The sequence below is a fragment of the Paraburkholderia phenazinium genome (assembly GCF_900142845.1).
GTDB classification, from domain to species: Bacteria; Pseudomonadota; Gammaproteobacteria; order Burkholderiales; family Burkholderiaceae; genus Paraburkholderia; species Paraburkholderia phenazinium_A.
The window spans coordinates 2401988-2517330 of the sequence record NZ_FSRU01000002.1; the positions used below are offsets into that span (position 1 = coordinate 2401988).

Consider the following 115343-nt stretch of genomic DNA (forward strand, 5'->3'; position numbering starts at 1 on the left):
ACTGAGGATTTTCGAGGTCTCGCCCATAAAGCGCACACCGGCGACGACCAGCGTCTGCGCCTCATGATCGCGGCCGAAACGCGCCATTTCGAGCGAGTCCGCCACGCAGCCGCCGGTCTCGTCGGCGAGCTCCTGCAGCTCCGCGTCGACGTAATAGTGCGCAACGAGCACCGCCTTCTCACGCTCAAGCAACGCGCGGATACGCGCCTTCAGCGCAACCTTTTCTTCTGCCGACGGCGCCTCGGGCACCTTGGCCCACGCCTGTCCGATGCCGCAGGTCAAGCCCTGCGCCTGCGGCCGGTCGTATTCGACGCTCCTGATCGCCTGCTGATTCATGATCCCCTCTGCCCTGCTGATGCGCCGCAGATCGCCGTGCGCCTTATGCCTCGCGTCCGACGTTTTATGCGGCCCAAAAAAGCAAAACCCCGCCAACGCGGGGTTTTGTGACGAACCTGAATCTTAATAGATTTCGTGCTTAGTTTCCTGGCTCAGGCATAGCGGCGCAGACGCGTCGCAAACTCCTGGAGTGCCTTGATACCGCTTTGTTCTGCACGATGACACCAATCCTGCAATTGCACGAGCAGTTGTTCGCGCGAGGCGTTCGAACGCTCCCACATGGCTGCGAGCTCGTTACGCAACTCGATGTAGGTGCGCAGCTTCTGGCTGTTCGCGAAGATTTGCGGCAATTGACGCTTCTGCGGTTCGTCGAGGCCGGCTTCTTCCTTGTGGAACCAGCTACGTGCACCGCGCATCACCTGGTACTTTTCGCGCGCGCCCACTTCCTTCAGGTGCGCCAGTTCCTGGCGATATGCGCGCTTGAGCGCCTTACCGTAGCGGGCCATGACTTCGTAGCGGTTGGCCAGCACGGCCTGCAAGGTGTCCTGGTCCAGCACGAGCTTGCCGGTGGTCAGGCGCGGCGTGGGTGCAATCTTCTTCACCTTGGCCAGACGGAAGGCCGACATGATACGGATATACATCCAGCCGATATCGAACTCGTACCACTTGTTCGACAGCTTGGCCGACGTCGCATACGTATGGTGGTTGTTGTGCAGTTCTTCGCCACCGATCAGGATGCCCCACGGGAAAATGTTGGTGCTCGCATCAGCCGAGTTGAAGTTGCGATAGCCCCAGAAGTGCGCGAGACCATTGACAACACCCGCCGCCCAGAACGGAATCCAGATCATCTGCACGGCCCAGACCGTCAGGCCGACGAGGCCGAACAGCGCGACGTTGAGCACCATCATCAGGCTCACGCCAAGAATCGGGTACTTCGTGTAGACGTTGCGTTCCATCCAGTCGTTCGGCGTGCCGTGACTGAACTTGCGCATGGTTTCTTCGTTCTTCGCTTCGCTGCGATAGAGCTCGGCGCCTTCCAGCAACACCTTCCAGATGCCGCGCGTTTGCGGGCTGTGCGGATCTTCTTCGGTCTCGCACTTGGCGTGGTGCTTACGGTGAATCGCGGCCCATTGGCCGGTCAACATGCCTGTGGTCATCCACAGCCAGAAGCGGAAAAAATGACTGACCGCGGGATGCAGGTCGAGGGCGCGGTGCGCCTGGCAGCGGTGCAGATACACCGTCACGCCAATGATCGTGATGTGCGTCACCACGGCCGTGTACACCGCGAGTTGCCACCACGAGAAGCGCAGCAGACCGTGGGCAAGAAAATCAAGCAAGGAATTCAACAAGGCAATTTACCTGTGGAACGAGAGTGACAGGACACCAAAAGACAACACGTACAGAGTAACCGAGAGACTAACCAAAAACGCGGTGTCAAGAAAGTGAAAGCATACGAACAGATTGGACGTTATTCTACGCGAACCGTTCCAAGTGTTTGTAACAATTGGGGATTTTTTGTAGCGCATCAACCAGGGCAAACACGCTGATGCGGTATTTTTGGCGGCCTTGCAAGGCCGCACAGCCGCCTCAGGCGGCGCTGCCGGGCTCGTTGGCTGCGTCTCCGGTCAGATTTACCGGTCGCGACAGAATGTCGCCCGCGCCGACAATCCGCAGCTCGCGTTGCGCGTAGGGAATCGAAATGCCGTGCTCGCCGAACAGACGCCAGATATTGCGGTTGATCGCCGAGCGCACGCTGGAGGTGCCGGTTGCCGCGTCCTCGATCCAGAAACCCAGTTCCAGGTTGATGCCGTCCGGGCCGAATCCGACCAGATAAGGCGTCGGGGCGGGATCCAGCAGCACCCGGTCGACGCCGTGCGCAGCCTCGGCAAGCAGCGCCATGGCCTCGTCCACATCCGACGTGTACGCCACCTGAACGGCGATCTTCGCGTACCCGCGAGTCAGATAGGACGACTGGTTCTGCACGACATCGGTGATCAGCTTTTCGTTTGGAATCAGCGTTTCGATGCCGTCCAGTCCGCGCACCACCGTGTAGCGCGTGCGGATCTGCGTGACCATGCCCTGCAGGCCGCCGGTATTGATGGTGTCGCCGATCCGCAGCGAACGGTCGATCAGGATGATGAAGCCCGACACGTAATTGCTGGCGATCTTCTGCAAGCCGAAGCCAAGCCCCACCCCCAGCGCGCCGCCGAACACCCCCAGCACCGTAATGTCGATGCCCACCAGCGACAGGCTGATCAGCACCGCCGCCAGCATGAACGACGCGCGGCCGACCCGCGCCACCACCACTTTCAGGTTCGCATCGAGCGTGCGGGCGCGCATCAGCCGCTCCTCGAACGCCGAGCCGAGCCACATCGCCACCACCATCGTCACGCAGACCCACAGCAGCCCCGTCGACAGGGACAGCAGCGTCATGTGCGCATTGGCCACACGAAAGCGCACGCTGGCCATCCAGTCGAGGACGTCGTCCTGAATGCCCATCACGGTCAGCACCATGCCGACCCAGACGATCAGCGAGACGACCTTTTCGACGAAAAACAGCAGCGTATGGGCTTCGCCGTCGCTGCCGAAGACGCGCCGGGCGAAGAAGAACATCACATAGATCAGCCCGATGCCGAACAGCGGCACCAGCGCCAGGTCGAGCAGCGCCGTATGCATGAAGGGCGAGGCGACCGCCTGCGCGAGCCAGACCAGCGCCGCGCCGATCAGCGGAAAGAACGCGCGGTTCAGGCTTTCCGCGCCGAAGCGCAGCGCCTGATAGCGCGTCTGCCGGCGCAGGTCGAGCGTGCGGCGCAGCAGCCAGGCAAGCCCCCACGCGAGCAGGAGCGTGCCGAGCAGCAAGCCGACCTGCCAAAGCATCACCGGCTGACCGAAGTCGTGGCCGACGTCGCCGAACAGGTGAGAGAAGATCCGATTCTGCATGGTGGGGTAGGTGCGTCCGGCACGCCGCGACTCGTTTGCGCAACGGCCGGGCGCGCCCAGGCCGCTTAGGAGCGGCGCTCCAGCACGGCAGCGAAGAAGCCGTCGGTGGCGTGGCGGTGCGGCCACAGCGACAGGTAGTCGCCCATCTCCAGCTCGACACGCTGCTCGGCCAGCACTTCGCCCGCCGGCACCACGGCAAAGCCGGGGTGATTGGCGAGGAACTGCTCGACGATGGTTTCGTTTTCGGCTTCCAGAATGCTGCAGGTCGCGTAGACGAGCCGGCCGCCCACCTTCACGAGGCGCGCGGCGCTCGTCAGGATGGACAACTGCTTGGGCGCCAGTTCGGCGATGGATTCCGGCGACTGGCGCCATTTCAGATCAGGATTGCGCCGCAGCGTGCCGAGACCGCTGCACGGCGCATCCACCAGCACGCGGTCGATCTTGCCCGCCAGACGCTTGATCTTGGCGTCATGCTCGCTGTCGATCAGCACCGGGTTGACGTTCGACAGCCCGCTGCGCGCGAGGCGCGGCTTGAGCTTGGCGAGGCGCCGCTCGGAGATGTCGAACGCATACAGACGGCCCGAGGAGCGCATCATCGCGCCCAGCGCGAGCGTCTTGCCGCCCGCGCCGGCGCAGAAATCGACGATCATTTCGCCGCGCTTGGGCGCCACCAGCGTGCACAGCAACTGGCTGCCTTCATCCTGCACTTCGACCCAGCCGTTCTGGAACGCGTCGAGCTTGGTGAGCGGCGGCTTGCCGACCACCCGCACGCCGAACGGCGCAAACGGCGTGGCGCCGGCCTCGATGCCGGCCTTCGACAGCGCGCCGAGCACGTCGTCGCGGCTTGCCTTGATCGGATTGGCGCGCAGGTCGAGCGGCGCCGGATAGTTCAGCGCGGCGGCGAGCTGCGCCAGTTCGTCGGCTTCGAAACGCTTGGAGAGCGCCTGATAGATCCAGTCCGGCAGGTTCATGCGAATCCGCAGCGGCAGGCTCTCCGGGTCGATCTTCGCGACGTGTTCAAGCCAGTTGGACTCGCTGTCGGAGACGAACGGCTTCAGGGCCGAGCGCCCCGCCGTCTGCATCAGGCCCAGCAAGGCCATGCGGCGCGCCGGGCTGCCGGTGCCGCTTTCGGCCAGATGGGCGAACTCCATCCGCCGCCGCAACACCGCGAACACCGCTTCGGCGATGACGCCGCGCTCGCCGTGCCCGAGCTTCGGGTGGGCGCGGAAAAAACGGCTGGTGGCGGCGTCGGCGGGGCCGGCCAGCTTCAGCACGTCCGCGAGCAGCGTTTCAGTTTGTCCAATCAGAAATCCATGCAGTCTCATACGCCCTCTCCGGCGATCTTGTTGCTATTGATGTCGGCAAAGAGCCATTGCGGCTCCGGCGGCGTGAGCGTGACGCGCAGTCCGTCGAGCGCAAGGCGCCCTTCGACGAACCAGCGCACCGCGCGGGGGTAAATCGTGTGTTCGGTCTCGAGCACGCGCCCGGCCAGCGCCGCGGCGTCGTCGCCCTGCAGCACCGGCACGGCGGATTGCAGCACGATAGGCCCATGATCCAGTTCGGACGTAACAAAATGGACCGACGCGCCGTGCAGCCGCACGCCGGCGTCGAGCGCCTGCTGGTGCGTCTTGAGGCCCGTAAAGCTCGGCAGCAGCGACGGATGAACGTTCAGCATGCGGCCCGCGTAGCGGTCGACGAAGCCGGGCGTCAGCACCCGCATGAAGCCGGCAAGCGCAACCAGATCGGGCGCGAAAGCGTCGATTTCGCGTGCCAGGGCCGCGTCGAAGGTCTCGCGGTCGGGAAACTGGCGGTGGTCGACCACCGCCGTGGCAATGCCGTGCGACGCGGCGAACTCAAGGCCCGCAGCGTCTGGACGGTTGGCAATCACGGCGGCGACTTGCGCCGGCCAGCCTTCGCGCGAACAGGCGCGAACGATGGCTTCCATGTTGCTGCCCCGCCCGGAAATCAGGATGACAAGTTTTTTCATCCGCGGATTTTATCATTCGGGGACCGCCGGAACGGCGCTGCGCCGCCGTGGCTTGCTTTGAGCGTTTATAATCGTGTGTTTTGCGGAGTCCGGTCCGTCCCTGCCGGCCGCCCTTGCGGCCCGGCATGATACGTTACCGTTATGGATGCCGTCACACGTCGCCGTTACACGCCGTCCCCACACACAACGTCGCCCAACACGCTATTGTGAGAGTCTTCCGCGGTCTTCCCAATGCCGAGAGCCGTGCGCCCTGCGCACTGACCATCGGCAACTTCGACGGTGTCCACCGCGGCCATCAGGCTTTGCTCGCCCATGTGCGGGCCGCCGCCGACGCCCGCGGCCTGCCCGTTTGCGTGATGACCTTCGAGCCGCACCCGCGTGAATTCTTCAATCCGGCCGGCGCCCCGCCGCGGATCGCCATGCTGCGCGACAAGCTCGAGGCGCTGCGCACCAATGGCGTCGACCGGGTGGTGGTCGAGCATTTCAACCACACCTTCGCCAGCCAGTCGCCGGATGCGTTCGTCGAGCGGATCATCGTCAACGGCTTGCACGCGCGCTGGGTGATGATCGGCGACGACTTCCGCTATGGCTCGAAGCGCGCGGGCGATTTCGAATCGCTCAAGGCCGCCGGCCTGCAGCACGGTTTCGAAGTCGAACAGATGGCCACCGTCGCGGATCCGTCCGGTGCGCGCATCTCCAGCTCCGGCGTGCGCGCGGCCCTGATTGCCGGCGACCTCGACTCGGCGCGCGCCGCGCTGGGCCGCGATTACCTGATCAGCGGCCACGTCGTCCACGGCATGAAGCTGGGCCGCGACCTCGGCTTTCCCACGCTGAACCTGCCGATCGCCCACAAGCGCCCGGCGCTGGCGGGGATTTTCGTGGTCCGCGTGCACGGCATCGCAGCGGAGCCGTTGCCGGGCGTCGCCAGCCTCGGCTTGCGCCCCACCGTCGACGACTCCGGCCGCGTGCTGCTCGAGGTACACCTGCTCGACTGGCACGGCGACGCGTATGGCAAACTCGTACGCGTCGAATTTCTGAAGAAGCTGCGTGACGAGGAGAAGTACGTCGACCTCGAAACGCTGACCGCCGCCATCGCGCGCGACGTCGCCAACGCGCGTGCGTGGTTCGCGGCGGTGGGCACCGGTACGCCGGGCAGCCGCTCCACCGGCTTTGCCACTTCAGCCACCGACCGAATTAGATAGCCGCCGCGGTACGTGCCGGCGCTGTCAGCATCAAGCGTCGCACGTACCCTCCGCCGCGCGCATCGAAGGGCGTCCGTGGATCACGCGACATGCCTGCCGGGCGCGCAACGCCCCGCGCATCGTGCGCATATTGCGCCTTTAGTGCGCATCGAAAGAATTCACCGCGACCACACCATGAGCAACAAGAAAGCCGATTCGAAACCGCAGTCCCGATACCCGGTCAACCTGCTCGACACGCCGTTCCCGATGCGTGGCGACCTGCCCAAACGCGAGCCGCAATGGGTCAAGGAATGGCAGGAGCGCAAGGTCTACGAAACGATCCGCGCCGCCTCCAAGGGCCGCAAGAAGTTCATCCTGCACGACGGCCCGCCGTATGCGAACGGCGACATCCACCTCGGCCACGCAGTGAACAAGATCCTCAAGGACATGGTCGTCAAGTCGCGCAACATGGCGGGCTTCGACGCGGCCTACGTGCCGGGCTGGGACTGCCACGGCATGCCGATCGAAATCCAGATCGAAAAGCAGTTCGGCAAGTCGCTGCCGGCCGCCGAGGTCATGCAGAAAGCGCGCGCCTACGCCACCGAGCAGATCGAGAAGCAGAAGGTCGGCTTCCGCCGTCTGGGCGTACTCGGAGAGTGGGACAACCCGTACAAGACCATGAACTTCACGAACGAAGCCGGCGAAATCCGGGCGCTCGCGAAGATCATCGAAAAGGGCTACGTGTTCCGCGGCCTGAAGCCGGTGAACTGGTGTTTCGACTGCGGCTCGGCGCTGGCTGAGGCGGAAGTCGAGTACAAGGACAAGACCGATCCGACCATCGACGTGCTGTTCGCCTTCGCCGAGCCGGAAAAGACCGCGCAAGCATTCGGCCTCGCGGCGTTGCCGAGCAGCGAAGGCGGCATCGTGATCTGGACCACGACGCCGTGGACGATCCCCGCCAACCAGGCGCTGAACGTCCACCCGGAGATCGTCTACGCGCTGGTGGAAACGCCGCGCGGCCTGCTGATCCTCGCGCAAGAGCGTGTCGAAGCGTGCCTCAGGCAATACGGCCTCGAAGGCAGCGTCGTCGCCACCACCGCGGGCGCCAAGCTCGCCAACCTGCGTTTCCATCACCCGCTCGCTTCGGCACATCCGAGCTACAAGCGCACGGCGCCGGTCTATCTCGGCGACTACGTGACGACGGAAACCGGCACCGGCATCGTGCACTCGTCGCCCGCCTATGGCGTGGAAGACTTCGTGTCGTGCAAGGCGCACGGCATGGCCGATTCGGACATCGTCAGTCCGGTGATGGGCGACGGCCGTTATATCGAATCGCTCGCGCTGTTCGGCGGCCTGTCCATCTGGGCGGCCAATCCGAAGATCGTCGAAGCGCTTGAAGCGGCCGGCTCGCTGCTGCGCACGGAAAAGTACACGCACAGCTACATGCACTGCTGGCGCCACAAGACGCCGATCATCTACCGCGCCACCTCGCAGTGGTTCGCCGGCATGGACGTGAAGCCGAACGACACCGACAAGACGCTGCGCGAAACCGCTCTGGAAGGTATCGAGAACACGGCGTTCTATCCGTCGTGGGGCAAGCAGCGTCTGTTCAGCATGATCGCCAACCGTCCTGACTGGACGCTGTCGCGCCAACGCCAATGGGGCGTGCCGATGGCCTTCTTCGTGCACAAGGAAACCGGCGAGCTGCATCCGCGCACGCTGGCGCTGCTCGAAGAAGTCGCGCAACGCGTCGAGAAGGCCGGCATCGAAGCGTGGCAAACGCTCGATCCGCGCGAACTGCTCGGCGACGACGCCAACATGTACGAAAAGAACCGCGACACGCTCGACGTGTGGTTCGATTCCGGCACGACGCATTGGCACGTGCTGCGCGGCTCGCACAAGGACGAGCTGCAGTTCCCGGCCGACCTGTATCTGGAAGGCTCGGACCAGCACCGCGGCTGGTTCCATTCGTCGCTCCTGACGGCGTCGATGCTCGACGGCCGGCCGCCGTACAACGCGCTGCTGACGCACGGCTTCACCGTCGACGGCGAAGGCCGCAAGATGAGCAAGTCGCTTGGCAACGGCATCGATCCAGAGGAAGTGGCGAACCGTCTCGGCGCGGAAATCATCCGCCTGTGGATCGCTTCGACCGACTACTCGGGCGAGCTGGCTATCTCCGAGGAAATCCTGAAGCGCGTGACGGAAGGCTACCGCCGCATCCGCAATACGCTGCGCTTCCTGCTCGCGAATCTGTCGGACTTCGACTTCGAGAAACACGCGCGTCCGGAAGAAGACTGGCTCGAGATCGACCGTTATGCGGTGGCGCTGTCGGCCAATCTGCAGACGGACATCCTCGCGCACTACGACAAGTACGAGTTCCACCCGGTCGTGGCCAAGCTGCAGACGTTCTGCTCGGAAGACCTCGGCGGTTTCTACCTCGACGTGCTGAAGGACCGCCTGTACACCACGGCGGCCGATTCCGTCGCCCGCCGCGCCGCACAGACCGCGCTGTATCACATCGCCCACGGCCTGCTGCGCATCATGGCGCCGTTCCTGTCGTTCACCGCGGAAGAAGCGTGGAAGGTGTTCCAGCCGAACAGCGAAACCATCTTCACGGAGACGTATCACGCCTATCCGGAAGTCGCGGATGCCGCCGCGCTGCTCGACAAGTGGACGCTGCTGCGCGCGGTGCGCAGCGACGTCACCAAGGCGCTGGAAGAAGCGCGCGTCGCGAACCTGATCGGCTCGTCGCTGCAGGCGGAAGTCGAAATCCGCGCGAGCGGCGCGCGTCATGACGCGCTGGCGAGCCTCGGCGCGGATCTGAAGTTCGTGCTGATCACGTCCTCGGCGACGGTCGTGAAGGTGGCGAGCGAAGCGGACGAAGGCGTCGAAGTGAGCGCCTCGAAGTATCTGAAGTGCGAACGCTGCTGGCACTACCGCGCGGACGTCGGCGAGAACGCTGAGCACCCCACGCTGTGCGGCCGGTGCTTCAGCAACCTGTTCGGAAGCGGCGAAACGAGGAGCGCGGCATAATGGCAAGAACCCTGTCGAAACCCGCCAGCGGTTCGCTGGCACCGTGGCTTGGCGTGGCGCTGATCGTCATCCTGTTTGATCAGCTCACGAAAATCGCTATCCAGAAGGTGTTTGCCTACGGCGTCCCGCATGCGGTCGCGCCGTTTTTCAACCTCATTCTGGTGTACAACCGCGGCGCCGCCTTCAGCTTCCTCGCCATGGCGGGTGGTTGGCAGCGCTGGGCCTTCACGGGCCTTGGCGTGGTCGCGGCGCTGGTGATTTGCTACCTGCTCAAGCGTCACGGCGGGCAGAAGCTGTTCTGCACCGCCCTGGCGCTGATTCTCGGCGGGGCGCTCGGTAACGTGATCGACCGGCTGGCTTATGGCCACGTGATCGACTTCCTCGATTTCCACGTGGGCAGCTGGCACTGGCCGGCGTTCAACCTCGCCGACAGCGCGATTACGATCGGCGCGATACTGCTCGTGCTCGACGAATTGCGGCGCGTGCGCGGCTCGCGCTAACGCCGCGAGTTTCGGGGCCGGCGCGCCTGGCCGGCCATCATGCTTTGTCTCGGAGGCTTGCGTTGGCAACCGCAGAACTCGCAGGAAAACATCTCGTCCTCGGCCTCTCGGGCGGGATTGCCTGCTACAAGATCGCCGAACTCACGCGCCTGCTGACCAAGGCAGGCGCAACCGTGCAGGTCGTCATGACCGAAGCGGCGACGCAATTCATCACGCCGGTCACCATGCAGGCGCTATCGGGCCGTCCGGTCTACAGCAGCCAGTGGGACGGGCGCGTGCCGAACAACATGGCGCACATCGACCTGTCGCGTGAAGCGGATGCGATCGTGATTGCGCCGGCTTCGACCGATTTCCTCGCCAAACTGGCACATGGCATGGCCGACGACCTGCTGTCGACGCTGTGCGTCGCACGCGATTGTCCGCTGCTGGTCGTGCCGGCGATGAACCGTCAGATGTGGCAAAACCCGGCCACACAGCGCAACGTCGCGCAACTGCGCGCGGACGGCGTTGAAGTGCTCGGGCCGGATTCCGGTCCGCAAGCCTGCGGTGAAGTGGGCGATGGCCGGATGCTCGAAGCCGCCGCCACCTACGAGGCGATCGCTTCGTTCTTCCAGCCGAAGATTCTCGCCGGCCGCCGCGTGCTGCTGACCGCCGGCCCCACCTTCGAACCGCTGGATCCGGTGCGCGGCATCACCAACCGCTCGAGCGGCAAGATGGGTTTCGCGCTGGCGCGCGCGGCCCAGCAGGCCGGCGCCGACGTGCATCTGGTAGCCGGTCCGGTCGCGCTCGAAACACCGTGGGGCGTGATCCGCGAGGACGTGCAAACCGCGCAGCAGATGCACGATGCGGTGATGCGCGCCGTGCCCGACTACGACATCTTTATCGGCGTGGCGGCGGTCGCCGACTGGCGCGTCGATCATGTCAGCGAACACAAGATCAAGAAGACCGCTGAGCGTGCCATGCCCACGTTCAGCTTCGTCGAAAATCCGGACATCCTTGCCGCAGTGGCGAAGCTGCCTCACCCGCCTTTCTGCGTCGGTTTTGCGGCGGAAAGCGGCGACCTGGAAGTCCACGGCGAAGAAAAGCGCGTGCGCAAGAATGTGCCGCTGCTGATCGGCAATCTGGGCCCATTGACCTTCGGCCTCGACGACAACGAAGTGGTCCTGTTCGAGGCCGGCGCCGCGACGAAGCTGCCGCGCGCGGACAAGCAGGCGCTCGCGAGCGCATTGATTGCCGAAATCGCGAAGCGGCTGCCCGATACGAGCCTGATCCGGTAACGCTCGGGCAACTGAGCAGTCCTCTTTGCCGGAACCTTGAGTCACACTGGAGCAGTACTGTCATGACGCTACTATCCGTGCTCGATCAAACGCCCGTGATCGACGGGCACTCAGTGGCGGACGCGATCGCCGCCACCGTTGAACTCGCGCAGCTCGCCGACGATCTCGGCTACACGCGCTACTGGTGCGCCGAGCATCACGGGCTGCGCGGCGTGTCGAACCCCTGCCCCGAGGTGATGCTGGCGCGCCTTGGCAGCGTCACGCAACGGATTCGCCTCGGCTCCGGCGGCGTGATGCTGCCGTACTACAGCCCGTTCAAGGTCGCCGAGCAGTTCATGATGCTCGAAGCGCTGTTTCCCAATCGCATCGACCTCGGCGTCGGCCGCGCGCCTGGCGGCGATATGCGCACGGCACAGGCCGTCGCCGCCGGCGACTACAACCGTGGCGACATCTTCCCGCAGCAGGTCGCCGATCTGGTCGGGCTGATGAAGGGCACGCTGCCGGCCGATCACGTCGCACAGGGTGTGCTGCTGCAGCCGCAGGTCGAGACTCGCCCGCAGTTATGGGTGCTGGGTTCGAGCGAATTCGGTGGACTGCTCGCCGCGCAACTCGGCATTCGCTTCGCGTTCGCGCATTTCATCAACGCGCATTTCGGCCATCAGGTGGCGCACGCGTATCGCGAGCGCTTCAAGGCCGGTAACGAAGCGCAGCCCTATCTGGCCGCCGCTGTATTCGTGATCTGCGCCGACACCGAACAGGAAGCGGCCGATCTGGAAAAAGCCGTCGATCTGCGCCGCGTGCAGATGGCCTATGGTCTGAACGCACCGATTCCCAACATCGAACAAGGCCTTGCCCAGGAGTACGGCGAACGCGAAAAGCTGGTGATCGACCGCGAGAAGCCACGCAGCATCATCGGCACGCCGGAGCAGGTGACCGAGCGCATGCTCGACCTGCAGGCGCAGTTCCAGGCCGACGAGCTGGTGGTGCTGACCGTAGCGGGCAGTTACCGCGCGCGGCTGCGTTCGTACGAACTTCTTGCCGACGCGTTCCAGCTCGGACGCTAAAGCAACGCTGAGCCTTTCCCCTCTTCCCACCCATTGATTCGAACTGCATGAAACTCGACCTGAAGATTCTCGACGCGCGCATGCGCGACCAACTCCCGGCATACGCCACGACCGGTAGCGCGGGCCTCGATCTGCGCGCGTGCCTCGACGAACCGCTGACGCTGCAACCCGGCGAAACGGCGCTGGTGCCGACGGGTCTGGCAATTCACGTGGGCGATTCGGGATATGCAGCGCTGATCCTGCCGCGCTCGGGGCTGGGACATAAGCACGGTATCGTGCTCGGTAATCTGGTGGGGCTGATCGACTCGGATTACCAGGGGCAACTGATGATCTCAACATGGAATCGCGGACAGACCACGTTCACGCTGAATCCGATGGAGCGGCTGGCGCAACTCGTGATCGTGCCGGTGGTGCAGGCCGAATTCAACATCGTCGACGATTTCGAAACCAGCGAGCGTGGCGCGGGTGGGTTCGGGAGTACCGGCAAGCACTGAGGTTTTTTCTAAAGCGCTCGTACCTGGCAGAGGCGGTACAGTTGACACCGCGCCTATCTGACTGACGCGCATAAAAAAACGGCGCGGGCTTTTAGGCCCGCGCCGTTTTGCTTTGCTAGCTACGTAGCGCTAAGCGCTTATTCGACTTCGATCGCTTCCGGATTCGGATTACGCGGCGCCGGTTGCTCGTCGAACGTGAGCTGCACCTTGTCTTCCGCATCCACGTCGACTGTCACACGGCCGCCGCTCATCAGCTTGCCGAACAGCAGTTCGTCCGCCAGTGCACGACGGATCGTGTCCTGGATCAGACGCTGCATCGGACGCGCGCCCATCAGCGGATCGAAACCGTGCTTGGCGAGATGCTTGCGCAGCGCGTCGGTGAAGAGCGCGTCCACCTTCTTCTCGTGCAACTGGTCTTCGAGCTGCATCAGGAACTTGTCGACCACACGCATGATGATTTCCTCATCGAGCGAGCGGAAGCTGATGGTTGCGTCCAGACGGTTACGGAACTCCGGCGTGAACATGCGCTTGATGTCGACCATTTCGTCGCCGGTTTCGCGGCGCGTCGTGAAGCCGATCACCGACTTGCCCATTGCCTCGGCACCCGCGTTCGTCGTCATGATGATGATGACGTTGCGGAAATCTGCCTTGCGACCGTTGTTGTCCGTCAGCGTGCCGTGGTCCATCACCTGCAGCAGCACGTTGTAGATGTCTGGATGCGCCTTTTCGATTTCATCGAGCAGCAGCACGCAATGCGGCTTCTTCGTCACGGCTTCGGTCAGCAGACCGCCCTGATCGAAACCGACATAGCCCGGCGGCGCGCCGATCAAACGGCTCACCGCATGACGCTCCATGTACTCGGACATGTCAAAGCGGATCAGCTCGATACCCAGCGTGAACGCCAGTTGCTTCGCCACTTCGGTCTTGCCGACACCCGTCGGACCGGAGAACAGGAACGCGCCGATCGGCTTGTCCAGCTTGCCGAGGCCTGCGCGCGCCATCTTGATCGCGGCCGACAGCGCGTCGATGGCCGGGTCTTGCCCGAACACCACGCTCTTCAGGTCGCGGTCCAGCGTCTGCAGCTTGCTGCGATCGTCTTGCGACACGCTTTGCGGCGGGACACGCGCGATCTTCGAGATGATTTCCTCAATCTCGCCCTTGCCGATGGTCTTCTTCTGCTTCGACTTCGGCAGGATGCGTTGTGCCGCGCCGGCTTCGTCGATCACGTCGATGGCCTTGTCCGGCAGATGACGATCCGTGATGAAGCGTGCCGACAGCTCAGCAGCCGCCGACAGCGCACCCGACGAGTACTTCACGCCGTGATGCTCTTCGAAGCGCGACTTCAGGCCGCGCAGGATCGCCACCGTCTGTTCGACGGTCGGCTCGGTCACATCCACTTTCTGGAAGCGGCGTGACAGGGCCGCATCTTTTTCGAAGATGCCGCGGTATTCGGTGAACGTCGTCGCGCCGATGCACTTGAGCGTGCCCGACGACAACGCCGGCTTCAGCAGATTCGACGCGTCCAGCGTACCGCCCGAGGCCGCGCCTGCGCCGATCAGCGTATGAATTTCGTCGATGAACAGGATGGCATGCGGACGTTCCTTCAATTCCTTGAGGACCGTCTTCAGGCGTTGCTCGAAATCGCCGCGATACTTCGTGCCGGCCAGCAACGCGCCCATGTCGAGCGAGTACACCTGGGCGTCGGCCAGAATATCCGGCACTTCGCCGCGCGTAATGCGCCAGGCGAGCCCTTCGGCGATCGCCGTCTTGCCGACGCCGGCCTCACCGACCAGTAGCGGATTGTTCTTGCGCCGGCGGCACAGCACCTGCACCACGCGCTCGACTTCCGACTCGCGACCGATCAGCGGATCGATGCGGCCGTCTTTCGCCATCTGGTTCAGGTTCTGCGTGAATTGGGCGAGCGGCGTTTCTTTCTGCGCGGCCGCTTCGTCAGACTCGGCGTTGGCATCGCTCGCCTTGGCGGCGTCGGTGCTGCTGGTCTTGGCAATGCCGTGCGAGATGAAATTCACCACGTCCAGACGCGTCACACCCTGCTGTTGCAGGTAGTAGACCGCGTGCGAATCCTTTTCGCCGAAGATCGCCACCAGCACGTTCGCGCCGGTCACTTCCTTCTTGCCGTTCGAGGTGGACTGCACATGCATGATGGCACGCTGGATCACGCGCTGGAAACCCAGCGTGGGCTGCGTGTCGACGTCGTCCGTGCCAGGCACGGTTGGCGTGTTGTCATGAATGAAGTTGCGCAGGTTCTGGCGCAGATCCTCGATGTTGGCCGCGCAGGCGCGTAACACCTCTGCCGCCGTCGGATTGTCCAACAGGGCCAGTAAAAGATGTTCGACCGTAATGAACTCGTGCCGCGCCTGGCGTGCTTCCATGAACGCCATGTGCAAGCTGACTTCCAGTTCCTGGGCAATCATGCTTCCTCCATCACACACTGCAGCGGATGCCCGGCCTGCCGTGCGTGGGTAACGACTTGCTCGACTTTGGTCGACGCGATGTCCCGCGTATAGACCCCACAAACTCCCCTGCCTTCGCGATGCACCTTCAGCATAATCTGCGTTGCGGTTTCACGATCTTTATTGAAGTATTCCTGCACGATCATCACGACAAATTCCATTGGCGTGAAGTCGTCGTTCAACAGCACCACCTTATACATGGAGGGCGGTTTCAGCTTTTTTTCCTGCCGCTCCAGTACGGTGCCGTCCTGCTTGTCCGGGATAATTGCCATACACCCATTCTAAACAACTCGCACAGGCCCGCAATCCTGTCAAAACCCGACCGGCTGGCCGGCGTTCCCATTCGCCTCCACATGACGGCACTGCCTGTCACGCGTGCGCCTTGCACGGAGCCGATTGCGGAGCCGGCCCTCCTGGAATTTCGTTGCTTCTGCTGTTGCAGTGCACTTGGATCGAGTATCGCACAACCTGCCGCAGCAAGCTGAACGTGTGCGCGGCAGCCTCCCGCAAAACGCCGGGCTGCCCCAAGTTTGCTGGCCCCGAGGGGCCTCGCGCGAAGAGACAGGTCCGGGGCGCTCGCGCGCCACCTGATCCTGATACGGTAAGACTTGCGGGAGCACCGACCCGCAGAACAGCATGTGAGTCGATTATGCGACTTTTCAAGACGGGACGCTTGCGCCACCGCACATAAGAAAAGCGGTAAAAACCCTGGAAATGGGATGTTTGCAACGCCGTTGGAGGCGTCTCAAAATTTTCTTGACACTCGAATAAAGAGCCTCAACAATCAAGCTGGCACTTTTTTCAGTCAGCCACAAATTCGAAAAAATGCCGATGGTGAGCTTGTGAGGAGGGAGCGGCTGCAGACTGCGGCCGTTAAGCTTTTCGAGGGCTCGTGGTGGTGTCATGAGTTACAGGGGAAGTAGGTATGGCAACTGGTACGGTCAAATGGTTCAATGACGCGAAAGGTTTCGGATTCATTACGCCCGACGAAGGCGGTGAGGATCTGTTTGCACACTTTTCGGCCATCCAGATGAATGGGTTCAAAACCCTGAAGGAAGGTCAAAAGGTCAGCTTTGAGGTCGTGCAAGGCCCCAAAGGCAAGCAGGCATCGAACATCCAGGCCGCTGCCTGAATCTGTTCGATACCCGTACCCTGGAAACCCGGCTTCGTGCCGGGTTTCTTCATTCTGGGGACGCGTTTTGCGCGGCCCGCGTTGCCGGCGTTGCGCGCGGGCCATCCGCGGGTCGGGTTGGGCGCGCCGTCAGATCACTTTAAGCATGCCCATCATGCCGAGGTCCTCGTGTTCGAGGATGTGGCAGTGGAACATCCGCTCGCCCGCCTGGTTCTGCATCGTAGCGATGCGCACCGTTTCACCCGGTTGCACGTTGACGGTATCGCGCCACGCCAGATAAGGCTCAGGTGTCACGACACCCTCCTGTTCGCGCTCGAGTATCTGAAATTGCGTGCCGTGCAGATGGAACGGGTGATCCATATCCGTGCGGTTTTCAATCGACCAGCGTTCGACCTCGCCGCGGCGGCTGGTCAGCGTGATGCGCCGGGGATCGAAGCTCGCGCCGTTGATCATGAAGGTCATGCCGGCAGGCATGCCGTTGCGGGATGCGCCGGGACGGTGCATCGCGGCCATGTCCATCCGCTCCGAAAACACCACGGATTTTTGGCTGACGGGCGCTCCGAGTGGGGATATCTCACGCAGCGTCGTGGGAATGGCTACCGCGCGACCGGGCGCGTTTGGCGTGCGCGGTTCGAACTGCACGTCGGCAAGCGGGTGGGCGGAATCGGGCGGCAGGCTGCCGTGCGACATGGCCATCTTGCGGCGGTCGTAGACCTCGGCGCTCAGGATTGCGCGCGCAGACTGGGCAGACGTCGCGGACCGGTCTGGCTGCGCAGATTCGCCGGATTGCGGCTGTCCTTCGGGCTCGCGCGTCCCCCCGACGCTCCGGACAATCAACTCTGCACGCTCGCCGGGCGCCAGCAACAGCTCGGTCAGGCCTTCGCGCGCCTGCTGCAGCAGGCCACCGTCCGTCCCCACTTGCGCAAAGGTGCGCCCCTTCCCTAGCGACAATCTCAGATAGCGGGCATTGCAGGCATTCCATACGCGCCAGCGTTCGTCCGCCGCCATCACGATGAGCGGACGCCGCGCGCCGTTGACCAGCACGAACTGCCCTTCGCGGCCGTTCATCCAGTCCATCATGTCGTTCGGCGCAATCGTGCCGTCGCTCGCGAGCTTCAGATCGGAGAAGAACAGATGGCGCTCGGGCCAGCCGGCGAGCGGATCGACGGCCGCGCGGACCACGATCGGCCCCGCGAGTCCGCGAAACACCTGTTCGGCCGACATCATATGCGGATGAGGGTGATACCAGTAAGTGCCGGCGCTGCCCGGCGGCAGTGTGAAGCGGTAGATGCGCGAGGCGCCCGGCGCGACCGGGTCCGACGGATTGCCGTCCTGGTCCGGCGGCACCGGCAAACCGTGCCAATGGATCGTCGACGCTTGTGGCAAGCGGTTCACGAAGCGGATTTCAACCGTGTCACCCTCGCGCACATCGATCAGCGGTCCGACAACCTGGCCTTGCATGGCCGCGGTGTCCGGATGGTCGCCGGCCTGTCCGTACTGCCAGAAGGTCGTCGGGTGGCCGGGCATGAGCGTATGTTGCGCCGGTTGCGCGACCAGCGTGGCCCGGAACACGCCCGCCTCACGGCTTTCGTTGACCAGCGTGCGCAATGCGGCAAGCGGCGCGCCGGACGGCAACGCGTCGGGCGCGGCCAGCGCCGCGGCGCCCGGTGTGCGGCCTTGCGCCATGCCGGGCATCCCCGGCATATCGGACATGCCTTGCATGCCCGACATGTCGTGCATCCCATGCGCCGCGTCTTGCGCAAGCGCATGACGTCCAAACAGCGACGCCGCGGCGACACTCAGCGCGCGGACGAGAAATTCCCTGCGAATCATCGATCGTTTCCTCTGTTGGAGCACGCGCAGAGCAGCCTGCTCAAGGCGCGCCATCGTTCCGGGCCCGCATGGCGGGCCATACGGGTCAGCAAGCGTCGTCTGTACATGATCATGGACAGACGATGCCGGAAACGATCAGCCGATGGGCGGCGGTACAGGAGGAGCGTGGGTCACGCCGTCACGCCGTGGCTCGGCAAACGGCGGAGGAAGCGTGGTGTCGAGTGAACGCGGTTCGAAACGCGCGGTGGTTAACACAGCACCGCAATGAACGCCGCACGCAGACATGCAGCAGGCGCAGTGGCCATGATCGCGACCACAAGGCGGCTCTCCCGCCACCGCCGTTTCACAGTGGAAAGACAAGCTGGGCGCGCTATGCAACAACGCGCCCCGATTGCTCGCGACTCCCGCCATCTGCATGGCGACGCCCTTGCCCTGCATAGGCATGACATGCTCGTGTGCAAACGCGCCTTGCATGGCTAGCAAGGCAAGGGAAAGCACGATGAGGAATCGCCTGAGACAGATCATGGCGGAAGGTGTCGCGCGTCGCGTGTGCGGGTAGTGGATCGAAGCATCATAGCGCAGAGTGCATGGCCTCCTGATACCCCGTTGACGAGCGCGCCAAACGAACAACGCCAAAACCATGCCTCAGCAGCCCCGGCCGCCTTGCAGCGTCGGGCTTGTGCGTTCAGGCTACCGGCGAGCGCCCTCTTGCCTCGCCCCGAGACGGCTCGCGGAGCGCTGCAGTTTCAGACTGCGCGCGAGATCGCCCCGAAACACGGCTACACCCTGATGGGTAAAGTTCGACCGCGTATCGACCGCCGGCGTGATGCCAATGCTCTCGATGCGCCGGCAGAACGCGTAGTCCTCGGACAGGTACACGCGCGTTTGCGGATCGATCATCGTGTCGAAGAACGAATAGTGAAGAGACGCCGCCACGCCCGCATCGTCGTCCTCGCGACCCTGCATCCGCGTGCGGCAGTGAAGCTCCGGAAAGCGCTGGATCAAGGCGCGAAACACCTCGCGCTTGATGAGCATGAATCCGGTGGGCGCGTAGAGGACATCCAGAAAGCCATCCGCGTCGGGCTCGAGCTTGCCGGTGCGCGCCACGGCCGGGTAAGTCGCGAAGCGGGCCTGAAAATCGGCCTTGGTGGTGCCGACCGCCAAAGGTTCGGACAAACCGGAACGCGGCCAGCCGTCCGATTTCAGCGGATACACGCCCGCCACCACCGGCCGGTCCGCCTTCAGAAGCCGCACCACATCGGCACCCTTGAAACCGATGTCGCCGTCAATCCACATCAGATGCGTGAAGCGGCTGTCCGCGAGGAACTCGGCGACCATCGTGTTGCGGGCGCGAGTAATGAGGCTATCGAAGCTGTTGAAATGCGTCTGCAGACCGAACCCATAACGCTCGGAGGTCTCGTACAGGTCAAGGAGGCCAAGGACATAGTCCGTCGCGACCACCGAGCCATAGCTGGGTGTCGCCACATAAACATTCGCGCGAATCTTCTCGTCCGTCATTCTCTTCCTCTTCGAATATCGAGCGCGCCATGGTGCGGCCAAACCAGCGCCGACGACGCACGTACCAAAGTCGCAAACTTATATCAGAGGGGGTGATTTCGAACCATACGAGCCGAGGCTCTGCGGTTTATCAGGATGTTTTTTTAAGATGACCAATCAGCCTGTAGTCCGTCCTATCGGACTCAAACGAAAAATTAAGAATACCGAATTATTTTTATTTATGAACAGGGCATTAAAACATGGGAGCTGATGCGTCGAGTGATGCAGAGCAACCGTTGTGGGGTCTGCGAAGCTCGTTTGTGAGATGGAGTACTGGATACCCCCTGCGACAATTCGTCGCAGCGGAGACAGCGGCGCTTGCGACGGCGCATTGCCTGGCGGACCGTCAGTCTGAGCCCCATTCCTTCGCCTGATATTTCGTCATCCATAAGGAATCGCCGGAAGGTAACGAGGTCGCATCCACCTGGACATGCTGGTCACGCTGGCGGTACGCGCCGGCCTGCATCCGCGCGTGGCGCTCGAGGCCGCGTGATACACGCTCGATTAAAAAAACCCCGGATGCCACAGGCATACCGGGGTTTCTGAGTGAGCCGGCAACAAGCCGAACTTCACGCTCACATATTCTCGATCAACACCTGACCAAAGCCCGAACACGACACTTGCGTCGCACCTTCCATCAGACGCGCGAAGTCGTAGGTGACGCGCTTTTGCAGAATCGACGCTTCCATCGACTTGATGATGATGTCCGCCGCTTCGAACCAGCCGAGGTGGCGCAGCATCATTTCCGCCGAGAGAATTTCCGAGCCTGGATTCACGTAGTCCTTGCCCGCGTATTTCGGCGCCGTGCCGTGGGTGGCTTCGAACATCGCCACCGAATCCGACAGGTTGGCGCCCGGCGCAATCCCGATACCGCCCACCTGCGCCGCGAGCGCATCCGAAACATAGTCGCCGTTCAGGTTCAGCGTGGCGATCACGTCGTATTCGGCCGGACGCAGCAGGATCTGCTGCAGGAATGCGTCGGCAATCACGTCCTTGACGACAATGTCGCTACCCGTCTTCGGGTTCTTGAACTTCATCCACGGGCCGCCGTCCACCAGTTCCGCGCCGAATTCCTTCTGCGCCAGCGCGTAGCCCCAGTCACGGAACGCGCCTTCGGTGAACTTCATGATGTTGCCCTTGTGCACCAGCGTGAGCGAGCGGCGATCGTTGTCGATCGCGTACTGCAGCGCCTTGCGCACCAGACGTTCCGTGCCCTCCTGCGACACCGGCTTGATGCCGATGGCCGACGTCTCCGGGAAACGGATCTTCTTCACACCCATTTCTTCGCGCAGGAACTTGATGACCTTCTTGGCCTGTTCGGAACCCGCGGCCCATTCGATACCGGCGTAGATGTCTTCCGAGTTCTCGCGGAAGATCACCATGTTGGTCTTTTCCGGTTCACGCACCGGCGAAGGCACGCCCTTGAAGTACTGCACCGGGCGCAGGCAGACGTACAGATCCAGTTCCTGGCGCAGCGCCACGTTCAGCGAGCGGATGCCGCCACCCACCGGCGTTGTGAGCGGGCCCTTGATCGACACCACGTATTCCTTCACCACGGCCAGCGTTTCTTCCGGCAGCCACACGTCCGGACCATAGACACGGGTCGCCTTCTCGCCGGCAAAGACTTCCATCCAATGGATCTTCTTCTTGCCGGCGTAGGCTTTCTCGACCGCCGCATCGACCACCTTGATCATGACCGGCGTGATGTCGGTACCCGTACCGTCGCCTTCGATGTACGGAATGATCGGTTGGTCAGAAACATTGAGCGAGTAGTCTGCGTTGACAGTGATCTTGTCTCCGCCCGTCGGAACCTTGATGTGCTGATACGGCATGATCGGACTCCAGTGATGGCTGTTCTGGTGAAGCAGATGGGGACTGCGGAACTGGGCGCTCCTCGTTACGCGCAATGCCGAACGCCTGCAAGCGGCCGAACGGCCATTCTAGCCCACGGTGAAGACCACAGGCGCCGGCCGCGGCCTGGGGTTTTCAGGCAGGGCGAGGCAACGATAGCGGGATTCGGAGAGAGCATCGGTGTCTTATGTCTTATATAAGACATAAGATCTACCATGGCCGATTATGCATTATTATCCCGCCATTTGCCACACAACCTGCCCAGCCGGGCGTCGAACGGGTGCCAGCCGGCGCCGGGAGAGACACCCAAACCGGCCGGTGTCCGCCGGATTCCGCATGCGCCTCCTTGCCCTCAACAAGCCGTTCGGTACCATCTGCCAGTTCTCGCCGCACGAAACCCGCGCGTCGCTTGCGGATTGGGTCAAGGTCCCCGGCGTCTATCCGGCCGGCCGCCTCGATTCCGATAGCGAAGGCCTGCTGCTGCTCACCGACGACGGCACGCTGCAGGCGCGCATCGCCGAGCCGCGTCACAAGCTCGTCAAGCGCTACTGGGCCCAGGTCGAAGGTGCGCCGGATCAGGCGGTGCTCACGAAGCTCGCAAGCGGCGTCGATCTCGGCGACTTTGTGACACGCCCCTGTCATGCCCAACTGATCGAACCGCCCGCGACCCTCTGGCCGCGCAATCCGCCCATTCGTTTTCGCGCGGCGATCCCCACCACCTGGATCGAACTGTCGATCACCGAAGGCAAGAACCGTCAGGTCCGCCGCATGACGGCGGCCGTCGGCTTCCCCACTCTGAGGCTCGTGCGTGTGGGCATCGGCGCGCTCGATATTTTTTCGCTCGGCCTTGAGCCCGGCGCCTCGCTCGACCTCGCTCCGCGCGCACCGTGGGACGGCATCCGTTGATGCTTAAGGTTTAGGCAAAGTCCCGCTAAACCGTTGTATCCGCAAGCATTTTTTATTTGTGTCATTTCCATTGCGGCGCTTCGCCGGGCGCCATTGGCCTTTACATCGCGGCGGAATAAATATTCCCGAAAATTTGCGTCAACCGCGTCGCGAGTTCACGCGTTATTCGACGCAGATGCCGCCCGAAGCTATCCGGCATTCAGCCTTGAGGGCCTTTGTGCAAGCCGTTCTTGCGGTCAGTGCAGGGAGTCCGAGCGCTAGCAGACGCGTCACGAAAATTTGTTGATGCGGCTGTCAACCGAAAGGTGGATGGCACGTTTACCGACATGACTCATATATAACCGGGTCATTTGGTTAATTAACTAAAGCTGAGGATTCACAAAATGAACAAACTGATCGCCGCTCTGGTCGCTGGCCTCTTCGCAACGGCAGCATTCGCACAAGCTTCGGCACCGGTCGCAGCTTCGGCAGCTCCGGCAGCTCCGGCAGCAGCAGCTTCGTCGGCAAAGAAGACCACGAAGAAGGCAGCACACAAGAAGGCATCGAAGAAGAAGGCAGCAGCTGCTGCTGCAGCTTCGGGCGCTTCGGAGTAAGTTTGTTGTAAAAACGCAGTCAAGAACTAGCAGCACTTGCCGTTCTTACGGCGTTGAAAGGCAGATCACCGCAAGGCGATCTGCCTTTTTGTTTTTGACGTGCTCTGACGCGCTCGCGTAACATGCGCGGGTTAATTTCCTGCCTGGAGTCCTGCCGTGCGAATTTCCCTGCGCTCGTTGTTTGCGCGTTTTGCGTTTGCTGTTGCATTGCCGTTGGCTGCCGCTTCATTCACGCTGGCCCCTGTCCATAGCGCCTACGCGCAGCAGATGCCGCCCGGTGCGAAGCAGCCCGGCGACTTCCCGCGCACCAGGCTGACGGTCGGCATGTTCGTCATCGACGCCGCCGTGGCCGCCAACGATCCGGATCGCGAGCAAGGCCTGATGTACCGTACGCAACTCGCGCCCAACGAAGGCATGCTGTTCGTGTTCAACGAGAACGCCGTGCACTGCTTCTGGATGAAGAACACGTTGATCCCGCTGTCGATCGCCTTCATGCGCGCCGACGGCACGATCACCGACATCGACGAAATGGATGCCGAGACCACCAACAACCATTGCCCGCGCAACAACGGCGTCTATGCGCTGGAAATGAGCAAGAACTGGTTCGAGTCGAAGGGCATCAAGGCGGGGATGACGATGCAGGGCCTGCCCGCGGCACAGTAAGCGCAGTAGGCGCGCTCAGCGCAGGCAGAAGGCCGAGGACACGTACGCGGCCGCCGGCCGACCAGGCGTCGGCCTTTCGCCTTCCCGCCGCCCGCCCCATCCGCGAAGCCGGTGGCCCTCCAGGACCACCGGCTTTTTTGCACCTGCACACGCCGCCGCAACGCCCACGGGCTGGCCGTCACGCCCGCCTGGCAAGAATCCTGCAAAAGCGGGTGTCACGCGCTATGCTTATAGTCTTACAGCAGCACCGAGATCGTCCGGGCGGCTTCGCGCGCCGCGCGACGCCCGTCACCGGCGAACCACTCCAAGGAGGTTCACGTGCCCCGCAAGACTCCCATCGAGCGCTACCGGAACATCGGCATTAGCGCTCACATCGATGCCGGCAAAACTACCACCACCGAACGCATCCTGTTCTACACCGGCGTGACTCACAAGATCGGTGAAGTTCACGACGGTGCGGCGACGATGGACTGGATGGAGCAGGAACAGGAGCGCGGCATCACGATCACCTCGGCTGCCACGACTGCTTTCTGGAAAGGCATGGCCGGCAACTATCCGGAACACCGGATCAACATCATCGACACCCCGGGCCACGTCGACTTCACGATTGAAGTCGAGCGCTCCATGCGCGTGCTCGACGGCGCGTGCATGGTGTACGACTCGGTCGGCGGCGTGCAGCCGCAGTCCGAAACGGTGTGGCGTCAGGCGAACAAGTACAAGGTGCCGCGCATTGCGTTCGTCAACAAGATGGACCGGGTTGGCGCAGACTTCTTCCGCGTGCAACGGCAGATCGGCGATCGCCTGAAGGGCAACGCGGTGCCGATCCAGATTCCGGTCGGCGCGGAAGATCATTTCCAGGGCGTGGTCGACCTCGTCAAGATGAAGGCGATCTACTGGGACGAAGAGAACCAGGGCATCAAGTTCGAGTACCGGGACATCCCGCCGGAGCTCGCGGCTACGGCGAAGGAATGGCACGACAAGATGGTCGAGGCCGCCGCTGAAGCGAGCGAGGAACTGCTCGACAAATACCTGGGCGGCGAGACGCTAAGCGAAGAGGAAATCAAGCACGGCATCCGTGTGCGTACCATCGCCAACGAGATCGTGCCCATGCTGTGCGGCAGCGCGTTCAAGAACAAGGGCGTGCAGGCGATGCTCGACGCGGTGATCGACTATCTGCCGTCGCCGCTCGACATCCCCGCCATCACCGGTCACGACGAGCACGATAACGAAATCGAACGTCATCCGAAAGACGACGATCCGTTCTCCGCCCTCGCCTTCAAGATCATGACCGACCCGTTCGTCGGCCAGCTGATTTTCTTCCGCGTCTATTCGGGCGTGGTGAATTCGGGCGATACCGTCTACAACTCGGCCAAGGAAAAGAAGGAACGCCTCGGCCGGATCCTGCAGATGCATGCGAACGAGCGCAAGGAAATCAAGGAAGTCTACGCGGGTGACATTGCCGCGGCAGTCGGTCTGAAAGAAGCGACCACGGGCGACACGCTGTGCGATCCGAACCACGTCATCATCCTTGAAAAGATGATCTTCCCTGAGCCGGTGATTTCGCAGGCCGTCGAGCCGAAGACCAAGGTCGACCAGGAAAAGATGGGCATTGCGCTGAACCGTCTCGCCCAGGAAGACCCGTCGTTCCGCGTGCAGACCGACGAGGAATCCGGCCAGACCATCATCTCCGGGATGGGCGAGTTGCACCTGGAAATTCTGGTGGACCGGATGAAGCGCGAGTTTGGCGTGGAAGCCACGGTTGGCAAGCCGCAGGTTGCGTACCGCGAAACGGTGCGCAACAAGGTCGAGGATGTCGAAGGCAAGTTCGTCAAGCAATCGGGCGGCCGCGGTCAGTACGGGCACGCAGTGATCACGCTGGAACCGTCGGCTCAAGGTAAGGGCTACGAATTTGTCGACGCCATCAAGGGCGGCGTGATTCCGCGCGAATACATCCCGGCGGTCGACAAGGGTATTGTGGAAACGCTGAAGGCCGGCGTGCTGGCGGGCTATCCGGTGGTCGACGTGAAGGTGACGCTGACCTTCGGCTCGTACCACGACGTCGACTCGAACGAAAACGCGTTCCGTATGGCCGGTTCGATCGCGTTCAAGGAAGCGATGCGCAAGGCCAAACCGGTGCTGCTCGAACCGATGATGGCTGTCGAGGTGGAAACGCCCGAAGACTTCATGGGCAACGTGATGGGCGACCTGTCGAGCCGTCGCGGGCTCGTGCAAGGCATGGAAGACATCGCCGGAGGCGGCGGCAAGCTGGTGCGCGCCGAAGTGCCGCTCGCGGAGATGTTCGGCTATTCGACTTCGTTGCGTTCCGCAACGCAAGGCCGCGCTACGTACACGATGGAGTTCAAGCACTACGCCGAGACGCCGAACAACGTCGCCGAAGCGGTGATCAATGCGAAGCAGAAGTAAGCGCTGAAACCTGGCTTGGAAAAGGCCCGTTCATTGCGAGCGGGCTTTTTTTCGCCAGCGACCGGAGACACGCCATGAGCCACGACCATCCGCACGACCACGATCACGCCCACTCCCACTCCCATGAACCCGACGCCGCCGGCGCGCCCGTCGACTGGCGCGAACACGGCGTCAAGGTCATCCGCGGCGATCAGCTCGATTCGAACACCGCGCAAACCCCCGGCATGAACCGCGCCGCCGCGATCAACGCAGCGCGCGTCGGCGCGCAAAAAATCTGGGCGGGCACGGTGACGATTCACCCGAATGCCAAGACCGGCGCGCATCATCACGGCGCGCTCGAAAGCGTGATCTACGTGGTGCGTGGCCAGGCGCGCATGCGCTGGGGCGAGCACCTCGAGTTCACCGCCGAGGCCGGTCCCGGCGATTTCATTTTCGTGCCGCCCTACGTGCCGCATCAGGAGATCAACGCCAGTACCGACGACCCGCTCGAATGCGTGCTGGTGCGCAGCGACAACGAAGCCGTCGTGGTGAATCTGAACATCGACGCCGTCGAAGCGCCCGAAACCGTGTTCTGGGTCGATCCGATTCACAAGCATCCGCACGAGCCCTGAGCCGACCGGTAAGGATGTCGCTGTCGCAGCGGTTCTTCTGCCGGTGCATCGGCAAGTGTTATACGGCGCTGAAAGGGCTGCCGGCGGCGGTCCGCCGAACGTTGTCAGCGCGACACAGGTTGACCCTTTTAAGCGCGTGAGGCCGGTGCGAGGCCGCCGCAAGCATTCCGAATCGGTGGGCAATCGCTTACACTGAAACCGCTTTTCGCCATCGCAATACCGTCGCCCCTGCCGTGCGTCCGCCGCCCGGCACCTATCAGAACGGACTGGACACCCCATCGATGAAGACTCCCGCGGACCGACTCCTCGCGCTCGACACGGCACGGCACAGCGCCGATCAATACGGCAATCACGCGATCGACGAATTCCTTGCCGGCCGTCTGTCGCGCCGCGAACTCCTGCGTTACGCCAGCGTCATCGGGCTCTCGCTGGCCGGTGGCGGCCTGTTCGCCTCGCCGCAAGCGCGTGCCCAAGGCACCGCGGGCGCAGCCAACGCGACCATCCGCGTGGCCCATCTGACGCCGACCGGCGCGATCGACCCGCTCACCGTCACCGACGCCGGCGGCCTCGCGCTGCTGGTTCAGACCGGCGAATTCCTGATCGACGACGACGGCCAGCAACTGGTCCTGAAGCCGGCGCTCGCGCTCTCATGGAAGCCGAACGACAAGGGCGACGTCTGGACCTTCAAGCTGCGCCCGAACGTGAAGTTCAGCGACGGCCAGCCGTTCACCGCCAAAGACGTCGTGGCGACTTTCGACCGCCTCGCCGATCCGGCCAGCGGTTCGGCGGCGCTCTCGGTACTCAAGGGCGTGCTGTCCAAGGGCGGCACCCAGGCCGTCGACGATCATACGGTCGCCTTCCATCTCGACGCGCCGAACGGCAACTTCCCCTACTACGTTTCCTCGGACAATTACAACGCCATCCTGTTGCCGGCCAGCTACGTGGGCAACTACGAAAAGAGCTTTATCGGCACGGGTCCGTTCAAGCTCGAGAAGTACACGCCGAAGGTAGGCGCCTCGTTCGTACGCAATCCCGACTACTGGGGCAACAAAGCGTTACCGCAACGCGTACAGTTCTCGTTCTACGCCGACGAGCAGGCACAGATTCTCGCGCTGCAAGGACGCGAGGCAGACGTGATGGGCACGTTCACCGTACAGGGCGGCGCGGGCCTCATGAACAACCCCGAGTTCAAGACGATAGCGGTGAAGTCGAGCGCGCATCGCCAGATCCACATGCGCAACGACGATCCGCTCTTCAAGGACAAGCGCGTGCGCCAGGCGTTGGCCCTGACGCTGGACCGCGATGTGATCGTGCGCGGCCTGTTTCGCGGCAAGGCGCAACTCGGCAACGACAGCCCGTTTGCGCCGGTGTTTCCATCGTCGGACGCAGGCGTGCCGCAACGCAAGATCGACCTTGCCAAGGCAAAGCAACTGCTTGCGCAAGCGGGCGTCGCCAACGGCTTCGACGTCACGCTCACCACCGAAAAGTACATGGAGATTCCCGATCTCGCCGTGGTCGTGCAGAACGCGGCGAAGGCGATCGGCGTGCGCATCAATCTGAAGGTGGAAAGCCAGTCGCTCTATTACGGCGCGGGCACGCCCGGCAAATCGGACTGGCTCGACTCGCCGCTCGGCATCACCGACTACGGCCATCGTGGCGTGCCGAACGTGTTCCTGAACGCGCCGCTGACGAGCACCGGTACCTGGAACGCCGCGCACTTCAAGAATCCTCAGTATGACCAATTGGTCGCGCAGTTCGTCGCGGCCGTCGACATCGGCTCGCAGCGCAAGCTCTCAGGGCAGATCCAGACGCTGCTGCTCGACGAGACACCGGTGATCATTCCGTTCTTCTACGATCAACTGATTGCGATGCGCGCGGGCGTCAACGGCATGCGCTTTACGGCGCTCGCGCAGTTGTACTTCGACAAGGTGACGCTCAGCGCGTAATGGTCAGCACACCACGTCCCGCTGCCTGATCGCGGCGCGCTCCGCCACCCGCCCATCATGTCGACCGCGCTCACCCCCTCCCCGCCTCGCGTTGCAACCGGCAACGCGGGACGGGTCGCGCGCTTTCTTGCGACCCGTCTTGCGCTGTCGTTGATCACGCTGTGGCTGCTGTCGATGATCGTGTTTGCGGGCGGCCAGTTGCTGCCCGGCGACATCGGCCGCTCGATTCTCGGCCCGCTCGCCGACGCGCGCGCGGTCGCCGCGCTCAATCATCAGCTCGGCGCGGACCGGCCGTTGCTGACGCAATACGTCGAGTGGATCACGCATTTCCTGCGCGGCGATATGGGGTTGTCGTACGCCTATCGCGAGCCGGTGGGACCGTTCATCGCCGATGCGCTCGCGCATTCCGCGAAGCTCGGCCTGCTCGCGTTCATCGTGGTCGTGCCGTTGGGGATTGCGGGCGGCGTCTGGGCCGCGATGCATGCGGGACGCTGGCTTGACCGCACCATCAGCATCGCCGGTTTGTCGGCGACGGTCGTGCCGGAATTCGTGTCGTCGATCGCGTTGATCCTGATCTTCGGCGTATGGTTGCGCTGGCTGCCGATCGAAGCCACCTACCCACCCGGCGCCGGCGTGCTCGAACAACTGAAGCATCTGATCCTGCCGGTCATGCCGCTCGTGCTGGTGTTCTTCGGCTACATCGCGCGCATGGCGCGCGCCGGCACCGTCGAAGCGCTCGACGCCGATTACACCCGTACCGCCATTCTCAAGGGCCTGCCGCAACACGTCGTGATCTGGCGACACGTGTTGCGCAATGCGCTGCTGCCCACCATCACCGTCGCCGCGACGCAGCTCGGCTACATGATCGGCGGCCTCGTCGTCGTAGAGACGCTGTTCCACTACCAGGGCATCGGCTCGCTGATCTACAACGCCGCCAAGGCGAAAGACTTTCCGATGCTCGAAGCCGGCGTGCTGACCATCGGCGTCGTCTATACGGTGGCGAATCTCGCCGCCGATGCCTTGCAGGTGTTGCTCAATCCGCGTCTGCGCGTGAGGAGCGGCGAATGAGCACGATCGTCCCGGCTACGCCGCCCCCTCAGACGCGCGAGCCCCGCTTCGATCAGTTGCGCGTGCTGCTGCGCTCGCCGACCTTCGTGGTCGGCGTGGTGATCGTGGTGTGGTGGGTCGTGTGCGCGCTTGCCGGGCAGTGGATCGCGCCGCTCGACGCCTATGCCTCCGACCCGCTCAACTCGCTGACGCCACCCGATCATACGCACTGGTTCGGCACCGACCAGCTCGGCCGCGATGTGTTCTCGCGCGTGATTGTCGGCGCGCGCGACATCCTCACCATTGCGCCGCTCGCCACGCTGCTCGGCACCGTGGCCGGCACGGCGCTTGGCCTCGTGGTCGGCTACTTCGAAGGCTGGGTCGACAACGTGGTGGGGCGCGCCATCGACGCCGTACTGGCGCTGCCGCTCGTGATCGTCGCGCTGCTCGCGCTGGCCGCCGTCGGGGCATCGAACTTCACGGTGATCCTCGTGATCGGCATTACCTTCACGCCGATCACCGCGCGCACCGTACGCGCCGCCGTATTCGCCGAACGCCATCTCGACTACGTCGCCGCGGCTCAACTGCGCGGCGAACGTGCACCGTACATCATGTTCGTGGAGATCCTGCCGAACGTGCTGCCGCCGATCATCGTCGAAGCCACCGTGCGCCTCGGCTACGCGATCTTCGCGGTGGCGACGCTGTCGTTTCTCGGCTTCGGCATTCAGCCGCCGTCCGCCGACTGGGGCCTCGCGTTGTCGGAGTCGTACACGCTGATGGCCGGCGGCGCGTGGTGGACCGTCGTCTTCGACGCGGTGGCGATTGCCTCGCTGGTAGTCGGCGTGAACCTGATCGCCGACAGCGTACAAGGCGTACTCGACCGATGAACGGCCCACCGCCCGCCTCGTTCCCCGCCTTCGACGTCTCGAAGAGCGAGCGCGCCGACGCCCTGACCGTCGTCGGTCTGACGGTCACCTACCGGATTCGCGGACGCGACCGCGAGGTCCTGCACGACATCTCGTTGCGCGTACGACGTGGCGAAGCCTATGGACTCGTGGGCGAATCCGGTTGCGGCAAGTCGACCATGGCGATGGCGACGCTGCGCTACCTGCCGCGCAACGGCAAGGTGAAAGCGGGCAAGATCCTGATTGCCGGACAGGATGTGCAGGCGCTCGACGCCGACGCATTGCGCAACTTGCGCGCGACGGCGATCTCGATGGTCTACCAGGACCCGGGGCGCGCGCTGAATCCGTCGATGACGATTGCGCGTCAGGTCGCCGAAGCCTTCGAAGCCGCCGGCGCCACCCGCAACGAAGCGCTCACGCGCACGCTGGAGATGCTAAAGCGCGTGCGCATCGCGGCGCCCGAACGGGTGATGGATAGTTATCCGCATCAATTGTCGGGCGGCATGCAGCAGCGCGTGGTGATCGCAATGGCGTTGGCCTCCAACCCTGCCCTGCTGATTCTCGACGAACCGACCACCGGGCTCGATGCCACGGTCGAAGCCGAAGTGCTGGATCTCGTCGCGCAACTGCGTAAAGAACTCGGCACCGCGGTGCTGTTCATCAGCCACAACCTCGCGGTGATCGGGCGCATGTGCGAGCGGGTCGGCGTGCTGTATGCGGGCAAGCTCGTCGAAGAAGGCGCCACCCAAGACGTGTTTGCACGGCCGCGTCATCCGTACACCGTTGGGCTGCTGCGCTGCCTGCCCACTTCGGGCCGCAGCAAGACGCTCGAGCGGCTCGATACGATTGCAGGTCAGTTGCCGGCGCCCGGCTCGGTCACGCAAGGCTGCATCTACGCGGAGCGCTGCCGTCTTGCCGACGACCGCTGCCGCCGCGAGGCGCCGCCGCCGCACCGGGTGGCCGCTGCGCACGGCGATCAGATGTCGCGCTGCCACTATCACGAACGCGCGCTGGAATTGCCCCGCGCGAACGCCGACGTGCCGGCACCGCGCACGCACGCCGATAAAGCCGTGCAGGCGCAGGCCGCCAGCTCAGGCGCACTGGTGCTGCGCGCCGAGCGGGTCTCGAAGACCTTCCACGTCTCGGGCGTCGCGGTGAAGGCCGTCGACGACGTCTCGCTCGATCTCGCCACCGGCGAGACACTCGGCCTCGTCGGCGAATCGGGCAGCGGCAAGACCACACTCGCCAAGCTGATGCTCGGTCTGCTCGCACCCGACGCCGGCAGCGTCCTCGAACTCGACGGCACGCCGCTGCCGGCACGCGTCACCCGGCGCAACGACGAGCAGGTCAAATCGCTGCAGATCGTGTTCCAGAACCCGGACTCAGCACTCAACCGCTCGCACTCGGTGAAGCGGCTGATCGGCCGCGCGCTGTCGCGGCTCGCTGCGTTGCGCGGCGCCGCGCAGGACGAACGGCTCGCCGCGCTCACGGCGGCAGTGCGCCTGCCCGATCGCTATCTGGGCGCGCGCACACGCCAATTGTCAGGTGGGCTGAAGCAGCGTGTCGCGATTGCGCGTGCGTTTGCGGGCGAACCGCGCGTGGTGGTCTGCGACGAGCCCACTTCCGCACTCGACGTCTCGGTGCAAGCCTCGATCCTCAACCTGCTCGCCGATCTGCAGCGCGAACGCGGCGTGAGCTACGTGTTCATCTCGCACGATCTGCACGTGGTGCGCTATTTGTCCGATCGCATAGCCGTGCTCTACCTCGGACGCCTGCTCGAGATCGGACCGGCCGCCGCGGTGTTCGACGGACCGCATCATCCCTATACCGAAGCGCTGTTGTCTTCGGCCCCCGCGCTCGACGCCACTGCGCACGGCGAGCGGATCCGCCTGTCCGGCGAAGTCCCGAGCCCGGCGGCGCCACCCTCGGGCTGCGTGTTCCATACGCGCTGTCCGCGCAAGCTCGGCGCCCTCTGCGAACAGCAGGACCCGCCCTTCGTCGATGCCGGCGACGGGCACAGGATCCGCTGCCACATCCCCCTCCACGACCTGCGCGCACTGCAAGGCGCAGCGCGCGACGCATAGCACGACGTTTCACGTCCGAAACGTTTTCCGTCGATTCACCCTGCCCCGCGCCGCGCCCATCGCAGAGAGGCCACATCGGACGGGCTTCCGCGGGCAATGGCATGGATATCGCTATAGAAGAAGCGGTATCCGGCCCGCGTTGAACGATCCAGCCGCGTGCGCGAACCGCCTTGCTGAACTCCATCCAGATGGACCGGCGCCGCGGTACGCCGCGCACCGTCGACATCGCGCGCGGCAAACGAACGGGCAACCGGCGTTTGCCTGACCGCGCGGGGGAGGGGGCATCACTCACACGAGCCGGAGCCACCAACGATCGGCAGAACGGTGACAGCGTTCCGCGCACATCGCGTGCGTTATGCAGTGGCACGTGGCGCGCAAAGCGAACTCGGGGAGCGATGAGGCCCGCAACGCAACAGGCCATTCGCGGACGAAACGGCGTGAGAGACGGCAGCGGACGAGGAGCTGGCGCCTCCTCGGGAGAGAAGTAATGAAGACCATAAGATTAAATCAGTACTACTACGGGATAGCCAGAGGAGTGACTGTACTGGCTGCGGGCGCGGGGTTGCTGGCCTGTCATGCGGCCTACGCGGATTCGTCGGTAAGCGGCATGAAGCCGGCGGTTGCAGCGGCTGCTCCGTTGCCCGCCAGCGGTGCGGCCGCGACGACCCAACTCGCGCAGGACGACCCGTCCGCGACCGGCGAGGCAGCCTATGCAACCACCATGGCTGACGATGTCGCGACGATCTTCTCGGTTCAGGAGTGCCGTAACACCGAGTCCGGGAACTGCACGTCGCATCGACCTGGCGGCGCGGGTGCCGGCGCGGCGAGTGCGGGCGCAGGTGCTGGTGGCGCAGGCGCCAATGCCGGTGCAGGGTCGGGTGGCGCTGGCGCTAGCGCCGGCAGCGGCCCGAGTGGCGGCGCGAAGGGCGGTGGTAGTGGTCCTAGTGGTGGCGGCCCCAGCGGTGGCGGTCCTAGCGGCGGTGGCCCCAGCGGTGGTGGTCCCAGCGGTGGTGGTCCCAGCGGTGGCGGTCCCAGCGGCGGTGGCCCCAGCGGCGGTGGCCCCAGCGGCGGTGGTCCCAGCGGTGGTGGCCCCGGCAGTGGTGGTCATGGCGGCGGACCCGGCGGCGGGTTTGGCGGTGGCATGGGCAGCGGCTGCGGTTGCGGCAGCGGTCCTGCGGGTGGCTTCGGTGGCGGTCCTGGCGGCTTTGGCGGAGGCTTCGGCAGCGGCGGTCACGGAGGCAAGGGTGGAAGCGGCAACGGCGGTGGTAACGGCAACGGCGGTAACGGACACTAGATCCACGGGAACGGCGCCCCCGAGCCGTTCCCTACCGCACGCCGTACTCCGTCGCGGCAGCCCCTCCCGGCAAGTGCAGGCGGTGACGTCTCGATCCCCCGGTCGAGCGTCACCGCCCAGGCCGGGGCCGATGACGAGCCATCACATACATCCGGATCGACGCAAACCCCATGCGCGTCAAACCGGCTGGAACCAAACAGCGGCAACGCCCTCATACCAGATTCAACGTTCGAAATGAGGGCACCTCAACATGCAAGCACATGTCCCCCGCACCGCAGCGCGAACAGCCACCGGCCTGCTGATGGCAGCAGCACTCGGCTTCGCCACGCTGGCACACGCGCAAACGGCGGATCAGCAGGCACAGCAGGCGGCACAGCAGGCCGCGCAACAACAGGCCGCCCCTCCCGTCGATCCATCCTTTTCCGCCTGGTCGCTGATGCAGGTCTGCAAGCAGAAGGCCGATAACGTCGCCGAGGGCCAATGCGTCGGCGCGATACGCGGCATCATCCACGGCTATCAATACGGCGTGCTGTTCCTCGGTCAGCGCGCCTCGCTGCCGGCCAACGAAACCCAACGCGTGTCCTTGTGTCTGCGCAACGTGCCGGTTGCATCGATCGTCGACGACTTCGTCGGCGACGCTGCTCAGGTCAACGAAGAGTCCCTCAAACGCACCCCCGCCGAAGTCGCCGTACTCGGCTCGGTCCATCTGCATCACGCCTGCAACTGAGCGCAGCCGGCCTCGAGCCTCACAGCATTTCGAGCGGGCGCTTGCTGCGCGGCGGCCTGAAGTACGCATCGATAGCCGCGCGTTCGCCGGCATCCAGTTGCAGTTCGAGCGCGCGATGATTGTCGCGCACGTGCTCGACGCGCCCTGCCTTCGGAATCGCGAACACGCCTGGCTGCTGCAGCGCCCACGCCAGCGCCACCTGAAACACGGAGACGCCGCGCGCATCGGCGATGTCGTCGAGCGGCGAGCGCTTCGGCAAGCGTGCGTGATCCACCGGGCTATACGCCATGGTTGGCATGTCCCGTGCGGCGAGCCATGGCAACAGATCGAATTCCGCACCGCGCCGCGCGACGTTGTAGAGAATCTGATTGGTCGCACACGCGTCGCCGCCCGGCGCGGCGATCAACGCCTCCATATCGTCGGTGTCGAAGTTGCTGACGCCCCAGTGACGGATTTTGCCCGCCCGGCGCAAGGCCTCGAAGCCTTCGACCGTCTCTTCGAGCGGCACCGAACCGCGCCAGTGCAGCAGATACAGGTCGAGCCGGTCGGTCTTCAGGCGCTTCAGGCTCTGCTCGCAGGCCGCCTGCACGCCACGCCGGCTGGCATTGTGCGGATAGACCTTGCTGACGAGGAAAACGCGCTCGCGCAGTCCGGCGAGCGCATCGCCGAGCAGGCTTTCGGTCGCGCCGTCGCCGTACATCTCGGCGGTATCGATGAGCGTCATGCCCAGTTCGACGCCGGCGCGTAACGCCGCGATCTCGCTAGCGCGGCGCGCGGGCTGCTCGCCCATCTCCCAGGTGCCCTGTCCGAGCTTCGGAATGCGCTCGCCGTCGGGCAAGCTCACAGTGGCGATGGCGGTCGACATGTTGTCTCCTTGGGGTGCGAAGGGTCAATTACGGAGGGTCGGAGGCGGAGGGCCTGCTGCGGATGCCCGATAGCCAGTTATCTGCCCAGTTTAGCTGCTCGCGAATTGTCAAATCGGCCCCCAGGCAAAAGCCCGCTATAACGCAGCGCGCCGATGTCATAGAATTGCCGCTTGCCCTTCTTGCGTCTGCCCCATGAACTCTGCCTCGGAAGACCGCTGGCGCGACCTGCGCCCGGACCCGGAAAACGATACGCCGCTTTATCTGCAACTCGCTCGCAAGCTCGGCAACGCGATTCATGAAAACCGCTGGAACGCAGGCGAGGCGCTACCCTCCGAACGTGTGCTGTCGGACGCGCTCGGCGTCTCGCGGATCACCGCGCGCAAGGCGATTGCCCTGCTCGTCGAACAGGGTTTGATCCGCCGTACCCAGGGGGCGGGCAGCTTTATCACGCCGCGCTATGAAGACCCGCTCTCGCGTCTGTCGAGCTTCAGCGAAATGCTGCGGCGGCGCGGTTTCAGTCCGAGCTCCGAATGGATCTCGCGCGAGATCGTGCCGGCCAATCGCGATGAAGTGATTCAACTCGGCCTGTCGCCGGCGGCCGCGGTGACGCGCCTGCGGCGTCTGCGGCTGGCCGACGGCATCGTGATGGCGGTGGAAAACTCGACCTTCCCGGCCGCGGTGATTCCCGATCCGCAGGCGATCGGCGATTCGCTGTACAGCTACCTCGAGCAACGTGGCCTCGGCATCGTGCGCGCGCTGCAGCATTTCCGCGCGGTCAACGCGAGCGACGAGATTGCGCAGCAGATGAGCATTGCACCGAACGAAGCGCTGCTGCTGATCACGCGGGTCGGCTACACCGCGGACCAGCGCGCGATCGAATTGACCGACACGTATTGCCGCAACGATTACTACGATTTCGTCGCGGAGCTGCGCAAGTAGTTCGCAGGGCGAGCCGCGCAGGTTCGCGCAAGCGCAGTCGGGGCACGGCGACTCGACGCGCTGCCGCGCTGCCCGGCGCGTGCTGCACGCCCGCCTGCCGTCCGCGCCTATTCCTGTTCCGCCCAGACGGCCGCGTCAGTGCCGATCGGCACGGGCGGCCTGCCGTAGAACGCCGGCGTCTCCGTCAGACGCTCAGCGGGCAAGGTCCCGCGAATCGTGCCGAACGGCGAATCGACGGTTTCCGTGCAGTCCTGCACATCCTCTGACGTGACCTCGGGCGAGCGCCAACCGTCCTCGATCTGTCCCATCGATTGCAGCCAGCGCCCCGTCTGCGCCAGCGACACGCGCACATGCCAGCTACCGCCCTCCGTGGCGCGGCGCGCCAGCGCGACCATCGCGCCGAACGCCGCGAGGTAGCCGGTGGCGTGGTCGAGCGCCTGACACGGCAGATGCTTCGGCTCGTCGCTATGCGCCGCGCGGCTCTCGGTCCACGCAATGCCGCTCGCGGACTGCACGAGGCTGTCGAAGCCCCGGCGCTGTGCCCACGGTCCTGTGTGCCCATACGCGGAAATCGACACGCACACGATCCCGGGACGCACCTGCGCCAGCGCCTCCGGCGCGAAGCCGCGCGCGGCGAGCGTGCCCGGCCGGTAGGCCTGCAGGAACACATCGGCATCGGCTGCCAGGCCACGCAACTGCTCGCGGCCCGCGGCGTCGCGCAGATCGAGCGTCGCCGAGCGCTTGCCGCGGCCGTTGTCGATCACGAGCGGCTCGATGTTCGGCAGGTGCGGACCATTGATCATCAGCACCTGCGCGCCATGCTGCGCAAGCGCACGTCCCGCCACCGGCCCCGCGATGATGCGCGACAGGTCGAGCACCCTTGCGCCGGCCAACGGCCGATCGACGCCGCCACGCCCGGCGGACTCAGGCGGCGCATCGCCGATCCGCATGATTTCGAAGAGCGGCAGATTGGCGATGGCCTGGGCCTGCTCGTGCGCGGCCCATTCGCGCGGCGAGCGGATCAACGCGGCGCACAGGCCGGCGTCGGCGAGCGTCTGATCGAGCGCCGTGCCGTCCCAGCCGCGAATCGCCTCGGCGACCGCCGTGCGATCGTTGCTGCAACCCAGCACCTTCAGGATGCCCGCCAGATGATGCGGAAAATTGGTGTGCAACTGAATCCAGCGGCCATCGCGTGTCGCGTAGAAGCCCATCACGGGATCGCGCAGCGCCGGCGGCGGCCCGCCGTTCACGCGCAGATAGCGCTCGCTGCGAAACGCCGCCAGTGCGCGCCGCATATCGACCTCGACGCGTTGCCGGCAACCGGTACGCAGGCGGAAGCATTCGGCGGCGGCGAGACCCGTCGCGGCGATCGTCGCGCTGGCGAGCGTGCCGACGCGGTAGATCGAAGGCAGGCCGGGGTCTTCGCCCGTCAGCGAAACGGTGTCGAGCGCGGCGGTGTCGCAACCGGCCGCGGTCCAGAGATGATCGAGTGCGAGATGAGGTGTCATGGCGAATCGTAGTGAAGGTGGAGAGAGGCCTGCCAAGCCAGTCTAGAATTTCACCCCGCTTCGATCAATCTTGATTAAGATAATCAATATATATTGATTTCTCCGGTTTTCTCGCCCGCTTATATCCATGTCCACCCAGCTCACCGCAACCGAAGCCGCCGCCCTGCTCGGCATCAGCGTCCCGACGCTCTATGCCTATGTGAGCCGCGGCATGCTGCATTCGGCGCCGGATGCGCACGGCAAGCACCGGCTCTATGACGCGGCCGAAGTGCGGCGGCTCGCGCGCCGCAAGGCAGACGGCAAGCGCGCCGGCAAGGTGGCGCAGAAGGTGCTCGACTGGGGCGTACCGGTGCTCGAATCGTCCATCACGCTGATCGCCGACGGCCACCTGTTCTATCGCGGCCGCGACGCGGTGGAACTGGCGCGCACGGCCTCGCTCGAGGAAGTGGCGGCGCTGCTATGGGAATGCAGCCCGCGCCGCCTGAGCGAAGCAGCGCCGGCGTTGCTTGGCGCGGCACAGTGGTCCGCATGGCTCAAGCTGTGGAGCGACAGCACGCCGCTCGACCGCGCGCTGGTGCTGCTACCAGCCGCCGCGGCGCAAATGCCGCGTGTCTGGGCGCAAGGCCGAGATGCGCAACTCGACACGGCGTGCGCGGTGATGCGTCTGCTGGCGGCGGCGCTGATCTCGGCGGCGCCGTCGAACGAGCCGATGCACCGGCAACTCGCCGCCGCCTGGGGTATCCGCAACCGGCAGCAAATCGGCGTGTTGCGCGCGGCGTTGGTCGCCTGCGCGGATCATGAACTGAACGCCTCGACCTTCACGGTCCGCTGCATCACGTCGACGGGGACCCATCTGTTCGGCGCAGTGGCGGGCGGTCTTGCGGCGTTATCGGGCCCGCGTCATGGCGGCGAGTCGATACGCGCCGCCGCCGTGCTCGACGAAGCCGCCCGCGCGCCCGATCTCGATCGCTTTCTGGCCACCCGTCTCAACCCCGGCGAGCATGGCATCTACGGCGCGGTGCTGTCCGGCTTCGGGCATCCGCTGTATCCGGACGGCGATCCGCGTGCGCGCGTGTTGCTGGATGTGCTGACGGAATGCGCGCCGGCGCGCTCGGCAATTGCCGAGGTCCATGCACTGGCCCGTGGAGTGCGCGAGACGACCGGTACGGAGCCGAATCTGGACTACGCGCTGGCGGCGATCGAACGCGTGCTGGGCTTGCCCGCCGGCGCCGCGTTCACCCTGTTCGCGGTCGGCCGGGTAGTGGGCTGGATCGCGCACGCCATGGAACAAAGCGCGGACGGCCGCTTGATCCGGCCGCGCGCGCGATACATTGGGGAGTACGAAGCAGGCCGATGAGCAGAACGATGAGCAGGCCGGCTGACGGAGATACGCCGCAGCCTGGTTGCTCGTCCGACGCTCCCGCCCTTCAGATGGTCTGCAGCCAGCGCGGCATCAGACTCCGGACGGACTGCCACGCCCGTGTCGCAGCGGGGCGAATCTGCACGCCCTCCGAGCCGCTCGCAAACGCAAGGGCAAGCCTTGCACTGCCCGGACCCGCGCTGACCCACGCCTGCTCGCCGCGCTTCAGGTCGAAGGTCTCGCCCGCGGACAGCCAATAGTCGCGCAGATCGCCCTGCACCGTCAGCCAGACCTCGCCCGCCATCACCTGCAGCGTGAGCGCCTGCGTGACACGCCAGGCGGCTGCCGGCTCGCCATGATCGAGTTCGAAAGTACGGATTTCACGCATCGCATTGCTCCTTGAACGGCTTTTCTGGTTGACTTGATTATTGCCGTGCGATCATGGAAGTCCCATGCACAGTTACGAACAGTTTCCACGAAACTGTGCAGTTGAAAAACCTGACAGTTGACCGCAGCCGGATCCATCCGCAGGATCCAAAGGCACGGTTCACAGGCGTTTAGGCGCGCGACCTCATGAAACTCGAAATCGAACTCAACCGCGACAGCGGCGTCCCGTTGACCGAGCAGATCGTCACCGGCGTCACCGCGTGGATCCGCTCGCGCGCCGCCCACCCGGGCGCGAGGCTGCCGTCGATCCGTCAGTTCTCCGCCGACTACGGCGTGAGCCGCTTCCCGGTGATCGAGGCATACGACCGGCTGGTTTCGCTCGGCTACCTCGATTCGCGCCACGGCTCGGGGTTTTTCGTCGCGGAGCGGCACCGCAGCCTGAGCGGCGCGCAAGGCATTTCGGACCCGCGCCGGGCCGAAGAAGAAGCGGTCCACATCCTGCAGCAGTTCAACCACCCCGGCGAGACGCTCAAGCTCGGCAGCGGCTTTATCCCCGAAGCATGGCGCGACATGGACGGCCTCGGCCATGCGATCCGCCACGTCTCGCGGGTGGACCCCGCGAGCCTCGTCGACTACACGACGCCGTTCGGCAACCCGACGCTGCGCGAGCATCTGCAAAGCCGCCTCGGGCAACTCGGCATCGCGGCCGACGCCTCGCAGATCCTCATCACCAATGGCGCGAGCCAGGGGCTCGACCTGCTGATGCGCTACATGCTGAAAGCCGGCGACACGATGTTTGTCGAAGATCCCGGCTACTACAACCTGTTCGGTCTGCTAAAGCTGCACGGCGTAAAGCTGGTGGGCATTCCCCGCACCCGCAACGGCCCGGATCTCGAGGTGCTGCAAGCGCAGTTGCGCCTGCACCGGCCAAAGGCGTTCTTCATCAACACGCTGTTTCACAACCCGACCGGCACGATCGTCTCGCCGCCCGTCGCGTTCCGGCTGCTGCAACTCGCCCGCGAATACAACTTCAAGATCATCGAAGACGACATCTATGCGGACTTCCAGACCGAGCTCACCGATCGCCTCGCGACGCTCGATCAGCTCGAGCACGTGATCTATGTGGGCGGCTTGTCGAAGACGCTGTCGTCGTCGCTGCGAATCGGCGTGGTGGTCGCCGACCACGCGACCATCAAGGATCTCGCCGACATCAAGATGCTGACGAGCATCGGCGGTTCGCGCTTTGCAGAAGCCGTCGCCGTGGCGATGCTCGAGCGCGGCACCTACCGCAAGTACCTCGAACGGCTCCGCCGGCGCATGCGCGATGCGCTCGGCGCGACCGTCCAGGCACTCGAAGCAAGCGGCTGGGAGGTGTTCGAAACGCCGCTCGGCGGCAAGTTCGTGTGGGCGCGCGTGCCGCATGTCGAGGACTCCACACGGCTGGTCGAATGCGGCGCGCCGCTCGGCGTCACCGTCGCGCCGGGCAGCTATTTCCGGCCAAACGCCGAGGTAAGCCCGTGGATCCGCATCAACGCCGCGTATGCCGGCGATCCGCGAGCGCAGGCCTTCTTCGAGGCGGCGGCAAAGCTCACCCCGTAAACCACACTGCACGGGCACGCGGATTTCCCTAAAATGGGCACTCCTCAGCCCGTCCGGTACGCGTGAGCAGCCGCCCTCCATGTCCAATCCGCCGAACGCCGCCGTCACACCCGCCTCCCCCGCCGCTCAGCCCACCGCACGCTCACTCACCGTGATGCTGTGGATCGTGGCCACCGGTTTCTTCATGCAGACGCTCGACTCCACCATCGTCAATACAGCGCTGCCGGCGATGGCGACGAGTCTCGGCGAACTGCCGTTGCGCATGCAATCGGTGGTGATCGCCTACTCGCTGACGATGGCGGTGATGATCCCGGTGTCCGGCTGGCTCGCGGACAAACTCGGCACGCGCAAGGTGTTCTTCAGCGCGATCCTGGTGTTCACCATCGGCTCGCTGCTGTGCGCCAACTCGCACACGCTGACACAACTGGTGCTTTACCGCATCATGCAGGGCGTGGGCGGTGCGATGCTGCTGCCGGTGGGGCGCCTCGCCGTGCTGCGGACCTTCCCCGCCGAACGCTATCTGCCGGCTCTCGCCTTCGTCGCCATTCCTGGCCTGATCGGACCGCTGATTGGCCCGACGCTCGGCGGCTGGCTCGTCAAGATCGCCTCGTGGCACTGGATCTTTTTGATCAATGTGCCGGTGGGCATCGTCGGCTGCATTGCGACCTTCATCTTCATGCAGGACAGCCGCAACCCCGATACCGCCAGGTTCGACATCAAGGGCTATGTGCTGCTGGTGGTGGGCATGGTGGCGATCTCGTTCGCGCTCGACGGCCGCACCGAACTCGGCATCCAGCAAGCCACCGTGCTCGTGCTACTGATCCTGAGCCTCGCCTGCTTCGTCGCCTACGGACTGCATGCGGTGCGCGAGCCACATCCGCTGTTCCCGCTCGATCTGTTCAAGATCAATACGTTCAGCGTCGGTCTGCTAGGCAACCTGTTCGCGCGGATCGGCAGCGGCGCGATGCCGTATCTGATTCCCTTGCTGCTGCAGGTGAGCCTCGGCTACAGCGCCTTCGAAGCCGGCCTGATGATGCTGCCGGTGGCCGCGGCCGGCATGAGCTCCAAACGTCTTGCGACGCGGCTGATCACAAAATACGGCTATCGCAGCGTGCTGGTGACCAACACCGTGCTGGTCGGCCTCGCCATGGCGAGCTTCTCGCTGACGAGCGCCAGCCAGCCGCTGTGGCTGCGGCTTGTGCAACTGGCGTTCTTCGGCGGTGTGAACTCGATGCAGTTCACCGCCATGAACACGCTCACGCTGAAGGATCTCGGCACCGGCGGCGCGAGCAGCGGCAATAGCCTGTTTTCACTGGTACAGATGCTCTCGATGAGCCTCGGCGTCACCGTCGCGGGCGCCTTGCTGACGACCTTCACCGGGCTGATCCACAAGGTGACGGAAGCCAATTCGTTGCCGGCCTTCCACGCGACGTTCCTGTGCGTCGGCATCATCACGTCCTGCTCGTCGTGGATCTTTGCGCAGCTATCGGCGGACATCCGCAGCACCGCGAAAAAGACCGATCCGTCCGAACGGAACTGAGGCGTCAAGCGCGGCGCGAGTCGTCGCAGCAGATCTTCCGGCGCTCCTGCGCGGCAGTTCGCCCGACCCGCAACAGGGCGCGCGGCGCACCACGGCTGTGCGCCGCATAGCCGCAGCGCGCATACCGGCGCACAATGAGTGGTTGACAACGCGCGAAGCCTAATTCCGGCGTTTGCACGGTTCTTGCTCGCCTATCCTGTAAACTTGCCTCTTATGCGTGCCAGCTACGCCGCCACCCTTCACACGACTGACACATCATGAGCATGATCGAACTCGATCCTCCCGGCTTCCAGCCGCCGCGTCCCATGGCGGGCGACGAAGGCTCCCGGCGCACCGTCCTGTACGGCGGCTACACGGTGTTCAGCGTGTTTCAGCCGGTGTTTTCCGTGTCGCACCGGCGCGCGATCGGTTATCACGCCTCGCTGCGCGCCCATGACGAACATGCGCTGCAGGTGCCGTCGCACGAAGTCTTCACCCAGGCCGCACGGCGCGGCGATCTGCTGGAACTCGGGCGGCTCGCCGAATCGCTGCATCTGGGCAATTTCAACGCGTTCGACAGCCACGACGAATGGCTCTTCCTGAGCCTGCATCCTGCGGCACTGATGGACACCAGCTATGGCGACGCGCTGCTCGCCGGGCTGAAAGCGCTCGGTCTGCCGCCGCAACGCGTGGTGCTCGAGGTGTCGGAGCAGGCCGGTGGCGAGACGACGCGCTTTGCGGAGATCGTCGACGCGCTGCGTAAATCGGGCTTTCTGATCGCGCTGGACGGGTTCGGCGCCAAGCATTCGAACATCGATCGGGTCTGGAATCTGCGGCCCGATATCGTCACGCTCGACCGCTGCATTCTGGCGCAGGCGAGCGAGCATTCGCATATCGAACGCGTGCTGCCGGGGCTCGTCTCGCTGCTGCACGAGTCCGGGCAACTGGTGCTGATGGGCGGCCTCTCGACCGAGCGCGACGCGCTGATCGCGCTCGAATGCAATGTGGATTTCGTGCAGGGGGCGTTTTTCGCGGGGCCGAGCGTGGAACCGGTGAAGCCGCAGGCGGCTGCGGGTCTGATGGATGCGTTGTCGGCCGCGCTGCGCGAGCGTGTGGCGGCGCGCGAACGGACCCAGGCTACGCGGCTCGCGCCGTATGCGAAGGCACTTGAGACGGCCAGTGCGCAACTGGTGGCCGGCGAATCGGTCGCTCATGCCACCGCGCCGTTGCTTTCGCTCGGCGAGACGGCTCGCTGCTTCGTGCTGGACGGCTCCGGCCGGCAGATCGGCGACAACGTGCTGCCGCCCGGACGCGCGTCGCAACGCGCCAAGCGGTTTCGCCCGCTGCTGCATTCGGAAGGCGCGAGCTGGGAGCGTCGGCCGTATTTCATCGGCGCGATGCGAACGCCAGGGCAGGTGCATCTGACGCCGCCCTATCTGTCGATCAACGAAGCACACCTTTGCGTGACGGCGTCGATTGCCGCGCAGACACCGCACGGCATGCAGGTGCTATGCGTCGACATCAACTGGGAAGTCGCTGCACACCGTAACTGAGGTGCTGAGCGGCTTGCGCATGCGGATGGTGTTGAGCAGGCACACGACTGCGGGCAAGCCGTAGCGGTGTTGCACTGACTGCAGATGCGCGGCATGAGTGACGATGCGCAGTGCTACGATCCGGCCGCCGCTCGTCGATACATCGAGCAGCGCGGCGATTTCGCCTTGGTTCAGCAATGCGATTCCCAACATGCCGTCGATCGACAACAGTTCGGCATGCGTGGCGCACATCGCGTGCACAGGCGCGTCGCTGACGATCTCCGGCGCGTCGCTAAAGAGACGCACCAGCCCAGCCCGATCCTGTGTTTCCAGCGCCGCCCGCAGACGTTCGACGAGTCGCGCATGCGCCGCCGGATCGGGCCGCTGCAAAGGCGCGCCCTCACGCTGCAAACGCGTCTTCGCGCGATGCACGATCTGCCTGCAAGCCGCAGGCGTGCGCTGCAGTATCCTGGCAATCTCCGCATAGTCGCAATCGAAAGCCTCGTGCAATACAAAGGCAGCCCGTTCATCGGGCTTGAGCCGCTCGAGCAACAGCATCAGTCCATACGACATCTCCGCCGAACGCAGCGCCAATTCCTCCGCCGACGGCGCCAGCTCGTCAAGCCACGGCTCCGGCAACCAGCCGGCGGCGCGCGCGTTGCGCTCCCGTTGCAGATGACGCAAGCGGTCGATAGCGAGGCGCGCCGTGATGGTAGTCAGCCATGCCAGCGGCGTGCGCACCTGGCGGGTATCGGCGAGATGCCATTTGAGCCAGACGTCCTGCACCACGTCTTCGGCTTCCGCACGGCTGCCCAGCATGCGGTAGGCCAGCGCAACGAGCCTCGCTCGGGCGGCCTCGAAGGCGGAGGCCTTGTCGATTCCCTGTTCCGTCATTCGTGATGCTCCCAGAAACGTGAAGAAAGCCACGCGGGCCGAAATCATGACTGGCGCGGCAGCTCGCATCCTCTCTACGTAGACGTTTGAACGCCGCCTGGTGTGACAGGCCGGTGCAAATATTTTCCTGTCACACCTCGGCGCGCGCCTTCGTCATGTGGACAGACACTCGCGCCCACAGCGGCGCCGGGTTGTTGTCCGCTCATCCAACCGCAAACGAGGCGCGCATGCATTCCAGTCCCCCTTCCTTCACGGGCCTCGGCCTCGTGCCCACCGTCATCGAACAGTCCGGGCGCGGCGAGCGCGCTTACGACATCTTTTCGCGGCTGCTGCGCGAGCGCATTGTGTTTCTGGTCGGCCCGGTGAACGAGCAGTCCGCGAGCCTGATCGTCGCGCAGTTGCTGTTTCTCGAGTCCGAGAATCCCGACAAGGATATTTCTTTTTATATTAACTCGCCGGGCGGCTCGGTCTACGACGGCCTCGCGATCTACGACACGATGCAGTTCATCAAGCCGGAAGTGTCGACGCTCTGCACGGGCTTTGCCGCCAGCATGGGGACGTTTCTGCTGACCGCCGGCCAGCAGGGCAAGCGCTACGCCCTGCCGAACGCGCGGATCATGATTCATCAGCCCTCGGGCGGCAGCCAGGGCACCGCCGCCGATGTCGAGATCCAGGCGCGGGAGGTGCTGTATCAGCGCGAGCGCCTGAACGCGCTGATGGCGCAGCATACCGGGCGCAGCGTCGAGCAGATCGTGAAGGACACCGACCGGGACAACTTCATGTCGGCGGCCGATGCGAAGACCTATGGTCTGATTGACGACGTGCTGCTGAGCCGCGACGCGCTGGGGGTTGTTGAAGCGGACCGCAATATGAGCTGAGGTTGCAGCATCGCTTCAATGCGGGCGGGAGCTGGGCCGCGGGCGTTGGCGTTGGCGTTGGCCGAGCATTCGCCAGCGGCGCAGCAGCGCTCACACGCCACACCAGCCGCTTTCACCGCTCGTCCTGCACGCGCTGCGCGATCGCCGCGAAATCGCTTTCCTTCATACTCCGAATGATTTTTTCCTCGGCCTGCAGATCGAGCGAGCGGCTCAGCAACCAGTACACGCCACCGGACACAATCAGCCCAACCAGCCACGCGATATCCACACCGCCCAGCAGCCGCGCGAAGTAGCCCACGAACACCTCTTTCTGCGCTTCGGCGTCGTACACGTAGAAAAACGGCACCATCGCAGCGAACCCGATCATATACGCAGCAATCCCACGCATCTGCCAGGCGCCGTACATGCCCTTGGGTGTGAAGAAATGCGGAATCGCGTAACGGCCTTTGCGTACGAAGAAGTAGTCGACCAGATTGACCGCCGTCCACGGCACGAGGAAGTAAAGCATCAGCACGAGGAAGGTATTGAGCAGCGCGATGCCGTTGCCTTTGATCGCCAGCACGCAGAACAGCACGACCGCGCTGATCGCCATGATCGACATCACACGGGCGCGGCGCGTCGGCTTGACCTTGCGGATCGAATCGACGCCGGTGAGCAGCGTCAACATCGCGCTATAGGTGTTCAGCGCGATGATCGGCAAGAAGCCCGCCACCGACACCATCACGATCACATGCCCGAGACCCGGCAACATCGACGAACCCACCTGATTCAAGGCCACCAGCGCATCCTCGGCCTTCAGTTGCTGCGCGAGCCAGGCGCCGAGGCCGATCATCCACGCTCCCGACAGCGACGCGCCGAGGAAGATCGCGGCGATCAGCTTGCGGCGGCTGGTGTGCTTCGGCAGGTAGCGGGAGTAGTCGGACACGTACGGCGCATACGAGATGTTGTAGCTGGCGCCGATCGCAAACTGCGTCGCAAAGGCAATCCAGCTGAAGCCGAGCGCCGGTGCGGGCGCCGCGGCGGTCGTGGCCGAAGCGCTGTGGCCGGCGCCGAACATCAGTGCCAGCGTCACCAGCGCATACAGCGGCAACGTCACGATCAGGGCCCACTTGAAGGCCTTGTGCATCAGATCGTGGCCGTAAATGGACAGCAACGCGCCGGCGAGAATCGCCACCACGGCGGCCACTGTCGCGTCGAGGCCGAATACGTGTTTGAGGCCGTCGGTAATCAGCGAAACATTGACGACGTTAAACCCCACGAACACGAATAACGTGGCGAGCAGCGCGAGGATCACGCCGCGATAGCCGAACTGCGCGCGCGACTGGATCATCTGCGGCAGCCCCATCTCCGGACCTTGCGAGCCGTGGAAGGCCATGAAGACGGTGCCGAACATGATCCCCAGCGCGCCCGCGAGCGTGGTCCACCCGGCCGACAAGCCCATGCCCGGACCGACGAAGCCGATCGAGATCGTGAAGAAATGGAAATTGCCGAGGAACCAGAACGGCCCCTGGCTGCCGAGGCGCGCATGCCGCTCCGTTTCGGGAATGTAGTCGATCGAGCGACTCTCGACCTCGATGCCCGCGCCGCCGCCGGCGACGTTGATCGCTTCTGGTTGATTCATGGTGAACCTGTCCCCTGCTTGTCCCGCCAACTCTACTCAGTAACACCGCCGGCCCGTCGCTAGCGGCGAGGGCTGCGGGCGCGCTTTGCTCCGCTTGCATGGATGGCGCCGGATTCTGCAAATCCAGCGACGGGAGTAGTTGTAAGCGGCCAAAAGTCAGAAATGAATGACAAACTCGGCACGTTTACTTTGATCTGCGGCGATGTATTGCGCCGAGGGTGCGCAGGAGGAGCTGCGGCAACGCCCTCGAAATCGAGGGCGTTTTGCTTTGCCGGGAAGTACTCGCGCGCACAAAGCTGTAAACCCGTCGCAGGAGTCGCTATCATGGTCGCGATTCCGTCGAGTTCGACGGTTGCCTCATTGGAGAAATACATGGCGTCATCCAACGAAACCATCAGCATGGCGCTGTTCTGCGACTTCGAAAACGTCGCCCTTGGCGTGCGCGACGCGAAGTTCGAGAAGTTCGACATCAAGCTGGTGCTCGAGCGGCTGCTGCTCAAGGGCAGCATCGTCGTCAAGAAAGCGTACTGCGACTGGGAGCGCTACAAGAGCTTCAAGGGCACCATGCACGAGGCCAACTTCGAGTTGATCGAAATTCCGCACGTGCGCCAGTCCGGCAAAAATTCGGCGGATATCCGCCTCGTCGTCGATGCGCTCGATCTCTGCTACACCAAATCGCACGTCAACACCTTCGTCATCATTAGCGGCGACTCCGACTTCTCGCCGCTCGTCTCCAAGTTGCGCGAAAACGCCAAGCAGGTGATCGGCGTCGGCGTCCAGCAATCCACGTCCGATCTGCTGATCGCGAACTGCGACGAATTCATTTTCTACGACGACCTCGTGCGCGAAAGTCAGCGGACCGTCGTGAAGCGCGAGACCGCACGTCCCGCGCAGCAGCCCACGGCCGCCGCCGCCAAACGCGCGCCGAACGAAGAAAAACGCCCCAAGGAAGACCTGGAGTCGCGCCGCACCAAGGCAGTGGAAATCGCCGTGCAGACTTTCGATGCGCTCGCCTCCGAGCGCGGCGACAGCGGCAAGATCTGGGCCTCGGTGCTGAAAAACGCCATCAAGCGGCGCAAGCCCGACTTCAACGAAACCTATTACGGCTTTCGCGCCTTCGGCAATCTGCTTGAAGAAGCGCAAGCGCGCGGCTTGCTCGAATTCGGCCGCGACGAAAAATCCGGCGCGTACGTGTATCGCAGCACGGCCGCCATTGCGACGACCGTCAGTGAATCGGTGAGCGAAGCGGCGGAGCAGAGCCAGGAGAGCATGGTGGCGGAACCGGCCCAACCGGCGGACGCAGGCCACAAGCATGACACACGCCGTCGCGGCCGAAGCAACCGCAAGACGGGCCGCGAATTGCCGGCCGAGCCGGTGCGCGCAGAACCGGTGGCTAGCCACGACGAGCCGGAAGCGCTGGCCGAGGAGCCTGAAGTCCAGCGCAATCACGGCGGCCGCTCTCCTTTTGCGTACGACGAGCCAGTCGAAGAGCAGGAGCAAGCTGCGGCCGAACCCGCGATGTTCACGTTCGATCCGGAACCGTTGCCTGAGGCGTTGCCGGCTAGCACGCCGGAAACGCCGGCAACGCAGGAGACGCGTCGCACGGGACGTGGCAGCCGCAAGCCCGCAGCCAAGAAAACGAAGAAGGCCGCGGCGCCAGCGGTTGAAGCAGCGTCGGTCAATGAAGCGCCACAGGAAGCCCCCGCTCAAGCCGCAGCGGAAGAGCCGGCTGCCCGCAAGACCGCGCGCAAATCGACGACGCGTAGCCGTCGGCCGCGCAAGACGGCGGCGACCTCGGACGCTGAGTGATCCTGCGCGTTGGCGGCGCTGCTTCGATGCCGCGCCGCCCAATCGAAGCCACACGACCGCAGCACGGGCCGGCTCACACGGCATGAGAGCGCACGCGAAACAACACGTGCGCACGCCTCAAGCGAACCGCCGTTCGACGCGACCGCTCAGAAGCGATGCGTCATGCCCACCGTCGCCAGAACCTGCTTGGTGTCTGGCTCGCTCACCGTGTCGCCGGGCCAGCTTACCGTCGCGCTGCCGTTATTCTTGATGTAGCCGGCGCGAACATAGAAGCTCGTGCGTTTGGAGATCGAATGATCGGCGCCGATCTGGATACCCGGCGCATTGTCATGCGCGCCACGCACGCTGCGCTGGACCCCTGCGATCTCGATCGTATCCGCGGCCGTTGCCTGGATCGTCGCGCCCAGCTCGGCGATGCTAAGCGAATGCGCTGTGCCGAGCACCGCCGCCAGGGACCGCGCAGACGGGTCCTGCGCACGTTGATACGAGTAGTTGAACTGGAAGTTCACGATCCCCACGCGGTACGCGAGCGCGCCGATGAAGTGCTCGGTGCCGAGCAGACTCAGCGCAGTCGGCAGACCGGCAATGGTCTCCTGCCCCGGATGCTGATTCACGTAGGCGACGCCCGCATACAGGCCGTAGCCCGAATAGCTCGCGCCCAGGTTCAGCATATTGCCGGTGGTCGCCGGCACCGGCTGCGTGACGGTGGCCGCGAACGCATACATGCCGTAAAGCTGCAGGCCGCCCAGGTTCGGCGATTGGTAGAGGATCGAGTTGCTGGCGCGGCCGGAGTCGTACTGTGTCGAGAGCGTTTTCTTGTCGACAGCGAGCACGGCCGCGGAGAACGGTGACAGGACCTCGTTCGCGCGGTAAGGATCGGTCGGGTACACCACCCGGAAGCTGGGCTCGTACTGGCGGCCCATCGTCAGCGAGCCGTACTTCGAATCGTTCAGGCCAACCCAGGCTTGCCGGTAGAACAGCGTCGACGTATCGGCGAACAAGGTGCCGTTGTTGATGTTAAAGCCGGTCTCAACGTCGAACTGCGCGGCGAGGCCACCGCCCAGATCCTCGTTGCCCTTGAGGCCGAACTGCGAGCCGGTGGCGCCGCCACTTCGTTCGGAAAACGAATGATTACCGCCATTGTCGAGGTATTGGACGAAGGTGTCGGCCACACCGTACAACGTCACACTCGAATCAGCCGCCGCTGCACTGCCTGCGGCAAGCACCAGCGTGGCCCCGCAAATACCCTGACTGATCAAACGCATGCATGTCTCCTCTTTTTGATAGCCGCTTGCTGCGGACTTGATTGCATCGCTGCGATACCACCCGACCGCTGTCTCCAGCACACCGCATGAAGGCAATGTGCGCGATCGTTCTCCCAGATCCTGCGTGCCGGGTCCGGCAAGGGCGCCGAGCAGGGCGGAAAATAGAATGACCGTACCAATTTGAAGTCAACTGGCGCCATAAAGCCATTGCATTATTTTCATGAGGAGGTTGCGGAATGCGCATGGCAGCGCGGGCCGAGGATGGCCATGCAAAGCGAGCGGCTTCGTCGCCGCTCGGCGCTGAAAAAGCAGAAGGCCCTCGCATTGGAGGGCCTTCATTGTCACGGCTATTTTCAAACGCTACTGCGGCCCCTCGTTCAGATGGAGCCGCTTCAAACCTTACGCGAAATTCTTCTCGGCAAAAGCCCAGTTCACGATGTTCCAGTACGCTTCGACGAACTTCGGACGAGCATTGCGATAGTCGATGTAGTACGCGTGTTCCCACACGTCGATCGTCAGCAGTGCCTTCGCGTCCGTGGTCAGCGGCGTAGCAGCGTTGCTGGTCGACACGAGGTCGAGCGAGCCGTCTGCCTTCTTCACGAGCCATGCCCAGCCCGAGCCGAACGTGCCGACTGCGGTCTTGGCGAACTCTTCCTTGAACTTGTCGTAGGAGCCCCACTTCGCGTTGATCGCGTCGCCGAGCGCGCCCTTCGGTGCGCCGCCACCTTGCGGCGACAGGCTGTTCCAGAAGAACGTGTGATTCCACACTTGTGCAGCATTGTTGAAGAGGCCGCCGGTTGCCTTCTTGACGATCTCTTCAAGCGACAGGTTCTCGAACTCCGTGCCCTTGATCAGATTGTTCAGGTTGGTCACATAGGTCTGGTGATGCTTGCCGTAGTGATACTCAAGCGTCTCTTCCGACATGTTCGGGACGAGGGCGTTTTTTGCAAACGGCAGCGGCGGGAGCGTATGTTCCATGGTGCTTTCCTTCTATCTGTTTGTGGGGGGTCAGTCTGAGGATAACGCTGTAGAGCACTCGATTGTAGGCGAGTTGGAATAACCCCGCAAACCAACGGACTTTATGTCTGGCATGCGCAGAAAACCCGCCCAAATAACGTAATTAGTGCTCGCGCAATGCCCTTGCCACGGTCAAATGTACGACCCGGGCCGGAGCCCGGGGCACGTATCAGAAGCCGTCCGCCAGACGTGCCTGCACGTCGGCCAGCGTGATGTCGGCAGCGCCTTCGGCAAGATGCACGGTGAGATGCCGCCCGGGCTTCAGCGAGGCCGGCGCGCGCACCGCACGGCCGTTGTTCGCGTCGAGCAAGGCCGCATAGCCGCGCTCGAGCGTGCGCTGCGGACTCAGCACTTCGAGGCGCGCGGCGAGCGTCGTCACACGAGCGGTCTGGCGTTCATGCTGGCGCAGCACCGCGTCGTCCAGCCGCTGCGCCAGCGTATTCACTGCGGCGCGATGAGCGGCGAGGTCCGGACGCCAGCGTTGCCAGCGCATCTGCAGCAGCGAAAACCGCGCTCGGGCATCACGCACCGGACGCGCACCCGCCGAAGCGAGCCGCACGCTGAGTTGCTGCAGATGCGTGCGTTGCCGCGCGAGCCGCTCGGACGGTGAGACAAGCCGGCGCGCAAGCCAGTCGAGCTGTTGCCCGCGCCGCTCCATCATGCGGCCAAAGCCGCGGGCCAAGGTGGCGTGACGGTGATCGAGATCGCGCAGCAACAGCGCGCGTTGCGGACTGACCAGTTCGGCGGCACCGGTGGGCGTCGGGGCACGGACGTCGGCGGCGAAGTCGGCAATCGTGAAATCGGTTTCGTGACCGACGCCGCTCACCACCGGCACCCGGCTTTCGGCAATCGCGCGCGCCAGCACTTCTTCGTTGAAGGCCCACAGGTCTTCGATCGAACCACCGCCGCGGCACACGATCAGCACATCGATCTCGCGCCGCGCATTCGCCGTTTCGACCATCGCCGCGAGTTTCGCGCTCACGCCCACGCCTTGCACGGGCGCCGGGTAGACGATCACCGGAATATGCGGGGCACGCCGTTGCAGCGTGGTCAGCACGTCGCGCAACGCGGCGGCCTGCAATGACGTGACAATGCCGATCGAGCGCGGATGGGCGGGCAACGGCCGCTTGCGCTCGGCGGCAAAAAGCCCCTCTGCTTCGAGTTGCGCCTTGAGTTTCAGAAACGCTTCGTAAAGCCGACCTTGCCCGGTACGGCGCACCGCTTCGACATTGAGCTGCAGTTCGCCGCGCGGCTCATACATCGTGACGAGCGCACGCACTTCGATCCGGTCGCCTTCGCGCGGCGTGAACTCGGCGTGCTGCGCGCGGCCGCGAAACATCACGCAACGCATCTGCGCCTGCGCGTCCTTGATCGAGAAATACCAGTGGCCGCTGGCCGCGCGGGTGAAGTTCGACACTTCCCCCGCCACCCAGACGAGCGGAAACGAGCGTTCGAGCATCGTGCCAATGGCGCGGTTGAGCGCCGACACCGGCACGACGACGTCGCCGCCGGAGGTGGCCGAGGACGAAAAAGGACTTTCGGAGTTCATGCGAGGAATAGGGATGACAGGCCGGACAGACGATAGACCGAGCGGCCATCCACGTCCAGCGCGTCGTACCAATTGTTAAAAGTGTCCACATGCCAGGAGAAGCTTTCGGAGTGCTGTCAAGGGACGCGCGGAGCCCAGTGGCATCGAATCAAGCTGTTGATTTATATAGACTTTATATCCCATTAATACCAATGTATGCCGACAGGAGCCGCGCAGAACGGCCTTTCCAGCCTCGCCGATACCGGGTTCTCCACAAAGTTATCCACAGGCTGCCGAGACCTCAGTTGCTGCGCCCGCGCGCCCGTGTGCGACCCTCGCGACTTGCCGCGCACGACACCCGCACGCTAGAGTGCCGGGTTTAAGGGCATCATGAGCCGCGTGGGGTCGTCTGCTCGCCGCCACGGCTTGCCTTTCTGTTTTGCTGGTTTTGCCTGGAGAAACGCGTTGGTACTTGCCCCGTGCATCACGTCGTCTTCATCCGAATCGGCGCCGACGTTGCTGCGCACGCCGGTGTCGGTCGCATGAGCGACGTCAAAGCCCAAATCGAAACGCGCCTCGCCCGCGAGTGGCAACAGCGCGGCCCGCTCGCCTGGGCACTGCTGCCATTCGCCTGCGTATTCGGCACGATCGCCGCCGCGCGGCGCGCCGCCTTTTCGCTCGGCTGGCTCAAGCGGGTGAGCGTCGGCGTGCCGGTGGTGGTGGTCGGCAATGTGACGGTCGGCGGCACCGGCAAGACGCCCACCGTGATCGCGCTTGTCGAAGCGCTGCGTGGCGCCGGCTTCCATCCCGGCGTCGTCTCGCGCGGCTATGGCGCGCGCGTCGGCCGGCCGACTGCCGTCACGCCGGCCTCGTCGCCGCAGGATGGTGGCGACGAGCCGTTGCTGATCGCCCGCCGCACCGGCGCGCCGGTGTGGGTCTGTCCGGATCGCGTGGCGGCCGCGCAGGCGCTGTGCGCCGCGCATCGCGAAGTCGACGTGATCGTCAGCGACGACGGCCTGCAGCATTACCGCCTCGCGCGCAACGCCGAAATCGTGGTGTTCGACCATCGCCTCGGCGGCAACGGTTTCCTGCTGCCGGCCGGCCCGCTGCGCGAGCCGCTCTCGCGCCACCGCGACGCGACGCTGATCAACAACCCCTACGACCGCACCTTACCGCCGTGGCCGAACAGCTTCGCGCTCACCCTCACGCCCGGCGACGCGTGGCATCTCGGCAACCCGTCGTTGCGCCGTCCGCTCGCCCAGTTCAGCGGCGATCGCGTGCTGGCCGCGGCCGGCATCGGTGCGCCGGAGCGCTTTTTCGCGACGCTGCGCGCGGCAGGCCTGACGCCCGACACCCGCGCGCTGCCCGATCACTACGCGTTCAGCAGCAATCCATTCGCGGACGTCGATGCCGACGCAATCCTGATCACCGAAAAGGATGCGGTAAAATTGGGGTCCTGGCACGATGCGCGCATCTGGGTGGTCCCGGTTGAAGCCGCGCTCGATCATCGCCTCATTGAATTAGTTGTGGAGAAACTCCGTGGACGCTCGCCTGCTTGAAATTCTCGTCTGCCCGATCTGCAAGGGCCCGCTCAGCTACGATCGTCCGGCGCAGGAACTCATCTGCAACGCAGACAAGCTGGCCTATCCGATCCGCGACGGCATTCCCGTGATGCTGGTGGACGAAGCCCGTCAAACGGTCGAAGGCACGCCGGTCGAGCCGCTGAATCCCGGGGCGGGCCAACCCACGCCCGGCGCGTAAGGCCGCGAGGCCCTCACGGCAATCTGCGCTGAGGGCCTGTCCGTCGCCTCATTCGCTTTCGCCGGCGCGCCACGCTTGCGCGCGCCCTGTTCCGGTCCAGCCACCGCCCTTCCGATGACCCAAGCCACTGCCCCCGCCACCCCGCCCTTCATCGCCGTCGTTCCGGCGCGGCTGGCCTCGACCCGTCTGCCCAACAAGCCGCTGGCTGACATCGGCGGCAAGCCGATGGTCGTGCGCGTCGCAGAACGCGCACTCGCCTCGGGCGCGCAGCACGTGCTGATTGCATCGGATGCGCAATCGGTGCTCGACGTTGCCCGCGAACACGGTATCGAAGCGATGCTCACGCGCGCCGACCATCCGTCGGGCACCGACCGTCTCGCGGAAGTCGCCGCGCATTTCGGCTGGAGCGACGACACGATCGTGGTCAACGTGCAGGGCGACGAACCGCTCATCGATCCGGCGCTGGTGTGCGGCGTTGCGTCGCACCTCGCGGCAAGCCACGGCTGCGCCATCGCCACCGCCGCGCATCCGATCACCGACCCCGCCGAGATCTTCAACCCGAACGTCGTGAAGGTCGTCCTCGATGCGCGCGGCGTCGCGCTGTACTTCTCGCGCGCCCCGATTCCGTGGGCCCGCGACGCCTATCAGCCGCACTGGCCGAACATCGCCGCCATGCCCGCGCCGCCTGCGCCGGCAACGGTCTACCGGCATATCGGCCTGTATGCATACCGTGCAAAGTTTCTGCGCTCGTACCCGAGCCTCACGCACTCGCCGATCGAACAGGTCGAAGCGCTCGAGCAGTTGCGCGCCATGTGGCACGGCGAGCGGATCGCCGTCCTCGTCACGCCGGAAGTCCCGCTGCCGGGCGTCGACACGCCCGCCGATCTCGCCCGCGTAAGGTCGTTATTCGGTCCGTCGGCGTAAAAACCCATGGCATAATCAAACGGTTGTGCGCACCATCTGCAATGATCGTTCGTCAGGGTTTGCCCGGTCGTCCCGCTAGCCCCCTTGCAGCGCCGTCCTCCTCGACGTGCAGCGCAAGGCGCATGGCGGCCAGTTCGATGCAGGCCCCCTGAACCCAACGTGCAGATAAGCTCGCAAGAGCTTTAAAGCGTCGCGCCGCGAAAGAATTCACATAGATCTGGAGATATCACATGCGTTTGATCCTGTTGGGTGCTCCCGGAGCGGGCAAGGGCACTCAGGCGACCTTCATCAAAGAGAAGTTCGGCATTCCGCAAATTTCCACCGGCGACATGCTGCGTGCGGCCGTCAAGGCTGGCTCGCCGCTCGGCATTGAAGCGAAACGTTTTATGGATGCCGGCGAACTGGTGTCGGACGAGCTGATCATCAACCTCGTCAAGGAACGCCTGAAGGAAGCGGACTGCGCGAACGGCTATCTGTTCGACGGTTTCCCGCGCACGCTGCCGCAAGCGGAAGCCATGAAGCATGCAGGCGTCGCGATCGACTACGTGCTGGAAATCGACGTGCCGTTCGACGAGATCATCGTGCGGATGAGCGGCCGCCGCGTGCACGCTGCATCGGGCCGTACGTATCACGTCAAGTTCAACCCGCCGAAGGTCGAGAATGTCGACGACGTCACGGGCGAACCGCTGATCCAGCGTGTCGACGACAAGGAAGAAACCGTCAAGAAGCGCCTCGACGTGTATGAGGCGCAAACCAAGCCGCTGATCGAGTACTACACCACGTGGGCGAAGAACGGCGATGCATCGAGCAGCCTGAAGGCGCCGCAGTATCGCGCGATTTCCGGCCTCGGCAGCGTGGATGAGATCCGCGCACGCGTGTTCGATGCGCTGAAGTAAGCAAGATGGCATGAATGACAAGCGGCACGTCGACTGGCGCTGCCGCTCGTCAATCAGACAACCCGCCCGCATGGGCGGGTTTTTTATTCCAGCGGCAGATACTCGGCATGTCCCGCATTTCCGTATCTCGCCGGTTCCGTAGCCGCGTGTACGCCACGCTTCATTTACTCAGTTATCCGAATCAAACCGGGCGTTCTCCCAACGCACCACGCCGGTGCAGCCACCCTGCCCTTTCGCTTTCCGCGCTGCAGCACAGCCGTTACAATCGACTATCGAAAAGATATTCGATCGTGACGATTACCGAACTGAAGCAAAGGAGAAGACATGGAGATTCGTGACAATGTATTCCTGATCACCGGCGGTGCATCCGGTCTCGGCGCGGCAACTGCGCGCCTGTTCGCCTCGGAAGGCGGCAAGATCGTGGTGGCCGACCTCAATCAGGACGCCGGCGTAGCGCTCGCCCAGGAGTTGGGCGGCGTGTTCGTCAAGTGCGATGTGAGCCGCGAGGAAGACGCCATCCAGGCCGTCGATGCCGCCGTCAAACTCGGCACGCTGCGCGGCCTCATCAACTGCGCGGGCGTGGCGCCGGCCATCAAGACCGTCGGCAAGGACGGGCCGCATCCGCTCGAGTCGTTCACGCGCACGATCTCGATCAACCTGATCGGCACTTTCAACATGATCCGCCTCGCCGCGGCGGCAATGGCGAAGAACGCGCCGAACGCGCTGGGCGAGCGCGGCGTGATCATCAACACGGCATCGGTCGCGGCGTTCGACGGCCAGATCGGCCAGGCCGCGTACGCGGCATCGAAGAGCGGCGTGGTGGGCATGACGCTGCCGATCGCACGCGATCTGTCGCGCAACGCCATTCGTGTGATGACGATTGCACCGGGCATCTTCGAAACGCCGATGCTGCTCGGCATGCCGCAGGAGGTGCAGGATGCCCTCGGTGCGATGGTGCCGTTCCCGCCGCGCCTCGGCAAACCAGGCGAGTACGCCATGCTGGCCAAGCAGATCTTCGACAACCCGATGCTCAATGGCGAAGTGATCCGTCTGGACGGTGCGATCCGGATGCAGCCGAAGTAATACGGCTTGCTGGGCAGGATGCATCGTCCACGCACTGCCCAAAGTAAAGTAAAACGCCTGCAGTGCGCTCGATGCGCGTCGCAGGCGTTTTACTTTGGGTCTTTCGTATGAGCTAACCGGAGCCGGTTGGCCGCAGCGGCCGCGCACCAGGTGCGTCGCCACGCCGGCAAAACCGCCTCAATCGCGATCGTTATGCTGCGTGCGCTGCCGCAACTCGTGCAACTGCGATTCGACGACCGTTGCATCGTCAGCGTCAGGCCGATCGCCGAGGTAGCGTTCGAGATCTTCAAGCGCCGGACGCAGATAATCGAGCCGCGCATAAGCGAAACCGCGGTCGCGGATTTCCTCGATGCTCTCCGGCAGCAGAATCACGAGACGCTGCTGAACGGCCAGCAAGCGCTGCCAGCGTTCCGTCTGAAGATAGGTGGACTTCAGAGTCCCCAGCATCCGCGCGATGATCTCGCGGCGCGTGGCCGGTTGCAGCAGCATCCGCAAGGCGCGGCTCACCGACTCGCCCGCCGACGCCACATACGGCTCGAGCATCTCCACCATCTCCGACTCCGACAGCGAATGCCCCGTGGTCGGATCGAGCATCACGTCGCCATCGGGCGTGGTCACGCGCAGCAGGAAGTGCCCGGGAAACGACACGCCGCGCACAGGAATGCCGATCTGCTCGGCCATCTCCAGATACAGTACCGCGAGCGAAATGGGAATGCCGCGGCGCCGTTTGAGGACGACGTTCAGATGGCTGTTGTCGGGGTCGTAGTAATCGTTGAGGTTGCTGCCGAAGCCCAGCTCGCGGAAGAAAAAGCGGTTCAGAATGCCGACCTTCTGCTTGATGTCGGCGTCGGCCGGCATGCGGCGCTGCAGGCGCACCACCAGCTCGTCGAGCTCGGCGAGCGTGCCTTGCAGATCGAGATCGGGATAAGCATCCTGTGCAAGCGACAGCGCTGCCTCGGTCAGGGGCAGACTGTCGTCTTCGGCGACCAGCGTGCTGAAATAGTCGAGAACCCGCGTCGTCGTGATCACTTCACTCGCCTTCTGAAATACGCGTACTTGAAGCCCATCAGCCAGAGCATACCGAAATATAGCGCAGCAAACAGAACGAGGCACGCTGCGAGCAATACGATGCGCGCGAGCGGTTGGGCATGCAAGCCGATCCAGTCGAAGCTGATGGCAAACCAGTGCATCACCCCCGCGAGGACGAGGCACGCGCCGATCATCTGCACAAAGAAAACCAGCCAGCCGCTCGACGGCATATAGATGCCGCGCCGGCGCAAGCCGATAAACAGCAGCAGCGCGTTCATGCAGGCGCCGAGCCCAACGCTCAGCGTCAAGCCGGCATGCGCAAAGATCGGCACAAAGACGAAATTGCTCAACTGCGTGACGACCAGCACACCCACGCCGATCTTGACCGGCGTCTTGATGTCCTGCTTCGCATAGAAGCCCGGCGCGAGGATCTTGATGAGGATGAGCCCGATCAAGCCGACGCCGTACGCCGCCAGCGCGCGTCCGACCATCACGACCGAATGGGCGTCGAACTTGCCGTAGTGGAACAGCGTGGCCGTCAGCGGCTCGGCGAAGAAAAACAGCGCAATCGCGCTGGGCGCGGCCAGTAGAAACGTGACCCGCAGCCCCCAGTCGAGCAGCGACGAATACTCGTGCGGATCGGCGTCGACGTGGGCCTTGGAGAGGCTCGGCAGCAGGATCGTGCCGAGCGCGACGCCCAGCAGCGCGGTGGGGAACTCCATCAGCCGGTCGGCGTAGTTGATCCAGGAGACCGCCCCCGGTCCGATGCGCGACGCGATGTTGGTGTTGATGATGAGACTGATCTGCGCCACCGACACCGCGAACATGGCCGGCACCATCTTCGACAGCACCCGCTTGACGCCGCGATGCGCGAGCGCGCGCACCGGGTTCCAGCCGATGCGCGGCACCATGTCGATCTTCTTGAGGCCGGGCAACTGCACGAGGAACTGCAGCACGCCGCCGACGATCACCGCCCAGGCCAGCGCATAGACCGGTGTCTTCATATGCGGCGCGACGAACACGGCCGCGACGATGAACGCTACGTTCAGCAGCACCGGCGCGAAAGCGGGCAGCGAAAAGTTCTTGTAAGTATTCAGCACGCCCGACGCCAGCGACGTCAGCGAAATGAACACGATGTACGGGAACATGATGCGCGTCATCGTGACGGCGAGCGGATACGCCTGGCCGTCATGCGCCAGACCCGAGGCCACCACGAACACCACGCCGGAGGCCCCCACCACGCCGATCAGCGACAGGATGGCCAGCGCCCAGGCGAGCACCGTCGAGGTTGCGTCGACGAGCGCCTTGGTCGCGTCATGTCCCTGCTGATTCTTGAACTCGGCAAGAATCGGCACGAACGCCTGCGAGAAGGCACCTTCCGCGGAAATGCGACGCAGCAGGTTGGGAATGCGAAAGGCGACGTAGAACGCGTCGGTGAATTGGCTGGCGCCGAACGCACGGGCGATCAGCGTTTCGCGGGCCAGTCCGGTCACGCGCGACAGCAGCGTGAAGCCGCTGACCGTCAGCAGGGCTCGGAATAGATTCATGGGGCGCTTATTATACGGGTGCCGCAGGTGCGGACGATCAGCCGGGACCCGAATCGGACCGATTTGTCGCCCAGACGTTCGCTCGGGCTTTCGCTCGAACTTTCGTTTTGTGGGACACACGCTGGGGAATGGCGTACGGCCGGCGGGGCCGCCCACACGCCGGACCCCGTATTTTCGTTTGCCACGTGCCTGTTTTTGTTGCTATAATCGCCGGTTTCGACGCTCGATCAATTTTCGGACAGCATTCGTGTGCCTCCGGTGCGTACCCTAAGCACCCTCTGAATGCCTGCTGAAACGGGCCTGATTCGCGTAGCGAATCAGTAGATTCGTCAGTAATTTCGACACTTTTTGCGCTCTTGGGCAATCGCTTCCAAGGGTTCGATCTAAAAGCAGCGCCCGGCCACTTGAAGGTCAGGTACTGGAAACAGGAACAGGATAAGGAACCGTCATGGCTAACTCCGCACAAGCACGCAAGCGCGCCCGTCAGGCCGCGAAAGCAAACTCGCACAACTCGGCGCTGCGCTCGAAGTTCCGCACGGCTATCAAGGCTGTTCGCAAGGCGATCGACGCCGGCGACAAGGCCAAGGCCGCTGAGATCTTCCTGTCGTCGTCGAAGACGATCGACATCATCGCCGACAAGAAAATCGTTCACAAGAACAAGGCAGCTCGCCATAAGAGCCGCCTCGCTGCAGCCATCAAGGGTCTGCAAGCGCCCGCAGCGCAGTAAATCCGGTCAGCCCGCTTCGGTGGGCTACCTCCTGTTTCCGCTGCGTCATGAAAGCCCGCTTCGGCGGGCTTTTTTGTTTGCTTTTGTGTCCGAGGCAAGCGCCTTACGCACGCCCAGCAGACCTGCCCGGTCGCGGAGCACAAAGCCGGGCACAAAAAAACCCGCTCTTTGCGGGTTTCATCATTTCCATTTGCCCTGCGACTCGAGTTTCCTCGCCACCGCTGAGTCAGGCTGCCTGCCGGCATAGCACGCTCTGTGTTACTTCGCCTTCAGCGCCTGTTGCGTGCCGTGCTCCGGCGGCAATTCGCAGGCCTCGGTCACCAGCAGATCATTGTCTTTCGCGAAGTTCATGACGAAGTCGAAGGCCATCGGCTCGATATCGCGCAGCCGCGAGTCGAGGATGACGCATTTGAGATCGTCGAGCATCGTAGGGCGGACGTACAGCGAGTACTGCATGTAGGCGTTCGGCCCTTTTCTCACACCCGGCCCGAACATGGACATGACCCCGGCGAGGCGCTCCGACCAGTCGCTCGGCCGAAACTTCTTTCCGTTCGAAGTGATGCCCTGAATGAAATATTCGGTTGGAGCTGATTCGGCCATGTAGGGATACCTGTGTGACTGCCCAGCACAATGCCAGCGAATGCGGCTGCCTGAACGGCTAACTGAACACGTCGTACACGACCTCGCGGACCTCGCCGCCAAGGGCCGCGGTGCCGACAAAGGCCACCTCGGCAATCGTCATGACGGCGCACCGCGAGGAAAGCCTTCCGGGCGCGCGAGCCGTGTCCAGCAAGCGTGGAACCTGCTTGCCGGGCTTTTGGGAAACCCCGAGATTATAGCTCAGCGGGCCTCTTTCCGCACCGCACACAAGAACTCTCCTACGCGTCCTGTGCTCGTCCAGGAATCGCCGCCCTGCCGTCCGGCTAGCTCGTCAAACGGGTGAAAATCCTTTATGCTGCATCGAGTTGTGCGACACGACGCTCGCAGTAGTCGTGTAGAGGAGACAACCTCTCTAAAAATCAAGCCTTTGGAAAGGCCGAGCTTTCCTTAAACAATCTCAGCGCCCGTAGTAAGTCACGGTTCGTCCCCTTGGTAGACTTCTAACGTCTATACATAGGCCGTGAGATCGGTTCGCCGGTCTGGGGTTCCCTGAGAGACAGTCTCCCGTCTCACAAAGGTGGTCAACATGGACAAGCGGGACCAGTACGGTGTAAATGCAGTCCGTCGCGATATCGCATCCATTGTGGATGGGTTTGTCGAGATGAGAGCTCACCTCGGTCGTATTGCTAAAAGACTCGACGATCTTCGTTGGTTCGTCGGTGGCTTAGCGGTTGCGAGCGTGGTGGCTGCTGGCTTGGCGAAGCATTTCATCGGGTAACACTGCCCGTCTTTTCATGTACGACGCGAGCGAAAGCTCTGTCTGTCATTGTTCAACCTACCGGCTGTATTCATTGGTAGGCAGCGAACCTGTTATGCGACTAGCAGTAGCCTACGGAGACATGCGTCACTGGCAACGGTGAGGTGTGAAGCTCTCCTGACAACGTAGCCCCCGGCATCGGGCAAGGCGAAACCGTGAGGTATTGTCTTGAAGACTCCCAGCAGCAAGGGGGTTGAGGAGCTAGGCTGGCTGGCATGGGCAACATATGTGAACTGCTGATAAACCTCGTAAGCACGCGTTGTGCCGAAGCTGCTACTGGCACTGACCAAAAGGTACGTGGTTGGCTAACTCGTTGACTCGTCGGGTTACGTCGTCGTTTACAACCACCGGGGAATAGGCAGGCCCTAAACCAGTCGTGTGACAGACAGGGAACGTGGTAAGCCTGTACTGCTGCCGGGGACGAAAGTCTCTGGCAGGTGAACCGCAAGGAACACTGTTGGCCGTGCAGGTATGGGAGGACGGAAAAAGCGAACGCCGAACTGTAATGGTACGGATAGAGGTAGCAACATTATCTCACGCGAAAGCGGGCAGACTTCCGTCTGGTCTACCGTCGCAAGACGGCTGACTACCCTTTGACTCGATACCTGGGTCGGTTGCAGTACACCGACATCTATTTGGATTCCCTTGTGGGAGCGAAGTTGGCTCCCACAAGGGGACAACTCCGTTCTCCTGCTCGGGATTTTTATTTTTCGAGAAGGAGAGCAGCATGAAAGTATCCATTCGGAAGGATGGATCTGCGCTTTCCCACGCGCTGGACAACTGGCACGCCGTAGATTGGCAGCGGGTTGAAAGGAACGTGAGAGGGATGCAGATTCGAATTGCGAAGGCTTCGCAGGAAGGCAAATGGCGCAGAGTGAAGGCACTGCAACGGATGCTAACCCGCACGTTGTCCGCCAAGTTGTGGGCGGTACGACGCGTTACGCAAAACCAAGGCAAGCGAACGGCTGGAGTCGATCGCGAGCTATGGGACACGCCTGAAAGCCGATGGCTTGCTGTCGGTAGGTTGAAAAGGCGTGGATATAGGCCTCTGCCATTACGGAGGGTCTTTATCCCCAAGGCGAATGGAAAGATGCGCCCGTTGGGCATCCCCACCATGCTGGACAGAGCGATGCAGGCTCTGTACTTACTCGCCTTGGAGCCGGTGGCGGAGACGACGAGCGATCCGAACTCGTATGGGTTTCGGAAGAATCGTTCGACGGCCGATGCCATGGCCCAAATATTTCTCTCGACGTCCAAGAAGGTTTCCGCTGCTTGGATTTTGGAGGCCGATATTAAGGGCTGCTTTGACCATATCAACCATGGCTGGTTGGAAAGCCACGTCCTGATGGACAAAGCGATCCTCCGGAAGTGGTTGAACGCTGGCTTGATTTATAAGGGCCAGCTTCAGGCGACTGAAGCCGGTACGCCGCAGGGGGGCATTATTTCCCCGACGTTGGCTAACGTGACGCTGAACGGACTGGAACGAGAACTTGCCGAACACCTCGGTGCAAAGTTTGGTCTCGCGAAGGCGAAGAAGCTAAAAGTCAATGTTGTAAGGTACGCGGACGACTTTGTGATAACTGGCACGTCGCAAGAGGTGCTGGAGACTGAAGTCCGACCTTGGATCGAAGCATTCCTCGCTGTACGAGGGCTGCAACTATCTGAGGAAAAGACGCGGATCGTCCATATTGACCACGGCTTCGACTTCCTTGGGTGGCATTTCCGTAAGTATCAGGGAACGCTACTTATCAAGCCGGGCAAGAAGAACGCGCAAGCGTTCTATCGCAAGGTGGTGGAAGTGATTAGCGGCAACAAGACGGTAAAGCAAGAGGAGTTGATTCGCTTGCTGAACCCGATGCTACGTGGTTGGGCGCAGTATCACCGCCCCGTGGTAGCCAAGGCGACGTACAGCCGCATGGAGTACCTGATTTTTCAGAGACTCTGGCGGTGGTCGAAACGGCGGCATCCGCAGAAGAACCGCGACTGGATCAGGAAGAAATATTTCCATTCGGTTGGGGCGCGGAATTGGGTGTTCGCCGCTCCTGTGGTGAAAGATGACGGCAGTAAGGGCTTACTGGAGCTGTACCAGATCACCGGTACACCGATTCAGCGGCACAAGAAGGTCAAGGGAGCATACAATCCTTTCGACCCGCAGTGGGAACAGTACGGCGAACAACTTCGACAGGCGCGGCTGGAGCAATCCATGTCGTACCGGCGCGAATGGGTTACGCTGTATATGTCTCAAGGTGGATTGTGTGCGCTGTGCGGCACGGAGTTGACAGAGGAAACGGGTTGGCATGATCATCATCTGGAATACCGGATGCATGGCGGCTCGGACGCGCTGTCTAATCGTGTTCTCCTGCACCCGCATTGCCACCAGCAAGTGCATAACCTGAATGTTGTTGTAACTAAGCCGGTTCTCCAATAGGGGAGCTTCGTCGATAGGCTCGAGCCGGATGCGGTGAAAGTCGCAAGTCCGGTTCCAAGGGGGCTCCTCTTCCGTAAGGAAGGGGGGCTACCCTCCACCACAAACGACGGCGGCGCCGTCCGGCAATTTCGCCGGGTGAGACCGCCGTATTTGTTTCATGACCGCCAAGAAAATTCGCCACTACCTGCAGTTCAACGATTTCTCGCTGGAAGACTACGAGTACGTGCTCGAACGCGCGCGCATTCTCAAGCGCAAGTTCAAGAACTACGAGACCTACCATCCGCTGCACGACCGCACGCTCGCGATGATCTTCGAGAAAAACTCGACGCGCACGCGCCTGTCGTTCGAAGCGGGCATCTTCCAGCTCGGCGGCCATGCCGTCTTCATGAGCACGCGCGACACCCAACTGGGCCGCGGCGAGCCGATCGAAGACGCGGCGCAGGTAATCTCGCGCATGGTGGACATCATCATGATCCGCACGTTCGGTCAGGACATCCTCAAGCGCTTTGCCGAGAATTCGCGGGTGCCGGTCATCAACGGCCTCACCAACGAGTATCACCCGTGCCAGGTGCTGGCTGACATCTTCACGTATTTCGAGCATCGCGGTCCGATTCGCGACAAGACGGTGGCATGGGTCGGCGACGCCAACAATATGCTCTACACGTGGATCGAAGCGGCGCAGATTCTCGGCTTCAAGCTGCGCCTGTCCACGCCGCCGGGCTACAAGCTCGACCGTGCGATGGTGGCAGCCGAAAGCGCCCCGTTCTACGAAGAATTTGACGATCCGAACGAGGCTTGCGCCGGCGCCGATCTGGTCACCACAGATGTCTGGACCAGCATGGGTTTCGAGGCGGAAAACGAAGCGCGCAAGAAGGCCTTCGCCGACTGGTGCGTGGATGCCGAGATGATGGCGCGCGCCAATTCCGATGCGCTCTTCATGCACTGTCTGCCGGCCCACCGTGGCGAGGAAGTCAGCGCGGAAGTGATCGACGGACCGCAAAGCGTCGTGTGGGACGAAGCGGAAAACCGCCTGCATGTGCAAAAGGCTTTGATGGAATTTCTCTTGCTCGGCAAGCTGAACCACTGAGCAAGGTCTGCGTGAGACGCGACGGGGCCCGATTACGAGGCGGGCATCCACGCACGCGCCGCGCTCGGAGCCGTATGCGCTGAAAGCAGGTTGGCGACGAGCATTCCGTCGGCGCTTGATTTTGCGTGAGCGAAGTCAAGCGCCACGGTGCTGCGCACTGGCCTACAAACAGACCGGCTCCGCCTCCAGTTCAACACCAAACCGCTCGCGCACGTCGTGCTGAATGGCCCGCGCCAGCGCAAGCACCTCCGCACCATTCGCCCCGCCGCGATTCACCAGCACCAGCGCCTGGCGTTCATGTACGGCCGCCGCACCCATGGCGCGCCCTTTCCAGCCACAGCGGTCGATCAGCCAACCCGCGGCGAGCTTCACCGCACCGTCCGGCTGCCGGTAAGACACCACCTCCGGCTCGCGCTGCTGCAAAGCGTCGAACTGCACGGCGTCGATCACCGGATTCTTGAAGAAGCTACCCGCATTGCCGAGTTGCGCCGGATCGGGCAATTTCGCGCGCCGTACCGCGACGACGGCATCGAAAATCGCCTGCGCGTCCGGCGATGTGTCACCATGACCCTCAGCGGCCAGTTCCCGCGCGATGTCCGCGTAGCTCGCTCGCGGCACCCAGGCCTTCGGCAAACGAAAGGTCACCGACGTAATCACAAAGCGGTCACGCCCTTCGCGCTTGAAAAAACTGTCGCGATAGCCGAACCGGCAAGCGGCTGCGTCGAGTTCACGCGCCTCGCCGGTGGCTAGTTCGACCGCGCGCAGCGACGCGAAGCGCTCGCACATTTCCAGGCCATAAGCGCCGATGTTCTGGATCGGCGCCGCGCCCACCGTACCGGGGATCAGCGCGAGGTTTTCGAGTCCGGGCATCCCTTGCGCCAGGGTCCAGGCCACGAATTCGTGCCAGTTTTCGCCAGCGGCTGCTTCGACGTACCAGGCTTCGTCGTCTTCGCGCGCGAGCCGGCGGCCGCGCAGTGCGACGAGCAGCACGAGGCCGTCGAAGTCGCCGGTCAGCACAACGTTACTGCCGCCGCCCAGCACCAGACGGCGCAGGCCCGCCGCACGCGGGTCGCGCACGGCGGCCAGCAGTTGCGCCTCGTGCTCGACGCGGCATGCCAGGCGCGCGCGGACATCGAAACCAAACGTGTTGTGCGCCTGCAGCCGAAAGTCGGCGAGGAAAGAAGTGGAGTCGGGCTGGTGGGACATCGGGGACATCGAAATGTGAGGGCCGTCTGCCGCAGGCCGGGTGATCATCCGCAGCGGCCTTGGGCAAAAGAGTAAGGCGTCGGTAAAATGACGTCCGGTTCGTGATTATAGCGAGTGCGTCGTGCGCAGCCGTCCGGCGGCGCCACGCACCGCCGCACTATTGGGAGAGAGCAATGCCATCGTTTGACGTCGTCTGCGAAGCCAACATGATCGAAGTCAAGAACGCGATCGAGCAGTCCAACAAGGAAATTTCAACCCGCTTCGACTTCAAGGGATCGGACGCGCGGGTCGAGCACAAGGAACACGAATTGACGCTGTATGCCGACGACGACTTCAAGCTCGGCCAGGTCAAGGACGTGATGGTGTCGAAAATGGCCAAGCGCAACGTGGACGTGCGCTTCCTCGACTACGGCAAGATCGAGAAGATCGGCGGCGACAAGGTCAAGCAGGTCGTCACCGTGAAGAAAGGCGTGTCGGGCGATCTGGCGAAGAAAATCGTCAGGCTCGTGAAAGATAGCAAGATCAAGGTGCAGGCGAGCATTCAGGGCGACGCGGTGCGTGTGAACGGCACCAAGCGCGACGACCTGCAAAGCGTGATCGCGCTGCTGCGCAAGGACGTCACGGATACACCGCTCGACTTCAACAACTTCCGCGACTAAGGTGCGCGACCAAGGCGTTCAGGCGAGGGGGTGAAGCCGGCGCGCATTCGCGCCGCTCGGGGGGCATTCGGCGGTCTTGAGACAGTCGCGGTGCGCCGCCCGGCGCTGTGTAGAGCCGTGTGGAGCCCGCCCCGCAGTGTCCCCGCTTGCCCCCGCCCGCTTCAGCCTCAGTGCCGCTTCGCGGCCGTCTGCGCTTCGGCCTTCTTCTGAGCCTCGGCCTTCTTCTTGTCGCCGATGCGGCTTTCCTGCCCCGCCATCAGTTTCGCGATGTTGCCGCGATGGCGCCAGACCAGCAGCGAACTCATCACGACGATCGCCAGCGCAATGATGTTCGCGCCGAACAGAAAACCGTCGAAGAGCGGCGCGAACACCGCAGCCGCCAACGCCGCCAGCGACGAATAGCGGGTGAAGAACGCAACGATCAGCCAGGTCAGCAACGTGGCGATGCCAAGCACCGGGTTGATCGCCAGCAGCACGCCCGCGGCCGTCGCGACGCCCTTGCCGCCTTTGAAGCGGAAGAAAACCGGATACAGGTGGCCGAGGAACACGGCAATCGCGGCGAGCGCGATCGCCGTATCGTCAAGGCCGTAATGCGGACCGAAGTGGCTCACGAGCCAGACGGCGAGCCAGCCCTTGAACGCATCGCCCACCAGCGTCAGGATCGCGGCCGTCTTGTTACCGCTTCGCAGCACGTTGGTGGCGCCGGGATTCTTCGAACCGTAGGAGCGCGGGTCGGCCAGGCCCATCACGGCACTGACGATCACGGCAAACGACACCGAACCGATCAGATAAGCGACGACGGCGACGATCAGGTTTTGCATCTGGGGACTCTTATAGGTATCGGAAAGCGCGACGGGTGCAACAGGTGCAACATGCACCCCACGGCACGAACGAAACGGCGAACATTCTACCCAACCGGACCGGCGCGGCCAGCCACTTTTGCAGAGGCCCGGCACGAAAACGCCGGGCTACGCGGGTTTACCTGACCCTTTTCGAGCAGTGGTGACGCGGAGCCGGAAGTTGGGTGGTCCTCAATCCACGCTCGCGCATTGCACCGGTTTCGCGTCCAGCAGCGTAGTCAGCACGGCGGGAGCAATGCTGACGAGAAAGCCGCGCCGCCCGCCGTTCAGCCAGATCTGTTCGAGTTCGAGAATACTCGACTCGACATACACCGGCATCGCCTTACGGGTACCGAAAGGCGACGTGCCGCCGATCAGGTAGCCGGAGTGCCGGTTCGCCACTTCGGGCTTGCACGGCTCGACGCGCTTTGCGCCGATCTGCCGCGCAAGGTTCTTGGTGGAGACGGTACGGTCGCCGTGCATCAGCACGATCAGCGGCTTGGCATGCTCGTCTTCCATGACGAGCGTCTTGACCACCCGATGCTCGTCGACACCGAGCTGGCGCGCCGATTCCGTGGTGCCGCCGTGCTCCACATAATCATAAGGATGTTCGCCGAACGCGACGCCATGGCGGCGCAAAAACTGAGTGGCAGGCGTTTCGGAGACGTGTCTGGATTTGCTCATCGGCGCATTGTAATAGCGACCTCGCACAACGGCTATTTGCCGAACGGCCAATTGTGCGCCTGTGGCCACTGTGGCACGATCGTTCGTAAATCATCCGGCGCGACGCGTACGGATACCCTACCGTTTCAAGGAGACAGCGTTGACCCTCGACTCGCCCGCGCGCCGCGCCATCCACGTTCCCAGCCTGCTGGCGGCGCTACCGCGGCGCATCGCCGAGATCCCGGCGCTGGCCGCCGCGCGCGATCCGCAGCACGTCGCCCTGATCGAAGATGCGCGCCGTCTGACGAGCGCGCAACTGCTCGAAGCTGTCGAGGCGACCGCCGCGCTGCTGCGCGAATGGGGCGTTCGCGGCGGCGACCGCGTGATGATCGTGGCGGAAAACAGCATCGTGCAGGTCGTGCTGCTGTTCGCCACCGCTGCGCTCGACGCGTGGGCACTCGTCTCGAACGCGCGCCTGTCCGCCGCCGAGCTCGACGCAATCCGCGCTCACGCCAGGCCGCGCCTCATCGCCTATGCCGTGGAAAGCTCGTCCGACGCGCAGCAACACGCCCAGCGCCATGGCGCAGTTACGGCGCCCGCGCTCGCGCCCGATATCGGCGCGTGGGCCTATACGCTTGACGACACCGTCGCGGCAGAACCGGTCGAGGCCGCAAGCGAGCGTCAGTGCGCCGCGCTGATCTACACCACGGGCACCACCGGCGCGCCCAAGGGCGTGATGCTGTCGCATCGCAACCTGCTGTTTATCGCGGCGATTTCGAGCGGCCTGCGCAGTGTCGGCCCGGACGATGTGGTGTACGCCGTCCTGCCAATGTCGCATGTCTACGGTTTCGCCTCGGTGTGCCTCGGCAGCCTGTATGCCGGCGCCACCTTGCGGCTCGCGCCGCGTTTCGCGCCCGAAGCCGTGCGCCGCGCGCTCGCCGAAGAGCGCGTGTCGATCTTCCAGGGCGTCCCCGCGATGCACGCCAAGCTGCTCGAACATCTGCAGACGCACGGTCATGCGTGGTCCGCGCCGCATCTTCGCTTTGCGTACTCGGGCGGCTCGCCGCTCGACGCGGCGCTGAAGGCCCATGTCGAAAGCGTCTACGGTCTCACGCTGCACAACGGCTACGGCATGACCGAGAGCAGCCCGACTGTCGCGCAGACCTTGCTCGATGCACCGCGCAGCGATTGCTCGGTCGGCCAGGCGATTCCCGGCATCGAGGTGCGCTTCGTCACGCTCGAGGGTGTGGACGCCGCGCAAGGCGAGATCGGCGAGTTGTGGGTGCGTGGTCCGAACGTCATGCTCGGCTACTACCGCAACCCGGAGCAGACCCGCGCGACCGTGACCGAAGACGGCTGGCTCAAGACCGGCGATCTCGCGCGCCAGGATGCGGACGGCGCCCTGCACATCGTCGGACGCAGCAAGGAGTTGATCATCCGTTCGGGGTTCAACGTGTATCCGGCGGAAGTCGAGCACGTGCTGAATGCACATCCGGACGTCGTGCAATCGGCGGTGATCGGGCGGGCAGTCGAAGGCAATGAAGAGGTCGTGGCCTTCGTCGAACTGCGGGCCGGCGCCAAGGTTACGCCGGCAGAGTTGATCGCGTGGTGCGGCGAGCGTCTTGCACCGTACAAGCGTCCCGCCGAAGTTCGGGCGCTCGCTGCGCTGCCGGCTGCGTCAACGGGCAAGATCCTCAAGCATCGGCTGCGCGATCTGGTTTGAGCGACGAGCCTCGCGGCAGCGGCAGCCGCATTCGTTACGTTAGCCGGATTGGCCGGGCTGGCCGTATCCGCGGTGTCAACCACAGAAGCCGCATTAGCCAGGCAGCCCCATCACCCGCGCGGATGATGTGCCGCGTGCAGCGACTTCAGCCGCTCACGCGCAACGTGGGTGTAGATCTGCGTGGTCGAAATATCCGTGTGCCCCAGCAGCAACTGCACTACGCGCAGATCGGCGCCGTGATTTAGCAGATGCGTCGCAAACGCATGCCGCAGCGTATGCGGCGAGAGCGGCGCATGCACCTCGGCGGCCGCTGCGTGACGCTTGATGATGTTCCAGAACTGCTGGCGCGTCATGCCTTCGGCGCGTGTCGTGACGAACAGCGCGTCGGTGGCGCGCGCGCCCAGCAACGCGGGCCGCGCCTCGCGCAGGTAGCGCTCGATCCACGCATGCGCTTCCTCGCCGAATGGAATCAGGCGCTCCTTCGAGCCCTTGCCCATCACCCGCACGACGCCTTCGTTAAGCCCCACCTCCACCGTCTTCAGCGTGACAAGCTCGGTGACGCGCAGGCCGCTGGCATACATCAGTTCCAGCATTGTGCGATCGCGCAGGCCGAGCGGTGTGTCGATATCGGGCGCGCCAAGCAGCGCTTCGACCTGGGCTTCGCTCAGCGTCGCAGGAAAACGCGCCGGCTGTTTGGCCGAGCGGATGCGCAGCGTCGGATCCACCTGGGCGCGATGCTCGCGCACGGCCCAGGCGTAGTAGCGCCGGAACACCGAGAGGCGCCGGTTCGACGAAGTCGACTTATCCTTCTGCCGCACCACGCTATAGGCGGTGAGATCGGCTTCGCTGGCGGTATCGAGCGAGCTGTTGCGGCTTTGCGCCAGCCACTCGCAGAACAGGCGCAGATCGCGCCGGTACGCATCGAGCGTGTTGCGCGACAGGCCGTGTTCGAGCCACAGCGCGTCGCAGAACGCGTCGATCGAGGCGTTGCTTGCCACGAACAGCGGCGACGCAGCGGGCGCGGCGGAGTCGTCAGCAGGGATGGCAACGATAGCTTCGCTCATGCGTAGGGCACACCTTCATGCGCCAGCAGCCAGCGCTTCACGTTGTGGAAAAAATCGTCGTTCGCATGATGCGCGAAGCCGCCAAGACCGCTTGACGACACCACGCGATGACACGGGATCACCAACGGAAAATAGTTCGAACCGCACGCCTGGCCGACCGCGCGCGGCACGCTGCCCACCTCCCTGGCAAGCTGCCCGTAGGTGAGCACGACCCCGGGCGGAATCGCGCTGATGCCCGCCCACACGCGTTGCTGAAACGCGGTACCCACAGCGGCCAGCGGCAGGTCGAAGCCCGCCGAAGCACGCTCCAGATAGCGTTCGATCTGCTGCGCCGCTTGCCTTGCCAACGGCGTCTCCGGTGCGACGTTGCTCACCGACTCCGGCAAAAAGACAATCTCGCGCACCTTCTCGGCTTCGAGCCGGATGCCGATCTTGCCGAACGGCGCGTCGATCACTGCGTTGAACATGATGTGCCTGCCCAATGGTCCTGTACTTGCCCAATGTGTCTGCGCGACCGGTTCGCGCCGGCCGGGGCGCGGAGCGCGGGGCAATGCGCGCTGCCGTGCCCGAAACCCCGCTACTGTACGCCGCCTGCTTACGCGGCTTCAAGCGCCCATTCGACGTGCTCGCGCACGAGCGGCGACGGATCTTCCACACGACGGCGCAAGGCGTCGACAATCGCCGCTCGCGCGCCGCCGGCGAAGCTTGCCGGATCGGCACGCAGCGCGTTGCCCATGCCGACCGCCAGATTGCGCAGCCAGCACTCATAGCCGATGCGGCGAATCGCGCTGCCCTGCATGCGCGTATCGAACTCGTCGGCGCTCCAGTCGAACAGATCGACCAGCGTCGCGCGATCGAGTCCGTGCCGCACGTCGAAATCGGCAACCGGCGCGGCCTGCGCAAACTTGTTCCACGGACAGACCAGTTGGCAATCGTCGCAGCCATACACACGATTACCGATCAGCGGGCGCAAATCCGGCGGAATACTGCCTTTCAGTTCGATGGTCAGATAGGAGATGCAAAGACGCGCGTCGACCTTATAAGGCGCGACGATCGCGCCGGTCGGGCACGCGTCGATGCAGCGCGTGCAACTGCCGCAATGGGCGCCGGGCGTCTGCGGCGCGTCGTCCGGAGAAGTCTCGGCGTCGGTCGGCAGCGGCACGTCGACATAGATTTCGCCGAGGAAAAACAGCGAACCGGCGTCGCGTTGCAACAGTAACGTATGCTTGCCGCGCCAGCCGACGCCCGCCTTCTGCGCGAGTTCGACCTCGAGAACCGGGGCGGAATCGGTGAACACGCGGTAGCCGTAGGCGCCGATTTCCGCTTCGATCTTTTCGGCGAGCTGCTGCAGGCGGTTGCGCATCACCTTGTGATAATCGCGGCCCCGCGCGTAGATCGAAACCACCGCCGCCGCAGGATCGCCAAGCCTTGCATGCTCAACGGCGCGCCAGTTGCGCCCTTCCTGCTGCGGGCTTTCACCGGCCTTTCCAGCTTCTTCCGTGGGTGACGAACGCGAGGGCGAATGTGAAGACAAATGCGCGGGCAAATAGGCCATCCGCGCACTGATGACGCGTCGCGTATGGGCCACAAGCTCTGCGGGCCGCGCGCGTTTCATCCCATGTTTAGCCATATAATCCATCTCGCCGTGGCAGCCCTCTTCGAGCCATGCGGCAAGATTAGCCTCGGCAGCGGAGAGATCGGTATCGCTGATGCCGACCGCCCCGAAACCTAGTTCGCGGCCCCACGCCTTGATGCGCAGGGCAAGCGCCGCCAGCGCCGCTTCATCGAAACGACGCATGGCAGGCGCATCGTCATCGGACGCAGGCGTGCAGGAAACGGGGGACTCCGGACTTCGGTTCATCACGCCATTTTACGAGAATGCCCGACAACTCCGATCTCTCGATCCAACCGCCTGCCGCCGTCCTGCTCGAGCGTCACTTTGCGCTCGCGGACGAAGCCGCCACCAGTGCGTTCGGCGTGCGCTTCGCAGAGGCCATTGAGGGCGTGCGCAAAGCGCACCATGCGCATGGCGGCCACGCGGCATTTCACGGCCTGCAGGTGCAACTGACGGGCGACCTCGGCGCGGGCAAAACCACCCTCGTGCGCGCCACGTTGCGCGGCCTCGGTCACACTGGGCGGGTGCGCAGTCCCACCTATACGCTCGTCGAACCGTATGCGGTCGAAAGACCCGATGGGGAACTTGAGCTCTATCACTTCGATCTGTACCGTTTCACCGATCCGGCCGAATGGGCCGACGCCGGCTTTCGCGAGTACTTCGACAGCGGCGCGGTTTGCCTCGTCGAATGGCCGCAACGCGCGGGCGGTCTGCTAGGCGTGCCGGATCTTGTTTTCTCGCTCGATGTGGATGGCGACGGCCGGCTGCTGATTGCCCGGGCGTACAGCGAATCAGGAAAAGCATGTCTAGAAAGATGTTAATCAAACCATTTCGCTCGATCGAGTCCGCCGCTACCGCAACGCATAACTGGCGGCGCCGGCAGATTCTCCGCGCCGGCGCCTCGACGCTCGTGCTCGGCCTCGTCGCGCCGCGCCTCGCCTGGGCCAGCTCGGTGCTCGGCGTGCGGGTCTGGCCGGCGCGCGACTACACCCGCGTGACGATCGAATCCGATCAGCCGCTGCAGAACACCCAGCAACTGCTGCAAGGCCCCGACCGCCTGGTGGTCGATCTGAACGGCCTCGATCTCGACCAGGCGCTCAAGGACCTGGTGTCGAAAATCACGCCGAACGATCCGCAGATCCAGGCGGTGCGTGTCGGCCAGTATCAACCGCATGTGGTGCGGATGGTGTTCGATCTGAAAGGCTCGGTGAAGCCGCAGGTGTTCACGTTGCCGCCGGTCGGCTCGTACAAGTACCGGCTGGTGTTCGACCTGTACCCGGCGGTCGCACCGGATCCGATGATGGATTTGCTCGCGCAGAGCGAGCACAAGCAGCAGCGCCTCGATGAAAATAACGCGCCGCCCAGCACGTTGAGCGGCCCCGGCACCACACCGCCCACCGCCGACAACAGCGAGGCGTTTTTCGACCGCTACGCGCAGGACAACGGCAGCGCTCCGGATGCGCCGCGGCCGCCCGTGCACAGCGCACCCGTGCCCGCGCCGCGAGCGCTGGCCCAGGCGCCAACGCCCAGCAAGCCGGCGGCGCCGCCGAGCGCACTGGCCAACAACAACGGCAACAACAGCGATAGCGGCGACAGCGCCGACGACACCTACGCCTTCACCACGCCGAAGTCCGGCAAGAGCGGCACGGTGCGTCTCCTGACCGTGGCGATCGACCCGGGTCATGGCGGCGAAGACCCCGGTGCGATCGGCAGTGCGGGCACCTACGAGAAGCACATCGCGCTCGACATCGCGAAGAAGCTGCGCGCCAAGATCGATGCGCAGCCCAACATGCGCTCGATGATGACGCGCGACGACGATTTCTTCGTGCCGCTGAACGTTCGCGTGCAGAAAGCGCGGCGCGTCGGCGCCGACCTGTTCGTGTCGATCCACGCGGACGCGTTCACCACGCCGCTCGCGCGCGGCTCGTCGGTGTTCGCGCTGTCGGACCATGGCGCATCGAGCGCCGCGGCGCGCTGGATGGCGAACAAGGAAAACTCGTCGGACCAGATTGGCGGGATCAACATCAAATCGGACGACGCCGCGGTCAACCGCGCGCTGTTCGACATGTCGACCACCGCGCAGATCCGCGATTCGATGCGCTACGGCAACTTCGTGCTGAACGAGATCGGCGACATCAACAAGCTGCACAAGGGCTCGGTCGAACAGGCCGGCTTCGCCGTGCTGAAGGCGCCCGACATTCCGTCCATCCTCGTCGAGACGGCCTTCATCAGCAACCCGGACGAAGAGAAGCGCCTGAACGACGACGCCTATCGCGACCAGATGGCGTCCGCGATCCTGAAGGGCATCAAGCGGTACTTCGCGGCCAATCCGCCGCTGGCGAAGAACCGCATGACGTGAGGCGGCCTAGCGCGCCGGCACAAAACGCCGCACGAGCCAGCCGCCGAACACGTTCACCGCAAGACCGGCCATCACCAGCGCGGCGCCTGCGATCTGCGGCGTCGTCAGATGCTCGTCGAGAAACACCGAAGCGGACGCAAGACCGACAATCGGCACGAGCAACGAGAACGGCGCGACCTGGCTCGCCGGATAGCGCGCCAGCAGACGGCTCCAGAGGCTGTAGCCGAGCAGCGTCGCAATGAAGGCGAGATACACCACCGCGAAGATCGACGTGGCGCCGATGCCCGACAACGCAGCCACGATCCGCTGCGGCCCTTCGAACGCGTAAGACAGCGCAAGAAACGGCAGCGGCGGAATCAGGCTTCCCCACACGACCAGCCCCACCAGATCCACCTTGCCGACCTTCTTCGTGACGATGTTGCCGAGCGCCCATGAACCGGCCGCGCACAAGGTCAGCACGAAGCCGGCGAGGGTCATCGCGTGTCCGCCCTGCATGCCGATCACAGCGAGGCCGCCGGATGCAATGGCCAGCCCGACGACGTTCGGCGCGCGAAAGCGCTCGTGCAGGAAGACGCCGGCGAAGATCAGCGTGAAGAAAGCCTGCGCCTGCAGCACCAGCGATGCCAGACCGGCCGGCATGCCGACGTACATGGCGGAAAAGAGAAACGCGAACTGGCCGAACGAGATCGTCGCGCCGTAGGCGAGCAGCCAGCGCCAGGGCATCTGCGGGCGCTTGACGAAGAACACGGCGGGTAGCGCGGCGAGGCCGAAACGCAGCGCGCCGAGCAACATCGGCGGCACGCCGTGCAGGCCCACCTTGATCACGACAAAGTTGATGCCCCAGGCAATGACCACCACCAGCGCCAGCAGCAGATCCTTCGGCGCCATCGCCGTCTCCTTGTGTTGTTGTCGGAAGTGGGAGTTTAGCGGAGCCAGCCCCGCCGCAAACAGCACCATCCCCCGCACACCAGTAGAATGACCCCATCCACCACCCACCGAGCCTGCCCATGTCCTCCTCGATCAAAGCAGTCCTCAAGCCCCACTTGCGCGACGTCGGCGGCCTGACCGTCCGCCGCGTGTTGCCGGCGCTGGCGGCGCGCCTGATCGGGCCGTTCATATTCTTCGACCACATGGGCCCCGCCACCCTCGAACCCGGCGTGGGCCTCGACGTGCGTCCGCATCCGCATATCGGCCTCGCCACCGTCACCTACCTGTTCGAAGGCGCGATCATGCATCGCGACAGCCTCGGCTCGGAGCAGAAAATCGTCCCCGGCGACGTCAACTGGATGACCGCCGGCCGCGGCATCGTCCACTCGGAACGCACGCCCCCTGAAGACCGCGCGAGCGGCCTGACGATGCACGGCATCCAGACCTGGGTCGCCTTGCCGCTCGACGCGGAAGAGATCGAACCGTCCTTCGAGCATCACGCCGCCGCGACGCTGCCCGAAATCGAACGCAACGGCGTCACGCTGCGCGTGATCGCCGGCACCGCGTTCGGTCAGACCGCGCCGGTAACGACGTTCTCAGGCACGCTCTACGTGGCCGCGCATTTCACGCCGGGCGGCGCCTTCGCGCTCGAACCCGAGCACGAGGAACGCGGCGTCTACCTGGTGGACGGCGATCTGGAGATTGACGGCGCGCCGCTCGAAGCCGGCCAGATGGCCGTTCTGGCGCTCGACGAAACCGTGACGCTCGCCAGCAGCGGCGGCGCCACCGTGATGCTGCTCGGCGGAGAAAAGCTCGATGGCGAGCGCTTCATCGAATGGAATTTCGTTGCCAGCTCGCGCGAGAAAATCGACCAGGCCAAACTCGCCTGGACGAATCAGGAAATGGGCAAAGTCCCGGGCGAAACGGAGTGGATTCCGCTGCCCGAACGCCCAGCGCACTGAAGGCACTGGACGCACGCCACACTAAACGCACTGAACGGAAGACGCGCACGGATGCGGCTTAAGCCGGGCTCGCGAGAGTCCCGCCGCAAGGCAGGAGGCGTGCATTGAAGCCGCTGCATTCGCCCCCATCTACACGCTCGACCTGTTATACCGACGAGGATGCAATGGAAACAACCCTGGCCACTTTCGAAAAAGACGTCATCACCGCCTCGACGCTTGCGCCGGTGCTGGTCGACTTCTGGGCGCCGTGGTGCGGACCGTGCAAGACGCTCGGCCCGATGCTGGAAAAACTCGAAGCCGAATATGCCGGCAAATGGCGCCTCGTCAAAGTGAACGTCGACGAGAATCAGGAACTGGCCGCGCACTTCCAGGTACGCAGCATTCCGCACGTCATGGCCTTTGCTGACGGCCAACCCGTGGACCAGTTTGTCGGCGTGCTGCCGGAAGGCCAGTTGCGCGCCTTCCTCGACCGGCTGGTGCCGCAAGGCGCCGACGCCGCACGCGCCGAAGCCCAGGCCGCGCTCGCCGAAGGCCGCCGCGAAGACGCTTACGACGCGCTCAAGGCCGGCCTAGCCTACGACCCGGGTTACGACGACGCGCGTCTCGATCTGATCGAACTGCTGCTGGAAGACAACCGCATCGACGAAGCGCGCAACGAGGTGGACCTGCTGTCGCCGAAGACCACCCAGGGCATCGACGCACGCTTCAACGCCATCAAGACGCGCCTCGACGCCGTGGATGCCGCCGCGGACCTGCCGCCCACCGACGCGCTGGAAGCCCGCGTCGCCGCCGAGCCCGCCGATCTCGAAGCCCGCTTCGACCTCGCCAGCGCGCTGATTGCGCGGCGCAACTATGCCGGCGCGCTCGAGCATCTGCTCGCCATCGTGCAGCGCGACCGCACGTTCCGCGACGACATCGGCCGCAAGACCATGCTGTCGGTGTTCGATCTCGCCGCCCATCAGCCGGAAATCGTCTCGCAGTGGCGGCGCAAGCTGAGCGCCGCGCTGTTCTAAACGGCTGCCAGCGCGCGCAGCACGTGTGCGGCGGCGGCGAACCCGAAGCTCGCCGTCACGCACACGCTTGAACCGAATCCCGCACAGTTCAAGCCGACCGGCCCGGTATGCCCCGGCGAAGTAGTGACGTGCTCAGCTTCCTCGTCGATGTCGCAAACGGCGGCTTCCGGGTAGATCAACGGTTCGTCCGAATACACCGCGCTCACCTTGAATCTGGCCTTCGGACCGCGCGGGAAACCATGCAGCTTGCGTAATTGCGCGCGCACCTTCGAGAGCAGCGGATCCTGAATCGTCAACGCCAGATCGTCGATGCGGATGCGCGTCGGGTCGAGCTGGCCGCCCGCGCCGCCCACCGTGATCAACGGCTGTTGCTGCTCGACACACCATGCGATCAGCGCGGTCTTGGTACGCACGCTGTCGATGGCATCGATCACGTAGTCGAAACCGCCGCCCAGCACCTTGGCGAAGTTGTCCGGCTCGATGAAGTCTTCCACCAGCCGCACGTCGCACAGCGGATTGATCTGCGCGATCCGTTCGGCCATTGCCTCGACCTTCGGCTTGCCGTAGTTGCCGTCGAGCGCGTGGATCTGCCGGTTCGTGTTGCTTTCCGCGACGTTGTCGAGATCGATCAGCGTCAGGCTGCCCACCGCACTGCGCGCCAGCGCCTCGGCCACCCACGAGCCGACCCCGCCAATGCCGATCACCGCCACGCTGGCACGCTCGAACGCCGCGAGCGCCGGCGCGCCATACAGCCGGGCAATGCCGCCAAACCGCCGCGCATGATCGGCGGCTTCAAAGCCGCCGGGGCTGGTAGTAAGATCGGAATGCGCGGTAGAACTGAGTGTCGACATGGTCAGGGGCTCGTTGGGATCGGGCAAAAAGCGGGTAAAGCAGCGGATAAAAGCAACGGGCATAAAACGCAAACCGCAGCACAGTACACAGCAAACTGCGGCCAACCACGAAGCAAACTAAAAAGCAGACAAAACCTGTCAAGGCGCAAACGAATCGCAGTCGGAAACACCGTTAAGAAACACACGCATGCGCCAATCCGGTATTTTGCCTGATCGCGTCACAACCGACGCTAAAGCCCTGCGTGGGCCTCGCTCAAGGCGCCGCACACCGTGTCACGCCGCACGCAGGAAATTTGTTCCTTAGCTATACTGGCCGAACTGTAGTGTTCGCATAAGAAGATGACCTCACTCGCCGAACTTCGGAAAAACTATTCGCTGGGTTCACTGGACGTGGCCGATGCCGACCGCAATCCGTTTCGTCAATTCGACGCATGGTTTGCGCAGGCCATCGACGCCAAACTACCCGAGCCGAATACGATGACGCTCGCCACAGTCGATTCGCGCGGCCGTCCGTCGGCCCGAATCGTGCTGATCAAGGCAGTCGACGAACGCGGGTTTGTGTTCTTCACCAATTACGAAAGCCGCAAGGGCCGCGAACTCGCGGACAACCCGCATGCGAGCCTGTTGTTTTACTGGATCGAACTGGAGCGCCAGGTGCGCATCGAGGGCCGCGTCGTCAAGGCGAGCGCAGCCGAAAGCGACCAGTACTACGAATCACGGCCGCTCGGTTCGCGCATCGGCGCGTGGGCATCCGAACAAAGTCAGGTAATTGAAAGCCGCGCGGTACTTGAAGCGCGGGAGAAGGCAATCAGCGCGCAATACGGCGAGCATCCGCCGCGGCCGCCGCATTGGGGCGGCTATCGCCTGATTCCCGACGCCATGGAATTCTGGCAAGGTAGGCCGTCGCGTCTGCACGACCGTCTACTCTATACACGTGCGGTAGAAGGGGGCGACTGGCAGATCGCCCGGCTGTCGCCCTGAACTTATATCAACGCCGGCGCGCCCGACTGCCATAGAAGCAGCGCACGCACCGGCCAAGGTCGCGCGGCCATCAAGGCCCTGGAGTTACGCCACGGCACGCAGCGACCTGAAAAGCTTTGCTTTGTATTTCATCGGACACGGAGAAATCACATGTTCTGGGAGAAGAAGCTGGCGCAGTGGGTGGAAGAAGTGAGAACCAAGGCGAACCTGCCAGCGCGCCTTGTGCTGTGGGATGGTCAGCAACACGACTTTGGGCAGTTTGCCGCGCCCCAGGTCACGCTACACGTCAAGAGCGCTACGGCGCTGCCTTACCTGCTCGAACCGAGTCTCGACAATCTGGGCGAGGCGTACGTGAAGGGCAAGATCGACATCGAAGGCAAGCTGTCGGACATCATCAACGTCGGCTACTCGCTGGCCCGCAACACGGTCACGAACGCCAGCAAGCTTGCGCGCGTGCGACGCTACTTCAATCACTCGAAGTCGTCGGACAAGAAGGCCATTCAGTATCACTACGACGTCTCGAACGAGTTCTACCAGCTGTGGCTCGACGAGAACATGGTGTACTCGTGTGCGTACTTCGAAAACGGCGATGAAGATCTCGCCACCGCGCAGATCAAGAAGATCGACCACATTCTCACCAAGATCCAGTTGCAACCCGGTCAGCGCCTGCTCGACATCGGCTGCGGCTGGGGCGCGCTCGTGCTGCGGGCGGCGTCGAAATTCGGTGCGCAGTGCCTGGGCATTACGCTGTCGCAGAACCAGTTCGATCTGGCGACCGCACGCGTGAAAGCCGCCGGGCTGGAAGACAAGATCGAGATCCGCCTGCAGGACTATCGCGATCTCGAAGGCCAGTTCGACCGCATCACCAGTGTGGGCATGTTCGAGCACGTGGGCCGCAAGAACCTGCCGGGTTACTTCCAGAAGATGCATGACCTGCTGGTGGACGACGGCATCGCGATGAACCACGGCATTACCTCGTCGGATGCGGACAGCGGCGAGACGTCGCTCGGCGGCGGCGAGTTCATCGACCGCTACGTGTTCCCGGACGGCGAGCTGCCGCACATCAGTCTCGCGCTCGAGGCCATGCAGCGCGGCGGGCTCGAAGCAGTTGACGTCGAAAGCCTGCGCCGTCACTATGCGCACACGCTCGATATCTGGGCGGAGAATTTCGAAGCCCACGCGGAAAAAGCCCGCACGCTGGTCGACGACGAGAAATTCCGCATCTGGCGTGTGTATCTGGCCGGCTGCGCGTATGCGTTCGAGAACGACGACGTGTCGATCTACCAGGTGGTGTGCCGCAAGGCCGGCCACAGCGCGAAGACCTTGCCGTGGTCGCGCCGGTACATGTACGACAAACCGCTGTGATGCGGTTGCGCCGGAGCACCGCACCGCCGCGCAGCCGCTCCGGCGCAACTTTTGACAGCAAGACCAGAAATCGATGGACGAAGGCGGAGCAAGCGAATTCCCGTTGCTGAACGACACGGCAGCGGAGCCACCGGAAGTAGATGCCGGGCAACTGGATCTGTTCGGCATGCCGGTTACTGCGCGTGCACGTGACGCGACAAGTGACTCAACTGCGGCGAAGGTGGGACCTGGGTCCGCGACGGACGTGGCAAGCGGCAACGGCCCGCCGCCCGCCCCTACCGCCGCCAAAAAGCGCCGCACCCGCGACGTCCTCGCCGTCGAACCTTCAGCCGAAGTCCTGGAGATCGCCCGCACCCTGCCGCCGCAGATCCATCTGGGCACCTCGACGTGGTCGTTCCCGGGCTGGAAAGGCATCGTCTACGGCGACGATTACAGCAACAGCAAACTGTCGCGCGACGGCCTTACCGCTTACGGCACGCATCCGCTGCTGCGTACGGTCAGCATCGACCGCTCGTTTTATGCGCCGCTCACCGTCACCGACTATCTGCGCTATGCGCAGCAGGTGCCCGACCACTTCCGCTTCATCGTCAAAGCGCCCGCTCTCGTCACGGATGCCACGGTGCGCGCCGAGCGCGGCGAACCGGTCTCGCTCAATCCGTGTTTTCTGAATGCGCAACTGGCCACCGACGAATTCGTGCGGCCCTGTCTCGACGGCCTCGGCACGAAAGCCGGCGCGCTGGTGTTCCAGTTTTCGCCGCTACCGGACCAGATGCTGGCCGACCCGGCCGGCTTCATCGAACGTCTCGCCGAGTTTCTGGGCGCGTTGCCGCGTTTGCCGGAAGGTGCCTGGTATGCAGTCGAGATTCGCGACGCGTGCCTGCTGACGCCGCGCTTCATCCGGACGCTGAAAGCAGCCGGCGTGCGCTACTGCGTGGGTCTGCATGCGCGCATGCCCGACCCGCTGCGGCAGGCGGCGGCGCTCGCGCTGCTCGACGGTGAACCGGCCGGGCCGCTGATCGTACGCTGGAGCCTGCACGGCGGCTTCAAATACGAACAGGCGAAGGCGAAGTACGAGCCGTTCGACCGCCTTGTCGACGAGGATCCGGCCACCTGCATGGCGCTGGCCGAACTGGCCGCGCGCTATGCCATCGCGGGGCAGCCGGTGGTGATTGCCGTCAACAACAAGGCGGAGGGGTCGGCGCCGCTAAGCTGCATCAAACTGGCGCGGGCGATCGCCGAGGCCTATGCCGCTCTACTCGCCCTCAACCCGCCTTGACCCGATGCGCGAATTTCTGACGAAACTTCGCGACCTTCGGCGCCACCACGACCGAGCAATAGCCCTGACTCGGGTGCTGCGCAAAATAGTTCTGGTGATAGGCTTCGGCCGGCCAGTAGTTGCCGTCGAGCGGCAAGACCTGGGTGACGATCTGCCCGTGGTAGATGCCTTCGGCCGCCACCTCGCGGATCGCCTGCAGCGCCGTCTCGCGCTGCGCGTCGGCGTGCGTGAAGATCACCGAACGGTACTGCGTGCCGACGTCGTTACCCTGCCGGTTGAGCTGGGTCGGATCGTGGATCGCGAAAAAAATGTCGAGAATCTCGCGGTAGCCGATTCTGGCCGGATCGAATTCGACCTTCACGACTTCCGCGTGGCCGGTGTCGCCGTCGCACACCTGCTCGTAGGTCGGCCGCTGCGTCTTGCCGCCCGCATAGCCGGACTCCACCGCGGTGACACCCTCGACGCTGAGAAACACGGCCTCGAGACACCAAAAACATCCGCCCCCGAGGGTGGCGACTTCATTTGTCTGAGTCATGCTGCCTGCTCCTGATTGATTGCCGCCCGCCGTTGTGCGGTGCCGCCCAGGCCGGGCGACATCGCGCTGCCGCCCTCGCACTCACCCTCTCGCGGCATCTACCGGTTCGTCGCATGAAGCGGGCCACGTCAATGACGACGGCCTAGGTTCACGGCCAGTCCGCCTGCGATTCCGTTAAAATTGGGACAAATCGCCGATTTTCTACATGACTTTCGATTCAATTTATTCCATTCGCGCCCGCTATACGGCCACCCGGCCAAACCAGTGGACCCGCCTCCCATGAAGCGCGCCGTTCCGCCCGACTTCGACCAGCTCGCCTTTAAAAAGGCGCTGGGTCAGTTCGCCACCGGCGTCACGGTGATCACCACGCGTGCGGCGTCGGGCCAGTTGATCGGCATTACGGCGAGTTCGTTCAATTCGGTGTCGCTCGCGCCGCCGCTCGTGCTGTGGAGCCTCGCCACGCGCTCGGCGTCGATGCCGGCGTTCCAGGCGAACAGTCACTATGTGGTCAACGTGCTAGCCGCGTCGCAGCTTGAGCTGTGCAAGCGTTTTGCGACCGTCAAGGGTGACCGCTTCGAGGGTGTCTCGCACGCGGCGGGCGACTCCGGGATGCCGGTGCTCGACGGTGCGCTAGCGTGGTTTGAATGCCACAACCGCAGCCGCTACGAGGAAGGCGACCACGTCATTTTTGTGGGCGAGGTGGAACGCTGCGGCGTCCATGAGAATGCCGGCGACCTCGCGCCGCTGGTATTCCAGAGCGGGCAATTCCACGGATTGAAACCGCTGTAGAACTCCACCGGCGGTGCCAGGCGACGATTCCACCGCCGTTTCCCGCCAGTCAATCGCCCGCGACCACGCTGCCGCGGGCCGCCGCCGCGGCCACCAGCGCCACCGGCACGCCCGAATCCTCCTTGAGCGTCTGCAGCACGATATTCGAGCGGATATCCATCACGCCGGGCGCCTTGTACAAGCGGTCCAGCACGAAATCCGAATAGTGTTTGAGGTTGTGCGCGAGCACCCGCAGCAGATAGTGGGTCTCGCCCGTCACCACGAACGCGCCGACCACCTCCGGCCAGTCGCGCAACGCCTCCGCAAAGCGCTCGTGCCAGTTTTGCTGGTCGTTGCGCATCGACACCTGCACGAACGCCTCCAGCTCGAAGCCCAGCACCTCGCGGTTCAGGCACGCCCGGTAGCGTTCGATGACACCCTGTTCCTCCAGCAGGCGCAGCCTGCGCAGGCAGGCGGAAGGCGAAAGCGAGATGCGCTCCGCCAGGTCTAGATTGCTGATCCTTCCTTCTTGCTGAAGCACCGTCAAGATACGGCAATCGGTGGCGTCGAGCGAGATCGCGTTCACATTCGGTCTCCCTTTCCTGTTTGCATCAAATTATGTTCCAACGGGGACCAAAAAACGAGATTTTTTCGCAAGCACATTTCCTGGCGGCCCGCCTATCATTCCTTGCATAGACCGCAAGAGACTAGGGAGACATGAACACACTCTGGGACATCACCCCCGCCATCGACACCGCAACGCCCGTCTGGCCGGGCGACACGCCGGTCGGCATTGAACGCGTCTGGCGCATGGAAGCCGGCTCGCCGGTCAATGTGGCCCGGCTCACGCTGTCGCCGCACACCGGCGCGCATACCGACGCCCCGCTCCACTACGACGCCGAGGGCGCCGCCATCGGCGCGGTGCCGCTCGACGCCTACCTGGGCCGCTGCCGCGTGATTCACTGCATCGGCGCCTCGCCGGTCGTGACGCCGGAGCAGGTGGCCGGCGCGCTGGACGACCTGCCGCCGCGCGTGTTGCTGCGCACCTACGAGCGCGCGCCGACCACGGCGTGGGACAGCGCGTTCTGCGCGGTCGCACCGGCGACGATCGACCTGCTCGCGGCGCACGGCGTCAAGCTGATCGGCATCGACACGCCGTCGCTGGACCCGCAGGACTCGAAGACGATGGACGCGCATCACCGGATTCGCGCCCACCGGATGGCGATTCTCGAAGGCATCGTGCTGGACGCCGTCGCCCCCGGCGACTATGAGCTGATCGCCCTGCCGCTGAAGTTCGCCACGCTCGACGCGAGCCCGGTACGCGCCGTCCTGCGCGCGCTGCCTGCCGCCAACACCTGATCACCGATTATTTGACTGGACCATCATGAACAACCGTGACGAAGCTGTAGCGCTCGACCGCGCCGACCCGCTTGGCTCCCTGCGCGACCAGTTCGCGCTGCCGACCACCACCATCTACCTCGACGGCAATTCGCTCGGCGTGCCGCCGGCCGCCGCGGCGCAACGCGCGCAGACCGTGATCGCCGCCGAATGGGGCGAAGGCCTGATCCGCAGCTGGAATAGCGCGGGCTGGTTCGCGCTGCCCCGGCGCCTGGGCAACAAGCTCGCGCCGCTGATCGGCGCGGCGCACAACGAAGTGGTCGTCACCGATACCATTTCGATCAACCTGTTCAAGCTGCTTTCCGCTGCCGTGCGGCTCGCGAACCAGCGCGACCCGAAGCGGCGCGTGATCGTCTCCGAACGCTCGAATTTCCCCTCGGACCTGTACATCGCGCAAGGCCTGATCGAACAGCTCGACCGGGGTTACGAACTGCGCCTCGTCGACGACCCGTCGGAACTGCCGGCGGCGATCGGCGACGACACCGCGATTGCGATGATCACTCACGTGAACTACCGCACCGGCTACATGCACGACATGGCGGCGCTCACGAAGCTGATTCACGATAAAGGCGCGCTCGCGCTGTGGGATCTGGCGCACTCGGCGGGCGCCGTGCCGGTGGATCTGAACGGCGTGGGCGCGGATTACGCGGTGGGCTGCACGTACAAGTATCTGAATGGCGGGCCGGGCTCGCCGGCGTTCGTGTGGGTTCCGCATCGTCATCAGAATGCGTTTGCGCAACCGCTGTCGGGATGGTGGGGTCATCGCGCACCGTTCGAGATGAATCCGGTCTACAAGCCCGATGACGGCGTGGGCCGCTTTCTGTGCGGCACGCAGCCGATGGTGTCGATGGCGCTGGTCGAATGCGGACTCGATGTGTTCCTGCAAACCGATATGCAGGCGATTCGCCAGAAATCGCTCGCGCTCACCGATCTGTTTATCGAGCTGGTCGAATCGCGCTGCGCGGAGTTTCCGCTCAAGCTCGTCACGCCACGCGATCACAAGCAGCGCGGCTCGCATGCGAGCTTTGAGCATCCGCATGGTTATGAGGTGATGCAGGCGTTGATTGCGCGTGGCGTGATTGGCGATTATCGGGAGCCGCATGTGCTGCGCTTCGGCTTTACGCCGCTGTATACGCGCTTTGTCGATGTGTGGGACGCCGTCGAGACGCTGCGGGAGGTGCTCGTCAAAGAGACCTGGCGAGCGCCGGAATTTGCCGCGCGCGGTGCGGTGACCTAAGGAGCGCGCGATGACCGATCATATGCAAACGCCGGGCGTTCCTGGTTCGCAAGAAGAGTCCGGTGCTGCGCCGGCGCAGGGGGGGTGTCCTTTTGGTCACGGCAGCGGTGGCGCGGCGGCACACGCTACGCAGACTGCGCACGCGCCGCACGTTCCGGCAGCCGATGACGACGGCTGGCACAACGCCCAGCTCGATTTCTCGAAGTCGATGAGCTATGGGGATTACCTGTCGCTCGGCTCCATCTTGTCCGCGCAGCATCCGCTCTCGCCGGATCACAACGAGATGCTGTTCATCATCCAGCATCAGACCAGCGAACTGTGGATGAAGCTCGCGTTATATGAGCTACGTGCTGCGCTCGATGCGGTGCATCGCGATGAGTTGCCGCCTGCGTTCAAGATGCTCGCGCGGGTGTCGCGCATCATGGAGCAACTGGTGCAGGCGTGGAGCGTGCTGTCGACCATGACGCCTTCCGAGTACACCGCGATGCGGCCTTATCTGGGTAGCTCGTCTGGGTTTCAGTCGCATCAGTATCGGCAGATCGAGTTTCTGCTCGGTAACAAGAATGAGTTGATGCTGAAGCCGCATGCGCATCGGCCTGATGTGCTTGCTGAGGTCAAGGCCACGCTCGAAGCGCCTTCGTTTTATGACGAAGTGATCCGGTTACTCGCGCGGCGTGGGTTTGCGATCGCGCCGGAGCGGTTGGAGCGGGATTGGACCCAGCCGACTACGCACGACGCGTCGGTTGAGGCGGCGTGGCTTGAGGTGTATCGCAATCCTTCGCAATACTGGGAACTGTATGAGATGGCCGAGGAGCTGGTCGATCTGGAGGACGCGTTTCGGCAGTGGCGCTTCAGGCATGTGACCACGGTTGAGCGGATTATTGGGTTCAAGCAGGGCACGGGCGGGACGAGTGGGGCGCTCTATCTGCGCAAGATGCTTGATGTCGTGCTGTTTCCAGAGTTGTGGCATGTTAGGACGATGCTTTAGGCGACATTGCTGGTCAACAACAAAACATTTGATGACGGTTCTTGCGGCCGCGAAGGCCTCCTCGGACTCGCAAGAACACGCTCTCTCTTTTCCTATGTCGCTTCCCGCATATCGCACTTTACTTGGCCCCTTGCCTCGTACTGCGATGAGCGATCTCAAGAGTCGACCAGTTCGGCCGCAGCAAAGGGCCGTCTGAGTAACGAACAAACTCGAGTTGGTAAAGCCGGTGGGCCGCGTCCGCAAGCAGCGGAACATCCACCACCGCTCCGTCCATATCCCTCATCGTTCCTTCGAACGGATACGTGTGCTGTCCCCACTCGGCAGGCCGTTGATAGCCATCGAGATGGAGTACGAGCAAGGAATCGTCGTACGCTATGGATTCCACGCGCGCGGTTGTCAAATCATGTAGGAGCTTGTCCCGCTCTGCTGGGTCAAGCCGCATTGCCACGCTGCGAATGAAGCCTCGCTCGTTCTCAATCAACTCACGCACGATGTCGAGGCTTGGTCGCTGAGGTTTGCATCAACGCTGGTGGCATCCATACAAATTTATTCGTAGACAAGGCGGATCGGCTCCGGAAGTCGCGACACGTGCTGTCGATGGTCAGCGCCTCGACGCAGGTCTCACGGAGCCGATACCGCCTCATGACTCCAACTTTGAGCAGCTCTCCGCCTTACCCGTGCAACACTCCGAGAGGCAGGGTTCGCTCTTTGCCCATCGTGGACTTGAACAGGATGCCGCTCATGCAGTGCCTGTTTTCGTGGGGGGCGAGTCGGGTATAAACCGAACTGTGGACCAGTTCGGTTTCTGCAAATCCCCACCCCACCAACGCACATATTCAAGCTCGAAGAGTCTGTCAGTTGGGTCAGCGAACAGCAGCAGTGCAATCGGCGAGCCGTCTACATCATCCATCAATCCCTCGGCCGGATATAGCCGTTGCCCGGAGTACGGCGCGCGTTGATATCCGGCGAGGTGAAAACGGATTAATGCTCCATCTGGCAATGTGACTTCTGCCTGCGCGCTCGCCAGATCACTCATCAGCCTCCTGGAAGCCTCATCGTCTAGTCGGTGAGCTATGCCGGTGATAAAAGCTATTTCATTGTCGGTTAGTGCGCGAAGCATATCAACGTACCGGAAAGATGGTTCCAACACTCACTGTACCGTCTGGCAACATAAACGCCCGCCACTCCACCAAAACTCCGTCGACCGTCATTCTTCCTACCGTGTCCGTATTCGGCGTCATGTCTGAGCTGATATTGTTCACTATATCTGCAACCTCACTTTGTGCGTCCGCAACGTTGACCCCTTCCTGCTCAAGTCGCGATGCATAGTGGGTGGTCTGGAACCTGATATTACCTGCATTGTTCGCCCCGGTCGGCTTACATTGCTTCGCCTCCGTCGCCTGTCGAATGCCATTCTTGGCCACCCACATGGGGTCTTTTGCAAGCTGGTAAACGAGCCAGGCAAAGCGAGCCCCCGACGCAATGGCGCACTCAGGACACACTGGCTCCAGCCCCTGCTCCTGAACAAACTGCAGCGCTTTTACCCAACCCAGCAAATTGACCGGCGGCCCTGCGGGTGCGACACCCGATTCGAAATTGTCGAGCCACTTGTCAATCTCGTCGCTACCGATCGATACGTCAGGCCCGAGATTTGTCGATACCGTCGCCGTCCGACCAACCACCCGGCCATCCGCCGAATACGTATAGTTCACCTTGAGGAAACGCTTGACGTTTCCGTTCAGAGGTCCAGGATATTCCTGGTACTGGAAAGTAGTGAGACGGCCACGGATGTCATATGCCGGGTTGGCAAAGAAGCCTGGCCCCTCGATTGTGATGACTCTGTGAGCCGTATCACGGAGCCTCATGTTGATCGAGGTGCCGGTCTTCCGGTCGAGAATCGAACGGAGATTCCCAGTCTGGTCTTGCGTGCCCCCCCATTCGCCAGTCAATCGACCGTCTTCGTACATCTGCGCAAACGTCACCTGATTCGCAGAGTTGTACACAAGCCCATAGCTTCGGCTTATCCCATCACCAAGCCTTGCGTCGAACCCACTCGCGCCGGTTGAATCGGTCGTCGGACGCTCGCTAATGCCGGTCACGTTACCGTTGCTATCGTAGACGTACGTTCGGAGCCAACCCGGCGAAGCGACCATATACGGACGCAAACTAACCGAGTCTGCATACCGCACTGTCGTGATACCCAAGCCCAACTTGTTGTGAACAGTCGCTTGGGTAGGGCGATTGAACTCGTCGTACACGTATTGGACATTCTTGTCATACGGCGCGATATCGGTCGTCAGGTTACCGAGGGTATCCCAACCCATGCTGTACCCAGCGTCATTGCCGGTCGGGCGCAACGTACCGCCAAACGGGGAGAAATTCACCGTCGTGGCGCGCTGGCTGCTGGTGACGGTCGTCGCACCGCTCCCGTAGGCGAACGACGCATTCCGAGTTGTGTCGGGATGACTAACCGCCGTGGCGCGCCCGTTGGCGTCGTATGTCCATGTCGAGATACGGGAGCCGGTCTCATCGATCACACCCGTCAGGGCGCTCGCGAAACGCGTGTCCTCATAGACATAGCGGCGCACGTTGCCATCCGGCCAGGTGACCGACACCAGATTGTTATAAGTGTCATAGCCATACTGCGTGAAGTTCCCCGTCGAATCGCCCATCTGCGTGATGCGCCACTTCGCATCGTAGGTCAGCCGTATCGCAAGGTCGTAGTACGGATTCGTCCCTGCCGCATGCTCACTGATGCTTACGAGCAAGCCTGGTGCTGGCGCCACGTTTCCAGGGGTATTGCTATCGCTATAAGTCAGCGTAGTGATCCGTCCGTCGTGATCGGCGACGGACAACAAGACGCCTTGTGCGGAATAGGTTTCGGCACTTCCATCGGTCAGGTCATTTAGCGTCCACGAAGACGAACTTTGCGCGAGCGTCAGCGGCGTTCCGTCAGTTGGGCGCCATGCACCGGATGCCTTGCTGAACGACACAGAGCTCCCGTTCTCCCTGTAAGCAACAACCCGGGAAGGAGCGCCGTTCACGGCCGTGAGATTTAGCTGGCGCTGCCAGTTGTGAAACCATAGCGAGCCAAAGCCCGAATCCGGTCGCGTGACGGGTCGGGCCCGATAGGTACGACGGAACACAAACGGCCGGTCGTCACCGCTATGAAAGTCAACTTCAGAGAGAGTGGTTGCGCCGGAGCTCGCATAGACCGGATCCGCTACCGGGCAGCTTCGATCGTCGCTCGTATCATCAGGCGGAGCGGCGCACCACCGCTTGACGACGGGCAGTTCTGCCGTACATCGGTACGTGGCCATCCCAACTGGGGTATTGCTGGAAGCGATAAGCGGACAAGACGACGTGCCTTGAATCGCCCCAGACTTCGGGTAAAGGCCGAAGCAAATCCCGTCTCCGTTTTCAGCATTCGCTCCGAATGCCACCAACAGCAAAACGATCGCCGAAAGCAAACGGGCCAACATGAATGCTGGCCCGTGACATGACATTTTATTTTTCATCAACCGTCCCTTTGCAAGGTGTCGTTAGATAAACGTAAAGCACGACACACTGCATGGGAACGTAGCAAAGAGGTATACGAAATTTCTGAAACTACAACGGCGACTTACCCTCGCCAGAAAAATCGCACGAAACGGCAAGCATTCCTGAATGAAAAATTCTTAAACACTGCAGGCAATATGCCCTTCCGACTACCTCGCCGTATACCCCCCATCAATCGCCAACGCCACCCCACTAATCATAGAAGCCGCATCACTTAGCAAAAACAAAATCGGCTCCGCCACCTCACGCGGCTCAGCGAAGCGTTTCAAGGGAATCCCCTCCAAAGCCGGCCCACGTTTAGCCGGATCGCTCCAGGCCAGCACGGCCATCGGCGTAAGCGTCACGGTCGGGTTCACGCTATTCACGCGAATCCCGTACGGCCCAAGCTCAATGCATAGCGCGCGCGTGATCGCATCCATCGCAGCTTTAGACGCGGAATAGCTCAAGTGATCATCCAGCGCCACAAGCCCCGCCTCGCTCGACACATTGACGATACTCCCCTGCCGCTTGCCTTCGATCATCCCCCGCGCCACATGGCGCGCCACCAGCGCCGCGCCGCGCGCATTCACCGCCATCACGCGATCGAAACTCGCCGCGGTCGTATCGATCGCGCGCTCCAGCAACGCGATGCCCGCACAATTCACGAGGCCATCGAACGCGTCGAGATCCGCCAGTGCCTCGTCGATGGCGGCCGGATCGCCGACATCGAGCACCAGCGGCTCGCATCCGGTCTCTTCAGCTAGACGCGCCAGTTCGCTGACGTTACGCGCCGCCGCGACGACACTCGCTCCGCTCGCGCACAACAGCTCGACGGTGGTACGGCCGATGCCGCTCGATGCGCCCGTGACGAGAATCGAGCGCCCTGAAAAATCAAAGGTTGTGTTCATAGAGGGTTATAGCCGGTGCATGATCGCGGCTTAAGCTTGCGGATAAGCAGCGCGTGCGGTCCGCGTATGAGCATGATCGTGAGCCGGCACAGCCGGCACAATCGACGGCGCATTCTCGCCACCCGCATCGCGAGCAGCCGCTTCGTCGGAGGCGTCACCGCTTGCATCGTTCAATTGCTGATAGCGACGAAACTTCGACGGCGCCATACCCTTGGCGACCAGAAACTGACGGTTGAAATTGGACAGGTTATTGAAACCCACCTTGTAGCAGATGTCCGTAATGCTCAACGCGTCGTCCATCAGCAACTGACACGCAAGATTGATACGCATGCGGTTCACGTACTGCACGAACGGCATGCCCGTATGGCGGCGAAAATAGCGCGAGAACGCGCTCACGCTCTGACCGGCCAGTTGGGCCAGGTCCGACTCGCGCAACTCCGCCGAAAGATTCTTGCCGATATACGACAGCGCATGATTGATGCGCGTCGCCGCGAACCCGGTGGGATCCGCCTGATACGCAGGACTCGCAAGCAGTTCGCTATCCTCAGCAGTCACCAGCATTTCGAGCATCGACATGAACAGCATGAGGCGACGCAAGCCGCGTGCGGCCAGCAACTCCAGAAAGAGCGGCTGGATCGCCGCGCTGGTTTGCGCCCCGAACAACACGCCGCGCCGCGAACCCGCCAGCAAGGCTTCCACCTGACGCCACTCCGGAAAGCTCTCCATGCAGTGCGTGACGAACTCCTGACCGAACTGCAGGATCAGGTTGCGTTGCTCGACGGTTTCGCCTTCGGGCACATCGCTCACCCAGTTGTGCGGCAGGTTCGGTCCCAGCATCACCAGATTGCCCGGCGCAAAACTGCCGATGTGATCGCCGACGAACATCTTGCCCGTGGTCGCCACGATCAGATGGATTTCGTATTCGGGGTGAAAATGCCAGCGCACCGTGCGGTACGGGTAGCCGTGATACCACGCCTTGAACGATTCGTCGCGGCTCACGGCCACGAGTTCGAGATCGGGTTGCACGTGTCTTCCTCCATTGAATCGGCCCGGTACGGCGCGACTGCTTGAGCGCGCCGCCGGTCTTCGGTTTGTATAACGAAAATTAGACCTCAAACCGCTGGCCCGCCACTAAAAACGGCACCGCCGACTAATACTTTTTTGCGCGGCGTTCGTCCGGGCACTTTGTGCATCAAGTTTGATGCAATGCAGCAGCCCCGCAAAGTCGCTCCCTATAACGGCGTGAACGGACTGCCCCTCTCCAGAAGCGCTCGCCACGCGGCGCTGCGCCACAGATTGACGCGTTTGCCGCCTTGACTTTCGATTCGCCGGGTACGATCATTCGCTCACATACAGAGCAAATGCTCCAAATCAGAAAATGCACGCCCAGACTGTGCGCGAAGCGCTTTCGCCACCGTATGGCATGGGACCGTCGTCAGCGCTGATGCGCTAACGACGGTCGACACCGGAGACAGACATGAATAGCGGCCAAAGCGGCGTCGCGGACGCCCACGTGATCTTGCACATCGGCGCAGGATCGTTTCACCGCGCCCATCAGGCGTGGTATCTGCACCGCCTGAACGAGTTGCGCAAGGAAGGCGAACCCCGCTGGTCGCTTACCGTCGGCAATATTCGCGGCGACATGAATCCGGTGCTCGACGCGCTCGCTGCGCAGGACGGCGTCTATACGCTCGAAACCGTGACGCCCGCCGGCGAGCGCGAGTATGAGACGGTGCGTTCGATCGAACGCGTGGTGTCGTGGTCCGAAAGCCTCGACGGTCTGATCGAAGCCGGCGCCGATCCAGCGTGCAAGATCATCGCCTTCACGGTCACCGAAGGCGGCTACTACCTCGACGAACACGACCGCCTCGACACCGCCAACCCGGATCTCGCAGCCGACCTGAAGGGCGGCCACACCACCATCTACGGTGCGCTGGCGGCGATACTGGAAGCCCGCGTGCGACGCAATGCCGGCGCGGTGACGCTGCAAAGCTGCGACAACCTGCGCAGCAACGGCGAGCGATTTCACGCCGGCATGAGCGAATTCCTCGAGCGGCGCGGCGCCAACGCGCTCGCCGCATGGCTCGACGCCAACACCACCTCGCCGAGTTCGATGGTCGACCGCATCACGCCGCGGCCGACCCCGGACGTGCGCGAGCGCGTGCTCGCCGCCACCGGTTTCGACGACGCCGTGCCGGTGATGGGCGAGGCGTTCATCCAGTGGGTGATCGAAGACCGTTTCTGCGCGGGACGTCCCGCTTGGGAGCGCGTCGGCGCGGAGCTGGTCGACTCGGTGGTGCCGTACGAAGAGGCCAAGATCCGCATCCTCAACGCCACCCATAGCTGCATCGCGTGGGCGGGCACGCTGGTCGGGCTGAACTACATCCACGAAGGCACGCTCGACGCCGGGATCCGCCAGTTCGCCTACGACTACGTGACCGAGGACGTGATCCCCTGCCTCACGCCGAGCCCGCTCGACCTGGCGCGCTATCGCGATGTCGTGCTGGACCGCTTCAGCAATCCGCACATCCAGGACACCAATCAACGGGTCGCCGCCGACGGCTTCTCGAAGATTCCCGGCTTCATTGCGCCGACGCTCGCCGAATGCTTCGCGCGCGGCGTCGAACCGGCGGCCACCGCGGTGTTGCCCGCGTTGTTCTTCCGCTTTCTCGACCGCTGGCAGGCCGGCAAATTGCCGTACGCGTATCAGGACGGCGTGATGGACGAGCGCGTCGCCCGCGCCTTCTTTGCCGCACCGGATCCGCTGCAGGCCTTCTGCGCCGACCGGCTGCTGTGGGGCAGCATGGCGCAGACGCCGCATCTGGAGAAAGCGCTGCGCGGCGCGCTGGCCCGCGTGGATGCGTGGCTGGCGAAGCGCACCTGAGTTTCAGGAGGTTTGGGGGCGCGCCCACCGCGCCTCCAGGCTTCCGCCCTGCTCCACAACACCCCGTTCCACCCCAGGCCAGGTCTAACGCCCATGGCATCGCCCGCCGTGTGCGGCTAAAGTAGCGCATCCCCAACGACGAAGGTTCCGCGCCCATGTATCTCGGCATCGACCTCGGCACGTCCGAAGTGAAAGTCCTGCTGCTTGCGTCCAATGGCCGCGTCGTCGGCACGGCAGGTTCTCCATTCACCGTCTCGCGCCCGCATCAGCGCTGGGCCGAACAGAATCCCTCCGACTGGTGGGACGGCACGCGTGCCGCCCTGTCCACCTTGCGCGCGAAGCACCCCGACGAGTTCGCCCAGGTGCGCGGCATCGGGCTGTCCGGCCAGATGCACGGCGCGGTGCTGCTCGATGCGCAAGACCGGGTGCTGCGTCCGGCCATCCTGTGGAACGACATGCGCAGCGTCGAGGAATGCGCCGAGCTGACCGAGCGGGCGCCGGAGCTGCATGAGATCGCCGGCAATCTGGCGATGCCCGGTTTCACCGCGCCCAAGCTGCTGTGGGTGGCGCGCCATGAGCCGGAGATCTTCCGCCAGACCGCCTGCGTGCTGCTGCCCAAGGATTATCTGCGCCTGCAACTGACCGGCGACAAGGTGTCCGATCCCTCGGACGCCGCCGGCACGCTGTGGCTCGACGTGGCGAAGCGCGACTGGTCCGACACGCTGCTCGCCGCCTGCGACATGACCCGCTCGCAGATGCCGCGCCTGTGCGAAGGCAGCGAATCGTCCGGCACCTTGCGCGCCGACATCGCGCGCGAGTTTGGTCTGGGCGAAGGTGTCGTCGTCGCGGCGGGCGGCGGCGACAATGCCACCAGCGCGATCGGCATCGGCGCCACGCAACCGGGCGACGGTTTCGTATCGCTCGGCACCTCGGGCGTGCTGTGCGTCGTCGGCGACAGTTTCCGGCCGAATCCGGCTTCCGCCGTGCATGCCTTCTGCCACGCGATCCCGGACCGCTGGCATCAGATGAGCGTGGTGCTGTCGGCGGCGAGTTGCCTGCGCTGGGTTTGCAAGCTCACCTCGACCGACGAACCCACCCTGCTCGCCGAAATCGAAGCGCTCGCGCCCGACGCGCTGGCGAGCGCGCCGTTCTTCCTGCCGTATCTGTCCGGCGAGCGCACGCCGCATAACGATCCGTATGCGCAAGGCGTGTTCTTCGGCATGAACCACGCCACCGATCGCGCGCTGCTCGGCTACGCCGTGCTCGAAGGCGTGACCTTCGCGCTAACCGACGGCCTCGACGCCCTGCGCGCGGCCGGCACCGAAGCGAGCGCGCTGTCGCTGCTGGGCGGCGGAGCGCGCAGCAACTACTGGGCGCAACTGCTCGCCGATGCGCTCAACACCACCACCCGCAAGCACGGCGGCGGCGAGACCGGCGCTGCGCTCGGCGCAGCCCGCCTCGGCTGGCTGGCCGCCGGCGGCGATCCGGCGCTGGTGCTGAGCAAGCCGCCAGTGGAAGTGGAATTCACCCCGAACCCGACCCGGCATGCGGCCTTGCGCACGCGGCTGGATGGCTTCCGGGCGTTGTACCGGCACGTACGGCCGCTGTTCGACCCGTCGCGCGAGCGGCTGGCTTAGGGATGACATTCATGCCGGAATCGGCAGGCTGAGCGGCTGCTATCATCGGCGCAAACCACAAGAAGCCCATCGTGCCCAAGTCCAACGAAAAACTCGACCTCGCCACGCGCGCCGCCTGGCTCTACTACGTGGCCGGCAACACCCAGAACGAAATCGCCGAGAAGCTGCAGGTCTCGCGACCGGTGGCGCAACGGCTGGTCGCGTTCGCCGTCGAGAAGAACCTGATCCGGGTGCGGGTCGACCATCAACTAGCCGATTGCCTCGCGCTCGCCGAGCAGCTATCGAAGCGCTACGGCCTGTCGATGTGCGAGGTGGTGCCGGTGGACAGCGACACCTCCGAAGAGATCGACCGCAAGCTGGCGGTCGCCGGCGCGCAGGTGATGGAGCGGTATCTGAACGAAGATAAGCCGATGGTGGTCGCGGTGGGCAGCGGCCGGACCCTGAAAGCCGCGGTCGATCAGATCGCCCAGCTGGACCGTCCGCAGCACCGGCTGGTCTCCATGGTCGGGGCGATCGCCCAGGACGGCTCCTCGAACCGCTATGACGTCGCGCTGCACATCTCCGAGAAGACCGGCGGCAAGCACTTTCTGCTGCCCGCGCCGCTGCTCGCCGATAGCGAGGCCGAACGCGCGCAGTGGTGCAATCACCGGCTGTACCGGATCGTCGAATCGTTGACGAGCGAGGCGGATGTCGCGTTTGTCGGGATCGGCAATGTTGGGCCGCACTGTCCGCTGCACGAGGATGGCTTCATTACCGCGGCGGAAGTGAAGGAACTGATGCAGCACAAGGCGGTGGCCGAGATGCTCGGCTTGCCGATCGACGCAACCGGCGCGCATGTCGAATCGTCGACGGGGCAGCGCGTGACCAGCGTCGCACTGGATTCGCCGCCGCGGCGCCCGACGATCGGCTTCGCCGGCGGCGAACGCAAGCGCGATGCGGTGATTGCGGTGCTGAAAGGCGGATGGCTGTCGGGGCTGGTGACCGACGAGCGGGTTGCGCGCGCGGCGCTGGAAGCGTGAAGTCAAGGCGCGCCGTCCGTTAAGCCGGGGCGGCCCCCTGCTGAGCCGCCCCGCTCTAGCCCCGCACGAACCACGTCCGCTTCGCCGACATCAGCATCCCCCGATAGACGAGCCACGACACGCCAAAGCTCGCCGGTGCGGAGAACGACTGCGCCAACCCCGGCACATTCATCAGCACGAGGCCAGCGAACGCCCCCGCAAACCATGCCGTCAAACCGCCCGGGTTAAAAGCCGGCACGTGCGAGTCGCGGCACTCGATCTCACCGCCCAGCAGTTCGTCATAGCGGGTCGAGAGGATATGCGCGAGCGCCACGCCGACCCACGCAACCACAAAGATCCCCTGATAAGCAAGCGCCTGCAGTATCTTCGAAAACACGTCGGCCATCATCAAGCCGTAGACGACCACCCCGACGACGAGTGCCCACACGAACTTCGGCGCGCGCAGCCCTGCCGCTTTCTGAAAGAAGGCCTGCATATTGATCGCCGCGAGATAGTAGTTCGCGGTATTGATGCGCGACTGCGTCACCCACACGAACAGCAAGCCCCAGATGCCCATCAGTTTGAGCAACGCGAGCACGACCGACACTTCGGAGAGCGCACCGAGCGACGGGATCGAGCTGACCAGATAGATGCCGACCGCGCCGTTCAAAAGGAACGTCACCAGATAGAACGGCATGCCGAAGTTGAAACGGCCGTGGTACGTCGCATCCTGTTTGCGGCCGAAGCGCGCATAGTCGAACGTGAACATCATCAGCACCCAGACGCCCATGTAGTAGACGAAGCAACTCCACCAGCCGTTGGCCGGCAGCGCGCCCTTGGGTCCGAAATCGAGCCACGCCGGGTTATAGCCGTATTCGTGCGTGGTCAGCACGACCGCCGCCACCAGCCCAAGCAGATAGAACGGCAGCAGCACGCCGTTGAACCTGTCGAGCCAGTGCTGCACGCTGCCGAACACGAGCGGCACGCTATAGCACACGACGATCAGCGCGGCCCACCGATAATCGAGCAGCGGAAACAGACTGTGTGCCGCGACGGCTATCACCGAGCCTTCGAATACCGCGTAGTAAATCGCCGTGGCGAAAAAAATCAGCGTGGCGAGCGCCGCTCCGGCGCTGCCGAACAGCACCCGCGAAAACAGCGCGACAGACAGCCCGGTGCGAATCGCGTAGCGGCTGATGACCGAGTTGACGAGCCCATATGACACCACCGACAACGCCATCCCGATCAGCGCGTTGCGCGCACCGTAGGTGAGTGCGAGGGTCGCGCCCACGACGATATAGAACACCGCGCTGCAAACCGCCCACCACGCCATCGTGAGCGAAAACGCGGGCATCCGGGCGTTCTCCGGAATGGCGAGCGTGGATAGATCCAGCTCTCCTTCGGCTGCTTCCTGTGCCAGGTTGGCCATGATCGTACTCCTCAGTACACCTATGAATTAGGAAATGGCGCCACCACACCGCATGCGGCACAGTGGCGACACGTGAATGACAACCGGTATTGCGAGAAACGGCGAACGTACGACTCGCGCGCTAGCGCAGCAGCACCTCGCGCAGACGCGCAAGCCGCAATTGCGCGTCGCGTCGCGCGGCGAGCGCCTGCGCCATCGTGACCGGTACGAAGCGAGCCAGATGGTTGGGCTGCATTTGACCGATCACATCCATGTCGGCGCTGATCACCGTGCCGATGGTCGCGTAGCCGCCACCCGACACCGCATCCCGATGCAGGATGATCGGCTCGAGGCCAGCCGGCACCTGGATGGACCCGATCGGATAGCAGGCGTCGACAATGTTCGAGGGATCCGCGCCGGCACCGAACGGCTGCTCGCGTTCGCGGAATGTGAGGGGACGTCCCTGCTTGTAGCGGTAGCCGATGCGATCTGCTTCGGGCGCAACCGCCCACGTGTCTTCAAAGAACGTACGGGCCGATTCGTCCGTCAGACGATGATGGTAGAGCCCCGGCAGCACGCGCAATTCCACCTCCCGCGCGAGCGGCACGCGCAAGGCATCGGGAAGTACCGCGCCTTCGCGTACCGGACCTCGTACACTGCCGACGCTCAGGCTGTCGCCCTTCTGCAGACGCCGTCCCTCAAGGCCGCCAATCGCACCCAGTGTGTACGTCGAGCGACTGCCCAGCACGACCGGCACATCGATCCCGCCCGCCACCGCAAGGTACGCTCGGGCACCGCCTTTCACGTAGTCGAACGTCAGCGTGCTGCCCGCCTTGATACGCAACGCCACATTGCATGCCTGCACCGCGCCGTCGATCTTCGGCGTCATCTCGGCGCCGGTCACCGCGATTAACGTCTCCACGTTGAACAGCAGTTGCGGTCCGAGCAGCGTGCACTCCAGCACCGCCGTCTCCTCGGCATTGCCGACCAGCAGATTGGCCGCCCGCAGCGCGTATTGATCGAGCGCGCCTGAGGGAGGAATGCCGACGTGGTAATACCCTTGCCGGCCGGTATCCTGCACCGAGGTAGCCAGACCGGGCTTGACCACCTCGATCGCCTTGAGCAAGTCAGTTAGCATCGAGCACCTCCACCAGTGAGCGGTTGTACGCGTCAGGATCACGCATGAAAGCGTCTAGCGAAAAATTCACGGGCCGCACGCGCAACGAAAACGTGCCGGCCTCGACTTCGGCGAGCGCCTTGTCGTAGGTGTCGCGGTCGATCGGCTTGAACTTCACGATATCGCCGGGCCTGAAAAACACCATGAAGTCACGCAGATAGTCGAGACGCTGTGCCGGATCGAAGATCGGCGCAGGCGTCACGCCGAACATCTGATAGCCGCCCGCACCCCGCACCGAGTAGATACAGCCGAAGCAGCCGCCGTGACCGACCGTCAGCTTCGGCGTATCGGTGCGCGGCCGCAGGTACTTGGGCACCTGCAAGTGCCGCTTGCGTTCGACCATCTGGAACATGAACGGCAGACCCGCCACGAAGCCGACCATCGAGACAAACCACGGCGACCCGGCGTGCGCAGCGATGAAGGCATCCACGTCACCGTATCCGTTGATACGGGCGGCGTATTGCAGATCGGTCGAGTCGGGATCCTGGTGGCGTTCGCGAAAGCGCATCAGCGTTTCGTGGGTCCACGGGTCGTTGTAGAGCACCGGCACTTCGACGATGCGCGTCGCGATGTTCAGATCGGCGGCGCCGACCTCCGCCTCGATCGTCTGGAGCAGCGCAAGCAGTACATCAGGCGCGATGATGTCCGGGTTGTAGCGCACCTGATATGACGCGTTCGCCGGACAGATCTCGGTGACGCCCGCCACTTTGCGGCGTTGCAGTTCGCGCGTGATCGCCGTCCCCTTGAAGAACGCATCGAGCGACATGTCCTCGCTGATCTCGACGAAGATGAATTCATCGCCACCGAACGTGTACCGAATCGTCATGCTGCCTCCGCGGATAGTTGGGCGCGCCAGCCGGTCATCCACGCCTCGAGATAGTTGGTGTGATAGCGGCCGGCGCGCACGTCCTCATCGGACAGCAGCGCGCGGTGTAGCAATGCCGTCGTTTTCACGCCGCCAATGCGCAACTCGCCCAACGCCCGCTCGAGTCGCGCCAGCGCCGCGGGCCGGCTCTCGTCGGACACGATCAGTTTGGCAAGCAGGGAATCGTAGAACGGCGGCACGGCGTACCCCTGATACAGCATCGAATCGATGCGCACACCTGGGCCGGTCGGCCACACGAGTTCGTCGATCCGCCCGGGATTCGGGCGGAAATCCTGCTCGGGATCTTCCGCGTTGATCCGGCATTCGAGCGCGGCACCCCGCATCGTGATGTCACCCTGACGGAAACGCAACGGCTCCCCATCGGCAATGCGCAGCGTTTCCCGTACCAGGTCGACGCCTGTGATCGCCTCGGTGACCGGATGCTCGACCTGAATGCGCGTGTTCATTTCGATGAAATAAAACTCGCCGCGCGTATCGTCGAACAGGTATTCCAGCGTCCCCGCACTGCGATAGCCGACTTGCCGTGCCAGCCGCGTGGCGGATGCGCACAGCACCTCGCGCAATGCCGGGGTGAGCGACGGCGAAGGCGCTTCCTCGAGGATCTTCTGGCGGCGCCGCTGCAGCGAGCACTCGCGCTCGAACAGGTGAACCACGTCTTTGCCGTCGCCTAGCACCTGTACTTCGATATGCCGCGCACAGGCAATGAAGCGTTCCAGATACACGCCGCCATCGCCGAATGCGGCCTGCGCTTCGCGTTGCGCAAGCGGCAACTCGGCGTCGAGCTGCGCGGCGTCGTGGGCGACGCGAATGCCCCGTCCACCGCCCCCGGCGGCCGCCTTGATCATCACCGGATAACCGATGCGAGCGGCAATCTCGCGTGCTTCACCGAGCGACAAAACAATGCCGTTACTGCCTGGCACGGTCGGCACATCGGCGCGCTGCGCCGTTTCGCGAGCGCGGGCCTTGTCGCCCATGGTCGCTATCACGGTTGACGAGGGTCCGACGAAGATCAGCCCTGACGCTTCGACCTGCGCCGCAAAGGCGGCGTTCTCCGACAGGAAGCCGTAGCCGGGGTGAATAGCGTCCGCGCCGCATTGCTTCGCTGCGGCCAGAATCGCCGCCGGATTCAGATAGCTCTTCACCGCGTGCGCCGGACCGATAGGCACGGCTTCGTCCGCCATGCGCGCCGCCAGACTGTCGCGGTCGGCATCGCTGACGGCGGCGACCGCGCGCATGCCCAACTCGTGCGCCGCGCGAATCACCCGCACTGCGATCTCGCCGCGGTTCGCCACCAGCACGGTGCGAATACGCTGCGGCCGATAGAAGCTTGTCGTGGAAGCGTTCGTGTCCAGCGGATTGCTTGCATTTGTCACGTTAGGCCTCGACTCGCATCAGAACCTGCCCGGCATCCACCGGCTCGCCGTCTTCGACGAGAATCTCGGTGACTTGTCCGCTCACAGTCGTTTCGACGTCGCTGAACTGCTTCATCACCTCCACCAGTCCTACCACGGTGCCGTCTGTAACCGACGCGCCTACTTCGACGTACGGTGCCGCATCCGGCGATGCCCGCCGGTAAAAGGTGCCCGGCAAGGGACTGACGATGTCGTGTTGTGCCATCTGTGTGCTCCTCAAGTCTGATTTGATGCTGATACGGCTCTGATGATGGGTGTCAGTGGACCCGTGCAGGCAGCGGCGCGGCGACGCGGATGTCGTGGCGCGTCAGCAGCGCCCGCGTGGACTCGACCAGCTTGAGCGCACCGGGCGTATCGCTGTGGATGCATACCGAGTCGAAGTCGATCGCGATGTCGTCGCCGTCGACCGTCGCGACCCGTCCTTCGACACAGGCGCGCAGCACCTTCGCCGCGACCTGGTCCGCGTCGAGCCGTCCGACCCGCCGCGTAAAAACGATCGAGCCGCTGCGGTCGTAATCGCGGTCGGCGTAGAACTCGCGAATCACCGGCTGGCCGAGTTCGCGCGCGATCCGGTAGGTGACCGACGCTTCCATGCAATACAGGAGAAGCGTCGGATCGAGCCTCTGCAGCGTTTCGATCAGCAGGCGCGACAGGTCTTCGTCCCGCGCGGCCAGCATGTAGAGCGCGCCGTGCGGCTTCACATGCTGCACGCTGACGTTGTAGAGCCGCGCGAATTCCCGCAACGCGCCAAGCTGGAAAATGATGTCGTTGACGAGCGCCTGCGGCGACTCGGTGATCGTGCGGCGCCCGAACCCCACCAGATCGCGAAACCCCGGATGCGCGCCGACCCCGACGCCCGCCTGCTTCGCGAGCTGCACGGTGCGCGCCATGATGTTGGGGTCACCCGCGTGAAAGCCGGTCGCAATGTTCGCCGAACTGATGAACGGCATGATGTCTTCATCGACGCCGTCGCCGATCTGCCATGCGCCAAAGCCTTCGCCCATGTCGGAATTCAAATCGACGCTGTGCTTCTTCATGCTGAATGTCTCCGTGGATCAGCCGCCTCAGTGCGTGAGAGATGCACATCCGGCCGGGTGAGGGAAACATTAACTGCCCGTCGCTCGCCAAAATAGTTCTATTTTTATATGGCACGTTATCTGTTTTTCAGATGTCCTCGCGATCGGGCCGATTCGCCCAGGCCTGTTCGTCAGGACATTCAGCCCGACACGATAATCGGAACCGGCGCCGGTTTTTGGCGAAGATAAGATACTGCTTGATGCAATATCCTTTTTTCAGGCGGACGGTATGGCCTTGACCCTACGGCAACTCAAATATTTCGTGGCTACTGCCGAACTCGGCCAGATCTCGCAAGCCGCCATTCAACTGACTATTTCGCAGTCCGCCGTCACTAACGCGATCAAGGAACTCGAAGACAGCCTGGGCACGCAGTTGTTCTTGCGCACCGCCGCCGGCGTCACCTTGACCACCACCGGCCGGCGCTTCCTCAACCAGGCGTATACGATCCTGTCGTCGGTCGATGAAGCAATGCGCATTCCGAACCTCGAGAGCACGCTCACCGGGACCCTCGCCATCGCCGCGAGCTATACCGTACTGGGCTATTTCTTGCCGCATCATCTGCAGCGCCTGAATACGCTGTATCCGCGCCTGACGATTCAACTGCACGAATTGAACCGCGAATCGATCGAGGAGGGTTTGATCGCCGGTCGCTACGACATGGCGGTACTGCTCACGTCGAACGTCGCGAACCCGGAGTTGATGCTGGAACCGGTCATCCATTCGGTTCGCAGGCTCTGGCTGTGCGCGCAACATCCTTTACTGAAGCGCGAGGTTGTCACGCTCGCCGATGTCGCCGCCGAACCCTTCGTCATGCTAACGGTTGACGAAGCGGCCTATACCGCGCTGCGCTACTGGAACGAGACGCCCTACCGGCCGAACGTGAAACTGCGCACCTCGTCTGTGGAAGCGGTGCGCAGCATGGTGGCGAACGGCAGCGGTGTGGCGATTCTGTCCGACATGGTGTATCGCCCCTGGTCGCTCGAAGGACGGCGGATCGAGACCATGCAGTTGCGCGATGCGGTGCCGCCGATGAGCGTCGGTCTGGCCTGGCGCAGAAACACAGAGTTGAGCCCCGGGATGCATGCCGTGCGTGAATACTTCCGGCACACTTTCATGGAACCACGGGCATTGAGTGCCGGCAACCTGTGAGCGCCGCGTACCCGAACAGGACGCGGCGTTGCGCCGCGTCCGTCGCATCTCAAGCCGCCAGCACCTCAACGATCTTGCGCTGGAAGGCCTTCCCTTCGGCATCGAACAGATGGCAATGCTCAGGCGTCGCGCCCAGCTTCTGCGTCTCGCCCTTCGTATGCCGGTCAAGCGGCGGAATGCGCGCAATGATCCCCTCCGGCGACACGCTCGACTCCGCGTACAGATAAGCCGCGTCACCCAGCGACTCGACCGCCATCGTGCGGGCCGAGATGCCGTCGTCGGTCATGCCGACGTGCAGATGCTCGGGGCGAATCCCAACCGTCACCTTGTCGCCCTGCTTCACCGCGCCCGGCTCCACCGCCACACGCTGGGTCTCGCCGGTTTCGTAGCGCACCGTGACGCCGTCGTGGGTGACCGACTGCACCACGCCTTCCATGAAGTTCATCTTCGGCGAACCGATAAAGCCTGCCACGAACTTGTTGGCCGGCGCGTGATACAGCATCGTCGGACTGCCGACCTGTTCCACGTTACCCGCCGACAGCACCACGATCTTGTCGGCCAGCGTCATGGCTTCGACCTGATCGTGCGTGACGTAAATCATCGTGGTCTTCAGTTCGTCGTGCAGACGGGCGAACTCGAGGCGCATCTTCACGCGCAGCGCGGCGTCGAGGTTCGACAGCGGTTCGTCGAACAGGAACACCTTCGGCTTGCGCGTAATCGCGCGGCCGATCGCCACCCGTTGCCGCTGCCCGCCGGACAACTGCTTCGGCTTGCGATCGAGCAGGTGGTCGATGTGCAGAATCTTCGCCGCGTTGCGCACCGCCGCGTCGATCTCCGGCTTCTTGGTGCCGGCAAGCTTGAGGCCGAACGCCATGTTGTCGTACAGCGTCATGTGCGGATAAAGCGCGTACGACTGGAACACCATCGCAATGCCGCGCTTGGCCGGCGGCACATCGTTCATGCGCGTGCCGTCGATGTTCAGGTCGCCGCTGGTGATGTCCTCGAGGCCGGCGATCATGCGCATCAGCGTCGACTTCCCGCAGCCGCTCGGACCGACGAACACGACGAACTCACCGTCCGCGATGTCGAGATTGATGTCGCGCATCACTTCGTTGTCGTCGTAGGCTTTTCTGATGTTACGCAGCGTTAAGCTTGCCATGATGTGTCTCCGTGTGTTGCTCGTACTACGTTAATCCAGTTTGAAAGCGTCTGCTCGTCGCGCCGTCCTGCTGCGTCGCGATTGCAGCGCGTCTCAATGCGATTCCGCCGTCACGCGCTGGGTCCATTGGTCCACCAGCATCGGCAATTGCGTCATATCGTCGAATACGTGGGCCGCGCCGGCCGCGCGCAACGCACCAATCTGCGACTCGCTCGCATGCCCGCCGCCAATGAAGGCCAGCACCGTCATGCCCGCCGCGCTCGCGGCCGTCACACCCGTCACGCTGTCCTCCACCACCAGGCAGGCGCTGCTCGCAAGACCAAAGCCGCTCGCCGCCGCCAGGTACACATCGGGGGCAGGCTTCGGCATCGCAACAGCATCCGCGCAGTAGAGCCGGTCGCCGAAAAACGCGTCGAGGCCCGTGCGCGCCAGCACCGTCTGCACATAGGCCCTGAAGCTGTTGCTCGCGCACGCCTTGGGCAGCGCAATCTGCGCGAGCGCCTCCGCGATGCCGGCCACGGCGGGCGCCTGCATCGCAGCGACTTCAACGGCATGGCGAATCGCCGTGATGTCGTCCGCGCTCAAACTGCGGCCGAGTTGCGCGGCGGCGTTTTCGAGCACCCGCTCGATACGCAATCCGAGCAGCGGCAACACCACCGGTTCGACATCGCAATCCGGCCAGCGCGCTTCGAGTTCGTGCACCAGCATGCGCGCCGCCACGGCTTCGCTGTCGATCAGCACGCCGTCGCAATCGCAGAGCAACGCCAGCCTTGTTTCGATCACGGTCATTTAACCGCCCCGAACGTAAGACCCCGCACCAGTTGCTTCTGCGACAGCCAGCCGACGATCAGGATCGGCGCCACCGCCAGCAGCGAAGCGGCCGAGAGCTTGGCCCAGAACAGCCCCTCGGGACTCGAATACGACGCGATGAACACGGTCAGCGGCGCGGCGTTCGAACTGGACAGGTTGATGCTCCAGAACGCTTCGTTCCACGAAAGAATCACCAGCAGCAGTGCGGTCGATGCGAGGCCCGGCAAGGACATCGGCATCAGCAGGTAGACGATTTCCTGCCAGGTCGCCGCCCCGTCGATCCGTCCGGCTTCGAGAATGTCGCGTGGAATCTCGGCGAAGTAGGTGAAGGTCATCCACACTGCAATCGGCAGATTGATCAGCGTGTAGACGATCACCAGACCCGAGACGCTATCGAGCAGCCCGGTGTTCTTCCACAACAGGTAGATCGGCACCAGCACACCCACCGACGGCATCATCTTGGTGGACAGCATCCACAGCAGCAGTTTCTGCGTACGGCGGGTCGGGAAGAACGCCATCGCGTAAGCGCACGGCACGGCCAGCAGCAGACACAGCACCGTGACGCCCGCCGAGATCAGCACCGAATTCCACGCGAACGAGAAATAGTTGCTACGGGCGAACACCTCGCGAAAACTGTCGAGCGTCGGGATGAAGAACAGCGACGACGCGTAAGCCTGCTGCTCGGTCTTGAATGCCGTGATGGTCATCCAGAAGATCGGGAAAAACAGCAGCAGCGCGATCGCCCATGCGAGCACACCGGGAATGGCGCGCTTGAAGACAGCCCATGGCGCGTTCTTCGACGAAGTGGTCGTCGTTGAAACAGGTGAAGCGGCAACGTGGCTCATTTTTCGTACTCCCCTTTCAGGTTCTTCGCGAGCATCCGGACCAGGAAGAACGACACGATGTTCGCCAGCACGACGGCGAGAATCCCGCCCGCCGAGGCCAGCCCGACGTCGAACTGCTGCAGGCCGAGCGAATAGATCAGGTACGACAGGTTGGTGGTCGCCGTGCCTGGGCCGCCGCCGGTGGTCGTGTAGATTTCGGCGAAGATCGACAGCAGGAAAATGGTTTCCATCATCACCACCACCGCAATGGCCCGTTTCAGGTGCGGCAGCGTGATGTAGAAGAACATCGAGAAGGCGCCCGCGCCGTCGATCTTGGCCGCTTCCTTCTGCTCCTGGTCGAGCGACTGGATGGCGGTGAACAGGATCAGGAATGCGAACGGCAGCCACTGCCACGCGACGATCATGATGATCGCGGTGAGCGGATAGTCGGCGAACCAGTCGATCGGCTGCAGGCCGATCGCCCGCATGCCCTGGGCAATGAGGCCGTACACCGGGTGCAGGATCATGTTCTTCCAGATCAGCGCACTGACGGTCGGCATCACGAAGAACGGTGCGATGGCGAGCAGCCGCGCGACACCCTGGCCGTAGAACTTGCGGTCGAACAGCACCGACATCAGCACCCCGCCCACCACCGTAATCACCAGCACGGAGATGATCAATTCGAGGGTGTGGCCGATCGAAGGCAGGAACGACGGATCGGTCGCGAGGTACTTATAGTTGTCGAACCCGGCAAAACCCTTCTCATCGGGATTGAGCAGGTTGTAGTGCGTGAACGAAAACCAGATCGTCATCGCCAGAGGAATCGCCATCCACAGCACCAGCACGGCGGTGGACGGCGCCGCTAGCCAGCGAGCGGAATTGGCCTTGCGCGTTTCGCGCTCTTTTTCGGTCTGGGGATGGGCATGCATGAGAGGAAGGCGCAGAGGACGCATGATGTGACCACCTGTACGGTAAAGCGCGGGATAGCGCGGCGAATCCGGAGTGAGCCGGCACCGGCCCATGCAGTATGGACGCGGTGAGCAGGCTCGCCCAGAGAGCCGCGACGGCCCACTGTGCTGCCAAGGGCCGGCTGACTGGCGTCAGCCGGCGTGTTTCACGTCACTTCAGGTAGCCAGCCTGGCGCACTGCGCGCTCGGCTGTGGCCTGGCCAGCGGCCAGTGCCTGATCGACCGTCATCTGACCGGCAACCGCGCCGGAGATGCTCTGACCCACTACCGTACCGAACGACTGGAACTCAGGAATGCCGACGAACTGCACACCGGTGTACGGCACCGGCTTAAGCGTCGGATGATTCGGGTCCGCCGTTTCGATCGCCTTCAGCACGAAGTCGGCAAACGGAGCCGCCGCCTTGTACTCAGGACGGGCGTACGTCGACTGACGCGTTCCCGGAGGCGCCGAAGCCCAACCTTCGTCCTTCGCGACCATCTCGATGTATTCCTTCGAGGTCGCCCAGGCGATGAACTTCTTCGCCGCGTCGGCCTGCTTCGACGACTTCGGAATCGCCAGCGCCCATGCCCACAGCCAGTGCGCGCCGTGCGGCGTGACTTCGATCGGCGCCGCAGCAAAGCCCACCTTGTCGGCGATCTGCGACTGCTGCTTGTTGTACAGCATGCCGGCAGCCACCGTCGCATCGATCCACATCGCGCACTTGCCCGATGACATCAGCGTCAGGTTTTCGTTGAAACCGTTCGAGCTCGCTCCCGGAGGGCCGTCCTTCTGCAGCAGGTTCACGTAGAACGTGATGGCCTTCTTCCATTCCGGCGAGGTGAGCTGCGGGTTCCACTTCTCGTCGAACCAGCGGCCGCCGAAGGTGTTCACGACCGTCGTCGCGTACGCCATGTTTTCGCCCCAGCCCGCCTTGCCGCGCAGACAGATGCCGTAGATGCCGTTGGCCTTGTCGGTGAGCTTGTCGGCGAACTGCTGGATCTGGTCATAGGTCGGCTGGTCGGGCATGGTCAGCCCCTTCGCCGCGAACAGGTCCTTGCGGTAGTACGTCATCGAGCTTTCGACGTAGAACGGCAGCGCGTACAGCGAGCCGTTGTACGAGAGCCCTTCGCGCGCCGTCTTCACAACGTCGTTGAGGTCATAGGCGGCGGGCAGGTTCGTGATCGGGGTGAGCCAGCCGCGCTTGCCCCATTGCGGCGTCTCGTAGGCGCCGATCGTCATCACGTCGAACTGGCCGCTGCCGGTCGTGATGTCGGTGGTGGCGCGCTGACGCAGCACGTTCTCTTCAAGAATGACCCAGTTGAGCTTGATGTCCGGATTGGCCTGCTCGAACGCCGGCGACAGCTTCTTCAGCTCGATCATGTCCGGATTGTTCAAGGTCGCAATCGTCACCGTCGCGGCCGAGGCATTCAGTGCTGCGCACGCGACTGCTGCGGCGCCGACCGCCTTGAGCGCGGGTTTCATGGCTGCTTTCATCACTTGTCTCCTTTCTGGTACGTTATGTTTTACTGCGTTGTTATGCAAATTGGGAGGCGAGCCGGTCAGCTTCATGGCCTTAGCTCATCCAGTTGCCGCCGTCTACGTTCAGGGTTTGCGCGGTGATGTAATCGGCATCGGCGGAAGCGAGGAACAGCGCCGCACCGGTCAGGTCTTCGGGCACGCCCATGCGGCCGAGCGGCACCGCCTCGCCGACCAGACGCTTCTTCTCGCCGGGCTTGCGATTCTCATAGCGGGCGAACAGCGCGTCGACCTGTTCCCACATCGGCGTATCCACGACACCCGGTGCGATGCCGTTGACGTTGATCTTGTGCGGCGCGAGTGCCAACGCCGCGGACTGCGTATAGCTTAGTACGGCGGCCTTGGTTGCGCAGTAGTGCGAAACCAGCGCTTCACCGCGCCGGCCGGCCTGCGACGACATATTGACGATCTTGCCGCCATGGCCCTGCTCGACCATCCGCTGCGCGACCGCCTGCATCAGGAAGAACATGCCCTTCACGTTGACGGCGAAGAGCCGGTCGAACACGTCCCAGGATTCGTCGAGCAGCGGGCGCATGTCGAACAGCGCGGCATTATTGAAGAGAATATCGATCTGGCCGAAACGCTCCACGGTGCTCGCGACAATCCGCTGGATGTCGTCGCGGCGCGTGACGTCGGCGCTGAGTGTCAGCACGCGCTCGCCGTCGGTTTCGCGCAAGGCGTGCGCGAAGGTGTCGGCCGGCTTGACGTCGACCAGCACACAGCGCGCGCCCTCGTCGAGATAACGCCGGGCCACGGCTTCGCCGATTCCGCTTGCCGCACCTGTGAGGATCGCCACCTTCCCTTGCAATCGCGCTGCCACTGCGTGTCTCCAGTTCGTTTCGAGTTTGACTGCGCAGCGAGCGAACGCTCATTGCGCGAACAATTGCTCTGTTAGTGATCGAATGATCGGATACGCGTTCGGTCATGTCAAGGCGCGAAACAAGATTTCGATGGTGCAGCGCGGCAGGATTGGCGACAAATCTGTGAGATACGTTATATCATTGCATCCCCGCCTCACCTCGAAGCACACCCGGGTCGACAGAAGCCCTCGCATTCAACTCGCACCTTACTTTTACGCAGCAGGGAAACCGATGAAAAAACTCAGCTTGAAGTGGCATGACGCACGCCGTGCGCTCAGTCTGTCGAAGTATCTCGTAGCCGGCGCGGCCGTGCTGGCGCTTGGCCAGACCGCTTTCGCGCAGACTGCGAAGATCCAGGTGGTGGCTGCGGAAAACTTCTATGGCGATGTGGCGCATCAGTTGGGCGGCGATCGCGTGGACGTCACCAGCATCCTGAGCAACCCGGACGAAGACCCGCATCTGTTCGAAGCCAGCCCGAAAACCGCCCGCGCGCTGCAGCACGCGAGCCTTGTGGTCTACAACGGCGCCGATTACGATCCGTGGATGGCGAAGTTGCTGAACGCCTCGAAGAACAACGCGAAGCGCACGATCATCGTCGCAGCCGACCTGATCGGCAAGAAGAGCGGCGATAATCCACACCTCTGGTACGACCCGGCTACGATGCCGGCCGTGGCTCGCGCTGTCGCCACCGCGCTCGAAACGGCTGACCCGGCGAACAAGACGGCGTACGATGCGAACCTCGCGAAGTTTCTCGATTCGTTGAAGCCGATCGACGCCAAGGTCGCCGAGCTGCACGGCCGCTATGCGGGCGTGCCGGTGACGGCGACGGAACCGGTGTTCGGTTATATGTCGGACGCGATCGGCCTGGCGATGCGCAATATGCGCTTCCAGCTGGCGACGATGAACGACACGGAAGCGAGCGCGTCGGATATCGCCGCGTTCGAAAAGGACCTGCGCGAAAAGCGCGTGCACGTTCTGATCTATAACAGCCAGGCAACCGAAGCCCTGACCAAACGCATGTTGAAACTCGCGCAGCAGTCGCACGTACCGACCATGAGCGTCACCGAGACCGAACCGGCCGGCAAGAACTACCAGGTGTGGATGTTGTCGCAACTGGACGCGCTCAGTGCGGCGCTGGCAGCGGGCCAGGCAAACACAGGAACCACTCAATGAATCTGACTGGCCGCACGCCGCAAGGAACCGCGCCCGTTCTCGAACTCGAGGACGTGACGCTGGAACTGGGCGGCCGCGCGATCCTGCGCAATACGAGTCTGCAGGTGAATCAAGGTGAATTCATCGGCGTACTCGGACCGAACGGCGCAGGCAAGACCACGCTGATGCGCGCGGTGCTCGGCCTCGTGCCGGCGGCGAGCGGCACGATCCGCGTCCACGGCCAGCCCGTGGTGCGCGGCAATGCATCGATCGGCTATATGCCGCAGACGCGCAGCGCGCTCGCCGGCCGGCGGGTGCGCGGCCGCGATTTCGTCGCGATGGCGGCCGACGGCCACCGCTGGGGCCTGCCGCACGCCGATGCCAAGACCCGCGCGGACGTCGAACGCGTGCTGGACCTGGTAGGCGGCCGCGCGCTCGCGGCGCGGCCTTTGTCGGAGCTGTCGGGCGGCGAGCGGCAGCGTCTGCTGCTCGCGCAGTGCCTGCTCGGCAACCCGAAACTGCTGCTGCTCGACGAGCCGCTCATCAGCCTCGACCCGCATCATCAGAAGAGCGTGGTCGAACTGGTGCGCAATGTGCAGCAGGAACTCGGCATCGCGGTGCTGTTTTCCGCGCATGAACTCAATCCGCTGCTGCACGCGCTCGACCGGGTGCTGTACCTCGGCAGCGGCGTGGCGGCGCTCGGCACCGTCGATGAAGTCATCACGAAGCCGGTGCTGTCGCGGCTCTACGGGTCGCCCATCGACGTGATGCGCGTGAACGGCCGCATCTTCGTGATGTCAGGCGACGTCGAAGTCGAAAAGCACGATCACGAACACGAAGACGACGCCCACGATCACGGCGGCGCGTCGGGCCATGCGCACTCGCATGGCCACAGCCACGGCCACCATCACGCCTCACGCGACGGACACACGAACGATGTTTGAATACGATTTCATGGTCAACGCCTTCGCGGCGTCGGGGATCGTCGCGGTGCTGGCGGGGATTGTCGGTTATTTTCTGGTGATGCGCGGTCAAACCTTCGCCGGCCATGCGCTCTCGCACGTCGGCTTCACCGGCGCGACCGGCGCGGTGCTGATCGGCATTTCGCCGATCTGGGGGATGATCGGTTTTACGCTGGCTGCAGGTGTCGGCATGGGCGCGCTCGGCGAGAAGCTCGCGGGACGCGATGTGGCGATTGGCGTGATCCTCTCGCTCGCACTCGGCTTCGGGCTGCTGTTCCTGCACTTCTTCACCGCTTACGCGACCCAGATCACCGCGCTGCTGTTCGGCAATGTGCTGGGCGTGAATGCGTCCACGTTAGGTGTGCTGGCGGCGCTGGGCGTTGTGAGCCTGGCCGCGCTCGCGGCGATCATGCGGCCGTTGCTGTTCGCTTCGCTGCAGCCGGAGCTGGCCGAGGCCAAGGGCGTGTCGCTGCGGCTCGTGTCGGTGCTGTTTCTGGCGATTGCCGCACTGGCGGTGGCTGCGTGCACGCAGATCGTCGGCGTGCTGCTGGTGTTCACGTTGATGGTGGGGCCGGCGGCGGCCGCGCAAAACCTCACGACGCGGCTCTCCATCGGGCTGGTGCTCGCGGCGCTGCTGGCGCTTGCGCAGGCATGGCTTGGGTTGACGCTGGCCTTCTATACGGACTGGCCGACCAGCTTCTGGATCACTGCGCTAGCTGCGCTGGTGTATGCCGGGAGTTTGTTGGGACGGCGGTAAAGGCGCGAAGGCGGCGCACCGCGATGACCGCGGATGCGCCGTGTCTACTCTGCGCTTCAGGCAAGCAACACCTTCGCATGATGCGCGAGGTGATCCTCGATGAAGGTGGAGATGAAGTAGTAGCCGTGGTCGTAGCCTTCATGACGACGCAAGGTCACAGGCTGCCCTGCCGCACGGCACGCCGCTTCGAACACGTCGGGATAGAGTTGCTCGGCGAGATACTGATCGGAGAGTCCCTGATCGATCAGTATCCCCTGCGCGAACTTGTGCGACACGCTCGCCACCAGCTCGCTCGAGTCATACGCCTTCCACGCGGCACGGTCTTCACCGAGATAACCCGTGAAGGCCTTCTC

Annotated in this window: 104 protein-coding genes (2 of these 104 running past the window's edge); 54 read left to right on the forward strand and 50 right to left on the reverse strand. The window is 63.6% G+C overall.

The window, feature by feature from the left end:
* The 5 genes from nadA to purN form a co-directional block, all read right to left on the reverse strand.
* Nucleotides 1–336 carry the beginning of a quinolinate synthase NadA gene (gene nadA / locus BUS12_RS27730; protein ID WP_074300572.1) on the reverse strand. Its footprint begins 804 nt before the window's first position, so 336 of the gene's 1140 nt are visible here — the first part of the coding sequence; the start codon lies at nt 334–336; its stop codon lies beyond the left edge, outside the window.
* A 152-nt stretch (nt 337–488) separates the two neighbouring features.
* Nucleotides 489–1685, reverse strand: coding sequence for a DesA family fatty acid desaturase (locus tag BUS12_RS27735; RefSeq protein ID WP_074300573.1), 1197 nt, complete (start codon nt 1683–1685; stop codon nt 489–491).
* A 238-nt stretch (nt 1686–1923) separates the two neighbouring features.
* The gene (locus tag BUS12_RS27740; protein ID WP_074300574.1) at nt 1924–3276 is read right to left on the reverse strand and encodes a mechanosensitive ion channel family protein; all 1353 of its coding nucleotides are present in this window, start codon (nt 3274–3276) and stop codon (nt 1924–1926) included.
* A 65-nt stretch (nt 3277–3341) separates the two neighbouring features.
* The gene (locus BUS12_RS27745; protein ID WP_074300575.1) at nt 3342–4601 is read right to left on the reverse strand and encodes an RsmB/NOP family class I SAM-dependent RNA methyltransferase; all 1260 of its coding nucleotides are present in this window, start codon (nt 4599–4601) and stop codon (nt 3342–3344) included.
* Nucleotides 4598–5263, reverse strand: a complete 666-nt coding sequence (purN, locus tag BUS12_RS27750) for a phosphoribosylglycinamide formyltransferase (RefSeq protein ID WP_074300576.1) — start codon at nt 5261–5263, stop codon at nt 4598–4600. The genes BUS12_RS27745 and purN overlap by 4 nt, the downstream gene beginning before the upstream one ends.
* A gap of 206 nt (nt 5264–5469) precedes the next feature.
* Here purN and BUS12_RS27755 point away from each other — a divergent pair, with 206 nt between their 5' ends.
* From BUS12_RS27755 to dut, 6 genes are all read left to right on the forward strand, one after another.
* Entirely contained in the window at nt 5470–6465 is a 996-nt protein-coding gene (locus BUS12_RS27755; RefSeq protein WP_074300577.1) for a bifunctional riboflavin kinase/FAD synthetase, read from the forward strand.
* 174 nt (nt 6466–6639) lie between these two features.
* The gene (ileS, locus tag BUS12_RS27760; protein ID WP_074301744.1) at nt 6640–9477 is read left to right on the forward strand and encodes an isoleucine--tRNA ligase; all 2838 of its coding nucleotides are present in this window, start codon (nt 6640–6642) and stop codon (nt 9475–9477) included.
* Nucleotides 9477–9977: a signal peptidase II gene (gene lspA / locus BUS12_RS27765; protein WP_074300578.1), complete on the forward strand. Its 501-nt coding sequence runs from the start codon at nt 9477–9479 to the stop codon at nt 9975–9977. The genes ileS and lspA overlap by 1 nt, the downstream gene beginning before the upstream one ends.
* A gap of 62 nt (nt 9978–10039) precedes the next feature.
* The gene (gene coaBC / locus BUS12_RS27770; protein WP_074300579.1) at nt 10040–11254 is read left to right on the forward strand and encodes a bifunctional phosphopantothenoylcysteine decarboxylase/phosphopantothenate--cysteine ligase CoaBC; all 1215 of its coding nucleotides are present in this window, start codon (nt 10040–10042) and stop codon (nt 11252–11254) included.
* A 62-nt stretch (nt 11255–11316) separates the two neighbouring features.
* Nucleotides 11317–12318 carry an LLM class flavin-dependent oxidoreductase gene (locus BUS12_RS27775; RefSeq protein WP_074300580.1) on the forward strand — a complete coding sequence of 334 codons (1002 nt, stop codon included), beginning with the start codon at nt 11317–11319 and terminating at the stop codon, nt 12316–12318.
* A gap of 47 nt (nt 12319–12365) precedes the next feature.
* On the forward strand, nt 12366–12812 hold the full coding sequence (gene dut, locus BUS12_RS27780; protein ID WP_074300581.1) for a dUTP diphosphatase: 447 nt from the start codon (nt 12366–12368) through the stop codon (nt 12810–12812).
* Between the two features lie 137 nt (nt 12813–12949).
* Here the strand turns inward: dut and clpA are convergent, their stop codons facing one another.
* Together clpA and clpS are read right to left on the reverse strand one after the other, a co-directional pair.
* The gene (gene clpA / locus BUS12_RS27785; protein WP_074300582.1) at nt 12950–15247 is read right to left on the reverse strand and encodes an ATP-dependent Clp protease ATP-binding subunit ClpA; all 2298 of its coding nucleotides are present in this window, start codon (nt 15245–15247) and stop codon (nt 12950–12952) included.
* The gene (gene clpS / locus BUS12_RS27790; protein WP_074300583.1) at nt 15244–15558 is read right to left on the reverse strand and encodes an ATP-dependent Clp protease adapter ClpS; all 315 of its coding nucleotides are present in this window, start codon (nt 15556–15558) and stop codon (nt 15244–15246) included. Before clpS ends, clpA begins: the two co-directional genes overlap by 4 nt.
* A gap of 653 nt (nt 15559–16211) precedes the next feature.
* On the opposite strand from clpS, the gene cspD reads away from it, so the two are divergent.
* The gene (cspD, locus tag BUS12_RS27800; RefSeq protein WP_017776809.1) at nt 16212–16418 is read left to right on the forward strand and encodes a cold shock domain-containing protein CspD; all 207 of its coding nucleotides are present in this window, start codon (nt 16212–16214) and stop codon (nt 16416–16418) included.
* 129 nt (nt 16419–16547) lie between these two features.
* On the opposite strand, the gene BUS12_RS27805 is transcribed toward cspD, so the two are convergent.
* The 3 genes from BUS12_RS27805 to icd form a co-directional block, all read right to left on the reverse strand.
* Nucleotides 16548–18251, reverse strand: coding sequence for a multicopper oxidase family protein (locus tag BUS12_RS27805; RefSeq protein ID WP_074300585.1), 1704 nt, complete (start codon nt 18249–18251; stop codon nt 16548–16550).
* Nucleotides 18252–18941: 690 nt separating this feature from the next.
* The gene (locus BUS12_RS27810) at nt 18942–19769 is read right to left on the reverse strand and encodes a hypothetical protein (protein ID WP_074300586.1); all 828 of its coding nucleotides are present in this window, start codon (nt 19767–19769) and stop codon (nt 18942–18944) included.
* Between the two features lie 614 nt (nt 19770–20383).
* Nucleotides 20384–21640 (reverse strand): NADP-dependent isocitrate dehydrogenase, encoded by a 1257-nt coding sequence (gene icd, locus BUS12_RS27815; protein WP_074300587.1) that lies wholly within the window; start codon nt 21638–21640, stop codon nt 20384–20386.
* A gap of 355 nt (nt 21641–21995) precedes the next feature.
* Between icd and BUS12_RS27820 the strand changes: the two genes are divergently transcribed.
* The 11 genes from BUS12_RS27820 (at nt 21996) to BUS12_RS27870 (ending at nt 34859) form a co-directional block, all read left to right on the forward strand.
* Nucleotides 21996–22565, forward strand: coding sequence for a pseudouridine synthase (locus tag BUS12_RS27820; protein ID WP_074300588.1), 570 nt, complete (start codon nt 21996–21998; stop codon nt 22563–22565).
* Between the two features lie 383 nt (nt 22566–22948).
* Nucleotides 22949–23158, forward strand: coding sequence for a hypothetical protein (locus tag BUS12_RS27825; protein WP_074300589.1), 210 nt, complete (start codon nt 22949–22951; stop codon nt 23156–23158).
* Nucleotides 23159–23314: 156 nt separating this feature from the next.
* Entirely contained in the window at nt 23315–23821 is a 507-nt protein-coding gene (locus BUS12_RS27830) for a DUF192 domain-containing protein (protein ID WP_074300590.1), read from the forward strand.
* Nucleotides 23822–24139: 318 nt separating this feature from the next.
* On the forward strand, nt 24140–26245 hold the full coding sequence (gene fusA, locus BUS12_RS27835; protein ID WP_074300591.1) for an elongation factor G: 2106 nt from the start codon (nt 24140–24142) through the stop codon (nt 26243–26245).
* A gap of 74 nt (nt 26246–26319) precedes the next feature.
* Nucleotides 26320–26856: a cupin domain-containing protein gene (locus BUS12_RS27840; RefSeq protein ID WP_074300592.1), complete on the forward strand. Its 537-nt coding sequence runs from the start codon at nt 26320–26322 to the stop codon at nt 26854–26856.
* 281 nt (nt 26857–27137) lie between these two features.
* Nucleotides 27138–28802, forward strand: a complete 1665-nt coding sequence (locus tag BUS12_RS27845) for an ABC transporter substrate-binding protein (protein ID WP_074301745.1) — start codon at nt 27138–27140, stop codon at nt 28800–28802.
* Between the two features lie 57 nt (nt 28803–28859).
* Nucleotides 28860–29870 (forward strand): ABC transporter permease, encoded by a 1011-nt coding sequence (locus BUS12_RS27850; protein ID WP_074300593.1) that lies wholly within the window; start codon nt 28860–28862, stop codon nt 29868–29870.
* Nucleotides 29867–30736 carry an ABC transporter permease gene (locus tag BUS12_RS27855; RefSeq protein WP_074300594.1) on the forward strand — a complete coding sequence of 290 codons (870 nt, stop codon included), beginning with the start codon at nt 29867–29869 and terminating at the stop codon, nt 30734–30736. The genes BUS12_RS27850 and BUS12_RS27855 overlap by 4 nt, the downstream gene beginning before the upstream one ends.
* Nucleotides 30733–32838 carry an ABC transporter ATP-binding protein gene (locus BUS12_RS27860; RefSeq protein ID WP_074300595.1) on the forward strand — a complete coding sequence of 702 codons (2106 nt, stop codon included), beginning with the start codon at nt 30733–30735 and terminating at the stop codon, nt 32836–32838. The genes BUS12_RS27855 and BUS12_RS27860 overlap by 4 nt, the downstream gene beginning before the upstream one ends.
* A 487-nt stretch (nt 32839–33325) precedes the next feature.
* Nucleotides 33326–34132 carry a hypothetical protein gene (locus BUS12_RS38985; protein WP_074301746.1) on the forward strand — a complete coding sequence of 269 codons (807 nt, stop codon included), beginning with the start codon at nt 33326–33328 and terminating at the stop codon, nt 34130–34132.
* A 250-nt stretch (nt 34133–34382) separates the two neighbouring features.
* On the forward strand, nt 34383–34859 hold the full coding sequence (locus tag BUS12_RS27870) for a hypothetical protein (protein ID WP_074300596.1): 477 nt from the start codon (nt 34383–34385) through the stop codon (nt 34857–34859).
* Between the two features lie 19 nt (nt 34860–34878).
* On the opposite strand, the gene BUS12_RS27875 is transcribed toward BUS12_RS27870, so the two are convergent.
* Nucleotides 34879–35724: an aldo/keto reductase gene (locus tag BUS12_RS27875; protein WP_074300597.1), complete on the reverse strand. Its 846-nt coding sequence runs from the start codon at nt 35722–35724 to the stop codon at nt 34879–34881.
* Nucleotides 35725–35917: 193 nt separating this feature from the next.
* Between BUS12_RS27875 and BUS12_RS27880 the strand changes: the two genes are divergently transcribed.
* Nucleotides 35918–36664: a GntR family transcriptional regulator gene (locus tag BUS12_RS27880; protein ID WP_074300598.1), complete on the forward strand. Its 747-nt coding sequence runs from the start codon at nt 35918–35920 to the stop codon at nt 36662–36664.
* Nucleotides 36665–36771: 107 nt separating this feature from the next.
* Here BUS12_RS27880 and BUS12_RS27885 read toward each other — a convergent pair whose 3' ends face one another.
* Nucleotides 36772–38172, reverse strand: coding sequence for a CoA transferase (locus BUS12_RS27885; RefSeq protein ID WP_074300599.1), 1401 nt, complete (start codon nt 38170–38172; stop codon nt 36772–36774).
* A gap of 127 nt (nt 38173–38299) precedes the next feature.
* On the opposite strand from BUS12_RS27885, the gene BUS12_RS27890 reads away from it, so the two are divergent.
* Nucleotides 38300–39529 (forward strand): citrate synthase family protein, encoded by a 1230-nt coding sequence (locus BUS12_RS27890; protein ID WP_074300600.1) that lies wholly within the window; start codon nt 38300–38302, stop codon nt 39527–39529.
* A gap of 70 nt (nt 39530–39599) precedes the next feature.
* On the opposite strand, the gene BUS12_RS27895 is transcribed toward BUS12_RS27890, so the two are convergent.
* Nucleotides 39600–39920, reverse strand: a complete 321-nt coding sequence (locus BUS12_RS27895; protein ID WP_074300601.1) for a DUF2917 domain-containing protein — start codon at nt 39918–39920, stop codon at nt 39600–39602.
* Nucleotides 39921–40105: 185 nt separating this feature from the next.
* On the opposite strand from BUS12_RS27895, the gene BUS12_RS27900 reads away from it, so the two are divergent.
* From BUS12_RS27900 to BUS12_RS27910, 3 genes are all read left to right on the forward strand, one after another.
* A complete protein-coding gene (locus BUS12_RS27900; RefSeq protein ID WP_074300602.1) occupies nt 40106–41518 on the forward strand; it encodes an aminotransferase-like domain-containing protein in 1413 nt (470 codons plus the stop codon).
* Between the two features lie 79 nt (nt 41519–41597).
* Complete coding sequence (gene mdtD, locus BUS12_RS27905; protein ID WP_074300603.1) at nt 41598–43058, forward strand: multidrug transporter subunit MdtD; 1461 nt, start codon at nt 41598–41600, stop codon at nt 43056–43058.
* 257 nt (nt 43059–43315) lie between these two features.
* Entirely contained in the window at nt 43316–44590 is a 1275-nt protein-coding gene (locus tag BUS12_RS27910; RefSeq protein ID WP_074300604.1) for an EAL domain-containing protein, read from the forward strand.
* Here the strand turns inward: BUS12_RS27910 and BUS12_RS27915 are convergent.
* Entirely contained in the window at nt 44546–45463 is a 918-nt protein-coding gene (locus BUS12_RS27915; RefSeq protein WP_074300605.1) for a sigma-70 family RNA polymerase sigma factor, read from the reverse strand. The two genes, BUS12_RS27910 and BUS12_RS27915, sit on opposite strands and share 45 nt — an antisense overlap.
* Before the next feature lie 227 nt (nt 45464–45690).
* Here BUS12_RS27915 and clpP point away from each other — a divergent pair, with 227 nt between their 5' ends.
* Nucleotides 45691–46341 (forward strand): ATP-dependent Clp endopeptidase proteolytic subunit ClpP, encoded by a 651-nt coding sequence (clpP, locus tag BUS12_RS27920; protein WP_074300606.1) that lies wholly within the window; start codon nt 45691–45693, stop codon nt 46339–46341.
* 112 nt (nt 46342–46453) lie between these two features.
* On the opposite strand, the gene BUS12_RS27925 is transcribed toward clpP, so the two are convergent.
* Together BUS12_RS27925 and BUS12_RS38440 are read right to left on the reverse strand one after the other, a co-directional pair.
* On the reverse strand, nt 46454–47962 hold the full coding sequence (locus BUS12_RS27925; protein ID WP_074300607.1) for a purine-cytosine permease family protein: 1509 nt from the start codon (nt 47960–47962) through the stop codon (nt 46454–46456).
* Between the two features lie 59 nt (nt 47963–48021).
* On the reverse strand, nt 48022–48336 hold the full coding sequence (locus BUS12_RS38440; RefSeq protein WP_143788480.1) for a hypothetical protein: 315 nt from the start codon (nt 48334–48336) through the stop codon (nt 48022–48024).
* On the opposite strand from BUS12_RS38440, the gene BUS12_RS27930 reads away from it, so the two are divergent.
* The gene (locus BUS12_RS27930) at nt 48335–49771 is read left to right on the forward strand and encodes an NYN domain-containing protein (protein WP_074301747.1); all 1437 of its coding nucleotides are present in this window, start codon (nt 48335–48337) and stop codon (nt 49769–49771) included. The two genes, BUS12_RS38440 and BUS12_RS27930, sit on opposite strands and share 2 nt — an antisense overlap.
* Nucleotides 49772–49917: 146 nt before the next feature.
* Here BUS12_RS27930 and BUS12_RS27935 read toward each other — a convergent pair whose 3' ends face one another.
* The 3 genes from BUS12_RS27935 to xseA all read right to left on the reverse strand — a co-directional run bounded on the left by BUS12_RS27935 (nt 49918) and on the right by xseA (nt 53602).
* On the reverse strand, nt 49918–51036 hold the full coding sequence (locus BUS12_RS27935; protein WP_074300608.1) for a porin: 1119 nt from the start codon (nt 51034–51036) through the stop codon (nt 49918–49920).
* A gap of 399 nt (nt 51037–51435) precedes the next feature.
* Nucleotides 51436–52014 (reverse strand): superoxide dismutase, encoded by a 579-nt coding sequence (locus tag BUS12_RS27940; RefSeq protein ID WP_074300609.1) that lies wholly within the window; start codon nt 52012–52014, stop codon nt 51436–51438.
* 208 nt (nt 52015–52222) lie between these two features.
* The gene (xseA, locus tag BUS12_RS27945) at nt 52223–53602 is read right to left on the reverse strand and encodes an exodeoxyribonuclease VII large subunit (RefSeq protein ID WP_074300610.1); all 1380 of its coding nucleotides are present in this window, start codon (nt 53600–53602) and stop codon (nt 52223–52225) included.
* 521 nt (nt 53603–54123) lie between these two features.
* Between xseA and lpxK the strand changes: the two genes are divergently transcribed.
* The 5 genes from lpxK to BUS12_RS27970 all read left to right on the forward strand — a co-directional run bounded on the left by lpxK (nt 54124) and on the right by BUS12_RS27970 (nt 58245).
* Nucleotides 54124–55140 (forward strand): tetraacyldisaccharide 4'-kinase, encoded by a 1017-nt coding sequence (gene lpxK, locus BUS12_RS27950; RefSeq protein WP_074301748.1) that lies wholly within the window; start codon nt 54124–54126, stop codon nt 55138–55140.
* A complete protein-coding gene (locus BUS12_RS27955; RefSeq protein ID WP_074300611.1) occupies nt 55121–55342 on the forward strand; it encodes a Trm112 family protein in 222 nt (73 codons plus the stop codon). Before lpxK ends, BUS12_RS27955 begins: the two co-directional genes overlap by 20 nt.
* A 114-nt stretch (nt 55343–55456) precedes the next feature.
* The gene (gene kdsB, locus BUS12_RS27960; protein ID WP_074300612.1) at nt 55457–56266 is read left to right on the forward strand and encodes a 3-deoxy-manno-octulosonate cytidylyltransferase; all 810 of its coding nucleotides are present in this window, start codon (nt 55457–55459) and stop codon (nt 56264–56266) included.
* 230 nt (nt 56267–56496) lie between these two features.
* The gene (gene adk / locus BUS12_RS27965; protein WP_074300613.1) at nt 56497–57162 is read left to right on the forward strand and encodes an adenylate kinase; all 666 of its coding nucleotides are present in this window, start codon (nt 56497–56499) and stop codon (nt 57160–57162) included.
* A 324-nt stretch (nt 57163–57486) separates the two neighbouring features.
* The gene (locus BUS12_RS27970) at nt 57487–58245 is read left to right on the forward strand and encodes an SDR family NAD(P)-dependent oxidoreductase (RefSeq protein ID WP_074300614.1); all 759 of its coding nucleotides are present in this window, start codon (nt 57487–57489) and stop codon (nt 58243–58245) included.
* 177 nt (nt 58246–58422) lie between these two features.
* Here the strand turns inward: BUS12_RS27970 and BUS12_RS27975 are convergent, their stop codons facing one another.
* Nucleotides 58423–59274 (reverse strand): SirB1 family protein, encoded by an 852-nt coding sequence (locus tag BUS12_RS27975; protein ID WP_074300615.1) that lies wholly within the window; start codon nt 59272–59274, stop codon nt 58423–58425.
* Nucleotides 59271–60821 (reverse strand): murein biosynthesis integral membrane protein MurJ, encoded by a 1551-nt coding sequence (murJ, locus tag BUS12_RS27980; RefSeq protein ID WP_074300616.1) that lies wholly within the window; start codon nt 60819–60821, stop codon nt 59271–59273. The genes BUS12_RS27975 and murJ overlap by 4 nt, the downstream gene beginning before the upstream one ends.
* A 448-nt stretch (nt 60822–61269) precedes the next feature.
* Here murJ and rpsT point away from each other — a divergent pair, with 448 nt between their 5' ends.
* The gene (rpsT, locus tag BUS12_RS27985; RefSeq protein ID WP_074300617.1) at nt 61270–61548 is read left to right on the forward strand and encodes a 30S ribosomal protein S20; all 279 of its coding nucleotides are present in this window, start codon (nt 61270–61272) and stop codon (nt 61546–61548) included.
* A gap of 258 nt (nt 61549–61806) precedes the next feature.
* Here rpsT and BUS12_RS27990 read toward each other — a convergent pair whose 3' ends face one another.
* Nucleotides 61807–62148: a DUF3579 domain-containing protein gene (locus tag BUS12_RS27990; protein WP_074300618.1), complete on the reverse strand. Its 342-nt coding sequence runs from the start codon at nt 62146–62148 to the stop codon at nt 61807–61809.
* 586 nt (nt 62149–62734) lie between these two features.
* Here BUS12_RS27990 and BUS12_RS27995 point away from each other — a divergent pair.
* The 3 genes from BUS12_RS27995 to argF all read left to right on the forward strand — a co-directional run bounded on the left by BUS12_RS27995 (nt 62735) and on the right by argF (nt 66480).
* Nucleotides 62735–62926 carry a hypothetical protein gene (locus tag BUS12_RS27995; RefSeq protein ID WP_074300619.1) on the forward strand — a complete coding sequence of 64 codons (192 nt, stop codon included), beginning with the start codon at nt 62735–62737 and terminating at the stop codon, nt 62924–62926.
* A 766-nt stretch (nt 62927–63692) separates the two neighbouring features.
* Nucleotides 63693–65393: a group II intron reverse transcriptase/maturase gene (gene ltrA / locus BUS12_RS28000; RefSeq protein WP_074300620.1), complete on the forward strand. Its 1701-nt coding sequence runs from the start codon at nt 63693–63695 to the stop codon at nt 65391–65393.
* Nucleotides 65394–65550: 157 nt separating this feature from the next.
* A complete protein-coding gene (gene argF / locus BUS12_RS28005) occupies nt 65551–66480 on the forward strand; it encodes an ornithine carbamoyltransferase (RefSeq protein WP_074300621.1) in 930 nt (309 codons plus the stop codon).
* Nucleotides 66481–66642: 162 nt separating this feature from the next.
* Here the strand turns inward: argF and murB are convergent, their stop codons facing one another.
* The gene (murB, locus tag BUS12_RS28010) at nt 66643–67686 is read right to left on the reverse strand and encodes a UDP-N-acetylmuramate dehydrogenase (RefSeq protein ID WP_074300622.1); all 1044 of its coding nucleotides are present in this window, start codon (nt 67684–67686) and stop codon (nt 66643–66645) included.
* Nucleotides 67687–67859: 173 nt separating this feature from the next.
* Between murB and BUS12_RS28015 the strand changes: the two genes are divergently transcribed.
* Entirely contained in the window at nt 67860–68345 is a 486-nt protein-coding gene (locus BUS12_RS28015) for a YajQ family cyclic di-GMP-binding protein (protein WP_074300623.1), read from the forward strand.
* Between the two features lie 167 nt (nt 68346–68512).
* On the opposite strand, the gene plsY is transcribed toward BUS12_RS28015, so the two are convergent.
* Both plsY and ybaK read right to left on the reverse strand, forming a co-directional pair.
* Nucleotides 68513–69166 (reverse strand): glycerol-3-phosphate 1-O-acyltransferase PlsY, encoded by a 654-nt coding sequence (gene plsY / locus BUS12_RS28020; RefSeq protein WP_074300624.1) that lies wholly within the window; start codon nt 69164–69166, stop codon nt 68513–68515.
* A 210-nt stretch (nt 69167–69376) separates the two neighbouring features.
* On the reverse strand, nt 69377–69868 hold the full coding sequence (gene ybaK / locus BUS12_RS28025; protein ID WP_074300625.1) for a Cys-tRNA(Pro) deacylase: 492 nt from the start codon (nt 69866–69868) through the stop codon (nt 69377–69379).
* A 139-nt stretch (nt 69869–70007) separates the two neighbouring features.
* Between ybaK and BUS12_RS28030 the strand changes: the two genes are divergently transcribed.
* On the forward strand, nt 70008–71570 hold the full coding sequence (locus BUS12_RS28030; protein ID WP_074300626.1) for a class I adenylate-forming enzyme family protein: 1563 nt from the start codon (nt 70008–70010) through the stop codon (nt 71568–71570).
* Between the two features lie 110 nt (nt 71571–71680).
* On the opposite strand, the gene xerD is transcribed toward BUS12_RS28030, so the two are convergent.
* From xerD to queG, 3 genes are all read right to left on the reverse strand, one after another.
* Complete coding sequence (xerD, locus tag BUS12_RS28035) at nt 71681–72634, reverse strand: site-specific tyrosine recombinase XerD (RefSeq protein ID WP_074300627.1); 954 nt, start codon at nt 72632–72634, stop codon at nt 71681–71683.
* Nucleotides 72631–73101, reverse strand: a complete 471-nt coding sequence (locus BUS12_RS28040; protein ID WP_074300628.1) for a methylated-DNA--[protein]-cysteine S-methyltransferase — start codon at nt 73099–73101, stop codon at nt 72631–72633. Before BUS12_RS28040 ends, xerD begins: the two co-directional genes overlap by 4 nt.
* Nucleotides 73102–73229: 128 nt before the next feature.
* The gene (gene queG / locus BUS12_RS28045) at nt 73230–74495 is read right to left on the reverse strand and encodes a tRNA epoxyqueuosine(34) reductase QueG (protein ID WP_074300629.1); all 1266 of its coding nucleotides are present in this window, start codon (nt 74493–74495) and stop codon (nt 73230–73232) included.
* 17 nt (nt 74496–74512) lie between these two features.
* Between queG and tsaE the strand changes: the two genes are divergently transcribed.
* Entirely contained in the window at nt 74513–75070 is a 558-nt protein-coding gene (tsaE, locus tag BUS12_RS28050) for a tRNA (adenosine(37)-N6)-threonylcarbamoyltransferase complex ATPase subunit type 1 TsaE (protein WP_074300630.1), read from the forward strand.
* Nucleotides 75052–76608: an N-acetylmuramoyl-L-alanine amidase gene (locus BUS12_RS28055; protein ID WP_074300631.1), complete on the forward strand. Its 1557-nt coding sequence runs from the start codon at nt 75052–75054 to the stop codon at nt 76606–76608. Before tsaE ends, BUS12_RS28055 begins: the two co-directional genes overlap by 19 nt.
* A gap of 6 nt (nt 76609–76614) precedes the next feature.
* Here the strand turns inward: BUS12_RS28055 and BUS12_RS28060 are convergent, their stop codons facing one another.
* Nucleotides 76615–77496 carry an EamA family transporter gene (locus tag BUS12_RS28060; protein WP_074300632.1) on the reverse strand — a complete coding sequence of 294 codons (882 nt, stop codon included), beginning with the start codon at nt 77494–77496 and terminating at the stop codon, nt 76615–76617.
* A 119-nt stretch (nt 77497–77615) separates the two neighbouring features.
* Here BUS12_RS28060 and BUS12_RS28065 point away from each other — a divergent pair, with 119 nt between their 5' ends.
* Complete coding sequence (locus tag BUS12_RS28065; RefSeq protein WP_074300633.1) at nt 77616–78497, forward strand: pirin family protein; 882 nt, start codon at nt 77616–77618, stop codon at nt 78495–78497.
* Between the two features lie 164 nt (nt 78498–78661).
* Entirely contained in the window at nt 78662–79510 is an 849-nt protein-coding gene (gene trxA / locus BUS12_RS28070) for a thioredoxin (RefSeq protein WP_074300634.1), read from the forward strand.
* Here trxA and tcdA read toward each other — a convergent pair.
* Nucleotides 79507–80361: a tRNA cyclic N6-threonylcarbamoyladenosine(37) synthase TcdA gene (gene tcdA / locus BUS12_RS28075; protein WP_074300635.1), complete on the reverse strand. Its 855-nt coding sequence runs from the start codon at nt 80359–80361 to the stop codon at nt 79507–79509. The two genes, trxA and tcdA, sit on opposite strands and share 4 nt — an antisense overlap.
* A gap of 339 nt (nt 80362–80700) precedes the next feature.
* Here tcdA and pdxH point away from each other — a divergent pair, with 339 nt between their 5' ends.
* The 3 genes from pdxH to BUS12_RS28090 all read left to right on the forward strand — a co-directional run bounded on the left by pdxH (nt 80701) and on the right by BUS12_RS28090 (nt 83983).
* The gene (gene pdxH, locus BUS12_RS28080) at nt 80701–81342 is read left to right on the forward strand and encodes a pyridoxamine 5'-phosphate oxidase (protein WP_074300636.1); all 642 of its coding nucleotides are present in this window, start codon (nt 80701–80703) and stop codon (nt 81340–81342) included.
* Between the two features lie 150 nt (nt 81343–81492).
* Complete coding sequence (locus BUS12_RS28085) at nt 81493–82707, forward strand: SAM-dependent methyltransferase (protein ID WP_074300637.1); 1215 nt, start codon at nt 81493–81495, stop codon at nt 82705–82707.
* Between the two features lie 73 nt (nt 82708–82780).
* Entirely contained in the window at nt 82781–83983 is a 1203-nt protein-coding gene (locus BUS12_RS28090; RefSeq protein ID WP_074300638.1) for a DUF72 domain-containing protein, read from the forward strand.
* Here the strand turns inward: BUS12_RS28090 and msrA are convergent.
* Nucleotides 83970–84518: a peptide-methionine (S)-S-oxide reductase MsrA gene (gene msrA, locus BUS12_RS28095; protein ID WP_074300639.1), complete on the reverse strand. Its 549-nt coding sequence runs from the start codon at nt 84516–84518 to the stop codon at nt 83970–83972. The genes BUS12_RS28090 and msrA overlap by 14 nt on opposite strands.
* Nucleotides 84519–84797: 279 nt before the next feature.
* Here msrA and BUS12_RS28100 point away from each other — a divergent pair, with 279 nt between their 5' ends.
* On the forward strand, nt 84798–85307 hold the full coding sequence (locus tag BUS12_RS28100; protein ID WP_074300640.1) for a flavin reductase family protein: 510 nt from the start codon (nt 84798–84800) through the stop codon (nt 85305–85307).
* A 49-nt stretch (nt 85308–85356) separates the two neighbouring features.
* Here the strand turns inward: BUS12_RS28100 and BUS12_RS28105 are convergent, their stop codons facing one another.
* A complete protein-coding gene (locus BUS12_RS28105) occupies nt 85357–85872 on the reverse strand; it encodes an Lrp/AsnC family transcriptional regulator (RefSeq protein ID WP_074300641.1) in 516 nt (171 codons plus the stop codon).
* 131 nt (nt 85873–86003) lie between these two features.
* Between BUS12_RS28105 and kynB the strand changes: the two genes are divergently transcribed.
* The 3 genes from kynB to kynA are packed head-to-tail and all read left to right on the forward strand — an operon-like array spanning nt 86004 to nt 88909.
* Nucleotides 86004–86645: an arylformamidase gene (gene kynB / locus BUS12_RS28110; RefSeq protein ID WP_074300642.1), complete on the forward strand. Its 642-nt coding sequence runs from the start codon at nt 86004–86006 to the stop codon at nt 86643–86645.
* Nucleotides 86646–86670: 25 nt separating this feature from the next.
* The gene (kynU, locus tag BUS12_RS28115) at nt 86671–87921 is read left to right on the forward strand and encodes a kynureninase (protein ID WP_074300643.1); all 1251 of its coding nucleotides are present in this window, start codon (nt 86671–86673) and stop codon (nt 87919–87921) included.
* 10 nt (nt 87922–87931) lie between these two features.
* A complete protein-coding gene (kynA, locus tag BUS12_RS28120) occupies nt 87932–88909 on the forward strand; it encodes a tryptophan 2,3-dioxygenase (protein WP_074300644.1) in 978 nt (325 codons plus the stop codon).
* A 118-nt stretch (nt 88910–89027) separates the two neighbouring features.
* On the opposite strand, the gene BUS12_RS39945 is transcribed toward kynA, so the two are convergent.
* From BUS12_RS39945 to BUS12_RS28145, 5 genes are all read right to left on the reverse strand, one after another.
* A complete protein-coding gene (locus tag BUS12_RS39945) occupies nt 89028–89399 on the reverse strand; it encodes a DUF6984 family protein (protein WP_437123882.1) in 372 nt (123 codons plus the stop codon).
* 249 nt (nt 89400–89648) lie between these two features.
* Nucleotides 89649–89945, reverse strand: coding sequence for a hypothetical protein (locus BUS12_RS28130; RefSeq protein ID WP_143788481.1), 297 nt, complete (start codon nt 89943–89945; stop codon nt 89649–89651).
* A gap of 85 nt (nt 89946–90030) precedes the next feature.
* Entirely contained in the window at nt 90031–92427 is a 2397-nt protein-coding gene (locus BUS12_RS28135; RefSeq protein ID WP_083640649.1) for a DUF6531 domain-containing protein, read from the reverse strand.
* Between the two features lie 189 nt (nt 92428–92616).
* Nucleotides 92617–93354 carry an SDR family oxidoreductase gene (locus BUS12_RS28140; protein ID WP_074300648.1) on the reverse strand — a complete coding sequence of 246 codons (738 nt, stop codon included), beginning with the start codon at nt 93352–93354 and terminating at the stop codon, nt 92617–92619.
* A 30-nt stretch (nt 93355–93384) separates the two neighbouring features.
* On the reverse strand, nt 93385–94380 hold the full coding sequence (locus tag BUS12_RS28145; protein WP_074300649.1) for an AraC family transcriptional regulator: 996 nt from the start codon (nt 94378–94380) through the stop codon (nt 93385–93387).
* A gap of 451 nt (nt 94381–94831) precedes the next feature.
* Here BUS12_RS28145 and dalD point away from each other — a divergent pair, with 451 nt between their 5' ends.
* The 3 genes from dalD (at nt 94832) to BUS12_RS28160 (ending at nt 98894) form a co-directional block, all read left to right on the forward strand.
* Nucleotides 94832–96238 carry a D-arabinitol 4-dehydrogenase gene (dalD, locus tag BUS12_RS28150; RefSeq protein ID WP_074300650.1) on the forward strand — a complete coding sequence of 469 codons (1407 nt, stop codon included), beginning with the start codon at nt 94832–94834 and terminating at the stop codon, nt 96236–96238.
* Nucleotides 96239–96393: 155 nt separating this feature from the next.
* A complete protein-coding gene (gene xylB / locus BUS12_RS28155; RefSeq protein WP_074300651.1) occupies nt 96394–97875 on the forward strand; it encodes a xylulokinase in 1482 nt (493 codons plus the stop codon).
* A 71-nt stretch (nt 97876–97946) separates the two neighbouring features.
* Nucleotides 97947–98894 carry a sugar-binding transcriptional regulator gene (locus tag BUS12_RS28160; protein WP_074300652.1) on the forward strand — a complete coding sequence of 316 codons (948 nt, stop codon included), beginning with the start codon at nt 97947–97949 and terminating at the stop codon, nt 98892–98894.
* 55 nt (nt 98895–98949) lie between these two features.
* Here BUS12_RS28160 and BUS12_RS28165 read toward each other — a convergent pair whose 3' ends face one another.
* The 6 genes from BUS12_RS28165 to BUS12_RS28190 form a co-directional block, all read right to left on the reverse strand.
* Nucleotides 98950–100302, reverse strand: a complete 1353-nt coding sequence (locus BUS12_RS28165; RefSeq protein ID WP_074300653.1) for a purine-cytosine permease family protein — start codon at nt 100300–100302, stop codon at nt 98950–98952.
* Between the two features lie 121 nt (nt 100303–100423).
* Nucleotides 100424–101419 carry a 5-oxoprolinase subunit C family protein gene (locus tag BUS12_RS28170; RefSeq protein WP_074300654.1) on the reverse strand — a complete coding sequence of 332 codons (996 nt, stop codon included), beginning with the start codon at nt 101417–101419 and terminating at the stop codon, nt 100424–100426.
* Nucleotides 101409–102284: a 5-oxoprolinase subunit B family protein gene (locus tag BUS12_RS28175; RefSeq protein ID WP_074300655.1), complete on the reverse strand. Its 876-nt coding sequence runs from the start codon at nt 102282–102284 to the stop codon at nt 101409–101411. Before BUS12_RS28175 ends, BUS12_RS28170 begins: the two co-directional genes overlap by 11 nt.
* Nucleotides 102281–103717, reverse strand: coding sequence for an acetyl-CoA carboxylase biotin carboxylase subunit (locus tag BUS12_RS28180; protein ID WP_074300656.1), 1437 nt, complete (start codon nt 103715–103717; stop codon nt 102281–102283). Before BUS12_RS28180 ends, BUS12_RS28175 begins: the two co-directional genes overlap by 4 nt.
* A 1-nt stretch (nt 103718) precedes the next feature.
* On the reverse strand, nt 103719–103961 hold the full coding sequence (locus tag BUS12_RS28185; RefSeq protein WP_074300657.1) for an acetyl-CoA carboxylase: 243 nt from the start codon (nt 103959–103961) through the stop codon (nt 103719–103721).
* A gap of 52 nt (nt 103962–104013) precedes the next feature.
* Nucleotides 104014–104793 (reverse strand): 5-oxoprolinase subunit PxpA, encoded by a 780-nt coding sequence (locus tag BUS12_RS28190; protein WP_074300658.1) that lies wholly within the window; start codon nt 104791–104793, stop codon nt 104014–104016.
* A gap of 268 nt (nt 104794–105061) precedes the next feature.
* On the opposite strand from BUS12_RS28190, the gene BUS12_RS28195 reads away from it, so the two are divergent.
* Nucleotides 105062–105982 carry a LysR family transcriptional regulator gene (locus BUS12_RS28195; RefSeq protein WP_074300659.1) on the forward strand — a complete coding sequence of 307 codons (921 nt, stop codon included), beginning with the start codon at nt 105062–105064 and terminating at the stop codon, nt 105980–105982.
* A 49-nt stretch (nt 105983–106031) separates the two neighbouring features.
* Here BUS12_RS28195 and BUS12_RS28200 read toward each other — a convergent pair whose 3' ends face one another.
* The 6 genes from BUS12_RS28200 to BUS12_RS28225 form a co-directional block, all read right to left on the reverse strand.
* Nucleotides 106032–107141: an ABC transporter ATP-binding protein gene (locus BUS12_RS28200; protein ID WP_074300660.1), complete on the reverse strand. Its 1110-nt coding sequence runs from the start codon at nt 107139–107141 to the stop codon at nt 106032–106034.
* 93 nt (nt 107142–107234) lie between these two features.
* Nucleotides 107235–107930 carry an HAD family hydrolase gene (locus BUS12_RS28205; RefSeq protein ID WP_074300661.1) on the reverse strand — a complete coding sequence of 232 codons (696 nt, stop codon included), beginning with the start codon at nt 107928–107930 and terminating at the stop codon, nt 107235–107237.
* Nucleotides 107927–108796 (reverse strand): carbohydrate ABC transporter permease, encoded by an 870-nt coding sequence (locus BUS12_RS28210; RefSeq protein WP_074300662.1) that lies wholly within the window; start codon nt 108794–108796, stop codon nt 107927–107929. Before BUS12_RS28210 ends, BUS12_RS28205 begins: the two co-directional genes overlap by 4 nt.
* A complete protein-coding gene (locus tag BUS12_RS28215) occupies nt 108793–109728 on the reverse strand; it encodes a carbohydrate ABC transporter permease (RefSeq protein ID WP_074300663.1) in 936 nt (311 codons plus the stop codon). Before BUS12_RS28215 ends, BUS12_RS28210 begins: the two co-directional genes overlap by 4 nt.
* A gap of 166 nt (nt 109729–109894) precedes the next feature.
* Nucleotides 109895–111217 (reverse strand): ABC transporter substrate-binding protein, encoded by a 1323-nt coding sequence (locus BUS12_RS28220; RefSeq protein ID WP_074300664.1) that lies wholly within the window; start codon nt 111215–111217, stop codon nt 109895–109897.
* Between the two features lie 79 nt (nt 111218–111296).
* Entirely contained in the window at nt 111297–112079 is a 783-nt protein-coding gene (locus tag BUS12_RS28225; protein WP_074300665.1) for an L-iditol 2-dehydrogenase, read from the reverse strand.
* 271 nt (nt 112080–112350) lie between these two features.
* Between BUS12_RS28225 and BUS12_RS28230 the strand changes: the two genes are divergently transcribed.
* From BUS12_RS28230 to BUS12_RS28240, 3 genes are read left to right on the forward strand one after another with little or no spacing between them, the layout of a single operon-like run.
* Complete coding sequence (locus tag BUS12_RS28230; protein WP_074300666.1) at nt 112351–113292, forward strand: metal ABC transporter solute-binding protein; 942 nt, start codon at nt 112351–112353, stop codon at nt 113290–113292.
* Entirely contained in the window at nt 113289–114215 is a 927-nt protein-coding gene (locus BUS12_RS28235) for an ABC transporter ATP-binding protein (RefSeq protein ID WP_074300667.1), read from the forward strand. Before BUS12_RS28230 ends, BUS12_RS28235 begins: the two co-directional genes overlap by 4 nt.
* A complete protein-coding gene (locus tag BUS12_RS28240) occupies nt 114208–114990 on the forward strand; it encodes a metal ABC transporter permease (RefSeq protein WP_074300668.1) in 783 nt (260 codons plus the stop codon). The genes BUS12_RS28235 and BUS12_RS28240 overlap by 8 nt, the downstream gene beginning before the upstream one ends.
* A 56-nt stretch (nt 114991–115046) precedes the next feature.
* Here BUS12_RS28240 and fghA read toward each other — a convergent pair whose 3' ends face one another.
* Nucleotides 115047–115343, reverse strand: partial view of an S-formylglutathione hydrolase gene (gene fghA / locus BUS12_RS28245; protein ID WP_074300669.1) — the end only. It continues 567 nt past the right edge of the window; only the last 297 of its 864 coding nucleotides appear in the window; the start codon falls outside the window, past its right edge; the stop codon is at nt 115047–115049.

Bases quoted from the DNA above. Each gene is read 5' to 3' on its own strand.
- BUS12_RS27740 (WP_074300574.1), bottom strand. From the start codon at position 3,276: ATGCAGAATCGGATCTTCTCTCACCTGTTCGGCGACGTCGGCCACGAC.
- BUS12_RS27745 (WP_074300575.1), bottom strand. From the start codon at position 4,601: ATGAGACTGCATGGATTTCTGATTGGACAAACTGAAACGCTGCTCGCG.
- purN (WP_074300576.1), bottom strand. From the start codon at position 5,263: ATGAAAAAACTTGTCATCCTGATTTCCGGGCGGGGCAGCAACATGGAA.
- ileS (WP_074301744.1), top strand. From the start codon at position 6,640: ATGAGCAACAAGAAAGCCGATTCGAAACCGCAGTCCCGATACCCGGTC.
- lspA (WP_074300578.1), top strand. From the start codon at position 9,477: ATGGCAAGAACCCTGTCGAAACCCGCCAGCGGTTCGCTGGCACCGTGG.
- BUS12_RS27775 (WP_074300580.1), top strand. From the start codon at position 11,317: ATGACGCTACTATCCGTGCTCGATCAAACGCCCGTGATCGACGGGCAC.
- dut (WP_074300581.1), top strand. From the start codon at position 12,366: ATGAAACTCGACCTGAAGATTCTCGACGCGCGCATGCGCGACCAACTC.
- clpA (WP_074300582.1), bottom strand. From the start codon at position 15,247: ATGATTGCCCAGGAACTGGAAGTCAGCTTGCACATGGCGTTCATGGAA.
- clpS (WP_074300583.1), bottom strand. From the start codon at position 15,558: ATGGCAATTATCCCGGACAAGCAGGACGGCACCGTACTGGAGCGGCAG.
- cspD (WP_017776809.1), top strand. From the start codon at position 16,212: ATGGCAACTGGTACGGTCAAATGGTTCAATGACGCGAAAGGTTTCGGA.
- BUS12_RS27805 (WP_074300585.1), bottom strand. From the start codon at position 18,251: ATGATTCGCAGGGAATTTCTCGTCCGCGCGCTGAGTGTCGCCGCGGCG.
- BUS12_RS27810 (WP_074300586.1), bottom strand. From the start codon at position 19,769: ATGACGGACGAGAAGATTCGCGCGAATGTTTATGTGGCGACACCCAGC.
- icd (WP_074300587.1), bottom strand. From the start codon at position 21,640: ATGCCGTATCAGCACATCAAGGTTCCGACGGGCGGAGACAAGATCACT.
- BUS12_RS27820 (WP_074300588.1), top strand. From the start codon at position 21,996: ATGCGCCTCCTTGCCCTCAACAAGCCGTTCGGTACCATCTGCCAGTTC.
- BUS12_RS27825 (WP_074300589.1), top strand. From the start codon at position 22,949: ATGAACAAACTGATCGCCGCTCTGGTCGCTGGCCTCTTCGCAACGGCA.
- BUS12_RS27840 (WP_074300592.1), top strand. From the start codon at position 26,320: ATGAGCCACGACCATCCGCACGACCACGATCACGCCCACTCCCACTCC.
- BUS12_RS27845 (WP_074301745.1), top strand. From the start codon at position 27,138: ATGAAGACTCCCGCGGACCGACTCCTCGCGCTCGACACGGCACGGCAC.
- BUS12_RS27850 (WP_074300593.1), top strand. From the start codon at position 28,860: ATGTCGACCGCGCTCACCCCCTCCCCGCCTCGCGTTGCAACCGGCAAC.
- BUS12_RS27855 (WP_074300594.1), top strand. From the start codon at position 29,867: ATGAGCACGATCGTCCCGGCTACGCCGCCCCCTCAGACGCGCGAGCCC.
- BUS12_RS27860 (WP_074300595.1), top strand. From the start codon at position 30,733: ATGAACGGCCCACCGCCCGCCTCGTTCCCCGCCTTCGACGTCTCGAAG.
- BUS12_RS38985 (WP_074301746.1), top strand. From the start codon at position 33,326: ATGAAGACCATAAGATTAAATCAGTACTACTACGGGATAGCCAGAGGA.
- BUS12_RS27870 (WP_074300596.1), top strand. From the start codon at position 34,383: ATGCAAGCACATGTCCCCCGCACCGCAGCGCGAACAGCCACCGGCCTG.
- BUS12_RS27875 (WP_074300597.1), bottom strand. From the start codon at position 35,724: ATGTCGACCGCCATCGCCACTGTGAGCTTGCCCGACGGCGAGCGCATT.
- BUS12_RS27880 (WP_074300598.1), top strand. From the start codon at position 35,918: ATGAACTCTGCCTCGGAAGACCGCTGGCGCGACCTGCGCCCGGACCCG.
- BUS12_RS27885 (WP_074300599.1), bottom strand. From the start codon at position 38,172: ATGACACCTCATCTCGCACTCGATCATCTCTGGACCGCGGCCGGTTGC.
- BUS12_RS27890 (WP_074300600.1), top strand. From the start codon at position 38,300: ATGTCCACCCAGCTCACCGCAACCGAAGCCGCCGCCCTGCTCGGCATC.
- BUS12_RS27895 (WP_074300601.1), bottom strand. From the start codon at position 39,920: ATGCGTGAAATCCGTACTTTCGAACTCGATCATGGCGAGCCGGCAGCC.
- BUS12_RS27900 (WP_074300602.1), top strand. From the start codon at position 40,106: ATGAAACTCGAAATCGAACTCAACCGCGACAGCGGCGTCCCGTTGACC.
- mdtD (WP_074300603.1), top strand. From the start codon at position 41,598: ATGTCCAATCCGCCGAACGCCGCCGTCACACCCGCCTCCCCCGCCGCT.
- BUS12_RS27910 (WP_074300604.1), top strand. From the start codon at position 43,316: ATGAGCATGATCGAACTCGATCCTCCCGGCTTCCAGCCGCCGCGTCCC.
- BUS12_RS27915 (WP_074300605.1), bottom strand. From the start codon at position 45,463: ATGACGGAACAGGGAATCGACAAGGCCTCCGCCTTCGAGGCCGCCCGA.
- clpP (WP_074300606.1), top strand. From the start codon at position 45,691: ATGCATTCCAGTCCCCCTTCCTTCACGGGCCTCGGCCTCGTGCCCACC.
- BUS12_RS27925 (WP_074300607.1), bottom strand. From the start codon at position 47,962: ATGAATCAACCAGAAGCGATCAACGTCGCCGGCGGCGGCGCGGGCATC.
- BUS12_RS27930 (WP_074301747.1), top strand. From the start codon at position 48,335: ATGGCGTCATCCAACGAAACCATCAGCATGGCGCTGTTCTGCGACTTC.
- BUS12_RS38440 (WP_143788480.1), bottom strand. From the start codon at position 48,336: ATGTATTTCTCCAATGAGGCAACCGTCGAACTCGACGGAATCGCGACC.
- BUS12_RS27935 (WP_074300608.1), bottom strand. From the start codon at position 51,036: ATGCGTTTGATCAGTCAGGGTATTTGCGGGGCCACGCTGGTGCTTGCC.
- BUS12_RS27940 (WP_074300609.1), bottom strand. From the start codon at position 52,014: ATGGAACATACGCTCCCGCCGCTGCCGTTTGCAAAAAACGCCCTCGTC.
- xseA (WP_074300610.1), bottom strand. From the start codon at position 53,602: ATGAACTCCGAAAGTCCTTTTTCGTCCTCGGCCACCTCCGGCGGCGAC.
- lpxK (WP_074301748.1), top strand. From the start codon at position 54,124: ATGAGCGACGTCAAAGCCCAAATCGAAACGCGCCTCGCCCGCGAGTGG.
- kdsB (WP_074300612.1), top strand. From the start codon at position 55,457: ATGACCCAAGCCACTGCCCCCGCCACCCCGCCCTTCATCGCCGTCGTT.
- adk (WP_074300613.1), top strand. From the start codon at position 56,497: ATGCGTTTGATCCTGTTGGGTGCTCCCGGAGCGGGCAAGGGCACTCAG.
- BUS12_RS27970 (WP_074300614.1), top strand. From the start codon at position 57,487: ATGGAGATTCGTGACAATGTATTCCTGATCACCGGCGGTGCATCCGGT.
- murJ (WP_074300616.1), bottom strand. From the start codon at position 60,821: ATGAATCTATTCCGAGCCCTGCTGACGGTCAGCGGCTTCACGCTGCTG.
- rpsT (WP_074300617.1), top strand. From the start codon at position 61,270: ATGGCTAACTCCGCACAAGCACGCAAGCGCGCCCGTCAGGCCGCGAAA.
- BUS12_RS27990 (WP_074300618.1), bottom strand. From the start codon at position 62,148: ATGGCCGAATCAGCTCCAACCGAATATTTCATTCAGGGCATCACTTCG.
- BUS12_RS27995 (WP_074300619.1), top strand. From the start codon at position 62,735: ATGGACAAGCGGGACCAGTACGGTGTAAATGCAGTCCGTCGCGATATC.
- ltrA (WP_074300620.1), top strand. From the start codon at position 63,693: ATGAAAGTATCCATTCGGAAGGATGGATCTGCGCTTTCCCACGCGCTG.
- argF (WP_074300621.1), top strand. From the start codon at position 65,551: ATGACCGCCAAGAAAATTCGCCACTACCTGCAGTTCAACGATTTCTCG.
- murB (WP_074300622.1), bottom strand. From the start codon at position 67,686: ATGTCCCACCAGCCCGACTCCACTTCTTTCCTCGCCGACTTTCGGCTG.
- BUS12_RS28015 (WP_074300623.1), top strand. From the start codon at position 67,860: ATGCCATCGTTTGACGTCGTCTGCGAAGCCAACATGATCGAAGTCAAG.
- plsY (WP_074300624.1), bottom strand. From the start codon at position 69,166: ATGCAAAACCTGATCGTCGCCGTCGTCGCTTATCTGATCGGTTCGGTG.
- ybaK (WP_074300625.1), bottom strand. From the start codon at position 69,868: ATGAGCAAATCCAGACACGTCTCCGAAACGCCTGCCACTCAGTTTTTG.
- xerD (WP_074300627.1), bottom strand. From the start codon at position 72,634: ATGAGCGAAGCTATCGTTGCCATCCCTGCTGACGACTCCGCCGCGCCC.
- BUS12_RS28040 (WP_074300628.1), bottom strand. From the start codon at position 73,101: ATGTTCAACGCAGTGATCGACGCGCCGTTCGGCAAGATCGGCATCCGG.
- queG (WP_074300629.1), bottom strand. From the start codon at position 74,495: ATGAACCGAAGTCCGGAGTCCCCCGTTTCCTGCACGCCTGCGTCCGAT.
- tsaE (WP_074300630.1), top strand. From the start codon at position 74,513: ATGCCCGACAACTCCGATCTCTCGATCCAACCGCCTGCCGCCGTCCTG.
- BUS12_RS28055 (WP_074300631.1), top strand. From the start codon at position 75,052: ATGTCTAGAAAGATGTTAATCAAACCATTTCGCTCGATCGAGTCCGCC.
- BUS12_RS28060 (WP_074300632.1), bottom strand. From the start codon at position 77,496: ATGGCGCCGAAGGATCTGCTGCTGGCGCTGGTGGTGGTCATTGCCTGG.
- BUS12_RS28065 (WP_074300633.1), top strand. From the start codon at position 77,616: ATGTCCTCCTCGATCAAAGCAGTCCTCAAGCCCCACTTGCGCGACGTC.
- trxA (WP_074300634.1), top strand. From the start codon at position 78,662: ATGGAAACAACCCTGGCCACTTTCGAAAAAGACGTCATCACCGCCTCG.
- tcdA (WP_074300635.1), bottom strand. From the start codon at position 80,361: ATGTCGACACTCAGTTCTACCGCGCATTCCGATCTTACTACCAGCCCC.
- pdxH (WP_074300636.1), top strand. From the start codon at position 80,701: ATGACCTCACTCGCCGAACTTCGGAAAAACTATTCGCTGGGTTCACTG.
- BUS12_RS28085 (WP_074300637.1), top strand. From the start codon at position 81,493: ATGTTCTGGGAGAAGAAGCTGGCGCAGTGGGTGGAAGAAGTGAGAACC.
- BUS12_RS28090 (WP_074300638.1), top strand. From the start codon at position 82,781: ATGGACGAAGGCGGAGCAAGCGAATTCCCGTTGCTGAACGACACGGCA.
- msrA (WP_074300639.1), bottom strand. From the start codon at position 84,518: ATGACTCAGACAAATGAAGTCGCCACCCTCGGGGGCGGATGTTTTTGG.
- BUS12_RS28100 (WP_074300640.1), top strand. From the start codon at position 84,798: ATGAAGCGCGCCGTTCCGCCCGACTTCGACCAGCTCGCCTTTAAAAAG.
- kynB (WP_074300642.1), top strand. From the start codon at position 86,004: ATGAACACACTCTGGGACATCACCCCCGCCATCGACACCGCAACGCCC.
- kynU (WP_074300643.1), top strand. From the start codon at position 86,671: ATGAACAACCGTGACGAAGCTGTAGCGCTCGACCGCGCCGACCCGCTT.
- kynA (WP_074300644.1), top strand. From the start codon at position 87,932: ATGACCGATCATATGCAAACGCCGGGCGTTCCTGGTTCGCAAGAAGAG.
- BUS12_RS28130 (WP_143788481.1), bottom strand. From the start codon at position 89,945: ATGAGTGATCTGGCGAGCGCGCAGGCAGAAGTCACATTGCCAGATGGA.
- BUS12_RS28135 (WP_083640649.1), bottom strand. From the start codon at position 92,427: ATGAAAAATAAAATGTCATGTCACGGGCCAGCATTCATGTTGGCCCGT.
- BUS12_RS28140 (WP_074300648.1), bottom strand. From the start codon at position 93,354: ATGAACACAACCTTTGATTTTTCAGGGCGCTCGATTCTCGTCACGGGC.
- dalD (WP_074300650.1), top strand. From the start codon at position 94,832: ATGAATAGCGGCCAAAGCGGCGTCGCGGACGCCCACGTGATCTTGCAC.
- xylB (WP_074300651.1), top strand. From the start codon at position 96,394: ATGTATCTCGGCATCGACCTCGGCACGTCCGAAGTGAAAGTCCTGCTG.
- BUS12_RS28165 (WP_074300653.1), bottom strand. From the start codon at position 100,302: ATGGCCAACCTGGCACAGGAAGCAGCCGAAGGAGAGCTGGATCTATCC.
- BUS12_RS28170 (WP_074300654.1), bottom strand. From the start codon at position 101,419: ATGCTAACTGACTTGCTCAAGGCGATCGAGGTGGTCAAGCCCGGTCTG.
- BUS12_RS28175 (WP_074300655.1), bottom strand. From the start codon at position 102,284: ATGACGATTCGGTACACGTTCGGTGGCGATGAATTCATCTTCGTCGAG.
- BUS12_RS28185 (WP_074300657.1), bottom strand. From the start codon at position 103,961: ATGGCACAACACGACATCGTCAGTCCCTTGCCGGGCACCTTTTACCGG.
- BUS12_RS28190 (WP_074300658.1), bottom strand. From the start codon at position 104,793: ATGAAGAAGCACAGCGTCGATTTGAATTCCGACATGGGCGAAGGCTTT.
- BUS12_RS28195 (WP_074300659.1), top strand. From the start codon at position 105,062: ATGGCCTTGACCCTACGGCAACTCAAATATTTCGTGGCTACTGCCGAA.
- BUS12_RS28200 (WP_074300660.1), bottom strand. From the start codon at position 107,141: ATGGCAAGCTTAACGCTGCGTAACATCAGAAAAGCCTACGACGACAAC.
- BUS12_RS28205 (WP_074300661.1), bottom strand. From the start codon at position 107,930: ATGACCGTGATCGAAACAAGGCTGGCGTTGCTCTGCGATTGCGACGGC.
- BUS12_RS28210 (WP_074300662.1), bottom strand. From the start codon at position 108,796: ATGAGCCACGTTGCCGCTTCACCTGTTTCAACGACGACCACTTCGTCG.
- BUS12_RS28215 (WP_074300663.1), bottom strand. From the start codon at position 109,728: ATGCGTCCTCTGCGCCTTCCTCTCATGCATGCCCATCCCCAGACCGAA.
- BUS12_RS28220 (WP_074300664.1), bottom strand. From the start codon at position 111,217: ATGAAAGCAGCCATGAAACCCGCGCTCAAGGCGGTCGGCGCCGCAGCA.
- BUS12_RS28230 (WP_074300666.1), top strand. From the start codon at position 112,351: ATGAAAAAACTCAGCTTGAAGTGGCATGACGCACGCCGTGCGCTCAGT.
- BUS12_RS28235 (WP_074300667.1), top strand. From the start codon at position 113,289: ATGAATCTGACTGGCCGCACGCCGCAAGGAACCGCGCCCGTTCTCGAA.
- BUS12_RS28240 (WP_074300668.1), top strand. From the start codon at position 114,208: ATGTTTGAATACGATTTCATGGTCAACGCCTTCGCGGCGTCGGGGATC.